The sequence below is a fragment of the Nostoc sp. FACHB-133 genome, assembly GCF_014698055.1.
GTDB lineage: Bacteria > Cyanobacteriota > Cyanobacteriia > Cyanobacteriales > Nostocaceae > Nostoc.
In genome coordinates this window covers 114,820-230,162 of record NZ_JACJSH010000006.1, presented here as the reverse complement: position 1 = coordinate 230,162, position 115,343 = coordinate 114,820, and the positions used below count along the sequence as shown (strand labels likewise).

At 41.4% G+C, this 115,343-nt stretch carries 92 protein-coding genes and 2 pseudogenes (1 of these 94 running past the window's edge); 47 read left to right on the top strand and 47 right to left on the bottom strand.

Annotated features, from left to right (window positions below):
* Nucleotides 1-2,190, top strand: partial view of a caspase, EACC1-associated type gene (locus H6G86_RS07720; RefSeq protein WP_190933815.1) — the 3' portion only. The gene continues 333 nt to the left of window position 1, outside the view; only the last 2,190 of its 2,523 coding nucleotides appear in the window; the start codon falls outside the window, past its left edge; it ends in the stop codon at nt 2,188-2,190.
* Between the two features lie 67 nt (nt 2,191-2,257).
* Here the strand turns inward: H6G86_RS07720 and H6G86_RS07715 are convergent.
* Nucleotides 2,258-2,896: pseudogene (locus tag H6G86_RS07715) on the bottom strand (Uma2 family endonuclease).
* 347 nt (nt 2,897-3,243) lie between these two features.
* The gene (locus H6G86_RS07710; RefSeq protein WP_190933814.1) at nt 3,244-9,135 is read right to left on the bottom strand and encodes a trifunctional serine/threonine-protein kinase/ATP-binding protein/sensor histidine kinase; all 5,892 of its coding nucleotides are present in this window, start codon (nt 9,133-9,135) and stop codon (nt 3,244-3,246) included.
* A gap of 247 nt (nt 9,136-9,382) precedes the next feature.
* Here H6G86_RS07710 and H6G86_RS07705 point away from each other — a divergent pair, with 247 nt between their 5' ends.
* The 4 genes from H6G86_RS07705 to H6G86_RS07690 all read left to right on the top strand — a co-directional run bounded on the left by H6G86_RS07705 (nt 9,383) and on the right by H6G86_RS07690 (nt 12,259).
* Nucleotides 9,383-10,108, top strand: a complete 726-nt coding sequence (locus tag H6G86_RS07705) for a pyridoxine 5'-phosphate synthase (protein WP_190933813.1) — start codon at nt 9,383-9,385, stop codon at nt 10,106-10,108.
* 163 nt (nt 10,109-10,271) lie between these two features.
* A complete protein-coding gene (locus H6G86_RS07700; protein WP_190933812.1) occupies nt 10,272-10,991 on the top strand; it encodes a nuclear transport factor 2 family protein in 720 nt (239 codons plus the stop codon).
* A gap of 65 nt (nt 10,992-11,056) precedes the next feature.
* Complete coding sequence (locus tag H6G86_RS07695; protein WP_012410129.1) at nt 11,057-11,386, top strand: MgPME-cyclase complex family protein; 330 nt, start codon at nt 11,057-11,059, stop codon at nt 11,384-11,386.
* 207 nt (nt 11,387-11,593) lie between these two features.
* On the top strand, nt 11,594-12,259 hold the full coding sequence (locus tag H6G86_RS07690) for a hypothetical protein (RefSeq protein WP_190933811.1): 666 nt from the start codon (nt 11,594-11,596) through the stop codon (nt 12,257-12,259).
* 111 nt (nt 12,260-12,370) lie between these two features.
* Here the strand turns inward: H6G86_RS07690 and H6G86_RS07685 are convergent, their stop codons facing one another.
* The 3 genes from H6G86_RS07685 to folD form a co-directional block, all read right to left on the bottom strand.
* Nucleotides 12,371-12,832, bottom strand: a complete 462-nt coding sequence (locus H6G86_RS07685; RefSeq protein WP_190933810.1) for a divergent PAP2 family protein — start codon at nt 12,830-12,832, stop codon at nt 12,371-12,373.
* 269 nt (nt 12,833-13,101) lie between these two features.
* Nucleotides 13,102-14,034 carry a geranylgeranyl diphosphate synthase CrtE gene (crtE, locus tag H6G86_RS07680; RefSeq protein WP_114084695.1) on the bottom strand — a complete coding sequence of 311 codons (933 nt, stop codon included), beginning with the start codon at nt 14,032-14,034 and terminating at the stop codon, nt 13,102-13,104.
* Nucleotides 14,035-14,221: 187 nt separating this feature from the next.
* Nucleotides 14,222-15,100 carry a bifunctional methylenetetrahydrofolate dehydrogenase/methenyltetrahydrofolate cyclohydrolase FolD gene (gene folD, locus H6G86_RS07675; RefSeq protein ID WP_190933809.1) on the bottom strand — a complete coding sequence of 293 codons (879 nt, stop codon included), beginning with the start codon at nt 15,098-15,100 and terminating at the stop codon, nt 14,222-14,224.
* Nucleotides 15,101-15,364: 264 nt separating this feature from the next.
* Here folD and H6G86_RS07670 point away from each other — a divergent pair, with 264 nt between their 5' ends.
* The 3 genes from H6G86_RS07670 (at nt 15,365) to H6G86_RS07660 (ending at nt 17,587) form a co-directional block, all read left to right on the top strand.
* Complete coding sequence (locus H6G86_RS07670) at nt 15,365-15,838, top strand: hypothetical protein (RefSeq protein WP_242064721.1); 474 nt, start codon at nt 15,365-15,367, stop codon at nt 15,836-15,838.
* A gap of 24 nt (nt 15,839-15,862) precedes the next feature.
* A complete protein-coding gene (locus H6G86_RS07665) occupies nt 15,863-16,297 on the top strand; it encodes an NUDIX hydrolase (RefSeq protein WP_190933807.1) in 435 nt (144 codons plus the stop codon).
* A gap of 186 nt (nt 16,298-16,483) precedes the next feature.
* Nucleotides 16,484-17,587 (top strand): AI-2E family transporter, encoded by a 1,104-nt coding sequence (locus H6G86_RS07660; RefSeq protein ID WP_163938901.1) that lies wholly within the window; start codon nt 16,484-16,486, stop codon nt 17,585-17,587.
* 64 nt (nt 17,588-17,651) lie between these two features.
* Here H6G86_RS07660 and H6G86_RS07655 read toward each other — a convergent pair whose 3' ends face one another.
* Nucleotides 17,652-19,121 (bottom strand): sensor histidine kinase, encoded by a 1,470-nt coding sequence (locus tag H6G86_RS07655; protein WP_190933806.1) that lies wholly within the window; start codon nt 19,119-19,121, stop codon nt 17,652-17,654.
* Nucleotides 19,122-19,644: 523 nt separating this feature from the next.
* Here H6G86_RS07655 and H6G86_RS07650 point away from each other — a divergent pair.
* On the top strand, nt 19,645-21,246 hold the full coding sequence (locus H6G86_RS07650) for an alkaline phosphatase D family protein (protein ID WP_190933805.1): 1,602 nt from the start codon (nt 19,645-19,647) through the stop codon (nt 21,244-21,246).
* Nucleotides 21,247-21,371: 125 nt separating this feature from the next.
* On the opposite strand, the gene H6G86_RS07645 is transcribed toward H6G86_RS07650, so the two are convergent.
* Entirely contained in the window at nt 21,372-21,623 is a 252-nt protein-coding gene (locus H6G86_RS07645) for a hypothetical protein (protein ID WP_190933804.1), read from the bottom strand.
* A 95-nt stretch (nt 21,624-21,718) separates the two neighbouring features.
* On the opposite strand from H6G86_RS07645, the gene H6G86_RS07640 reads away from it, so the two are divergent.
* Nucleotides 21,719-21,946 (top strand): DUF4926 domain-containing protein, encoded by a 228-nt coding sequence (locus tag H6G86_RS07640; RefSeq protein ID WP_190933803.1) that lies wholly within the window; start codon nt 21,719-21,721, stop codon nt 21,944-21,946.
* Nucleotides 21,947-21,951: 5 nt separating this feature from the next.
* Here H6G86_RS07640 and H6G86_RS07635 read toward each other — a convergent pair whose 3' ends face one another.
* The 4 genes from H6G86_RS07635 to H6G86_RS07620 all read right to left on the bottom strand — a co-directional run bounded on the left by H6G86_RS07635 (nt 21,952) and on the right by H6G86_RS07620 (nt 26,238).
* The gene (locus tag H6G86_RS07635; protein ID WP_313930696.1) at nt 21,952-22,329 is read right to left on the bottom strand and encodes a type II toxin-antitoxin system VapC family toxin; all 378 of its coding nucleotides are present in this window, start codon (nt 22,327-22,329) and stop codon (nt 21,952-21,954) included.
* Nucleotides 22,330-22,687: 358 nt separating this feature from the next.
* Nucleotides 22,688-23,350 carry a hypothetical protein gene (locus H6G86_RS07630; protein WP_190933802.1) on the bottom strand — a complete coding sequence of 221 codons (663 nt, stop codon included), beginning with the start codon at nt 23,348-23,350 and terminating at the stop codon, nt 22,688-22,690.
* 191 nt (nt 23,351-23,541) lie between these two features.
* Nucleotides 23,542-23,805 carry a hypothetical protein gene (locus tag H6G86_RS07625; RefSeq protein ID WP_190933801.1) on the bottom strand — a complete coding sequence of 88 codons (264 nt, stop codon included), beginning with the start codon at nt 23,803-23,805 and terminating at the stop codon, nt 23,542-23,544.
* Between the two features lie 219 nt (nt 23,806-24,024).
* Complete coding sequence (locus H6G86_RS07620; RefSeq protein WP_190933800.1) at nt 24,025-26,238, bottom strand: phosphoketolase family protein; 2,214 nt, start codon at nt 26,236-26,238, stop codon at nt 24,025-24,027.
* Between the two features lie 189 nt (nt 26,239-26,427).
* On the opposite strand from H6G86_RS07620, the gene H6G86_RS07615 reads away from it, so the two are divergent.
* From H6G86_RS07615 to H6G86_RS07590, 6 genes are all read left to right on the top strand, one after another.
* Nucleotides 26,428-27,810 (top strand): cytochrome P450, encoded by a 1,383-nt coding sequence (locus H6G86_RS07615; protein WP_190933799.1) that lies wholly within the window; start codon nt 26,428-26,430, stop codon nt 27,808-27,810.
* Nucleotides 27,811-28,416: 606 nt separating this feature from the next.
* Entirely contained in the window at nt 28,417-29,793 is a 1,377-nt protein-coding gene (locus H6G86_RS07610; protein WP_190933798.1) for a cytochrome P450, read from the top strand.
* 102 nt (nt 29,794-29,895) lie between these two features.
* Nucleotides 29,896-30,654: an LmeA family phospholipid-binding protein gene (locus tag H6G86_RS07605; protein WP_190933797.1), complete on the top strand. Its 759-nt coding sequence runs from the start codon at nt 29,896-29,898 to the stop codon at nt 30,652-30,654.
* 104 nt (nt 30,655-30,758) lie between these two features.
* On the top strand, nt 30,759-32,453 hold the full coding sequence (gene crtO / locus H6G86_RS07600) for a beta-carotene ketolase CrtO (RefSeq protein WP_190933796.1): 1,695 nt from the start codon (nt 30,759-30,761) through the stop codon (nt 32,451-32,453).
* Between the two features lie 547 nt (nt 32,454-33,000).
* Complete coding sequence (locus H6G86_RS07595) at nt 33,001-33,744, top strand: tetratricopeptide repeat protein (protein ID WP_190933795.1); 744 nt, start codon at nt 33,001-33,003, stop codon at nt 33,742-33,744.
* A gap of 189 nt (nt 33,745-33,933) precedes the next feature.
* Entirely contained in the window at nt 33,934-34,818 is an 885-nt protein-coding gene (locus H6G86_RS07590; protein WP_190933794.1) for an SDR family oxidoreductase, read from the top strand.
* Between the two features lie 14 nt (nt 34,819-34,832).
* Here the strand turns inward: H6G86_RS07590 and gcvP are convergent, their stop codons facing one another.
* From gcvP to gcvT, 3 genes are all read right to left on the bottom strand, one after another.
* The gene (gene gcvP / locus H6G86_RS07585) at nt 34,833-37,760 is read right to left on the bottom strand and encodes an aminomethyl-transferring glycine dehydrogenase (protein ID WP_190933793.1); all 2,928 of its coding nucleotides are present in this window, start codon (nt 37,758-37,760) and stop codon (nt 34,833-34,835) included.
* Nucleotides 37,761-38,092: 332 nt separating this feature from the next.
* Entirely contained in the window at nt 38,093-38,482 is a 390-nt protein-coding gene (gene gcvH / locus H6G86_RS07580; RefSeq protein WP_190933792.1) for a glycine cleavage system protein GcvH, read from the bottom strand.
* Nucleotides 38,483-38,607: 125 nt separating this feature from the next.
* Nucleotides 38,608-39,744 carry a glycine cleavage system aminomethyltransferase GcvT gene (gene gcvT / locus H6G86_RS07575; RefSeq protein ID WP_190933791.1) on the bottom strand — a complete coding sequence of 379 codons (1,137 nt, stop codon included), beginning with the start codon at nt 39,742-39,744 and terminating at the stop codon, nt 38,608-38,610.
* 206 nt (nt 39,745-39,950) lie between these two features.
* Here gcvT and H6G86_RS07570 point away from each other — a divergent pair, with 206 nt between their 5' ends.
* Complete coding sequence (locus H6G86_RS07570) at nt 39,951-40,448, top strand: pentapeptide repeat-containing protein (protein WP_190933790.1); 498 nt, start codon at nt 39,951-39,953, stop codon at nt 40,446-40,448.
* A gap of 101 nt (nt 40,449-40,549) precedes the next feature.
* On the opposite strand, the gene H6G86_RS07565 is transcribed toward H6G86_RS07570, so the two are convergent.
* Complete coding sequence (locus H6G86_RS07565; protein ID WP_190933789.1) at nt 40,550-42,316, bottom strand: tetratricopeptide repeat protein; 1,767 nt, start codon at nt 42,314-42,316, stop codon at nt 40,550-40,552.
* 355 nt (nt 42,317-42,671) lie between these two features.
* Here H6G86_RS07565 and H6G86_RS07560 point away from each other — a divergent pair, with 355 nt between their 5' ends.
* Nucleotides 42,672-43,979, top strand: a complete 1,308-nt coding sequence (locus H6G86_RS07560) for a glycosyltransferase family protein (RefSeq protein ID WP_190933788.1) — start codon at nt 42,672-42,674, stop codon at nt 43,977-43,979.
* 41 nt (nt 43,980-44,020) lie between these two features.
* On the opposite strand, the gene H6G86_RS07555 is transcribed toward H6G86_RS07560, so the two are convergent.
* The 4 genes from H6G86_RS07555 to H6G86_RS07540 form a co-directional block, all read right to left on the bottom strand.
* Complete coding sequence (locus tag H6G86_RS07555) at nt 44,021-44,407, bottom strand: hypothetical protein (RefSeq protein ID WP_190933787.1); 387 nt, start codon at nt 44,405-44,407, stop codon at nt 44,021-44,023.
* 309 nt (nt 44,408-44,716) lie between these two features.
* Nucleotides 44,717-47,395, bottom strand: a complete 2,679-nt coding sequence (mutS, locus tag H6G86_RS07550) for a DNA mismatch repair protein MutS (protein WP_190933836.1) — start codon at nt 47,393-47,395, stop codon at nt 44,717-44,719.
* A 324-nt stretch (nt 47,396-47,719) separates the two neighbouring features.
* Nucleotides 47,720-49,270 (bottom strand): metallophosphoesterase family protein, encoded by a 1,551-nt coding sequence (locus H6G86_RS07545; protein WP_190933786.1) that lies wholly within the window; start codon nt 49,268-49,270, stop codon nt 47,720-47,722.
* 154 nt (nt 49,271-49,424) lie between these two features.
* The gene (locus H6G86_RS07540) at nt 49,425-50,396 is read right to left on the bottom strand and encodes a YegS/Rv2252/BmrU family lipid kinase (RefSeq protein WP_190933785.1); all 972 of its coding nucleotides are present in this window, start codon (nt 50,394-50,396) and stop codon (nt 49,425-49,427) included.
* 192 nt (nt 50,397-50,588) lie between these two features.
* Here H6G86_RS07540 and H6G86_RS07535 point away from each other — a divergent pair, with 192 nt between their 5' ends.
* The 4 genes from H6G86_RS07535 to glgA all read left to right on the top strand — a co-directional run bounded on the left by H6G86_RS07535 (nt 50,589) and on the right by glgA (nt 53,909).
* Nucleotides 50,589-51,011, top strand: coding sequence for a lysozyme inhibitor LprI family protein (locus H6G86_RS07535; protein WP_190933784.1), 423 nt, complete (start codon nt 50,589-50,591; stop codon nt 51,009-51,011).
* Between the two features lie 119 nt (nt 51,012-51,130).
* The gene (locus H6G86_RS38375) at nt 51,131-51,268 is read left to right on the top strand and encodes a hypothetical protein (protein WP_206758429.1); all 138 of its coding nucleotides are present in this window, start codon (nt 51,131-51,133) and stop codon (nt 51,266-51,268) included.
* A gap of 98 nt (nt 51,269-51,366) precedes the next feature.
* The gene (gene hemC / locus H6G86_RS07530) at nt 51,367-52,338 is read left to right on the top strand and encodes a hydroxymethylbilane synthase (protein ID WP_190933783.1); all 972 of its coding nucleotides are present in this window, start codon (nt 51,367-51,369) and stop codon (nt 52,336-52,338) included.
* Between the two features lie 131 nt (nt 52,339-52,469).
* Nucleotides 52,470-53,909, top strand: coding sequence for a glycogen synthase GlgA (glgA, locus tag H6G86_RS07525; protein WP_163935250.1), 1,440 nt, complete (start codon nt 52,470-52,472; stop codon nt 53,907-53,909).
* Nucleotides 53,910-54,208: 299 nt separating this feature from the next.
* On the opposite strand, the gene cpeY is transcribed toward glgA, so the two are convergent.
* Complete coding sequence (gene cpeY / locus H6G86_RS07520) at nt 54,209-55,483, bottom strand: C-phycoerythrin alpha-cysteine-82 phycoerythrobilin lyase CpeY (RefSeq protein WP_190933782.1); 1,275 nt, start codon at nt 55,481-55,483, stop codon at nt 54,209-54,211.
* Between the two features lie 400 nt (nt 55,484-55,883).
* Between cpeY and H6G86_RS07515 the strand changes: the two genes are divergently transcribed.
* From H6G86_RS07515 to H6G86_RS07505, 3 genes are all read left to right on the top strand, one after another.
* Nucleotides 55,884-56,684: a DUF1838 family protein gene (locus tag H6G86_RS07515; protein ID WP_190933781.1), complete on the top strand. Its 801-nt coding sequence runs from the start codon at nt 55,884-55,886 to the stop codon at nt 56,682-56,684.
* 423 nt (nt 56,685-57,107) lie between these two features.
* On the top strand, nt 57,108-57,347 hold the full coding sequence (locus H6G86_RS07510; RefSeq protein ID WP_190933780.1) for a DUF8630 family protein: 240 nt from the start codon (nt 57,108-57,110) through the stop codon (nt 57,345-57,347).
* A 32-nt stretch (nt 57,348-57,379) separates the two neighbouring features.
* Nucleotides 57,380-58,285: a HEAT repeat domain-containing protein gene (locus H6G86_RS07505; protein WP_190933779.1), complete on the top strand. Its 906-nt coding sequence runs from the start codon at nt 57,380-57,382 to the stop codon at nt 58,283-58,285.
* Nucleotides 58,286-58,373: 88 nt separating this feature from the next.
* Here the strand turns inward: H6G86_RS07505 and H6G86_RS07500 are convergent, their stop codons facing one another.
* From H6G86_RS07500 to H6G86_RS07485, 4 genes are all read right to left on the bottom strand, one after another.
* Nucleotides 58,374-58,982 (bottom strand): HEAT repeat domain-containing protein, encoded by a 609-nt coding sequence (locus H6G86_RS07500; protein WP_190933778.1) that lies wholly within the window; start codon nt 58,980-58,982, stop codon nt 58,374-58,376.
* A gap of 224 nt (nt 58,983-59,206) precedes the next feature.
* Entirely contained in the window at nt 59,207-59,701 is a 495-nt protein-coding gene (gene cpeA, locus H6G86_RS07495; RefSeq protein WP_012410161.1) for a C-phycoerythrin subunit alpha, read from the bottom strand.
* 86 nt (nt 59,702-59,787) lie between these two features.
* Nucleotides 59,788-60,345 carry a phycoerythrin subunit beta gene (gene cpeB / locus H6G86_RS07490; RefSeq protein WP_012410162.1) on the bottom strand — a complete coding sequence of 186 codons (558 nt, stop codon included), beginning with the start codon at nt 60,343-60,345 and terminating at the stop codon, nt 59,788-59,790.
* Between the two features lie 373 nt (nt 60,346-60,718).
* Nucleotides 60,719-60,889, bottom strand: coding sequence for an NblA/ycf18 family protein (locus tag H6G86_RS07485; protein WP_012410163.1), 171 nt, complete (start codon nt 60,887-60,889; stop codon nt 60,719-60,721).
* Between the two features lie 313 nt (nt 60,890-61,202).
* Between H6G86_RS07485 and H6G86_RS07480 the strand changes: the two genes are divergently transcribed.
* From H6G86_RS07480 to H6G86_RS07470, 3 genes are all read left to right on the top strand, one after another.
* Nucleotides 61,203-61,808, top strand: coding sequence for a phycobiliprotein lyase (locus H6G86_RS07480; RefSeq protein WP_199338190.1), 606 nt, complete (start codon nt 61,203-61,205; stop codon nt 61,806-61,808).
* Nucleotides 61,805-62,350: a hypothetical protein gene (locus H6G86_RS07475; RefSeq protein WP_114081197.1), complete on the top strand. Its 546-nt coding sequence runs from the start codon at nt 61,805-61,807 to the stop codon at nt 62,348-62,350. Before H6G86_RS07480 ends, H6G86_RS07475 begins: the two co-directional genes overlap by 4 nt.
* Before the next feature lie 458 nt (nt 62,351-62,808).
* The gene (locus H6G86_RS07470; protein WP_012410166.1) at nt 62,809-63,576 is read left to right on the top strand and encodes a phycobilisome rod-core linker polypeptide; all 768 of its coding nucleotides are present in this window, start codon (nt 62,809-62,811) and stop codon (nt 63,574-63,576) included.
* Between the two features lie 240 nt (nt 63,577-63,816).
* Here H6G86_RS07470 and H6G86_RS07465 read toward each other — a convergent pair whose 3' ends face one another.
* The 5 genes from H6G86_RS07465 to H6G86_RS07445 all read right to left on the bottom strand — a co-directional run bounded on the left by H6G86_RS07465 (nt 63,817) and on the right by H6G86_RS07445 (nt 68,248).
* Entirely contained in the window at nt 63,817-64,734 is a 918-nt protein-coding gene (locus H6G86_RS07465) for an RluA family pseudouridine synthase (protein WP_190933835.1), read from the bottom strand.
* 263 nt (nt 64,735-64,997) lie between these two features.
* A complete protein-coding gene (locus H6G86_RS07460) occupies nt 64,998-65,648 on the bottom strand; it encodes a Uma2 family endonuclease (RefSeq protein WP_190933777.1) in 651 nt (216 codons plus the stop codon).
* A gap of 98 nt (nt 65,649-65,746) precedes the next feature.
* On the bottom strand, nt 65,747-66,100 hold the full coding sequence (locus tag H6G86_RS07455) for a DUF952 domain-containing protein (protein WP_190933776.1): 354 nt from the start codon (nt 66,098-66,100) through the stop codon (nt 65,747-65,749).
* 64 nt (nt 66,101-66,164) lie between these two features.
* Nucleotides 66,165-66,419: an LAGLIDADG family homing endonuclease gene (locus H6G86_RS07450; protein ID WP_190933775.1), complete on the bottom strand. Its 255-nt coding sequence runs from the start codon at nt 66,417-66,419 to the stop codon at nt 66,165-66,167.
* Nucleotides 66,420-66,718: 299 nt separating this feature from the next.
* Complete coding sequence (locus tag H6G86_RS07445; RefSeq protein WP_190933774.1) at nt 66,719-68,248, bottom strand: thioredoxin-like domain-containing protein; 1,530 nt, start codon at nt 68,246-68,248, stop codon at nt 66,719-66,721.
* Nucleotides 68,249-68,528: 280 nt separating this feature from the next.
* Here H6G86_RS07445 and H6G86_RS07440 point away from each other — a divergent pair, with 280 nt between their 5' ends.
* Together H6G86_RS07440 and glsA are read left to right on the top strand one after the other, a co-directional pair.
* Nucleotides 68,529-69,227 carry an HAD family hydrolase gene (locus tag H6G86_RS07440; RefSeq protein ID WP_190933773.1) on the top strand — a complete coding sequence of 233 codons (699 nt, stop codon included), beginning with the start codon at nt 68,529-68,531 and terminating at the stop codon, nt 69,225-69,227.
* A gap of 29 nt (nt 69,228-69,256) precedes the next feature.
* Nucleotides 69,257-70,168 carry a glutaminase A gene (gene glsA, locus H6G86_RS07435; RefSeq protein WP_190933772.1) on the top strand — a complete coding sequence of 304 codons (912 nt, stop codon included), beginning with the start codon at nt 69,257-69,259 and terminating at the stop codon, nt 70,166-70,168.
* On the opposite strand, the gene H6G86_RS07430 is transcribed toward glsA, so the two are convergent.
* A complete protein-coding gene (locus tag H6G86_RS07430; RefSeq protein WP_190933834.1) occupies nt 70,145-71,794 on the bottom strand; it encodes a hypothetical protein in 1,650 nt (549 codons plus the stop codon). The two genes, glsA and H6G86_RS07430, sit on opposite strands and share 24 nt — an antisense overlap.
* A 538-nt stretch (nt 71,795-72,332) precedes the next feature.
* Between H6G86_RS07430 and psaA the strand changes: the two genes are divergently transcribed.
* The 6 genes and pseudogenes from psaA to H6G86_RS07400 form a co-directional block, all read left to right on the top strand.
* Nucleotides 72,333-74,591: a photosystem I core protein PsaA gene (gene psaA, locus H6G86_RS07425; protein ID WP_114081191.1), complete on the top strand. Its 2,259-nt coding sequence runs from the start codon at nt 72,333-72,335 to the stop codon at nt 74,589-74,591.
* 119 nt (nt 74,592-74,710) lie between these two features.
* Complete coding sequence (gene psaB, locus H6G86_RS07420) at nt 74,711-76,936, top strand: photosystem I core protein PsaB (protein WP_190933771.1); 2,226 nt, start codon at nt 74,711-74,713, stop codon at nt 76,934-76,936.
* 137 nt (nt 76,937-77,073) lie between these two features.
* Complete coding sequence (locus H6G86_RS07415) at nt 77,074-77,844, top strand: hypothetical protein (protein WP_190933770.1); 771 nt, start codon at nt 77,074-77,076, stop codon at nt 77,842-77,844.
* Nucleotides 77,845-77,884: 40 nt separating this feature from the next.
* A complete protein-coding gene (locus tag H6G86_RS07410) occupies nt 77,885-78,196 on the top strand; it encodes a hypothetical protein (RefSeq protein WP_190933769.1) in 312 nt (103 codons plus the stop codon).
* Nucleotides 78,190-78,603 carry a DUF7689 domain-containing protein gene (locus tag H6G86_RS07405; protein WP_242064719.1) on the top strand — a complete coding sequence of 138 codons (414 nt, stop codon included), beginning with the start codon at nt 78,190-78,192 and terminating at the stop codon, nt 78,601-78,603. Before H6G86_RS07410 ends, H6G86_RS07405 begins: the two co-directional genes overlap by 7 nt.
* Nucleotides 78,604-78,813: 210 nt before the next feature.
* Nucleotides 78,814-79,171, top strand: a pseudogene (locus H6G86_RS07400) (DNA methyltransferase); the annotation flags it as partial.
* Nucleotides 79,172-79,237: 66 nt separating this feature from the next.
* On the opposite strand, the gene H6G86_RS07395 reads toward H6G86_RS07400, so the two are convergent.
* Nucleotides 79,238-79,432 (bottom strand): hypothetical protein, encoded by a 195-nt coding sequence (locus H6G86_RS07395; protein ID WP_073640193.1) that lies wholly within the window; start codon nt 79,430-79,432, stop codon nt 79,238-79,240.
* Between the two features lie 705 nt (nt 79,433-80,137).
* On the opposite strand from H6G86_RS07395, the gene H6G86_RS07390 reads away from it, so the two are divergent.
* Together H6G86_RS07390 and H6G86_RS07385 are read left to right on the top strand one after the other, a co-directional pair.
* Nucleotides 80,138-81,193, top strand: coding sequence for an SGNH/GDSL hydrolase family protein (locus tag H6G86_RS07390; RefSeq protein ID WP_190933768.1), 1,056 nt, complete (start codon nt 80,138-80,140; stop codon nt 81,191-81,193).
* Between the two features lie 85 nt (nt 81,194-81,278).
* Nucleotides 81,279-81,641, top strand: coding sequence for a DUF4864 domain-containing protein (locus tag H6G86_RS07385; RefSeq protein WP_190933767.1), 363 nt, complete (start codon nt 81,279-81,281; stop codon nt 81,639-81,641).
* A 25-nt stretch (nt 81,642-81,666) separates the two neighbouring features.
* On the opposite strand, the gene larE is transcribed toward H6G86_RS07385, so the two are convergent.
* The gene (gene larE, locus H6G86_RS07380; protein ID WP_190933766.1) at nt 81,667-82,497 is read right to left on the bottom strand and encodes an ATP-dependent sacrificial sulfur transferase LarE; all 831 of its coding nucleotides are present in this window, start codon (nt 82,495-82,497) and stop codon (nt 81,667-81,669) included.
* A 200-nt stretch (nt 82,498-82,697) separates the two neighbouring features.
* On the bottom strand, nt 82,698-84,536 hold the full coding sequence (gene hrmK, locus H6G86_RS07375; protein WP_190933765.1) for a hybrid histidine kinase/response regulator HrmK: 1,839 nt from the start codon (nt 84,534-84,536) through the stop codon (nt 82,698-82,700).
* 205 nt (nt 84,537-84,741) lie between these two features.
* On the opposite strand from hrmK, the gene H6G86_RS07370 reads away from it, so the two are divergent.
* Complete coding sequence (locus H6G86_RS07370) at nt 84,742-85,608, top strand: branched-chain amino acid ABC transporter permease (RefSeq protein ID WP_114081184.1); 867 nt, start codon at nt 84,742-84,744, stop codon at nt 85,606-85,608.
* A 21-nt stretch (nt 85,609-85,629) separates the two neighbouring features.
* On the opposite strand, the gene H6G86_RS07365 is transcribed toward H6G86_RS07370, so the two are convergent.
* Both H6G86_RS07365 and lipA read right to left on the bottom strand, forming a co-directional pair.
* The gene (locus H6G86_RS07365; RefSeq protein ID WP_190933764.1) at nt 85,630-85,779 is read right to left on the bottom strand and encodes a photosystem I protein PsaX; all 150 of its coding nucleotides are present in this window, start codon (nt 85,777-85,779) and stop codon (nt 85,630-85,632) included.
* A 192-nt stretch (nt 85,780-85,971) separates the two neighbouring features.
* Nucleotides 85,972-86,892 (bottom strand): lipoyl synthase, encoded by a 921-nt coding sequence (gene lipA / locus H6G86_RS07360; RefSeq protein ID WP_190933763.1) that lies wholly within the window; start codon nt 86,890-86,892, stop codon nt 85,972-85,974.
* Nucleotides 86,893-87,224: 332 nt separating this feature from the next.
* Between lipA and H6G86_RS07355 the strand changes: the two genes are divergently transcribed.
* Nucleotides 87,225-87,911, top strand: coding sequence for a response regulator (locus tag H6G86_RS07355; protein ID WP_190933762.1), 687 nt, complete (start codon nt 87,225-87,227; stop codon nt 87,909-87,911).
* 814 nt (nt 87,912-88,725) lie between these two features.
* The gene (locus tag H6G86_RS07350; protein ID WP_190933761.1) at nt 88,726-94,401 is read left to right on the top strand and encodes an ATP-binding sensor histidine kinase; all 5,676 of its coding nucleotides are present in this window, start codon (nt 88,726-88,728) and stop codon (nt 94,399-94,401) included.
* Nucleotides 94,402-94,500: 99 nt separating this feature from the next.
* Here the strand turns inward: H6G86_RS07350 and H6G86_RS07345 are convergent, their stop codons facing one another.
* Both H6G86_RS07345 and H6G86_RS07340 read right to left on the bottom strand, forming a co-directional pair.
* On the bottom strand, nt 94,501-95,892 hold the full coding sequence (locus H6G86_RS07345; RefSeq protein ID WP_190933833.1) for a cytochrome P450: 1,392 nt from the start codon (nt 95,890-95,892) through the stop codon (nt 94,501-94,503).
* Nucleotides 95,893-95,917: 25 nt separating this feature from the next.
* Nucleotides 95,918-96,934, bottom strand: coding sequence for a terpene synthase family protein (locus H6G86_RS07340; RefSeq protein ID WP_190933760.1), 1,017 nt, complete (start codon nt 96,932-96,934; stop codon nt 95,918-95,920).
* Between the two features lie 639 nt (nt 96,935-97,573).
* Between H6G86_RS07340 and H6G86_RS07335 the strand changes: the two genes are divergently transcribed.
* The 3 genes from H6G86_RS07335 (at nt 97,574) to H6G86_RS07325 (ending at nt 101,216) form a co-directional block, all read left to right on the top strand.
* Nucleotides 97,574-98,896: a hybrid sensor histidine kinase/response regulator gene (locus H6G86_RS07335; RefSeq protein ID WP_242064718.1), complete on the top strand. Its 1,323-nt coding sequence runs from the start codon at nt 97,574-97,576 to the stop codon at nt 98,894-98,896.
* Between the two features lie 331 nt (nt 98,897-99,227).
* Nucleotides 99,228-99,770 carry a methanogen output domain 1-containing protein gene (locus H6G86_RS07330; protein ID WP_190933759.1) on the top strand — a complete coding sequence of 181 codons (543 nt, stop codon included), beginning with the start codon at nt 99,228-99,230 and terminating at the stop codon, nt 99,768-99,770.
* Between the two features lie 84 nt (nt 99,771-99,854).
* The gene (locus H6G86_RS07325) at nt 99,855-101,216 is read left to right on the top strand and encodes an ATP-binding protein (protein ID WP_190933758.1); all 1,362 of its coding nucleotides are present in this window, start codon (nt 99,855-99,857) and stop codon (nt 101,214-101,216) included.
* Nucleotides 101,217-101,384: 168 nt separating this feature from the next.
* Here H6G86_RS07325 and H6G86_RS07320 read toward each other — a convergent pair whose 3' ends face one another.
* Nucleotides 101,385-102,989, bottom strand: a complete 1,605-nt coding sequence (locus tag H6G86_RS07320) for an NAD(P)H-quinone oxidoreductase subunit N (protein WP_190933757.1) — start codon at nt 102,987-102,989, stop codon at nt 101,385-101,387.
* Between the two features lie 3 nt (nt 102,990-102,992).
* Here H6G86_RS07320 and H6G86_RS07315 point away from each other — a divergent pair, with 3 nt between their 5' ends.
* Nucleotides 102,993-103,217 carry a hypothetical protein gene (locus H6G86_RS07315; RefSeq protein ID WP_206758428.1) on the top strand — a complete coding sequence of 75 codons (225 nt, stop codon included), beginning with the start codon at nt 102,993-102,995 and terminating at the stop codon, nt 103,215-103,217.
* Between the two features lie 114 nt (nt 103,218-103,331).
* Here the strand turns inward: H6G86_RS07315 and H6G86_RS07310 are convergent, their stop codons facing one another.
* From H6G86_RS07310 to prfC, 8 genes are all read right to left on the bottom strand, one after another.
* Nucleotides 103,332-103,604, bottom strand: coding sequence for a hypothetical protein (locus tag H6G86_RS07310; protein WP_190933755.1), 273 nt, complete (start codon nt 103,602-103,604; stop codon nt 103,332-103,334).
* A 78-nt stretch (nt 103,605-103,682) separates the two neighbouring features.
* Nucleotides 103,683-104,741 carry a WD40 repeat domain-containing protein gene (locus H6G86_RS07305; protein ID WP_190933754.1) on the bottom strand — a complete coding sequence of 353 codons (1,059 nt, stop codon included), beginning with the start codon at nt 104,739-104,741 and terminating at the stop codon, nt 103,683-103,685.
* 99 nt (nt 104,742-104,840) lie between these two features.
* Nucleotides 104,841-105,812, bottom strand: coding sequence for a CobW family GTP-binding protein (locus H6G86_RS07300; protein ID WP_114081175.1), 972 nt, complete (start codon nt 105,810-105,812; stop codon nt 104,841-104,843).
* A gap of 488 nt (nt 105,813-106,300) precedes the next feature.
* Complete coding sequence (locus H6G86_RS07295; RefSeq protein ID WP_190933831.1) at nt 106,301-107,212, bottom strand: alpha/beta fold hydrolase; 912 nt, start codon at nt 107,210-107,212, stop codon at nt 106,301-106,303.
* Between the two features lie 87 nt (nt 107,213-107,299).
* Nucleotides 107,300-107,740, bottom strand: coding sequence for a SufE family protein (locus H6G86_RS07290; protein ID WP_190933753.1), 441 nt, complete (start codon nt 107,738-107,740; stop codon nt 107,300-107,302).
* Nucleotides 107,741-108,211: 471 nt separating this feature from the next.
* The gene (locus H6G86_RS07285) at nt 108,212-108,730 is read right to left on the bottom strand and encodes an RNA recognition motif domain-containing protein (protein WP_114081172.1); all 519 of its coding nucleotides are present in this window, start codon (nt 108,728-108,730) and stop codon (nt 108,212-108,214) included.
* 673 nt (nt 108,731-109,403) lie between these two features.
* Nucleotides 109,404-111,680, bottom strand: a complete 2,277-nt coding sequence (locus H6G86_RS07280; protein WP_190933752.1) for a M48 family metalloprotease — start codon at nt 111,678-111,680, stop codon at nt 109,404-109,406.
* A 193-nt stretch (nt 111,681-111,873) separates the two neighbouring features.
* Complete coding sequence (gene prfC, locus H6G86_RS07275; protein WP_190933751.1) at nt 111,874-113,502, bottom strand: peptide chain release factor 3; 1,629 nt, start codon at nt 113,500-113,502, stop codon at nt 111,874-111,876.
* Between the two features lie 124 nt (nt 113,503-113,626).
* On the opposite strand from prfC, the gene H6G86_RS07270 reads away from it, so the two are divergent.
* Nucleotides 113,627-113,986, top strand: a complete 360-nt coding sequence (locus tag H6G86_RS07270; protein WP_012410202.1) for a DUF4870 domain-containing protein — start codon at nt 113,627-113,629, stop codon at nt 113,984-113,986.
* Between the two features lie 42 nt (nt 113,987-114,028).
* Here H6G86_RS07270 and H6G86_RS07265 read toward each other — a convergent pair whose 3' ends face one another.
* On the bottom strand, nt 114,029-114,304 hold the full coding sequence (locus H6G86_RS07265; protein ID WP_190933750.1) for a hypothetical protein: 276 nt from the start codon (nt 114,302-114,304) through the stop codon (nt 114,029-114,031).
* A gap of 8 nt (nt 114,305-114,312) precedes the next feature.
* Here H6G86_RS07265 and hemB point away from each other — a divergent pair, with 8 nt between their 5' ends.
* Nucleotides 114,313-115,293 (top strand): porphobilinogen synthase, encoded by a 981-nt coding sequence (gene hemB / locus H6G86_RS07260; RefSeq protein ID WP_179074055.1) that lies wholly within the window; start codon nt 114,313-114,315, stop codon nt 115,291-115,293.
* Nucleotides 115,294-115,343: the final 50 nt, after the last annotated feature.

The window sequence follows — 115,343 nt, the reverse complement described above, 5'->3', positions numbered from 1 at the left end:
GCTAGCTTTGTGCATGATGTAATGAACAAGAGCCGTTCCAAACGCGAGGTAGTGATTCTTGATTGTTGCTTTAGTGGCGCATTTGCTGAGGGGATGTTAGCAAAAGATGATGGTTTTGTGGATGTCAAGAACCAATTGGGTGGAGAAGGGCGGGCTGTTCTCACATCTTCGACTTCAACCCAATTTGCTTTTGAACAGCAAGGAGTTGATACCTCAACTTACACCAGTTACATAGTTGAGGGGTTAGAAACTGGTGTCGCAGACTGGGATGAAGATGGTTGGATTTCTGTCGATGAATTGCATGAATACGCTGCCAAGAAGGTGCAAGAAAGTACGCCAGCCATGAAACCAGAGATATATCCTGTCAAAGGTGGCTTTAAAATCAAGCTTGCCAAAGCACCGAGTAACGATCCCAGACTCACATATATTCGAGAAGTTGAGTATTGGGTAGAGGGTGGGAATGGTGAAATTTCTGTTGCTGGTCGTGCTGCATTAGATGCATTACAAGAGACTCTGCAACTATCATCTGAGGACGCTGCTACAATTGAAACTCAGGTTTTAGCACCTATCGAAAACAAAAAGATAAAATTGCAGCGATATGAGATAGCGTTCCGCGACGAGATTAGACAAGGGTTTCCTCTAAGCGATAAAACTGGCGCTAATTTGAAACGTCTTCAGCAAGCGTTAGGACTTAGAGATGAAGATATAGCTCTAATTGAAGCTCCAATAATTGCTGAACAGCCACTTACCCCACCTCCAATTGTCAATCCCCCACCTCCCGAACCTAGCAAATTTAACTATATAGCAGCTAGTATTATCGGAGTAATCGGATTAATTATTGGCGGTACTGTAGTCTACTTTTTTAGACCAGGAAGTAAATCTCAACCTGTAGTTCAGCCAATAGAAAACTCCTGTGCCAAAGAGGAGTTTACTTTAGGTGATAGAATTAGTTTGGGTGAAGAAATTTTATTAAAACCAGATACAAACCCAGATAAAAAAGCTGGAGTTCAAGCATTTGCTAACAGTGACTGTAAGACTGCTATTGAAAAGTTTGATGCTTATCGAAAAACTAATTCCACTGACCCAGAAGCATTAATTTACTTAAACAATGCTAAAGCTCGCCAGAAAGTAGATCGGCTCAAAATTGCCGTGAGCGTACCTATCGGTACAACTCAATCTGTCGCAGAAGAGATACTACGCGGTGCAGCTCAAGCCCAAGATGAAGTAAATAACAGTAGCAGTATTAATGGCAAACTATTGGAGTTGGCGATCGCTAATGATAATAATGACCCAACCGATGCCGTACAGATTGCCAATCAGTTTGTTAAGGATACCAAAATTTTGGCTGTGGTTGGGCACAATGCCAGTAATGCTTCTATACCCGCAGCTTATGTCTATCAAAAAAACGGGTTAGTGATGATATCTCCTACCAGTTTTGCCCAAAATCTCTCTAATACTGGTAACTATATTTTCCGCACTGTTCCCAATGTTAGTTTAATGGCAGATAGCCTGTCTCGTTATGCTATCAAAACACTGAAAAAAAGCAATATTCTTATTTGTGTTGATTTTAAAGCAGTTGACAATCAGTCGTTTAAAGAGGAATTACTCACAAAAATAACGGCTGCTGGTGGCAAGATTAATACTACAAATTGTGATGTTTCTTCCTCTAATTTCAACCCTAGTGTAGTCATTTCTCAGGCTATCAATAGTAAGGCGGATGGTTTGGTATTAGGTCTCTACATCGACCAAATTAAGAAAGGTTTAGCAGTGGCAGAAGCTAATAAAGGGCAGTTAGCACTATTCAGTAGTCCCACACTTTATACAATTGAAACATTAGAAGTTGGGAAAGCCAATATCAACGGTATGGTACTCGCTGCGCCTTGGCATCCCGCAGCATTTCCTGATAATCCTTTTTTAAAAAATTCTCAAAAACTTTGGCGTGGGCGTGTGAATTGGCGAACGGCTACGGCTTATGATGCAACTAAAGCAATTATCGCAAGCTTGCAGCAAAATAGTACACGTGAGGGATTACAACAAGTACTGCACAGCCCAAGTTTTTCAATCGATGGTGCTACAGGAAAGATTCAGTTTGCACAATCAGGCGATCGCAAAGATAATGCCATTTTCTTAGTCAAAGTTCAACAAATACCTGGCACTGATAAATACGAATTTGTGCTTATTAAACCTTAGTTTTGCAACTTTACTTAATAGCGATCGCACTTGTTTATTCTGGCATTCAAAAATAGCGATCGCATTGTTATAAATTATCCTTAACCCAACTTCGAAAATTACGCATAGCTTGGCTTCTACCAATTGTTAAACACTGCTATACATATTTATTCACTAATTCAATAATTGGAATATTAGGAAAATTAGGACTAGAGCTATATTTTATATACTTTCCTTCTTTTAGCAAGTAAATTTCTAAACCTTGTTGTGTATGTCGCCAAAGTTCAGGAACTCCTAAAATTTCATAATTTTCAAATCGAGTGCGAGAAGTAATATCAATTTCGATTGCTAAATCTGGTGGTGGGTCTATAGTTAAATCAATACGATTTTTCCCAATGACAGCAGCTTGATTTTGAATATAAAAACTGGTATCTGGTTCTACTGCTTGTTGTATCTGCTCATTTTTAAGCGTAGTCGAGCCAAAAGGTTCAAAATCTATTTGCAAAATTTCTAACAAAATTTTGACTAAATCACCAATAAGTTCTTTATCTTTTTCGTGTTCTGGTAGGGGAACCATAATTTCTAACCAGCCATGACTATAAGAGATACGTGAGGCACGCTTTTCTCCCATTTCTTCTAAAATGTTTTCTAACTGCTGCCAACTAATATCTTTGAGCAACATTTGTTGACCAGGTTTAACAATAATTTGTTGCAGTTTTAAAAGCATATAACCTCAGAGAGTTGATGTAGTAGCTGTTAGAGTAGATTAAATTCAAAAATCAACTTTCTTAAAGTATATCGTCTTTGAGAATGAGGGTAGAAATTAGCCAAAAAATCACTTGTATGATTTTTGTCTAGGTTTGTTGATAAAGCTTGAGCAATAGCGATCGCACCAAAACAGAATTTGCCAAAGTTTTAATTTCTGTCTTCTCAATGGTTAACCAATTATCAATATCATCCTCACCTTGCTGTATTTTTAACAGTGCTTGCTCCTTGAGATATCAGATTTTTCCGTCCCTTTTCCCTTTTCCCCAAAAACCGAGAAGTATTGAAGTGGAAATTACTCAGCATTCATTATTGTTGTTGAGTAGAAATTTGAATGACAAACTCTGTGCCCTGTCCAAGTTCTGAAGTGCAGGAGAGTGAACCGCCATGTCCTTCTACCACAATTTGACGAGCGATCGCTAATCCTAATCCAGTGCCTTTTCCTACAGGCTTGGTAGTGAATAAATGGTCAAATACTCGTTCCTTGACTTCCGATGACATCCCCACCCCGTTATCGGCAATCTTAATCAAGATATTCTGACCTGAGTTTGCTACACGGGTTTGAATGGTGATGCAATTGGGGTTAGCTAGAATTGCTTCCAAACTCCGCTCTGTATTGTATTGTTCAAGTGCATCAATGGCATTTGCTAACAAGTTCATAAACACTTGATTAAGTTGTCCAGCAAAGCATTCGACTAGGGGGAGTTTGCCATAATTCTTCACTACCTCAATTGCTGGACGGTTTTCGTTAGCTTTTAAACGATGTCTCAGAATTAGAATTGTGCTGTCAATGCCTTCATGAATATCAAAAGGAACTTTATAATCTTTATCTGCTCTGGAAAATGTTCGCAAACTGGTACTGATGCTGCGGATACGCTGAACACCCAATTTCATTGATTCCAGTAATTTAGGTAAATCTTCACGTAAATAATTCAGGTCGATGGCATCAATTTCGTCTTTAATATCTAAGCCAGGATTAGGAAACTTCTCTTGATAAAGATTAATCAGTGCAAACAAGTCTTTAATATAATCTTTGGCTGGTTCAATGTTGCCGGCAATGAAACCAATAGGATTGTTGATTTCATGGGCAACACCTGCCACCAGATTACCAAGAGCAGACATTTTTTCACCTTGCACCAATTGCAATTGCATCGTTTGGAGTTCTCGCAAAGCTTGTTCTAATTGTTGCTTTTGCTGTTGCAGCAATTGTTGTGCTTGGTAGTATTTGGTAATGTCTTCAGAAGTACCAAGAATGCCAAAAACGTTTCCTTCTTTATCTCGTAGCGGAATTTTATTGGTATTCGACCAGATTTGTTTTCCGTCAGCTTTCAGCACGGTTTCTATAATGTTGAGTTCAGCTTGTCCAGACTCCATAATGCGGCGATCGCACTCTACAAAAGAATCTGATTGTTCACGAGTCCAGGAAAAGTCGTAGTCTGTTTTACCAATAACATTTTCAGACACTCCATTCTCAAAAGTTTGAGCATACTTATGGTTACAGCCTAAATAAACACTATTGCGATCTTTCCAAAAAACAGACTGGGGGATATTATCGATAATTAACCGCAAAAATTGTTCCGTCTGTCTAAGGTTTTCTAAAATATCTTGTGCTTGCTGATAAAGTCGAGCGTTTTCCAGGGAGATTGCAGCTTGAGTACATAACAAATTGAGAATTTCGACGCGATCGCTGCTAAACGCCCCAGCAACCAGATTGTTTTCTAAATACAAAATCCCTAATAGTTTGCCTTGATAGATAATCGGTGTACACAGCAAGCTTTTGGGTTGCTGACGCATGATGTAGGGATCAGCCATCAACAATGGATGCACTGTAGCATCAATAATAACGGTAGCTTGCAGGCTGCGTTTAACCGCATAAATTAGGCTATGGGGAATGTCTGCGCTATCTTCTACAAAAATGGACTGTAACAACCTTGATTGCTGCCCAACTTCAGTAGTTGCCTCAACTAGCAATCTACCTTCTTTGAACAGTAGTAACGCACATTTATCGGCTCCAGCATTTTCAATTACCACTTGTAGCAGCTTCGTAAGTAATTTATCCAGTTCAATTTCACTGGAAAGGGTCTGAGAGGCTTTGAGAACCGTTGCCAAATCTAGCATTACTGATGCACTGCTGCTAGATGTTGGTGATTTATTAGTGCTTGAGTGCAAGGTCGTAATGCTGTCAATATTTGCGATCGCAGAGTCACTTCGTGAACGCGTCTGTTGTAAAATAGGCGCTAGAAGCGTTGGATAACGTTGTTCTAAATCATCAACTTTGGCTTTAGCACCCCAGCGAGTGTAACAATAGTAAGCATTAATCAAATATTCTTGGGCAATGCGTTCTTTGCCCCATTCTAAATAAAACTTAGCTGTGAGTTCATTTGCAAGAGCTTCCTCGTTAAGGTATTCGTTTTCTTTGGCTTTAGCAATGGCGCGATCGTAATACTCAATTGCCTCGGCTTTTGCTCCCAAGACTCGACATTTTTCCGCGATAACTAAAGCATGGCGGTGAGCCTGATTACTTGGTGCATAAGCCGCCCAAGTGCTGAGTTTTTCTTCATGACCCCTCACCCGTTCCATAATGCTGATTTGGTCTGTCTCACTAGCAGTTGGGTAAACCGCTAATCGAACTAGTGCATCGTAGAAGTAAAACAGAGGAAGCATCACTAGTCCTGTGATTGCACCCAAATACGGTTCTGCAAGTTGGGCGTTTTGTAGAGCTTGTTCATAGTCTTGGAAAAGGTAGGAAAGGAAAAGTTTATTGAAATAAACTTGATATAGTGCTGCTCCCTGATTCGTTTTGACGTAAAGCTGAATTATTTCATCTTCGTGGCAGTATTCGCCAAGCAATCGCTCAGGTTCAAGCACAACCTCTAACAAATTGACTACAACCTGATGATAAATACTTTGTGTGTGCAGACAGTTATCCTGGCGCAATTGCTGAATGACCTTGCGATGCACTTCTATCGTTTGTCTTAAGGCAGATAGTTCCTGACCACTCCAGTAAGCTGTGTAGCAATAACACATCAGGCTGAGAGCGACATACTCGATATCACCGCTTTCTAGCCCACTGGCATAGGCTTGCAAATATCCTTCTAAAGTATATTTTGCAGGTTCTTGCCAATGTCTAAGGAAGCAGTTAAACGCAAAAATGGTTTTAGCAGTTAGCTTGGGGGCATGAATGCGTTGCATAAGATTCATCCCCAGTTGCCCAAACCGATAGCCTGCGTCAATATCTTCCAATGTGGCAACCAAGGTCAACCCATACATTACATAGCCATGAGTCGATTCTGGAGCATTGCCGTATTCTACTGATAAATCGAATTCGGCAAAGATCACCAGGGGCAAAAGTTCAGGAGCAGCTTGATAAGCCGCAGAAATAATACTGGATAAAATAACCATTGCCGCTTTTTTCTCCGGTACGGCTATTTGCGGTAATTCCAACAAAGATTCGATTGACCTGCCATTGAGCAAGGTTTGGGTGTGCCTCAGTGCCTGTTCGATGTCTGCTGAGGTGGGTTGTTCCGGCAAATGCACTCCCAGATGCTTGAGGATTTCTCGTGCTAATTGCAAGGCTTCTAGCTGCTGATGTTGTGCCATGCAAGCCTGGATTTTAATACTGTAGATATTTACCCGATCTAGCCAGGATTGGGCATAATTCACTACTATCTCAGCTAACTGTTCCATCTGTTCAAAATCGGTGCAGAGGTAAGCTGATTCTGTTGCACCTTCATACAACATGAGGGCGAGATTGTATTGGCTGTACCAGCAATTACTCGTTAGTATGGCAACACCTGTGTTGAAATAGTCTAAAGCTGCTGCATAAGCTGTTGCACCCTTGGCTTTATTTCCAGCCGCCAAGTTTAACTGCGCGAGTTCCTGTTGCTCCTGTTGATCACTAATCAAAGTGACCCCTTGATTGAGGTGATTGACGATCGCAAAAATTTTCTCATCTCGTTCATTTACAGTCGTCGCTTGTTGCAGCAAACGTCCAATGTGCAGGTGAGTAACTTGCTTTTGATTGTCAGGAATTAGTGAATAGGCAGCTTGCTGAATGCGATCGTGAAGAAATTTGTAAATTGTCATTTGTCCTTTGTCATTCGTCCTTTGCAAATCACTAATGACTAATGACGAATCCTGATAAAACTTATAGACTTCATTAGTAGGAATAATCAAGCCATCTTGGACAGCTTTCCAAAAGTCTGCGGCTGTTTCCATCTGGGATTTTTCATGGACGATCGCTAACGTAGCTAAATCAAATTGATTTCCGATACAAGCCGCTAATTTCAAAACTTTTTGAGTTTCTGGTGACAACTTTTCAAGCTGAATTGCCATAAACTCTACTACATCGTCAGTAAGGGCGAGCGATCGCACTTGAGCGACATTACATTCCCAACCCCCCCTCAGTCCCCCCTTGGTAAGGGGGGACTGAGGGGGGTTAAATGTAATTAGTTTTTCTTGATGTAGAGCTTTGAGAAACTGGGTGCTGAAGAAAGGATTACCTTTGGTTTTGCTCAATATCAACTCTGTTAACGGTGTGGCTAATGCTAGGGAGCAGCTCAATGTATCTGCAACCAAGTGATTAACAGACGTTTGATCGAGAGGAGTTAAGGTAATTGTATTGACTGTAGCACCCAACTTCTGAATCTCTTGTAAAGTCAGCATCAGAGGATGTACTGGATTAACTTCGTTATCTCGATAAGCACCAATTAATAGTAGATAGCCGATGTCAACTTCACTCATTAACAAGTGCATTAACTTTAAAGAAGCAGAATCTGCCCATTGCAGATCGTCAATAAAGATCGCCAATGGATGTTCTACGGCAGTGAAGACTTGAGTGAATTTCAAAAACAGCGATTTGAAGCGATTTTGTGCTGCACTACCAGAGAGTTCCGGCGCAGGAGGCTGTTTACCAATCATCCTTTCCAGTTCTGGAATCACCTCAATCATCACTTGTCCGTTCTCACCCAAAGCAGAGAGAATTTTGCACTTCCACTGCTCGAATTGAGTGTCAGTTTCACTCAGTAGTTGTTTGATTAAGTCTCGAAAGGCTTGCACAAAGGCAGAGAAAGGAATGTTGCGTTGGAATTGGTCAAATTTACCTTTAATAAAGTAACCCCGTTGTCGCACGATTGGCTTGTGGACTTGGTTAACCACAGCAGTTTTGCCAATACCAGAGAAGCCTGCTACTAACATAATTTCAGTGCTTCCCTGACTGACTCTCTCAAAGGCATTCAGTAAGCTTTCAACTTCGTCTTGGCGACCATAGAGTTTTTCTGGGATGATGAAGCGATCGCAAATATCCCGCTCACCTAATTGAAAGGATTTGATTTCTCCAGTTTCTTGCAATTGAGACAAACATTTTTCTAAATCAAATTTCAGCCCTAATGCACTCTGATAGCGATCTTCAGCATTTTTCGCCATCAATTTCATCACAATGTCACAAAGAACTTCAGGAATCTCTTCTTCCCCCCTGCCCCCTAATTTTTCTGGTTCCTTGGCAATATGACAGTGAACCAACTCCATCGGATCGTTAGACTCGAAGGGTAAGTGTCCAGCTAGCAATTCATAGAAAGTAACGCCGAGAGAATAGTAATCACTGCGATAGTCAATTCCGCGATTCATCCGTCCGGTTTGTTCTGGGGAAAGGTAGGCAAGAGTACCTTCTAAGACATTAGGACTGTGAACTTCTTGGGTTTCTCTGGGTAAAAGAGAGGCAATACTAAAGTCAATGAACTTGACTTGCTGAGTTTTTGGGTTGATGAGGATGTTAGCAGGCTTGATATCTTTGTGGATAATCCGATGGTGATAGAGTCCGTCGAGAATATTGCTCAGAGCGATCGCAATTTCCAAAAACTCTGTCAAAGTATATTGCTTACCCCTTATTGTTTCGTTCATCCAATCTCTGAGGGAAATACCACCAAAATCCTCCATCACCAAGGCATAGCTGTTACGGTAAGGTTCTAGGCTGTAGGGATGGACAATACCAGGTAGGTCAATATTTTTAGCGATCGTGTATTGATTGCGGAATAGCAGCAGATCGTTGAAGGTAGGATACTCCTGCTGTAGCAGTTTGATTACAACCGGAAGTTGATCAGCCTCTCGAATTGCACGATAAACTAAGGTTCTAGAGCCTGCATAAAGTTGTTCGCTAATTCGATAGTTAAAAAGCTTGTCCATCGGCTTAACTGCTATATTCATACTTCATCAACTCTTCATAAATTAGCTATTTATTTAAAGTATTGTGCCCAAAAAGCAGCTTTTGCTAACTCAGTTTTGTTAATGGAGGCAGGGGCAGGGGAAGCAGAGGAAGCAGAGGGGAGGAGATAGGAGATAGAAAGAAACTCTTTATATGTGATGCGTAATCCCTATTTAGCTCTTAAGCAAAACTCCCCCAATTTCCGGTAAAATCAAGTTCTGAGGATTGTGGAATTGGGAGAAATTTGGGGTGCCTACACTTGGCGTTAACATTGACCACATTGCCACCATCCGGCAAGCGCGGCGGACGGTAGAACCAGACCCGGTGGCGGCGGCGGTGCTGGCAGAATTAGCGGGTGCTGATGGAATTACGGTGCATCTGCGCGAAGATCGGCGGCATATCCAAGACCGGGATGTGCGTATATTGCGGCAAACAGTGCGATCGCATCTTAATTTAGAAATGGCCGCAACAGAAGAAATGCTCGCGATCGCTCTCGATATCAAACCAGATTACGTGACTTTAGTCCCCGAAAAGCGCGAAGAAGTCACAACAGAAGGCGGACTAGATATTATTGGTCAAATTGCTAGAATAGGTGAGATAGTCGATAAATTGCAAAGCGCTAGCATTCCAGTTAGTTTATTTATCGATGCCGAACCAGCACAAATTGAAGCATCTGTCAAGATACAGGCGCAGTTTATCGAATTGCATACCGGACAATATGCAGAGGCTAAGGATGAAACAAATCGCCACCAAGAATTAGCCATATTAGCTAAAGGTTGTCAACAAGCGATTCAAGCTGGATTGCGAGTCAATGCTGGTCATGGACTCACCTATTGGAACGTCTATCCGGTAGCTGCGCTTCCAGGCATGGAAGAACTGAACATTGGTCATACCATCATCAGTCGGGCAGCATTAGTAGGTATAGAAAGGGCAGTCCGCGAGATGAAACAAGCTATAAGAGGGAATGGGGAATAGGGAATGGGGAATAGGGAATGGGGAATGGGAATAAGTTATTTTTTTTCTCCCCCTGCTCCCCCGCTCCCTGCCCCCTGCTCCCCTGCCCCACTCCCGTATCTTAAAAGAGGGGTTGTCACTGCGAAATCTGGAAATTGGGATCAAATCTTCAGCAAAAACTTCTATGAGCGCAACACAGTCTAACAACCTGCCACTTTGGGTACAGGATAGAGATAAAGTGATAGCAGAAAGCACTGATGTCGAGTGGCGCTATCAGACACCGCCTGATTATTCTCGTTCCAAAGAAAATCTTGCCCAAGAAAGTATCCACAATCACCTTGAAGGTACACTGGAAGCGATCGTACAAAACTTAGTGCGAACCTTCGAGATGGAGGTATCTTTCAAAGCTAACCCACAACAGTGGTTATCTATTGTCAATGAACAGTTTCGAGTGAGTACCAATGGCGGAGTAGAGTATACCGCAGCAGATTTATCAGCCCAAGGTACTTACAATCTATTTATGGCTGATTCAGAGTATTATAAGGCTTCAGAAGAAAGCTTTGAATCATCCGCAAAAGTCTTCCACACAACATTTCCCCAAGGATTTCCTTGGGAAGTTTTGGAAGTTTTCTCAGGGCCACCAAATGTCACATTCAAATGGCGGCATTGGGGACATTTTAACGGAGAATATAAAGGCCATGCACCTACTGGAGAGACAATAGAAATTATCGGCATGAGCATTGCAAAAGTTACCGATGACTTGAAGGTTATTTCCTTAGAACACTACTTCGACAATAATCTGTTCTTGGAAAAGCTAACATCTGGTGGCAAGCAGACAAATGCCCAAAAGTCGGGAAGTGCTTGTCCGTTCAGTTCTTGGTTCAAGAAATCCCGTAAGAGTTAGTTGATAAGGGTACAGAATGTCGTACTGTGCCCTTACATTATTCACACAGCAACCAAAGGATGAAAATGCAAACATACTATTACGTTTTGGCTAGTCAACGCTTTCTTCTCCAAGAAGAACCGATACATGAAGTTATCAAAGAACGCACTCGTCACTACCACGAACAAGAAAAACAAATAGATTTTTGGTTGGTTGAGCAACCAGCTTTTTTGGAAGCACCTCAATTTGCACAAATCAAGGCAAAGTGTCCCCAGCCATCAGTAGCAATTATTTCAACTAATCCCCAATTTATTACTTGGTTAAAACTGCGTTTAGAGTACGTTATTACTGGAGAATTCCAGGCTCCTTCTGAGACAATACCAGATGCTTTGGCATCGTTGGCTACTGTATCTTAGAAATGGGGAATGGGAAATGGGGAATGGGCATTAGTTATTACTTCTTCTCCAACTTTTCCAGTTCTCAGTTCCCAGTCCCCAATTTTATTTGGTAATAACAAAATATGTTTTGTAACATTCCTTCCATTCCCACACTGAAGTAAGTAGATTTTCAGTTTTTTCTTATAAAATCTTCTAAGACACCTTGATTTACATAATCTAACTTTTGTGCATAGATTTCAGACTTTACCAAGTGTTTTAGGATTAGCGATTGCAGGGTTGATTGGTGGCATGAGTTCTGTTTTTGCCCAACAAGCCATTCCTCTTTGTCAACCACCGACTTCGGGTGAGTATCTTTTATTGGTAGTCAGTCCCACAGCTGATAATCAAAAGCAGTTGCGTAGCGCCTTACCGCCTGAACTCAAAACCATTACCTGCAAATATCTCAACGAAACTGTGACGCGGATAGGGGGGTTTAAAAAGATTGATGATGCCAATCGATGGGCAAGGTATGTAAGTAATATTGTTGGCTTGTCTGCTATCATCACCACTCGACCAACAACGGCAGATGTACAGCCGCCACAAACACAGCCACAACTACAGCAACAGCCACTTCAGCAAACAGTTAACTATAATCCTCAAGCATTAGGAGAGGGTTATGCAGTTTTGGTAGATTATTACAATCGTCCTGAACTAGTAAATAGCGTGCAGCAAGCAGTAGGAGGTAAAGTAGGGTTTGTTTCTTATGGACAACGCCCTTACTTGTTGGCAGTTTATACCACTAATCAAAGTGAAGCATACAATACATTGCAGAAGCTGAACAATGGCGGTTTTGTTGCCAGCATAGTAGATAGCCGTAAGGTGATTCTGCTGCGTTCAACTGTGCGATTGTAGTGATATTAAGTTTTCTAGAATACTGATGCGATCTACCAAGTTGGTAATTTGTCAGCTGACAAATTACCAGTTCCCAATTAAAAATAGTCGCTCAAACAAGGATTTATTACCCTAGTTTAAATAAGCAAAACTAGCTAACCAACAGATGGTTATACCCAAAGCCGACCCAGCTATTACCTGAACTGGTGTGTGTCCAAGTAATTCCTTCAGACGGTCTTGGCTAAAGTCTGGTTTTTCATGAAATAATTCATCAATCATTTGATTGAGGATACGAGCTTGCTTACCAGCCGCTTGTCGAACTCCGGCTGCATCGTACATGACAATGATGGCAAAAACCATCGCAAGGGCAAAATCAGGAGATGCCCAACCAAGTGTTTGCCCTACACCAACCGCTAGAGCTGTAACTAAAGCTGAATGGGCACTGGGCATACCTCCGGTTGTTACCAAAACACGGATATTCAGTTTGCGATTTTTGACGATCTCGACTACGAGCTTTAATGCTTGAGCAATTAAACAAGCGACCAGAGCAACCAGCAGTACCCGGTTGTCTAAAATGTTGCCTATGTCCTGCATGGTATTTTGGTTAGGTTAGTAAATATTAGCAGCAGTTTTTGGTTGAGGAAACATTTAGATTCAACCCAAAATCCAAAATTAACCTAGTACATCACGGCGGAAACAGATCAATTATTCAAAATGGACTAAAAGCTGATTAAATCAGCTTTTTGAATTTTGAATTTTCAATTCTGCTGGGCGGTAGTAGTACAGTATCGTGTAAAGAAACCACCCATTCCCAATCAATGAAACCCTTACGGTATAAGAATTTAGAATCCCGCAAAGCGTTGCTAGTTATTGCGGCTAGTAATAAAATGAGCGATCGCTTGGAGTGGTTTGGCTCTGTCTCCAAATGGTTCTAATTCGGCACAAGCTACTTTAACTAGCTCTTGGGCTTTTAAGCGCGATTCTTCAAGTCCCCAAAGGCTAGGATAGGTCACTTTCTTCGCTTGTTGGTCTTTACCAGCCGTTTTACCTAATTGCTCTTTTGTAGAAGTGATATCCAGAATATCATCTATGATTTGGAATGCTAGCCCAATATTTTCAGCATAACGGGTCAGTCGCTGCACATCTTCAGTTGATGCCCCAGCGATGATTCCGCCAGAAACTACGCAAGCTTCCAAAAGGGCGGATGTTTTGTGTCTATGAATGAAATTTAGCGTTTCTAGAGAAATATCTGATTTCCCCTCACACTCTAAATCGACAACTTGACCACCGACCAAACCAGCTGCCCCCAGCGCCCGACCAAGACGAACAATTACCTGCAAGGTTAGCTCTCTGTTAACGCTTTGGGGAGTTTTAAGGGCAACCAACTCAAAAGCGAGTGCCAACAAGCCGTCCCCAGCCAAAATTGCCACATCTTCGCCATAGACTTTATGATTTGTCAGCTTTCCCCGACGGTAATCGTCATTATCCATCGCTGGGAGATCGTCATGAATCAAAGACATTGTGTGGATCATCTCCACAGCACAAGCGGTTGGCATAGCCATTTCGATAGTGCCGCCCATCATTTCACAGGTAGCAAGGCAAAGAATGGGACGTACACGCTTGCCGCCAGCTAATAACGAGTAGCGCATCGCCTCATAAATCTTTTCTGGATAAATGATGGGGATAGCCTGATCTAAAGCATTATCACAAAGCTTTTGTCGCTCTTTGAGATAGGCTACTAAGTTAAATGTGGCTTCCTCTGGTGGTGTCTTTTGAACGTTATCAGTTGCTACCATTCTTCAATTCCTGACACTTTGGGATTTTTGTCTTATACGTCACAATTTTAAGGTGCTGTGGGGCTGAAAAAATGAAGAGTTCACAATTATGAGTTAGGAATTAGGAGTTAGGAGTTGAGACGCGATTAATCGCGTCTGTACAGGAGTTAGGATTAATAATTCTTAACTTTTAACTCATCACTCTCTTTCATTTTCTTGCTGCTCTGGAATAGCTGGTGAAGGTATTTTGTAACAATATGGCAACAGTCATAGGGCCAACACCACCAGGAACGGGGGTGATAAATCCTGCTACACCAGCAGTTGATTCAAAGTCAACATCGCCAATTAAGCGACTTTTGCCACTAGCATCGGTGACACGATTCATTCCCACATCTACCACAACAGCACCTGGTTTTACCATATCAGCAGTGATGAGTCCGGGACGACCTGCTGCTGCAATTAGAATATCAGCATTTTGGGTGATGCTTTTGAGGTCATGCGATCGCGAATGAGCGATCGTCACTGTAGCATCAGCTTCTAGTAGCATCAGCGCCATAGGTTTACCCACCAAAATACTCCGTCCCACCACTACTGCCTGTTTTCCTTGCAATGGAATCTCATATTCCTGCAAAAGCCGCATCACACCATCCGGGGTACAGCTGCGTAAACCGATTTCTCCCCGTACTAGTCGCCCTAAGTTAACTGGGTGTAGTCCATCAGCATCTTTATCGGGATCAATTTGATGTAGCAGAGCCACAGCATCTAAGTGATCAGGTAAGGGGAGCTGCACAAGAATTCCATCCACCCGTTCATCGTGGTTTAGTGCAGCAATGACCTCTTGTAATTCCCCAAAGGTAGTTTCGGCAGGAAAATGCTTACCAAAAGAGGCGATGCCAACTTTTGCACAGGCTTTTTCTTTATTGCGGACATAAGCGGCTGACGCTGGGTTATCACCAACCATTAACACTGCTAAACCAGGGGGTCGTCCAATTTCTGGTTGTAATTGTGTAATGGCTACAGAAAGTTCTTGCTGAATTTTTGCTGCTAAAGCTTTCCCATCAAGGAGTTTGGCAGTTTTTGTTTCCATGAAAATTCCCAACTATAAATTAATTCGCTTTTTATCCAAAAGTCTAGAGTAAAAATATTGCTTATTGACTTTTAACTATTATTGTGTATTTGCTTGATGTCGTAGCGTTTCTCTCACAGTCAATCCATAATGCTTATTTTCTCAGATCAACGGCTTTATCCGAAGAATAAAGAATTGCAGGATGAAATTCAGAACATTTTTGCTCAGTTGAGAGCGTGTTTCTGAAACCACAGAGAAAGAATATTATAGATGGGAACTGACCTAATGAAACTGGCGACAAAGCAAGCAGTGAAGCAAAAATTTGCTCAATCAGTGGCTTTCATGCAACAAACAAGAAATTTGTCCCTTTCGTTCTTATCCACGCGTAGTATTGTTTCTTACCGCCTGGGGTTAATTTTTTTATTGGTGGTAGGACTTTGTAGTTGTGGTAATTTAACCTCATCAGGCTTGAATGGGACTAATTTCCAAATTGGTAGCAATGTCACGCCAATTCGAGAAATTAAACCAGAACAAGACAATCGGGCTACAGTTTACATCCAAGGTCAGGTGGAAAAACAAGCTCCTCTGATGAAGCAATGGGCCTATCAAATTAATGACTCGACTGGCAAAATTTGGGTTATCACCAATCAAAAAAATCTAGCAAAGGGAGCGCAAGTGGTGATTAAGGGTAAAATTCGCTACCAAAGCATCCCTTTAGGTGGTAAAGAATTGGGGGAAGTTTATCTAGAAGAAGAGTAATCAGCAATTAAAAATTAATAATATATGAACAATCAACCGGTGCATGTCGCGATCGCAATTCTCTATCAAGAAAACAAGTTTCTCATGCAACTACGCGACAACATCCCCGGTATTCTCTACCCTGGTTACTGGGCGCTATTTGGCGGTCATATTGAAGCTGGTGAAACGCCAGATGTCGCAGTGAAACGAGAAATTTTAGAAGAAATCGGCTATGAGCTACCACCCTTTGTGGAATTTGGCTGTTATACCGACGAAAGAGTTGTCCGTCATGTCTTTCATGCACCACTATTGGTGGAATTAAATCAACTGGTTTTAAACGAAGGCTGGGATATGGGATTATTGACCCCAGAAGATATTCACCAAGGTAACTGTTATTCGCAAAACGCCCGCGAAGTACGCCCTTTGGGGAATACGCATCGGCAAATTATGTTGGATTTTATGGAGAGAAATCAATCTTAATGGGAATTGGGAATTGGGAATTAGGCATCGGGAATTGGGAATTGGGCATAGTTATTTTCCTTGTCCCCCTTATCTTCCCCTGCTTCCCCTGCTCCCCTGCCCTGCTCCCTGCCCCCCTACCTCCTCTCCCCACTCCCGCTCCCTAGCAGCCAAAATAAAGTTATAACTCTTGTGGAGTCATCACTAATGCAATCAGCAAACAAACTACCGCGATGGTTAACTATAGGATTGGCATTTCCGATTATTATTCTCAACGGTTGGCTATTGCTCCAGGTGGTGCAGTATTTTCAGCCATTGATCAGTATTATTGCCGCCGCCATTCTACTGGCTTTTGTCTTGAACTATCCAATCCAGTTTTTGCAAGAACAAGGGGTAAAACGTAACCTAGCGATCGCAGGAGTGTTACTTTTAACTCTAGTGATTTTAGTGGCTTTAGGCATCACCTTGGTTCCCCTAATTATCCAACAACTCGTTGAGCTAGCCAATATTTTGCCAAGTTGGATTGATTCTGGTACTCAACAACTCCAAACTTTCCAGGATTGGGCATTAAGTCAGCAACAGCTTCCCATTAATTTAAGCGGGTTATTTACCCAAGTTTTGGAACGATTATCTAACCAACTTCAGTCTTTCACTGGTAGAATTCTTGGTTTCGCTGTTGATACCATTGGTATTGTTCTCAATGTGTTGCTGGCAGTAGTGCTAACTGTTTATCTAATATTAAACGGCGAGCGTCTTTGGGACGGAATATTTCAGTGGTTTCCCCATAACATTGGGTTAAGATTGCGAGAATTACTCCGAGAAGACTTCCACAATTACTTTATCGGTCAAGCAACATTGGGAGCCGTATTAGGGGTGACAATTACACTGGCATTTTTGACGCTGCGAGTTCCCTTAGCTTTACTTTTTGGTATCGGGATTGGTTTATTTTCTCTCTTCCCCTTTGGTACAGGATTCGGCATTGCCATAGTCAGCCTTTTGGTGGCATTGCAAAACTTTTGGTTAGGAGTTGAAGTATTAGGTATAGCCGTTGCAATCGACCAAGTTAATTCTAATTTTGTTGCACCTCGAATTCTTGGTAATTTAACTGGTTTAAATCCCGTATGGGTAGTGATTTCTTTGTTGTTGGGGGCAAAGTTAGGAGGGGTGCTGGGTTTGTTAATTGCAATTCCTATTGCTAGTTTTATCAAGGATACAACAGATAGCTGGCGGGCTGGAGAGTTTAATAAAATAGATGATATCGTGTCAGAGCCTGTTACAGTAACAAGTGAAACAGCAGGGACTTATAGTTAGAATTCAATATCTAAATAAAGAAAAACTGACTAAGAATGTCCCTTCTTTGGTTATTGTTTTTTTTCTAAACAAGCTCAGAATTTAGGTGAATCGGAATTTCAATAATAAACTCAGTCCCTTTGCCAAAAGTTGATATACATTGCAGATGACCACCGTGTTTTTCCACAACAATTTGATAACTAATAGATAAACCTAATCCAGTTCCTTTACCAACAGGTTTAGTAGTAAAAAAGGGATCAAATAATTGCTTTTGTAGACTCTCTGGAATTCCCGGGCCATTATCGGAAATGCGAATAATTACTTGATTATCATCAGTGAGTTGAGTCTGAATACAAATTTTTCCTTTATCCCTTACCAATGACGTAGGCGCTTCTCCTTCCCGCAGGGTATGACTAATACTTCGACTACGCTCAGTACAAGTGACAAATGACTCTTCTATAGCATCAATAGCATTCACCAAAATATTCATAAATACCTGATTGAGTAACCCAGCGTAGCACTCTACTTGGGGAAGATCGCCGTATTCTTTAATTATGTTGATGTTTACACTTTGGTTATTTTGAAGACGACTTTGTAAGATTATTAGCGTACTATCAATACCTTCATGGATATCAACTAGTTTTTTCTCAGATTCATCAAGACGAGAAAAATTTCGTAAAGAAAGAATAATTTGCTCGATTCGCTTAGTACCAACCTGCATAGAAGTGAGAAGACGGGGGAGATCGGTAGTTAAAAAATCCAGTTCAATTTGTGCGATCGCAGTTTTAATTTCCGTTTCTGGTTCAGGATAAGATTGTTGGTACAATCTAATAATATTTAGCAGATTTTGACTATATTCGATGGCGTGAACAAGGTTCCCAGCAATAAAGTTGACAGGATTGTTGATTTCGTGTGCAATACCAGCAACAAGTTGTCCTAATGCAGCCATTTTTTCATTCTGAATTAATCGCGTATAGTTTTCTTGAAGATCGCGAAAGCCTGCTTTAGCAACTCTAGATTGTTCCTCTACCTGTTGTAGCTGAACGAGTGTTAATACATGAATTTGAGAGTAGGCTAAGAGTAATTGATGAAAATCGACCAGCTTATATTTTCCACACGTAGTTTTAATCAAAATTGGCTCATAGGCAATTTGAGGTGGTCGTTGCAAAGTTATCTCAGTGGCTTTAACAATAGACGTATCCTCAGAAATGGCTAATATCTCTGTCTGGAAAAACTTGTAAAGAATTTTAATCGGTTTTGTAGAAAATAAAGCCAAACTGTAGGGGTAACTCATATACTCAAAAAATTTCCGCCGTGAAATCATCCCTACATACTCTTGATTATTATTGAGGATAATTCCTAGTAATAAAGGCTCTTGCTTAAAGAGCGTAACTAAATCATTCCCTGGACACTCTATTTCAATGTGAACTTGCCAAGAAGGTAATTCTTGCAACGTTGACTCTAATCGTAAATTTGACTCATTAGTATTGGTTGTACTACTAATAGTCGATATACTCTCATGTATTGACTGCTGAGGTAATATTTCTGGCGACATTATGAATACCCGTCTCTATAATTTCAAAGTTTATCAATTGTTATAAACTTATCTTTCCCAGATTGCTAACCAAAATTCACAATATAGATGTGGGAATATAGAGTACTTCAACAAATTTAGTACTTTTATGAAAGCGCAGACATTTATCGGCTTATCATTAGGGGCTATTTCTCAGATAAATTTTAATTAGGGTGCGTTATTCTAAAGCAATAACACACCATTTTCTATAGCGATGTGTTAAGTGCTACGAGCATATTTTTTGCTGAAAAATATATTAAAATTTTCACTTAATACAAAGGTTATAATTTAACCTTTTTTATTGATTTTTTCGTTATTTTTATTATTCAACCAAGACCACAAGCAACAAGAGTACCACGTAATATTGTAGGTTCAGCTACTTTATCTGTAAGATACACATTAAAAAATGTTATTAACCCTTAGATAACTAAATCTTTACTTTTTATTATAAAAAAAGTGGTAAAAGCTTATTTTGTAATAGTTTTTAAACTTGCCATTATTTAGTATGGAATCTCATAACCTATTGAGGCTAAACCGTCGCCAGTTTTTGCTACGTTCAGCGATTACGGCAGGTGGAATTATATCCACCAATTTTGTATCAAAATCACAAGTTTTTGCTGAAGCGCCTGCAATTATAACTTCAGATAAAATGCGTCCTGCTATACCTTATGGCGTAGCTAGCGGAGATATTTCTAACGATAGTATTGTCATTTGGAGTCGTAGCGATCGCCCCGCCAAAATGATCGTAGAATACTCTACCAGCGAATCTTTTAAAAATGTGCAGCGAGTTGTCGGGCCCAATGCTTTACAAAATAGCGACTTTACAGCACGACTTTATCTGAAAAACCTGCCACCAGACCAACAATTATTTTATCGGGTAATCTTCCAAGACTTAGATTATAAAGGCACTTACAGCGCTCCTGTCAAAGGCTCTTTCCGAACTCCCCCCAAATTTGGGCGAGATATATTCTTTGTTTGGGGTGGCGACACCGCCGGTCAGGGATGGGGAATTAATCCTGATTTTGGTGGGATGAAAATTTACGAAACCATGCGTCAACTTAATCCCGACTTTTTCATCCACTCTGGCGATAATATTTATGCCGATGGCCCCATTCAATCAGAAGTGAAGCTAGACGACGGCACAATCTGGAAAAACATCACTACACCAGAAAAATCCAAAGTAGCAGAAACTCTTACAGAATTTCGTGGCAACTATATTTACAATTTGTTGGATGAAAACATCAAGCGTTTCAACGCTGATGTTCCAATATTGGCACAGTGGGACGACCACGAAACAAGAAACAATTGGTATCCTGGACAAACTATCCTCAACGATGACCGTTATACAGTTAAGGATGTTAACTTGCTAGCTCAAAGAGCAAGGCAAGCATTTTTGGAATATCTGCCTATTGGGTATACAACTAATGAGCCAGATAAAGCGAAAATTTATCGCTCCTTTAAGCATGGCCCATTATTAGACATTTTCATGCTGGATGAGCGTACCTATCGGGGGCCGAATAGCCCTAATAATCAGCCAGTACCAAGTAAAGATACAGAATTTGCGGGTAGAACACAAATACAATGGTTAAAAAGGCAATTACTGTCATCAAAAGCAACATGGAAAGTGATTGCTAGTGATATGCCTCTGGGATTGATCGTTAGAGATGGTAGCACAAACTTTGAAGCTTGGGCTAACGGAGATGGCCCGGCTTTAGGAAGAGAACTGGAACTTGCAGATTTACTCCGATTTATCAAAAATAAGAATATCCAGAATGTTGTTTGGTTAACTGCTGATGTACATTATGCAGCAGCCCACTATTATGACCCCAGCAAAGCACAGTTTACAGACTTTAAGCCTTTTTGGGAGTTTGTCGCCGGGCCTCTGAACTCTGGCACATTTGGACCAAACCAACTAGAAAATACCTTTGGCCCCCAATTGATATTTCAAAGCCTTCCTCCAGGTACAAAAGCAAATCGTCCCCCAAGTGAAGGTTTGCAATTCTTTGGAGGAGTCAAAATTGATGCTTATACAAAGGTGATGACTGTAACATTGCGTAACTTGGCTGGGGAGACTGTTTACAGTGTAGATTTGCCGCCAGAAAAATAAATCATCAAAAGTGTGGTGAAATATTAAAACAAGGGGTAAAATCCCCTTGTTTAAGGTAAAAAAATTCTCTTTTCTCTGTGTACTCTGCACCTCTGTGGTTGATTAAAAATTGTAGTCAGAGTAAGTTACTCATGAATGTGAAGAAATAGAGAATAACCACTGGCAGCAAAAATAAAAAGGATAGCCGCAGGAAAAATTACTACATCCCTGACAATAAATAAAATCCAATCTTTTCTTAGTTCTTGTTTAAATTTAAGTTCTCTCAGCTTTCGCTCAAGTTCTACGTCTTCTTGTGACTGCAAACTTTCAGGTGATAAAATCACTGGATTGTTGCCTGTACTGGCAATTATTTTTGATAAATCTGTTCTATCTGTCATGCTATTTGGACACCAATAATTAAAATATTACTGTCGAAGTTATTTGATAAACTCTGATTACATTATAGTTGGCTGAGACTGCAAGATTGATAGCAATGATTCAAGAACTTGATCGGGTTATTTTGACTAGTGATATACCAGAATCTAGTTTAGAAGAGGGTGATATAGGTACAGTTGTTTTAGTGCATCAGAGTGGCAAAGGATATGAAGTTGAATTTGTCACATTAGATGGGGAAATTGTGGCAATTGTTTCACTCTACAGCATACAAGTACGTCCAATCGGTAGAAGAGAAATTGCGCGATCGCGGCTGATAAATTTATAATTACTTCAAAATAGGAGATTTTCAAAAGGATAACTTTGCTTCCAACGATAGGTATTAAAGTCACGTTGATCTACTAAAAAAATGCATCCATACCCTAAATACTCTGCTAAAATTACTAGGGAAGCATCAGCCAAATCCATTGGAAGATCAGCATATTTTTTCATTAATTCAATAATTCGAGCAGTATGGTGAAGTTCTAAATTAAAAATCGTAAATAATTCTTGTTGCAGACTATTTAAAAAAATAATTTTAGCGTCAACTCCCTTGCGAGTTAGCAAAAGATAACAAGTTTCTGTGACAACAGACCATGTTGTAATTAAAGGTTCATTATACTGTTTTAAAGCTTGCTTTGCTCTTTCGTGGTGAGTGTCTTTTTTATCAATAAGAGCTAACCAAAATCCTGTATCAACGACGATCGTATTTATTATCTAATGTATTAGATAAAACTTCTTTATAGGTTGTTGATAAATTTTCGTCAACAGAACAACAACCAATTAATCCAATTTCATCAAACTTATCGTAGAGACTTTTTTCTTTACTATGATTTTTTGATTATGGTTGTGGATAACGCTTTTTGAGTAACTGAATAAAATCAAGTAGTAATATTTGAGCTTCTTTTGGTAAAGTATCAATATCTCTATATATTTCTTCAAATTTTATAAGCATAATTAACTTTTAAGATTGAGGGTAATTTTTGGTATAACCTTATTATAGACTGGATTAAATTAATTAAAAAAATAGCTAAATTTTTCGTTGATTTTGTAGCCTTCTCATTTCTTCTTGTACACTGACTGCTACTTGTAACGCTTCATTTAATAACTGGCCATACTCGCTTGCCTGTTCACAAATTTGCAAGGTTTTTATCGTACTCAGATTAATTGCAAACTCCTCTGGACTAAAATCAGGATTTTCTCGCAAAATTCTTTCTGTTTTTAAAGCACGTATTAAATCATCTCTTGTGAATTGGAATCCTTTAATTACTTTGTGTCTATCATCTAAACTTACATCATGTCCAATCTCTTGCAACTGTTCTATTACAGCTATATTTTTTACTAACTGATTATATTTTTTTACTTCATCAGCTATATTACTCGATTTATAATTCATTTCATAGTTTTTATTAATATTAAATTTAGCATAATCTTCAGTATTTTTATTGATTGTAACACCTATACTAATCATAAGAACAGAGAGTATCCAAAAAAAATGTCCAGGGCTGATGTGCATAAAAACCTTAGCGGAAATACACCCTAAAAGAGCAAGTGTTCCAAAGAAAATCGTCATATCCTCTATAGATTTTAAAACTTTTTTAATATAAGAATTTTCAATAGGTATATTTTTTATACCTATCAAATTTTCCAATTCTTCATGAGTAATCTGAAGTTCTTGTAAATCAGCTTTCATAATTGTAAGATTATTGACTAATATATTTTTTACAACATTCACATAATTAACAAAATAAAAATTATAAAAACAAGCGCAAATACACGTATCACAAGCAAATAATATTGCTTGTAATACGTGTATTCACGATTGTATTTTAGGTTGTATATCTATAAAAGCCAGCTTAATACACTAACCGATTGCACTTTTCCTCAAGTCTCCACATTCCCCACGCTTCCAGATAAAAATATCACCCTTCGTCCTAGCTCAAAAATCAAGTTTTGCGACTTATAAACTAAGTTTCTGACTCGTAAACTAACTTTTGTGACACCAAAACCAGCTTTTGCAACACTAAAACCAGCTTTTGCGACACCAAAACCAGCTTTTGTGACTTCAAAACCAGCTTTTGCGACACCAAAACTAGCTTTTGTGACTTCAAAACCAGCTTTTGCGACTCTAAAACCAGCTTTTGTCAAAAAATTTCAGCAAATCTACTCTCATTTTTCCTGTCTGCTAAGTTCTCTTCAATAAAAAAACGCAAATATACGCATTCCGACGCAATTTCAGCGTTTTTATACGTATAAATGCGATAAAAATAGAAGCAATTTCAGCTTGATTTAATGGGCGTTGCTAAATCTAGGGATGAAACGCAAAGGAATATTCAATAAAATCATCCCGTATTTATGCAATATCATTTAATGGACTAACGCGATCGCACGTTTCGTTAAAGCTTCAGCAGTCAATCCATTAAATGCCATCAACTCACCAGCACTCGCGGTAGTTTCGCCACGCTTCCAAGCAAAGGTGTCGCACTTGGCTGTACTCCGTAACAAAATTGGTTCTAGCATTCCCGCAGCACCACCTGTCACCGCAATTAACGCATCGCCATCAAATAATTCGGCAAATGCTGCATCATCCAAGAAACCGCCTTCGGGTTCAGAACAGGTATCCCAAGCAGTATCATGGCTACGGTACAATTGCCGAGGATTGATCACAGAAACAATCTTGACACCAATACCTTCAGTTTCTAAGAAAGCCGCAGCTTCAAATACTGGTATTAATGTTAAATCGCCAATTACAGCAAATACAACTTGTTTATCACCAGCGACTTCATGTAATAGCACCGCACCATCGCGCAACCCTTGACGAGTTTGTTCTAAAGTTGTGCGAATTGGCAGTGGCGATTTACTTGCAGTAATCACAACTCCCTTATTCTTAGTTTTCAATGCCCAGTCATAACAAGCTTGAATACTATTAGCATCAGGCGGAAATAATGGGAAAACATTTCCATTTCGCATCAACGAAGCAAAGTAAGCTTCTATTTCAGGACGTTGGTGAGTCCAACCGTTGCGCCCTTGCTCTAATGCGCCTGCTGTGAATAAAGTAATAGTTGAAGGAGTTTGACGGCGCAATTCTGCCATTGCTTGAGTCACAGTTTGCCAAATTGGTAATCCGTTGATGGCAAAAGATTCGTAAGAACACCACAAAGTTCTCGCACCCATTAACGCTAAACCCGCAGCTAAACCAGCACAAGCATCTTCACTCAATGGTTCATAAACTTGTCCGTTTGGCGCTTGGTTATATAAGTCGTCGGTTGTGGGATGGATAATCTTTAATGCTTGGTTGATGTTGGCAATTCCTGATGCTTCATTACCGTCGGCGTTGGTGACAAGAAAATTCCGATCTTTATTTCCTACTATTCCTACTAATCGTCCCATCGCGGTTGTGGAAACTTTTGGTTCACCACCAACTGCATATTCTTCTAAAGGTAATTCGCCTAATTCGGGCAATGGAAATTCAAATTCTGTAACTACAGTTTTTGCTGCTGGGCCACCACCGGCGCGTTCGGCATTTGTTCTGACTAATTGCCAAGCTTCCGCAGACAAAGCACGGGTTTGCAATGCACTAACAATATGCGGCGCATCCAGCGTATCTTTAGGATACAAGTTGTGAGATTTTGCACCCCGCGCGTGGACTCCTGCACCTTTGAGTTGTTTAATAATGAAGACGGTAAGTTTACCACCTAACGCCGATCGCGCTGCTTTATCTACACCCGAAAGTACTGCTTGCGTAAATTCTAGGCGCTTCTCAAAGGAAAAGGCGGTGCTATCAACGTAATCCCCTGGCTGGTTCTGATCGTCAAAGTCTTTGGCATCCACTAACACCACTTCATCAAAACCGTTTCCTTGCCAATATGCTTGCATCTGTTCATTGGTTTTTAAAGAAACCATGCTGTGATGTTCTTGGCTGTAACCGTTCCACACCAACACCGGTAAGAAGTTGGTGGCAGCAGGATAAGCAGTATGGAAATGTGCGATCGCACTTACAATATAAGGCTCACCCAATCCACCATCCCCAACTGTAAAGGGGAACAACTTATCTTTGTGCAACAGTGCAGCCGCCATTGCAAAGTGTTGCCCTTGTCCCAAAGGCCCCGCAGGTGCGAGAATACCGGGAATGTAACCAGAAAGGTGTCCTAAAAGTCCGTGCTTTTCTCGGAAGCGATCGCGCAATTGTTGGACTGTAAAAATTCCCATGTCCTCTAGCGAACGATCCAAGAACATAGCACTATAAAATCCGGGGGCGTGGTGTCCGACTTCAGTAATAATGTTCTTGTATCCCAGCATGACAAGAGATGCGTAAGCTTCTGCTTGGCTGGCGAACCCGCCGGGATGCCCAGAAGCCTTACTAGCGGTAACTTGCAAAGTCAGGTAGCGTAAGGCATCAGCAGCTAGTAAAGTTTGATATACAGCTGCTTTGTCTGTGGTCGATGCGATCGCTATTTTGCCCGACTCGATAGCAGGTGTTGCACCATGAGTTTCAAAATCTGGTAACGCTTCACCAAAATATTGAATTCCTTCAGAAAAATTGGGAAGCGCTGAAGAAGCTTTTGGAGAGATTGCAGTCATGCTGAGTACCTTGTGACGATGAGATGAAACTGTAGATGCTCGTTGAATTTAACAAAAATTTTACATCTTTCAGGCTGTAACAGTTTATTGCTTTTTTGTACCCTCAGTATAAGTAACTCCAATCAACAGAAATTTATAAGTTGCAGTTAGTTAAAGTAAGAACAAGACATAAAGTAACAAAAGAATTTTATGAAATTACCAAACGGCCCGCAAAGCCCAGCAGTTTTACAGATGCTACGCTGGATTACTAGCCCCATGTCATTTATGGAAACTTGTGCCAAAAGATATGGGGATATGTTCACCATCAGGTTAGATAGCAAATCTCCGCCACTGATATTTGTCAGTAAACCTGAAGTGCTAGAGCAGATTTTGACAAACGATACCAAGGGGTTAGAAGCACCTGGTGATACAAATGCGGTGTTTGAATCTTTGCTTGGTAAGCATTCTGTGATTACCATTAGTGGTGGGGAACACCAACGCCAACGGCAGTTATTATTGCCACCTTTTCACGGTGAAAGAATGCGAAGCTATAGTCAAATAATTAGTGATATTACCGAGAAAGTCATTAGCCAACACCAGATAGGGCAACCCTTCAATATCCGGTCTGTTACCCAAGCTATTACCCTGCGAGTGATTATGCAAGCTGTGTTTGGGCTAGATGAAGGCCCACGCGCCGAAAAATTACAGCATTGTTTGGCTGAAATGCTGGAAAAAGGAAGTTCTGTGTTGAGTGCCGCTTTGCTTTATTTTCCAGCTTTGCAAAGGGATTTTGGCCCGATTAATTTCTGGGGAAAGCAGATGCGCCGACAGCAGGCAGCTGACGAACTTATATACGAAGAAATTCGAGAACGTCAAAAACAACCAGACCCATCACGCACAGATATCCTCAGCTTACTCATGGCAGCTAGGGATGAAGCAGGTCAACCAATGACTGATGAAGAATTACGCGATGAATTAATGACTCTGTTGGTCGCAGGCCATGAAACCACAGCAACAGCCTTAGCATGGGCATTTTACTGGATTCAAAAAATACCATCAGTACGCCAAAAGTTACTTCAAGAACTAGATAGCTTAGGTGATAACCCAGATCCTGGCACTATTTTTAAATTACCCTACCTCAACGCTGTTTGTTCCGAAACTTTGCGAATTTACCCAGTAGCGATGCTGACCTTTGCCAGAGTAGTCAGAACACCTCTATCTTTGGGTGGCTACGAACTGGAACCAGGTATTGGTGTTATTGGTTCGATTTACTTGACCCACCACCGAGAAGATTTATACCCCGAACCTAAGCAGTTTAAACCAGAACGCTTTTTAGAACGGCAATTTTCTCCCTATGAATATTTACCTTTTGGGGGTGGTGCAAGACGCTGTATTGGTCTAGCATTTGCCCAGTTGGAAATGAAGCTAGCACTCGCCAAAATCCTTTCCACCCGTGAATTAGAACTAGTTGACAATGGTGAAGTACGACCTAAACGCCGTGGTTTAGTGACAGGACAAGATCGTCCCATCCAGATGGTTGTCACCAGCCAACGTCCGGTGAAGTCTCCGACGCTACAGACAACCACTGTTTGATGCTGAAGAGTTTGATGGTTGCGTTCAGGAAACCTTCAACTTTCATCTATATATTTAGATAGATTTTCAATGCTTTTAAATAATCCCCCATAGTCCTCTTTTAAGGAGGTTTATGGAGGATTATATATTACAACTGTAAAAAGAATGAGTTTTAAGACTGAGCTATTACATCAATATCAAATATTTTAACATCACCAAAAGACGTAGTTTTTATGGATATATATCAAAATAATTGAGTAAGCTTTTTCTATAAATACCTCTAAGAATTTGGTAAAAAATATTATTATTATCTTTGTAAAAATTCATGTTAATGATTTGTCAGCATGATTAACTTAGCTGTAATTAAATCCTGAACATCTCCCCAAAGTATTAAAAAGGTTTGCTCTAACTCCCTAATTAAAAATTAAGCTTAGGGAGTATCTAGTGGTCTGTCTAATTAAATTTGAGGGGTGAATACGCTTGTAGTAAGGACTTTAGTCCTCAAATATTCAAGCACTAAAGTGCTTACTACAAACTTAGCACAATTAATGGGACAGACTACTAGGCTTACCTCAAGCGTATTGAATGATTTGCAGCTTACTAAACCCTAAAAGTATCGAATAAATAATGAAACCTCTTGATATTCTAACCACACCATGGTTGCTGCAAACCCTGCAATTAATTGCTCAACCCACAAAAACTTTAGACAAGTATGCTGCGAAGTACGGTGATATTTTCACAATGCGAGTAATGGGTTTAAAGTCGCCACCAATAGTATTTTTTAGCCATCCCCAAGCAATCAGTGATTGTTTTGCCATCCCTGCACACAAGTTAGATTTTAAGAAAGCAACCCATGTGTTTAAACCCTTATTTGGAGAGAATTCTATTGTATTTCAAGAAGCGCGATCGCACCAACAACAACGGCAGCTATTGTTACCAGTATTTCATGGCGATAATTTAAAATCTTATGGACAAACAATTTGCCAAATTACTGAAGAACTTACACAAAGTTGGACATCAGGTACAGATATTTGTATACACAAATTAATGTCAGATATCACTTTAGAAATTATCTTACAAGTGGTATTTGGTATTACTCATGGTGGGCGCTACCAACAATTAAAAGAACAATTGAGTTCTTTATTAGAAGACGTAACCAAACCTTGGTATTCCAGCTTATTTTTCTTTCCTTTGCTTCAACAAGATTTAGGCGCATGGAGTCCTTGGGGAATTTTCTTAAAAAGACGAGAGCAAATTGACAAACTTATCTATGCAGAAATTTCTGAAAGACGTTGGCAAAATGATGCTATGCGTACAGATATTCTCAGTATGCTGATGTCAGCACGTGATGTAAATGGTCAACAAATGACAGATGAGGAATTACGCGATCAACTAGTTTCATTATTGCTGTTAGGTTATGAAACTACATCTGGTGTACTAGCCTGGATATTTTATTTAATTCACTCTCATCCAGAGGTTAAACATCGGCTAATGCAAGAACTAAACACTTTGAATGATCTTACAAATCCTGAAGCGATTACACAATTACCTTACCTCACCGCCGTCTGTCAAGAAACACTGCGAATTCATCCTATTGCTTTAATTTGCACACCGCGAATGGTAAAAGAACCAGTGGAAATTATGGGGCATAAATTTACATCAGAAACAGTTTTAGTTCCATGTATTTATTTAGCACATCGCCGAACAGACACTTACCCAGAACCAGAACAGTTTCGTCCAGAAAGATTCCTCAACCAACAATTTTCACCTTACGAATATTTACCCTTTGGTGGAGGTTATCGCGGTTGTATTGGTGCAGCATTTTCTATGTATGAACTGAAATTAGTAACAGCCATAATATTATCCCGTTTTGAATTAAGCCTTACTGATAAACGTCCAGTGCATCCAGTCCGTCGTGGTATTACAATTGTCCCTAGCGGCGGTGTAAAAATGGTTGTTACCAAAAAGGCAAAATTTAAAAGACAAGCAATACTTTCTACTTGATTAATCAATCCTCCAATTTGCATATACCGCAATGTAGATCCGTTCCTTAGCATATAGCCTTTACAGTAACTAGTAAGAGGATATTTAGGAGATTACTAATTCATGCCTGATGAGCATCGGTTGGAGGAAAAATTTTTATCCCAGGAAGCTGAAAGAAGAATATCTGAAAAACTAGATGACGCAGAAAAAATAGAAATAGATGTACAAACCGATCTGTTGAAAATAGTTCAGGGACAAGCGGATGGAGTTTCGGTTGTAGGACAAGGATTAGTAATCCAAGAAGATATTCGCGTACAAGAAATACAACTGCAAACAGATACTATTTCCATCAATCCTTTCAGCGCTCTTTTAGGTCAAATAGAACTGAATGAACCAGTCAATACCATAGCTCGTATTATACTTACAGAAACTGATATTAACCGCACCTTGGCATCAGATTTTGTTAGCAGCCAGATGCAAGATTTTGATTTGGATGTAGATGGCAAAATTGTGAGTTTTGAGGCCAAAAAAATTGAAATATTTTTACCTGGTGATGGGAAAATAGAATGTCAGGGAAGAGTGCTGTTAAAAGAGATGGGAAATACTCGCCCTTTGGCTTACACTGCGATCGCACGTCCACGTACTCGTTCACAACCCGCGATGCTGGAGAGTTTTAACTGCACTGAGGGAGGAGGAATTTCCATAGAAGTAGTTACAGCTTTAATGCAGAAAGCAAAAGAGTTGATGAATATACCATATTTTAAATGGGAAGATATGGTGTTTCATATTAAAGATATAAAAGTGGAAACTGGTAGTTTAATACTGATGCTAGAAACTCAAGTGAGGCAAATACCATCATCGTCAAATTTCTCATCTACTTAGTAGAATTAACCTTAGTTAAAGATAATTTTTGTTACTGAAGGATGATGCAAAAGTAATAAAATGTTTCTACTATTTAGAAAGCTACTTATTTCTAAATTCCAACTATGCAAGAGTATGATGTTGTGCTGATCGGTGCTGGACACAATGGGTTAGTTTGTGCGGCTTACTTGTTGAAAGCTGGTTATAGCGTCCTGTTATTGGAAAAGCGTTCTGTTCCAGGTGGTGCAGCAACAACTGAAGAATGTCTACCACAAGAGGCTCCTGGATTTAAATTTAACTTGTGCGCTATTGACCATGAATTTATTCACTTGGGGCCGGTTGTTGAAGAGTTAGAACTAGAAAAATACGGCTTGCATTATTTGGAGTGCGATCCAGTTGTTTTCTGTCCTCATCCTGATGGCAAGTATTTCTTAGGGCATAAGTCGGTGGAAAAGACTTGTGCAGAAATTGCTCGTTATAATGAACGTGATGCCAAAAAATACGCAGAATTTGTAGACTTTTGGCAACGAGCAATCGGTGCAATGATTCCGATGTTTAATGCACCGCCAAAGTCAATTATAGATATCGTTGGCAACTACGATATCAAAAAATTCAAAGATTTATTTTCGGTTATTGGTTCGCCAAATAAAACGCTGGACTTTATTCGCACGATGTTAACCAGCGCCGAGGATTTACTTAACGAGTGGTTTGATGAAGAATTTCTAAAAGCGCCACTAGCCAGATTAGCATCAGAACTTGGTGCGCCACCATCGCAAAAAACCCTTGCCATTGGTGCAATTATGATGGCGATGCGTCATAACCCTGGCATGGCCAGACCTCGCGGCGGAACTGGCGCATTAGTGCAAGCTTTGGTGAATTTAGTCACAAGTAAAGGTGGCGTTATTCTCACAGATCAACATGTTGAAAAAGTTTTAATTGATGATGGCAAAGCTGTTGGTGTGCGGGTTGCTGGTGGTAAAGAATATCGCGCCAAATACGGGGTTATTTCTAATATCGATGCCAAACGATTGTTCTTACAAATGACTGATAAAAGCGATGTTGATGGAGCCGACCCTGATTTATGGGAAAGATTAGAACGCCGCATCGTTAACAACAACGAAACCATCCTCAAGATAGATTTGGCTTTAGATGAACCACTGCATTTTCCACACCACGCTCACAAAGATGAATATCTCGTTGGTTCTATTTTGATTGCCGATTCCGTGGCTCATGTAGAGCAGGCTCATAGTAAATGTACTTTGGGAGAGATTCCTGATGCTGACCCATCAATGTATGTGGTGATGCCTAGTTATTTAGATCCAACATTAGCACCACCAGGCAAGCACACTGTATGGATTGAGTATTTTGCCCCTTATCAAATTGCCGGTGCAGAAGGCACTGGTTTAAAAGGTACTGGCTGGACAGATGAATTGAAAAATAAAGTTGCAGATAGAGTGGTTGATAAGTTGGCAGATTATGCACCAAATGTCAAAAATGCAACTATCGCCCGTCGTGTAGAAAGTCCAGCAGAACTAGGAGAAAGATTAGGTGCGTACAAAGGGAATTATTATCATGTTGACATGACTTTAGATCAGATGATATTCTTCCGTCCCCTACCAGAAATAGCCAACTATAAAACGCCAATTGATAATCTATTTTTGACTGGTGCTGGGACTCATCCAGGTGGTTCGATTTCAGGAATGCCGGGACGTAATTGTGCCCGCGCCTTTTTACAGGCAAAACATCCTATTAGTCAAACCTTAAAGGATGCAAGAGATTCGATTAAGTCAACTGTCGAGTCAGTGTTTGGAATTAATTAGCGATTTTAAGTTGCATAGTTTCAATCGCTAAAAAGGCGCAAAGACGTAATTTGAATGATGATTATAGTAGTCCTAAATCATTCGTGAACAATAAGATCCCCGACTTCTTTGAGAAGTCGGGGATCTTAGTCTCTCGATTTTCACAACTCATTTAAGATTGCTATAGCTTAGATAAGTGCTTGAAAAATGAAGCAACTAACATGATTGTCTAGCGAAAAACTATTACGATCGCTTATGGCGGGTGGTACACCATTGCACTCTTAGAAAATTACCAAACACTTGCGATGTCTACAATAGGCGACATTTACACAATATATACAGCAACATAAATAATTGTTTTCTGAATGAAATAGGTACTAAGTAATTGCTTTATGTATATTTAATATGATAATCTAGCCTACGCTTGATTTTAATAAACATCTATGCGTCGTCAACAAAGCTCTTTCTGAAAAGATAAGTGAATTAATGGGTAAAAAGTAGTGTATTTTGATAATACTCAAAAAAAGAACAAATTTTAATATCATCTCATAAGTTTTGTAGGTACAGCATGATTGTTCAGCGCTGCTTCGTTGCATCTGGTTTGATAGCTTTCTTCGCATTTGGTTGTAGTGGTGGGGCAAACTCATCAATAGAAAATACTACACAAGTTGTTCAAGAAAGTAATGTAACCCAGCTTTTCATAGAAGCGAAGATTACCCAAAAAGCAGAAGACTTTTTTCATCAAGGTAATAATTTATTAGATGGACAACGTTATGAAGATGCAATAAAAGTATACGACAAAGCGATCGCCATCAAAGTTGAGAGTCCTGAAGCTTGGATTAACCGTGGCATAGCTTTAACATCGTTGCAACGCTACCAAGATGCTCTCGCATCTTACGACAAAGCGATCGCCATCAAACCCGATAAATATGAAGCCTGGTATAATCGTGGCATAGCTTTGACATCGTTGCAGCGCTACAAAGACGCGATCGCATCTTACGACAAAGCGATCGCTATCCAACCCAACAAATATCAAGCCTTAATTAACCGAGGCATAGCTTTGACAAAGCTACACCGCTACCAAGATGCGATCGCATCTTATGATAGAGCGATCGTTATTAAGCAAGATTTGCACCAAGCATATTACAACAAAGCTTGCTCTTATGCTTTACAAAGCAATCTGGAATTAGCAATTGAGAACCTAGACAAAGCAATCAAGCTTGTTCCTGATAAATACAAAAAATTAGCAAAAACTGATCCAGACTTTAGCAAAGTGCGTAGTGAAAAGCAGTTTCAGGAATTAGTGCAATAGTATTTTATGACTACCACTCAGTGTAGAATATAAGCCAATACAGTTCAGATAAGACCAAAACACTTGTAGAGACGGCGATTTATCGCGTCTATAAAACCCAAAATTTTTGCCAGTAGGCCTTAACCCAAGCGTATTAGAATACAAGCCTGCTGTAGAAAGGATTTTTTCTTGAGCGGTTTACGGTTAGACATGAAAAAATTGTTAATCACCGGGGCAAGTGGTTTTTTAGGATGGCATCTTTGCCAGCTTGCAAAACCAGAATGGGAGATTTATGGCACTTATTTATCCCATCCTTTAGAGATTCCTGGCATTAAAACGTTAAAAGCGAACTTAACAAATTTTCAGGAATTGAAACGCATATTTAATGATGTCAAACCAGAAGCAGTTATTCATACTGCTGCACATTCACAACCAAATTTTTGTCAAACGAACCCCAAAGAATCGCACGCAATTAACGTTATAGCATCATGCAATATTGCTGGACTGTGTGCGGATAACTCTATTCCTTGTGCTTTTACCTCAACCGACTTAGTTTTTGATGGCTTAAATGCCCCCTATCAAGAAACAGATGCCGTGTGTCCCGTCAATCTTTACGGTGAGCAGAAAGCTATAGCTGAAGCAGATATGCTAGAAAGGTATCCCATGACCGCAGTGTGTCGAATGCCGTTAATGTTTGGTGCAGAAACACCTACAGCAAAAAGCTTTATTCAGCCATTTATTCAAACTTTACAAGCAGAAAAAGAACTCAATTTATTTATAGATGAATTTCGCACCCCAGTAAGTGGAACAACCGCCGCTAAAGGACTTTTATTAGCATTAGAAAAAGTTAATGGCATCATTCACTTAGGTGGCAAAGAGCGGATTTCGCGTTATGATTTTGGACAGATATTAGTAGAAGTATTCCAACTTCCCACTACCGGACTTAAATCCTGCCGACAACAAGATGTGAAAATGGCAGCACCTAGACCAACAGATGTTTCTTTGGACAGTTCTAAAGCTTTTGCATTGGGTTATCAGCCTTTAGGGGTAAGGGAAGAATTGCAAGAGTTAGGAGTTTTAATTCCTAACTCTTAACTCCTTACTTCAGGTTAATAAGCATCCATTGGCAGACAAGAACAAACAAAATTGCGATCGCCAAAGGCTGCATCAATGCGACCGACAGCAGGCCAGAATTTATATTCACGAGTCCAAGGTGCAGGGTAGGCAGCTTGTTCACGAGAATACGAATGCTGCCATTCTCCAGTGATAAGACTTTCGGCGGTGTGGGGTGCGTTCTTCAAAACATTATCTTGAATATCCACCTTACCTGATTCTATTTCGGCGATTTCTTGGCGAATAGAAATCAACGCATCACAAAAACGATCCAACTCTTGCTTAGATTCACTTTCTGTAGGTTCCACCATAATTGTACCCCCTACAGGCCAGGAGACAGTCGGCGCATGGAAACCGTAATCCATGAGACGCTTTGCCACATCATCGATTTCGATCGCAGCTGATTTTTTTAGCGATCGCAAATCTAAAATACATTCATGGGCAACTAGACCATTTTTCCCCTGATACAAAACCGGATAATACGATTCCAGTCTCTTAGCAATGTAGTTAGCGTTGAGAATCGCCACCTTAGTTGCTTGGGTCAAACCATCTGCACCCATCATGGCGATGTACATCCAAGAAATCACCAAGATACTTGCACTACCCCAAGGCGCAGCCGCCACAGCACCAATATGTGAGTGCTGAGTTGAGTCGTTGATAGTAACAACAGGATGTCCGGGTAGAAAAGGCACGAGATGAGAGGCTACCCCAATGGGCCCCATACCAGGGCCACCACCACCATGAGGAATACAGAAGGTTTTGTGCAAGTTTAAATGGCAGACATCCGCGCCAATATCTCCAGGACGGCAAATTCCCACTTGGGCATTCATATTTGCCCCATCCATGTAAACTTGTCCACCGTGACTATGGACAACAGCGCAGATTTCCTGAATTGGCTCCTCAAATACACCATGAGTTGAGGGATATGTCACCATTAAGGCGGCGAGTTCATTGCTGTGTTTTTCTGCCTTCGCCTTCAAGTCATCAACGTCAATATTACCTTGTGAGTCACAGGCAACAGCCACCACCTTCATTCCGCACATCACTGCACTTGCAGGGTTCGTCCCGTGTGCCGAAGTGGGAATTAAACAGACATTGCGGTGTGTTTCACCTCGATTTTCGTGATACTGACGAATTACCAAAAGTCCGGCATACTCACCCTGAGAACCAGCATTTGGTTGTAGAGAAATACCAGCAAACCCGGTAATTTCAGCTAACCATGCCTCAAGTTGCTCAAACAAGATTTGATAACCTTGCGTTTGCGATGCAGGTGCAAATGGATGAATCTTGCCAAATTCTTCCCAACTTACCGGAATCATCTCAGCAGTTGCATTCAACTTCATTGTGCAAGAACCCAAAGGAATCATCGATGTCGTTAGCGACAAGTCCTTGCTTTCAAGTTTGTGCAGATAGCGCAACAACTCTGTTTCTGAGTGATAGCGGTTAAAAACTGGGTGAGTGAGATATGTACTGGTACGGGAGAGAGAGAGATGGGGGGAGGGGGAGATAGAGAGAAGCGGAGAAAACCATTCTTCTAAGCTGAAGGGTAGTTCATTTTCGCCTGCGAAGATTGCTAAGATGTGAAGCACATCATCAACTGTAGTTGTTTCATCCAGGGATATACCAACAGCAGTTGCATCAAAAATCCGCAAGTTAATTTGAAGCTGTTTGCTATTTACCAGAATATCTTCTAAATTGTGTGTTCCCAGTTCTACTCGCAGCGTATCAAAGAAATCTTTGGAACTGATGCTGTAACCCAAACGCTTCAGTCCTTCTGCCAATAACACCGTCAAAGAATGGATATTTTCAGCAATTTGCTTTAGTCCAGCAGGCCCATGATAGACGGCGTACATACTCGCCATTACCGCCAGCAGAACCTGTGCAGTGCAAATATTACTAGTAGCTTTCTCGCGGCGGATGTGCTGTTCGCGGGTTTGCAAGGCAAGACGTAATGCAGGCTTACCTTGAGCATCTTTTGAGACTCCCACAATTCGCCCTGGAACCAGCCGCTTATACTCTTCCTTAGTCGCAAAGTATGCCGCATGAGGCCCCCCAAACCCCAACGGAATACCAAAGCGTTGGGTGCTACCAACAGCAATATCAGCGCCAAATTCCCCAGGAGGGGTGAGCAAAGTTAAACTTAAAGGATCTGCTGCTACCGTCACCAATGCACCCTTAGCATGGGCTTTTTCTATAAAAGCGCGGTAGTCGTAAATGGTGCCATCACTTGCAGGGTATTGCAAAACAGCCCCAAAAATTGGTTGATCAAAATCAAATGTTTGATGATCGCCGATAATGATCTTAATCCCTAATGGTTTAGCCCGTGTTTGTAACACGTCGATAGTTTGGGGATGGCAGTCATGAGAGACGAAATAAGCATTTGCCTGATTTTTACAAACACCATAGCTTAGACTCATTGCTTCAGCTGCGGCTGTGGCTTCATCCAGTAACGAAGCATTGGCGATTTCCAAACCTGTGAGGTCGATAATTAAGGTTTGAAAATTTAGCAGTGCTTCTAGTCGCCCTTGGGCAATTTCTGGCTGATAAGGAGTGTAGGCAGTATACCAACCAGGATTTTCTAGGATGTTACGCCCAATTACAGGTGGGGTAATAGTGTCGTAATATCCCATACCGATGTATGAACGGAAAACCTGATTTTTGGCAGCAATTTTTTTTAAAGATGCCAGTGCTGCATACTCACTTTCGGCTTCTGGTAACTTTAGGGTTTGCTTCAGCCTGATTGTCTGGGGAACTGTTTGGTCAATTAGGGCATCCAGGCTGGGAAATCCCAAAACCTTAAGCATAAGCTGGATGTCGTCGGAGTTAGGGCCAATATGTCTTGGCGCAAAACTACTCAACTTTTGACTTTTTTCGTCCAGCACTTGCTGCTCATTAGACTTGAGAATAGGGGCGTTCAATACCACAAATTACTCTCCAGATGGTACTATTTCATATTTTGCAATAAATACTGATGAGAAGTAGGTGTAACTTTTCAATTTATCTAAATTTCATAACTTATTTTCGAGTGGAGTGGAAAGAGGCAGGGGGCAGGGAGCAGGGAGCAAGGGGGATAGAAAAGAATGAGGATTCAACCCCACCTGCACAAAAACTACGCTTGCGAAGTGGAGACTCAAACCTATGTTCCCTCCTTCATTCCACGGCAGAGAAAAGAGGCAAGGGAGCAGGAAGCGGGGAGAATTGGGGAGAAGAATTTGCAGTTTTTCCCCCTGCCCCCTGCCCCCTGCCCACTTACTCACTACTCCCCTTCCACCTGGGCGCGATACTCATCTGCTGTCAAAGCATCTTCAACTTCACCAGGGTCATTGACGCGCACTTTCAAAAACCACCCTTCTCCGTAGGGGTCTTCTGACACATCTTCAGGAGAATTAATTAAGGCTTCATTGCGTTCTATAACAGTACCAGTGACTGGTGAATTAAGCTCTTCAACGGCTTTCACTGATTCAATTGTGCCAAAGTTTTCTCCCCTAGTCAGAGCGTCGCCAATTTCTGGCAGTTCCAAAAAGACTATATCACCCAATTCATGTACGGCAAACTCAGTAATGCCAATGGTGGCAATTTCGCCATCTATTCGCACGTATTCATGAGAATCCAAGTATCTAAAATCTTGAGGATATTCAAAAGACATATCACTTCCTCTCCCTTATCAAAAAAATTATTGCCCCAACAGTCATCCAAGCCATATATGGTAATGAACCTTACTGTAGATTGAGTAACTCACAACACATTATTCCTCAAAAACCTTGGCGCTTGTTAGTTAGCAGCACGATTTTTTGACCGATAAAAAGGACGTTTAACTACAACTGCTGGGTAAGCTTTGCCGCGAATTTCGACTTCTAGCTGTTGACCAACGGTTGCTAATTGGGTAGGAACGTAAGCTAAACCAATGGGATAACCCAGTGTAGGTGACAAAGTGCCACTAGAAACTTCTCCCACAACTTTACCTGTGGATAACACTTGGTAGCCATGACGGGCAATGTTGCGTCCTTGGGTTTGTAAACCCACCAATCGACGCTTCACTCCCTTGGATTTTTGCTCTGCTAAAACTTCTCTTCCAATAAAATCACCTTTGGTATCTAAGTGGACTAGCCACCCCAAACCCGCTTCTAAGGGTGTGGTGGTGTCATCAATATCTTGTCCGTAAAGTGCCATCGCTGCTTCTAGGCGCAGAGTGTCTCTCGCACCAAGTCCACAGGGGATAACACCACTTTTATGGAGACTTCGCCACAATTCTACTCCCACATCTGGGCCTACCATCACCTCAAAGCCATCTTCTCCGGTGTAACCTGTGCGGGCCAGGAAGGCAGGTTTACCTAGTAGAGTTGCTTCTAAATGTCCGAAGGCTTTGATTGGTTGTAAGTCTTCTTGCAGTAAAGGCTGGAGATACTTAATCGCTTTTGGCCCTTGCACGGCAATTAAGGCTTTTTCTGGTGAAAGGTCTTGGAATTGCACTTTATCTAGGTCAAGATGTTGCAAAATCCATGCTTTATCTTTACCAGAGGTTGCTGCATTGACGATGATAAATGCCTTTTGTATACCAGTGGTGTCTTCACCTTGGTAATAAACAATGATGTCGTCAATAATTCCCGCTTGGGGATTTAACAATACGGTGTATTGTGCTTGACCGGGTTGCAATCGACTCAAGTCTGAAGGCACTAGAAGCTGGAGTTGGGAAATGAGATTTTTACCTTGGAGGGTAAATTTACCCATGTGGGAAATATCGAACATTCCGGCTGTATTTCTTACAGCCTCATGTTCGCGGCTAATGCCACTAAATTGCACGGGCATTTCCCAGCCACCAAAGCTGGTAAAGCGGGCTTTGAGTTCTACACCCACTTGATATAAAGGGGTTCGCGCCAGAGATTGGGCGTTGTCTTCTTGATTAGCCACAGGTAATTTTGCGATCGCACCTCAACATCTATCATCCTACGAGAGATTAGGGAAGAGGTGACAGGGGACATGGAAGAGGTGACAGGTGACAGAGGACAGGGGACAGGTGATAGGGAATAATCTGTACCCTGTAACCTGCACCCTATTCCCTTCTGTAGGGTTTAATAGTTAATAGTAAAAGTGTTGAGATTTATTAAGAAGAGATTATGAAATATTGGCGGCTGTTAGCTAGCTTTGTCTTAGCTATGGTTCTTTTTTTGTTTCCCCTATCGGCACAAGCTGCAAGTTCTTCTAGTATTACCCGTTCTGTAGGTAATGATGAACTCAAGGGTAAGGATTACTCTGGTCAAAGTTTAGTTGGTACTGAGTTTACCAATCTCAAATTAGAGAATGCTAATTTTAGCAATGCTGACTTACGTGGTGGCGTGTTCAACGGTACCCTATTGGAGGGAGCAAATCTGCATGGTGCTGATTTTAGTGAAGGCATAGCTTATCTCACAAAGTTTAAGAATGCTGATTTAAGTGATGCGGTGTTGACCGATGCAATGATGCTGCGTTCTATTTTTGATGATGTAAATGTCACAGGCGCTGATTTTACGAATGCAATTTTAGATGGGACGCAAGTGAAAAAGCTTTGTGTTAAAGCAAGTGGGGTAAATTCTAAAACTGGTGTAGATACTCGCCAGTCTTTAGGATGTAAGTAAAATCTAACCCCTCTTCTTTGCTGATGGAGAGGGGAATATTTTATTTACGAATTACGAATTAGGCGCAGCGATGTCTAACGACAAGCCGCTTTGCGTGTACGCTAGCGATATGCTTCTCTTAAAAAGCTGGCATAATTTGCCCGAATCGTCATAGTAGTAGGATGACCTACACCTAAAGTCCGTTCGCAAATTTTCAAAGCTTGCTCAAATAAGGGTTTGGCTTTCTTGTAGCGTCTTGTCTGACGGTAGAGTGATGCGATATTATTCAGGCTAATGGCAACATCGGGATGTTCCTCTCCCAGTAGGCGTTTACTCAGTTCTAAAGCTTGCCGATACAAAGGTTCAGCTTTACTGTAGCGTCTTGTAGATTCGTAGAGTTGCGCTAAATTATTCAGGCTAGTGGCGACATCAAGATGGTTGTCTCCTAGCAGGCGTTTTCTCATTTCTAAAGCTTTCTTTAGCAAAGGTTCGGCTTTGCTATAGCGTCCTGTATAACAGTACAATGCTGCTAAATTGTTCAGGGTAGTGGCAACATGGGGATGTTCTTCTCCTACTAGGCGTTTCCACAGTTTTAAAGCTTGCTGATACAAAGGTTCAGCTTCTTTGTAGCGTCCTGTAGATTCATAGAGTAATGCTAAATAGCTTAAGGTAGTGGCAACATCGGTATGTTCCTCTCCCAACAGGCGTTTTCTCAGCTCTAAAGCTTGCTGATAAAGTAGTTCAGCTTCGCTGTAACGTCCTGTAAAATCGTAAAGTTGCGCTAAATTGTTCAGGCTAGTGGCGACATCGAGATGTTCTAAACCAAGACGATTTTTAGTTAGTTCTACACATTGCTGCAACCAAGGTTCTGCTTGCTGATAAAGTCCTTGACCTTGATAAAACCAGGCTAATTTGGTAAATAGAGTAATAAGATTTTCATCGCTCACATACTCGGATAAGTGGGTTGCAACTTCTGTAATATGCGGGATATGTGGAGTGAAATTGACAATATCTTCAGGGGTAAGCTGTTGCGGAATTAGCTTTGCTACCTCTAACATCATCGCTGCAAATTTAGTTTTTGCTTCATCCGCCTCACCTGACTCCTCCAACTTCATTTGGAAAAGTTGCCGAATCGTTGGATTTAGATGATAAATTCCTTGACTTTTTTGTTGTAGTAAATGTAATTCCAGTAAGTCGGCTATAGCTTTCTCCCAAAGTTCTTGTTTTTTGTCATCTTCTACCGTCCCAATAGATAATGGAATGTCAGCTAAGGCACACAAACTTAGCAAACAGCCAAAGCTTTTTGCATTTTCATCCAACTGTTCCCAACTCAACTCAAAAGCTTCAGCTACACCGTCTTTATCAGGCATCAATGAGTTCTCATTGACCACGTTTTCATGTTCCACTCGCTTTTTCTCTAGCCGCTTCAGTAGTGTTTCCAGAGACAAACCTGGCATCTTATCTAGATATTGCCCTACTAACTCTAACGCTAAAGGTAAATATCCTAAAAATTTACAAATTCTTCTCGCAATCCAAGGTTCTTTTTGCAGTCTTTCCTGATCCACTAGCGTTTTTAATAATTTCATCGCCGCTAATGGTTTAAGGATATTCAATTCGCTATTATATTTTGCTGCCAGGTAAAATTGTAACTTTTGTAGTTTATCCCAACTATTGGAAATTGTTAACTCAGGATAGTTTTGGAAAAACTTGTTATATATTTCATCTAGCAACTTTTTGAAAACAGCAATATCAACGTTTAATTCGCTAGCAAGTTTCGCTTCACTTTTACCTAAGTGTTCAGTCTGAAAACACTCTACAAAAGCTGCTGTTTGCTGTAGGGATAAGCTATGATTAGCAGCTTCTTTGGCTAGAAAATTAGCCCATTGCATAAACAGTTTGTCAACTTTATTTTAGATTCTACTTCGTCTACATTGGGAAATCTCCTCCCTTGGGGGTGGAAATCCTATTTACATAGAAAGATTTCAAAGCAGCGGCTTATGGTTAGTAATCTTCATTTGAACCTCTGAGGGTGAAGGTTGAGCCTTTTAACCTCAAATTTTGAGTTTGGATCTCACAAGGGCCAGGTAATATTTACAACGAGCTACGCCTACGCTCTATTTTTACTGTACTTTGGATACAGGTATTAAATCTTACTTACAAATGATACTATCGCTGATAACTTAGGAACGAATTAATTAATATTTGCCTCTTGAGTAATGACCCCTAACTTTTGACCATTAACTAATGACTCAAGTAGATATTCTCATCCTATCAAATGGCCCTGGTGAGGTAACAACCTGGGTGCGCCCAGTAGTAAGCGCATTGCGGCAAAAATTCGGCGATGACCGAAATCAAGTGAGGATCAGTGTAATCTTATCACCTTGCTCAAATGCCAGTGGTAAAGAAGCTGCGATCGCACTTTCTTACCCAGAAGTAGATAGAGTACAGGCCGCAGAGCATTTTTGGCAATTTTTGCTCTGGGGTAAAACTATTGACAATTGGGACTGGAGAAGTCGCGGTGTAGTTGTTTTTCTCGGTGGCGATCAAATTTTCCCTGTAGTTATAGGTAAAAAGCTCAGATATCGCACAGTAGTTTACGCCGAATGGTCAGCCAGGTGGCATAACTGGATTGATCGTTTTGGCGTGATGAAACCTGAAGTTGTGGCCCGCGTCCCCCAAAAATATGCTCACAAATTTACCGTTGTGGGTGATTTGATGGTAGAAGCTAGTAGTCATTTGTCCAACGACAAAGGACAAATGACTAATGACATAGACGCTTTATCGACTTCCCACAGCGTAGGACAAAAGACTGAATTGATTGGTCTACTCCCTGGATCAAAAGCAGCAAAATTAGCCCAAGGAGTACCATTAATTTTAAGTATTGCCGAATATGTTCACGCGAAAAGACCGCAAACTAAATTTGTAGTTCCTGTAGCCCCAACTTTGGATTTACAAACTTTAGCTAGTTTTGCCGATCCTCAAAGGAACTCTATTGCTGAAATCTTTGGCTTTGGTGGTGCTTCCTTAATTGTCCCAGAGAACAATAGAGGCAAACCATTGCTCAAAACAGCAACGGGCTTAACTGTGGAACTGTGGCAAGAAAACCCCCCATATCATTTATTATCCCAGTGCTGCATCTGCTTGACTACAGTGGGAGCAAACACTGCCGAACTCGGTGCTTTAGCAGTGCCAATGATTGTTTTACTGCCAACCCAGCAACTTGATGCTATGCGTGCTTGGGATGGTTTACCTGGGTTGTTAGCAAATCTGCCAGGAGTAGGTACACCCTTTGCTAACGTAATCAATTGGTTATTCCTAAGATTCGTAAGACGCAAAGGTTTATTAGCATGGCCAAATATCTGGGCACAGGAAGAGATAGTACCAGAACTCATGGGTAGAATTCAACCGGCAGAAATTGGGGAAATGGTTGTAGACTTATTAGCCCATCCAGAAAAATTGGATGATATCCGCGCTAAACTCCGTAATATTCGTGGCGAAAGCGGTGCAGCCCTGAAGATAGCACAGATTATTTGCGAGGAAATTGAGAAGTAGGAGGAGAAGTTGCAGTCAGTTTTTTCTGTTCATCTCTCTACTTAATCGGAAGATTCTCCATCCCTGCGCCCAAGTTCATAAATGCCGGCACCCATACAAGCTAATATTCCTGTACTAATTCCCCAACTCTCACCTAAACTAATTTCCAGACCCCAGTTACATAAAGCACCAACTACCAAAAAAGGCGTGATGCTAAATAATGAGGCGTAGAAAGCATTTTGGGCTTCTCTGCTTTTGCGAGTCTTTTCAAACTCTGTTTGGCTAGTATAAAGCGATCGCTCGGCAAAGTTAAACCAACGGTTGAGTTGTTCGATTACCCATTGATTGACAGGGGAAAAACCTAGATATAGCGCCAATGACCACAAACTCGCTCCGGCGATCGCGATCGTGTTGAACTCAAAGGAAAAAGGAAAAATTTCAGTCAGCATTGCTTATGGGAGTCCTGCAAAGGGTCAACTTTAGCTTTTAGTAGATGCTAAAAAAACCTCTTGTGCAATTTTAAGCATAAAGGTTGACAAGATTTCAACTACTTGACAACTCTCCTGCTCTTTTAAGCTAGTAGTCTGCCAAGACGACATTGACAAACTTAGCCATCTTCTAATGACTCATCGTCTAATTCCACACCTGCAATTAGTTCATGGGCAGCCTCAGACATTTCAGTTGTATAAGGTTGCAGTGTGTTATTTTTGAGTGCTTCTGTCATAACAAAATCGAGAAACAGCCGCATCTTTAATATATCAATCCAGATTTTGCAGCCCCATCGCAATTTTACTATGTTTCTCAATTTGCCCCATTACTTGTTTGGCTCGTTGAATCACCACTGCTGGTAAACCCGCCAATCTTCCCGCCTCAATACCGTAAGACTTATCTGCGCCTCCTGGTTGGACTTGGTGCAAAAAGATAATTTGGTCGGGTAATTCTTTTACCATCACTTGATAATTAGCCACATTCGGTACAATGCTAGCGAGTTCATTCAATTCATGGTAATGAGTTGCAAAAATCGTTCGCGCCCGAATATCCACTGCGATATATTCCGCCACGGCCCAAGCGATGGAAAGACCATCAAATGTTGCTGTTCCCCGGCCAATTTCATCTAACAATACCAGCGACCTAGATGTGGCATGGTTGAGAATATTCGCCGTTTCATTCATTTCCACCATAAACGTAGATTGACCAGTTGCAAGATCATCCACTGCACCTACACGGGTAAAAATGCGATCGCATATTCCCAATTTGGCAAACCTAGCTGGTACAAAACTACCAATCTGCGCCATTAACTGAATCAATCCCACCTGACGCAAATAACAACTTTTGCCGCTAGCGTTTGGCCCGGTGAGGATAATTAAATCGGGATTGTCATTTGTCATTTGTCCTTGGTCACTTGTACTGAGCGTAGTCGTTGGCGCAGCCTCTCGTAGAGAAGTATTTGTTATTTGTTCTTGATTATCTGCTAATGACAGATGACTAATGACTAATGAATCTTGACCCAATTGCGTCGAATTCGGCACAAAGAAACCCGCAGGTAAAGATTGTTCCACCACCGGATGACGACCATCAATAATGTTTATCTCCCTTCCCGGCAACATTTCTGGACGACAGTAACCTTGATGCACTGCTAACTCAGCCAAACCACACAATACATCTGCCGCCGCCACTGCACGAGATAGATTGCGAATTACTTCCGCCTCTTGTGCTACCTCTTCCCGTAATGCCGTAAAAATCTCATATTCCAACTGATTTAAATCATCCCGTGCCGAGAGAATCCGGGCTTCTCGTTCCTTCAAATCTGGGGTGATGTAACGTTCTTCATTGGTCAGGGTTTGCTTGCGGATGTAATTAGCAGGTACTTGGTCAGCTTTAGTGCGGGAAATACTGATGTAATAACCAAAAGTTTTGTTGAATCCTACCTTCAATGTCGAAATTCCTGTCTTAGCCCTCTCCTCAACTTCTAAGTTGGCAATCCATTGCTGGTCTGCTTCTACAGTCGCTTTTCTTTCATCCAAAAGAGGATTGACGCTAGGGCGAATCAATCCGCCTTCTTTGATTAGTATGGGTGGCGACTCCACAAGGTGCGCGTGTAACTTTTGTGCTAATTCTTCTAACACACTTGGGACTTTCTGCAAAGCTTTGAGGAATGGAGAATGCGCTTCAGTAACTAAATGAGATAATTCTGGTAAACGTGAGAGAGAATCTGCCAAAGCTACTAAATCTCTAGCATTGGCTGTACCAGAACCAGCCCTTCCTGTAAGGCGTTCCAAATCATAAATTTGGCGTAATAACTGCCGCAAATCTTGACGCAGTGGTGTATTTTCCATCAATTCTTGGATGGTATCAAGACGTGCCCGAATGCCTTTAATATCGAGTAGTGGTTGCAATAACCACCGCCGTAAAGCCCGCCCACCCATCGCTGTACTAGTTCTATCCAATGACCAGAGTAGAGAACCGTGAAAAGTGCCATCCCGGACTGTTTGGGTAATTTCCAGGTTACGGCGGGTTTGACTATCAACAATTAAGTAGTCGGTGACAGTGTAGGTGCGGAGTCTTTGCAGGGGAACTGGGTTTTCTTTTTGGGTATCTTCCAAGTATTCTAAAAGACCACCAGCCGCACGAACAGCGAGGGGAAGATGATCGCAACCGAGTCCTTCGAGCGATCGCACCTTAAATTTCTGCAATAATCTAGGTCTAGCTTCGCCTTGAGAAAATGGAACTTGCGATCGCAAACTATAGCAAAATGATGGTGGCAAACACTCCGGTAGATGAGGCGAAGTTTCTCCCGGACGCAGCAAGCTACCCAAATCAGGCGCATTTGTTGGAACTAGCACCTCTGAAGGTTGCAAGCGCATTAATTCCTGTGTCAAATGTTCTAAATCACTACCTTGAGTTGTCAGAAATTCCCCTGTGGAGATGTCTGCATAAGCTAAACCCCAATGATTTGCGGCAATTACAACTGCTGCAAGGTAATTATTGCGACTGGATTTCAGCATTCCTTCTTCCAGCAAAGTGCCTGGGGTAAGAATGCGCGTTACTTCTCGCCGCACCAATCTACCAGCAGCTTCCGAAGCATCTTCCACTTGGTCGCAAATTACGACTGCATAACCTTTTTCTACTAGCATCGTCGCGTAGCGTTCCCAAGCGTGATGTGGAACACCAGACATCGCCACTCTTCCCTGTTCCCCAGCTTGCTTACTAGTGAGGACTAATTCTAATTCTTGTGCTAGTTTTACAGCATCTTGGAAATAGCATTCAAAGAAATCTCCTACCCGATACAACAATACCGCGTGAGGATATTTATCCTTCGTCTCGACGTAGTGCAGGTACATTTGACTTAGCTTACTGCGATCCACCTGTTGATGGTCAGAAATAAAAGTACTTGCGTCGGGTTTGGTAGATGGAGTTTCAGAGTGAGAGGCGGTCATAGATGCTATCGAGTTACGCACGGAAATTCCACAATATCCGATGATAACGTGATGTGAAAGTTGAATGGTGATCGCTCAAGGATATTTTACCAAGAAGGGGAAAAGGGGAAAGGGTAAGGGGCAAGGGAAAAAGAAAAAACTTTTCCCCAGAAGGTATAAAGCCCCTATTTTTAAATCCTATTTTTAAATATGGAGAACAAAAAAGAAGATTTTTGAGACACGTAGTGCGATAACTTAGCAGCGTCCATGTCTTGAAACACCTGTTTTTAAATATGGGGTTCCCTTTCCCCTTTCCCCCTTGACCTTTCCCCCTCTTTTTCATCTTTAGATGATCAGTGGCTCAAGTTCACGATTATGCCATTGTCGCTGATGCCATTCGGCAACTAAAGGACGGACAATAAACTTAGGCTGCCCATCGCCTTTAACGTCAATGCGTAAACCTGAATAAGGTCGTCGCTTCTGAGAACCTTGACCGTTGCGACCAATAAAGAGATGCGATCGCGCCACTAATTTATTTTCCTCCATTAAATCTGCTCCCTCAATCCTTTGGCGGCGCAAACTAAACCCGCTACCACCACAAACAAGCCAGTGGATATGAGAATCAGCATGTCCTGTATCCATTGTCTCAAGATGTTCTAAGCAATGGGCGTGACCGTTTAATACCAAATCAACCAAAGGACGACCCTGATTTAGAGAACCTATTTCTTTCGCTACTGCATCCAGCACCCCACGGAAGCGATCGCGAATTATCAAAGTTTGTGCTTGTTGCCACTTTGTCGCCTCAGTTACATAAGGAGGATGATGGAAATAAATCACTCTTCCCCGAACCTCTGAATTATTCCAAGATTCAATTAATCTGTTTTTGAGCCACTCCAGTTGTTCGATATCAGTTAGCGTTGTTTTATTAGTCGCTAGTTGTTTCTCGATATCAACAATAATTTCTTCAATTTGTGACAGCTTGGCGTGGTAATCGTCTAATTGGTCGGCTTCGCTGGGGTTTTCGGGTCGAAGTTTAGCCGAGGTTTCAATGATTTGCTGCTTTTCTTGTTCTAAATCTTCACGGCGCTTTTCTAAGACTTTGCGATCGGCATCACCTTTTTTTGTTTTAGGCAACGGTGGTGGATCGTTAAATGTATTAGAATCCAAGGCGAAGAAATCAATTCCGCCATAACGAAAAGTGTAGTAACGATTGGGAAGCCGCGTAAAATTCCCAGGTTCATACTTAAGACAAAGACCTGTATCTGTCTTACCTGTGTAGTGCCGATCTAAATGGCTGCTTAACTCACCTGGAAGCTGCAACGCTTTCAGATAGTCTACAAATGCGTGTGCGTAAGCTTCACCAGTTCCTGAGCCATGCAAACCCACATCTAGGTCTAAGCGCGATCGCAACAGACGACGAATGGGTAATGTTGTGAGAGAGGCCAAGCTCAATAAAATGGGCAAGTTATAATAATCGTGATTTCCTGGTACTGGTAAAATTGGGAGCTTAAAAATCATCTGGTCATAAGCAATCCGCTTCGGATGCTCTCCGCCCAAGATAAACTCTCGGTAAGGCTCGATGAAGTTTTGCTGGTAGTATTCACTCGAACCCACTAAGTAAATCACATCCCCGGTATGCAGCATAAAACGGGATTCATCGTGATGGGGCAACATCAGTTCAGCTATCTGTCGTTGGGGATTGTGTCCCCGATGCTTACCAGAACCACTATCACCCACAACTAAAAATGAAAACTCAGGATTATCTCCTTGACCATCCTCCAACACCAGGCGAGTTTGGTCGATGTTCCGTTCCACAATTAACGGATCTTGCCATCTGACTCGCTGATTCATTTTACGAATTTTGTTAGCGATCGCTGGATCTGATACAAGTTTCAATGCAACATACTCCTGAATCTTGAATTGCAGGGAGAAGGAGGCAGGGAGCAGGGGGACAAGAGGTGAGAACTTGAAACAAGTCTTTCCCCTTGTCCCCAATTCTCCTTGTCCCCAAGTCCTCTTCTCAATTCCCAATTCCCAATTCCCAATTCCCTTACTCTTCTACCGTATCTTTCATCTCAATAGTCAAATTAGGGAGTCCTTCTAGTTTTTCGGTAGGCTCAACTTCTTCTACTAATGGCACAAAAATCTTCAAACCACCTGGTATGCACTTAATTTCTACTGGTGTTGTGCCGACTATTTCACCATCTAGAACAACCTTTTGCGGTGGCTCAGTTGTAATTTTAAATTGTTTGGCTCGCAGAAAGCCAATATCATCCCGTTCTACGGCGTTACCTGTAGAAGCTGTTTGGAATAGATGGAATGTAGCAGCGATCGCTCCTGCTTTGTTGGCTGGAGCTACAATCGTTAAATCTAGTAAGCCATCATCATAAACCAAACCTGCTGGCCCCTGAGCTAAAACGGAAGTGGGAGGCGCGGCATTTGCGACTGTGACTGCACAGGCACTAGTTTTAATTATTCTGTCTTCTGTTTCAATTTCAACATCAAATTTATGTAAGTTTCTCAGCTGCTGAATTCCAGCGAAAACGTAGGCCATCATTCCAAAGCGATTTTTGGCATCTCGGTCTGCCAATTCTACAGTTTCAGCTTCAAAGCCAATACCTGCCAAGAGTACCATTGGGCGATCATTGCAATAGGCTACGTCTACATGACGGGTTCCTCCCTGCAAAATTGTTTCACACGCACCTGCGATCGTGTCAGGAATTCCTAAAGCTGTAGCAAAAGCGTTTGCTGTTCCTCTGGAAATGATGCCAAATGCAATATCAGTACCCACTAAAGCCGCTGCCGCTGCTGAGAGAGTCCCATCTCCCCCCGAAGCAATGATTGCATCTACCCCTCGCTCTACGGCTGCATAAGCTAGTTGATCTGCATCAATTTCTTGAGTTGTGAGATGAATATCTAGATCAATATCTGGCTCTAATATTGCTCGAATTTCTGCCAGTTCTATATCTGGGTCTCCCTGACCCGCAACTGGATTAAAAATAAGACAGGCGGAACGATTCATAAAATATAAAAGCTAAACTTTAGATCACTAAAATACCAAATTCTTTCTAGCATTCTTGTGAAATTTTGCCTTCCTTCTGATGGCTGGTTTATCTTTTGTAACAAGTTTATAAGCGTTCGGCGTTGAAACATATCAATGCTGCACATTTTGGTATCTTTTGTCTATACTTGCCTAAACAATAAAATTTTTGTCATGCGTCAATTATTACTAGTTTTGGCAAGTATGCTAACTCTTAGCAGTTTAGATACCCCTTCAATGACAATGGCAGGCACAACGCCTGATTTAAACCAGATTCGTCTAGTTCAAAAATTTAACTGCAATAATCCTCAAACTCAAGCAGCAATTAATGAATGCGCGAAGTTATCTTATCAGAATGCAGATAAAAAATTGAACCGAGCTTATCAACAATTGCTACCTACCTTAGAAAAATCTAGGAAACAGAAATTGATTGCTGCACAACTTGCATGGGTAAAGTTTCGAGATACCAATTGTGAGTTTGAAAGAAGTAAATATGAGGGAGGGACTATTGCCCCTAGCATTTATGCTGGGTGTCTAGAAAATCTCACAAAACTGCGTACCCAAGAATTACAGGAATATCTTAAATCTGACCCTTAAGTACTCTAAATAGAGTATTTCAGAAATTCGTAGCGAAAAAAACTGAAACCTCTGCGAGCCTCTGTGCTACTCTGCGTTGAAAAATAGCATTCCTGGTACTGCATTACGGATTGGTAGCGGTGAAAAAGTGTGCGGACTTAAACCAGGGTCATATTAACATTACCAGTGAAGTAGGAATAGGTACAACTTGTGCTAGCTTACATCCCCCAGTTAGAAACACGGGGACTTTAGGCATCACTACTCGTAAAGAATTGTAATCCAAAATCCAAAATCCAAACCCCAAAATTCTTATGAGTCCCTGACTACGGTAGTCTAGATGAGAGTGAATTTATCGCCTCCTTTGATATATAGTTTTATGACTTCAGTTGTTTCTAGTCCCCCACGCACTATTCGCATCGGTTCACGCAAAAGCCAACTTGCTCTAGTTCAAACCTATTGGGTACAAGCGCAACTCCAGAAAAGCTTTCCTGATATCACTTTTGAAGTCCACACCATGTCTACCCAAGGCGACAAAATCCTTGATGTAGCATTAGCTAAGATTGGCGATAAAGGACTTTTTACTAAAGAACTTGAAGTGGGAATGCTCAATCATGAGATTGACTTTGCGGTTCATTCCCTTAAGGATCTGCCAACTAACTTACCAGAAGGGTTAACGCTGGCAGCAATTACTGAACGGGAAAATCCAGCCGATGCCTTAGTTGTGCATGAAAAGCACAAAGATAAACAAATCGATACTTTACCCGAAGGTGCAGTAATTGGGACATCTTCGCTGCGGCGGTTAGCACAGTTACGCCACCACTTCCCCCACTTTACTTTTAAAGATGTGCGGGGAAATTTGATTACACGATTGGCAAAACTGGATGCAGGCGAATATGATGCCTTAATTTTGGCAGCCGCAGGATTAGAAAGATTGGAAATGAGCGATCGCATTCATCAAATTATCCCCAAAGAAATCTCCCTCCATGCCGTTGGACAAGGTGCTTTAGGGATAGAATGCCGTGCTGATGATAGTGAATTGCTAACTCTACTCAAAGCAATCGAACATCCTGCAACACGTGATCGCTGTCTCGCCGAACGTTCTTTTCTACGCTCTTTAGAGGGCGGATGTCAAGTACCTATTGGTGTAAATACAGAAATTTCTGGTGAGAATTTGACCTTGACAGGCATAGTTGCCAGTATAGATGGTCAAAAGTTGGTAAAAGATAGCGTCACTGGAATTGCCAACAATGCCGAAGCGTTAGGCACAGAACTAGCAGAATTATTACGGCAACAGGGAGCGCAAGAAATTTTATCAGAAATTTTTGCGGTCATTCAACGCGGTTCCTAAGCAATTGGGCAAGCCGATGTGATTAGATAAGAATTGATCGTCGTTGTACCAAAGACGCGACAAATTGCGTTGGTTGCGATCATCAAGTTAATTTGACAACTATAGACAGAATCGGGGAAGCAAAAATTACCATGCGGATTCTATTTGTTGCAGCAGAAGCAGCACCCATTGCCAAAGTAGGAGGAATGGGTGATGTTGTTGGGGCATTACCCAAATTTCTGAGAGAAATGGGGCATGATGTGCGGATATTCTTGCCTTACTATGGCTTCCTGCCAGACAAAATGGAAATTCCCAAAGAACCCATCTGGCGGGGGTCTGCCATGTTCCAGGAATTTGCTGTTTATGAAAGCGTTCTGCCTGGTACTGATGTTCCCTTGTACTTATTTGGACATCCCGTCTTCTTACCTCGCCGCATTTATTCTGGAGATGATGAAGACTGGCGGTTCACTTTCTTTTCCAATGGTGCAGCCGAGTTTGCCTGGAATTACTGGAAACCAGAAATTATCCATTGTCATGACTGGCATACAGGGATGATTCCGGTGTGGATGCACCAAGATCCTGATATCACCACAGTGTTTACCATTCATAACCTGGCTTATCAAGGGCCGTGGCGTTGGTATTTAGAGAAAATTACTTGGTGCCCTTGGTATATGCAAGGACACAACACAATGGCAGCAGCAGTGCAATTTGCCAATAAGGTAAATACAGTTTCGCCCACTTATGCCGAGCAAATCAAGACAGCTGCTTATGGTGAAACCTTAGAAGGTTTGCTATCTTTTATTAGCGGTAAGTTATCTGGGATTATCAACGGTATTGATACCGAAGTTTATAATCCCGAAAATGACAAATATATTGCCCAAACCTTCACTGCTGATACTTTAGATAAACGCAAGGCTAACAAAATTGCTTTGCAAGAAGAAGTAGGATTAGAAGTCAATTCTAAAGCCTTTTTAATTGGGATTGTTACCCGATTAGTGGAACAAAAAGGCATTGATTTGATATTGCAAATCCTCGATCGCTTCCTATCTTATACAGATGCACAGTTCGTTTTGTTGGGAACAGGCGATCGCTACTATGAAACTCAGATGTGGCAATTAGCATCCCGTTTTCCCGGACGTATGGCAACTTATTTACTGTATAATGATGCCTTGTCTCGCCGCATTTATGCTGGTACTGACGCTTTCTTAATGCCTAGTCGTTTTGAACCATGCGGTATTAGCCAAATGATGTCTTTGCGCTACGGTTCTGTACCTATTGTTCGCCGCACAGGTGGATTAGTTGACACCGTAAGCCATCACGACCCCGAAAATGCCGCAGGCACTGGTTATTGCTTTGACCGCTATGAACCGCTAGACCTTTTCACTTGTATGATCCGAGCTTGGGAAGGCTTCCGTTTCAAACCGCAATGGCAAGAACTACAAAAACGAGGCATGAATGAAGATTTTAGTTGGTATAAATCTGCTAAAGAGTACGTCAAGTTGTACAGGTCAATTTATGGTTTGCCAGAAGAAGAGGAGACAGCAAAACCAGAGTTAGTGTTAAACGAAGCAGTTACCACTAGTAAATCCTAAACTGGCAGGGGCGTACATTTCTGCGTCCCTAGCGTTTGTAACTAGTGAGTTCCACGAACCTATCCCTGTCTTGAACTAAAGTTCAAGTTTCTCTCCCAATACGGTTTCAGTTCAGGTTTTTTGATGAAAAATCTAGATCACAAAAATGTGATAAATCGCCGTCAAGACTATTGTAGAGACGGCGATTTATCGCGTCTCTTGCCTTAACCTGTAACCGACTAGGAGAGGATTTTCCGTAATAAAGCCAGGGAAAGGTTTTTTTGCAGTTAGTTAGGCAGACACTATATAAGCCTTTCCATTTATGTATTATCAATCGTCGCTTTCGCCCTAATTAACCAGTCAGCATCATGAGCGCAAATTTGCCGACCAGAGGAATCTCCTAATTGGTCTAGCGCCAATAGACAAGCATATTTAAAATCCCAAATTGGCGTATTGAGGCAAATTTTGATTTCAGGAATTGCTCGTGAATCACCCAATTCACCAAGAGCGATCGCACACGCCGCACGAGATTTCTGAAACTGAGGTTCGCGGTTGTGTAGGTTTTCTATTAACAAATCGTAGGCGGGAGCATATTTCAGCCAGCCGAAAAGTTTCATTACATGATAATGAGCGCCATAATCGTTATATGCTTTATCCCCATAAGTTGTTAAAAGTGCTTGGGATGCTTCTTGGGGATAGATATCTAGTAAAGTTTTTGTCGCCAAATAGCAGCGTCCAAAATCAGTTTCGTAGAGTTCATTAATGACAAAATCTAATACAGGGGTAGCGTCATACTCATGTACTAAATCAAGGTCGTTAGGATGATCGTAAAGTACTTGTTCTAAGTAAGGTTGAATTTCTGTAAAGGTAATTTCACCACTGGGAACGCCTGCATCCAAAAGCATTCGTAATCCTCGCAAGCGAAATACCAGAGATACAGGACAACGAGCAATTTCTGGGATGGCTTTGTAATAACGTGCATCAATCAAGTCTTGAATGCAACCGCGCCGTGCATTGACGCTAGAACTTTGCAGCAGCGCCATCACCTCAGTGATTTGGGAGTAGTCACCGCTAAAACGACAAACTGTAGCGATCGCAGCACTACGCGTAGGTTCATCTTCATCTTCAGTAAATTTATTTACACGCTCCAAAGACGGCTGATAATCAGCATTAGCTAAGGTATGAATGATAACTCGATAAATTTGACCCGGTTTATCAAGCAGCTGCGCCACTTCTTCAAGAATTTCTGGATCTTTAGTCCCGATTTCCCCGATCGCCCACACGGTATTTTCAACAGTATAAATATCATCATCTTTAAGACACTGCCGAATTACAGGTAAAGCTGATTCCGCCTGCAATCGTCCCAAGCTTTCCACAGCCTTGCGTCGGACAATGCGATGGTCTAACTCATCAGGATTACTAGTTTCAATCGCTCGTACCAAAGCCGCGATCGACTGTTCAGTGGGATAATTAATCAGATGGGAAACAGCAATATACTTATCAGAAGCGTCTTCGAGTTGTTCTAATGGTGTATCGATAATTGCGATCGCTTGTTCTTCTGTTAGCCCAAACATTTTAAAAAAACGTTTATCCATTGATCTATAAATGGCTCGTGGATAATTGCTCAGAGTTCATGTTTACTATCGTACTAGGGACTGGGGACTGCAAAATTTTTTTGTGTAAGCTCTGTTAGATGAATGTTGCTATGTCTAGCGACAAACCGCTTTGCATCTTCGTAGCCATTTTAAAATGATAGGAGTCCTATAAGAGTCATATTTGGTTTTTGCAAAGCTAGTGTGCTATCGCATTAATAAGAGAACGAACCGCAAAGGACGCAAAGAGCGCAAAGGAAGAAAAAAAGAAGAGAAATTGAAATTTGATTCACCTATCAGAATTAATGGGACAGACCACTAAGGACAACAAAAAAGCTTTCTTTCCCGTTGCCTATTACCTTTTAAGCCAAATTAGTTCACAAATAAAAGCGGATGCTTATATATGAATGATTATTCAGATGACTACGAATTTAATAACCTCGATTTTTACAGAAAAAATCATGGGTTACAGCTTTATTACAACTGGTCTGGGGAAATTTGGTGGCAAGAAACACCAGACAAGCCAAAAGAAAAATTGTTTTCTATTATTGGGATGAATGCTACCAAAGTATTTCTCAAACCCGATCCTGAACATGGCGAAGTCGGGTATCGCATCAATAGAGAGTTGGGTTTATTTTGCGATCCAGATACTCAAGAAATTCTGCACTTTTGGCAGTCACCAACAGCAAGTCAACCAGTACCAGTAGTTCACATTGCTAACCGCATTGTCCAAGGCTCAGTCAAACCAAAGAAATCTGTTATACCCAAAGGCAAGGGATACATTACCTCGGTTATGGAAATTCCTTTAGAATACCCACATCCTTTAGCAGGAGATAATAAATATTTAGATTATTGCCCTGGAGAAAAGTTTAAGGGAGTTGAGTACTTCATATCAAATACTTGCCGACCTGATGCTACTGAAGTCCCGCCGGCAAAATGGGCGAGAGACTGTCCTTGGTTGCCCTGGATGAAGTTAGGTTATGCTCATCCAGCCAAATTAAGATTTGAAACAACAATATTTAGAGTAGATTCTTTTGAGCAGCTTCATCCTAGCTTGGTCAAGCTGGTGAGGGAAAAGGTACCAATTTATGAATTCACACCAACAGAAAGTGACGAACCCAATGTGACGAGCATTCAATACTTCAAGAAAAATTTTGAATCCTACTTGCGAGGAGATATTTTCCCGCTAGAGGAAACATCTTAAAATAATTGGGAATTGGGAATTGGGAATTGGGAATGGGAAATTGTGCGATCATAAATAGACCATGCTGTGTCCTTACGAAAGATATGGTTTTTAACCTTAATTCATATTTGGTATTTCTTGTCAATGCGTAAGTCCTAAAGAGTTAAGCCTTAACTGAACCGTATAAACTTGCAGAACTTAGATCAAAAGCTGTAGTTGAGTTCGACTTTTGAAGATTTCTATCAAAAAGCTTTACCAGTGGTAACGCGATCTGAGAAGATCGGAATATATGCATTTGTCAGCTATTAGTTAGTTACCTCTTGCCAATCGTGCAATTTTATGTATCTGCTAAGTACTGATCTTTAGCGAGTAACCAAATACAAAAGATAGTCGAATACTGACTACACATCATTCATATAAACACGCATTTAGGAAACAAAAGTTATGGATGAAAACTCAAAATTCACAACAACCGATAACATAACCCCTCAAGATGTCGCCGAAGTGATTGCAGAACTTGAGCTATATCGGGAACGTCTAGTTCAAGAAACTACAGAAACAGCAAAACGGGCGAAGTTGATGAGGGTAAATGTTATGGCACAACTGGAGCCTGAGCTTGCCAAAATTGATTCTGCACTCCAAGAACTCCGTAATCAGCAAGCTGCTCTGAGCGTCAATAACTAGTAATCATCTTGATAATTTAGCTATAAGTCATAATGCTCGACTCCAAAACTCAATCCGGGGGAGATTCGTTACATCTTTCCCAGGCAGAAACTGATGCAATACTAGCAGCAGTTAATGAGCAATTAGCCTTAAACTCCTTCAACCCTGATGATCAAGAGCTACTCAAGCAGATGATTGAGAGTATGGGAGACTCACGGGGGATGGTTAGGTTGAGTTTTGCAGAGGCGCTGGGTAAAGTCGGTAAACCAGCGACCCCTTTGTTAATGGAAGCTGTGGCAAATCACCCCAACCCAGTTGTACGCAGAGCCAGCGCCAAAACCCTGACACTGATTGCCGATCCGATCGCAGTTCCCACGTTGGTTAATGCGCTTCTAAATGATGAAGATACGGTAGTCAAAACTTCGGCGGTGGGAGGGCTTGCCAAAATCGGCGAGGCAGCTGTGCCAGCATTGCTGAAAATCTTAGCATCAACTGAGTATCCAGAAAGTGCTAAAGGACATGCTGTGTGGGCGCTGGGATTTATCGGGGCAGAAGCGAAGGAGTATTTGTATCGAGAAATTAACTCAGACTCGGCTGATGTTCGCGCTGCGGTGGTGGGTGCGATCGCTAAAATTGCTGAAGAAGGTACTGAAGAAGGAGCATTTCACATTCTAGTGAACGCTCTCGCCGATTTATCTCTAATGGTGCGGTGTGAAGCGGCATCTGCTTTGGGTAGTCTGGCTTATCAACCCGCGATTCCTAATCTAGTTGAGTTACTGCATCATCCAGATTGGGAAACCCGAAAAGCGGCGGCTCTGGCATTAATGAAAATTGGCGATCGCACTTCCTTAGAACCACTGCAAGCCGCATTAACCCAAGAACAGGAAGCAGGAGTTCAGGCGGTGATCAAGTTGGCGATTTCTCAAATTGAGAGACAGTTAGAGGAAGATGATTGGTAATGACCAGTACTTTTGACCAAGTTGCTTATAGTCCTCTACTGGCTAAAATTGCTCCCAAGGTAATTTAGATAGAAGAAGAGTGCGATCGCTATTTTCCTTTATAATTCATTACCTGATCTAATCGGGGCAAAGCACTCACTGCTGATTCACGAACATACGGATCGGCAGATTCATCATTAGTTAACGCTGTCAACACTTCCACTCCCCGCATATCACCCATCGAACCCAGTGCATTAACAATTGCCACAGCCAGCGCAACATTATCTATTGTTTTCAGAGCCTCAGCCAAAATCTCAAAGGCAGGAGAACCAATTTCACCCAGTGCCATTACTGATGCAATATAGACAACGGCATTTGGATCGTTGAGCGCTGTCTTCAATCCCTCTAACCCCTCAACCGGGAAAGGAACATCTGGATGGTTAGCAGCAACCTGTGCCAGAGCCTTAGCACAACTACCCCTAATGGTTGCATTCTCGCTATTTACTAATGAATCTACCAATGATGGGACAGCATCTGTACCAATAGCACCCAGTGCCTTAACAGCAGCACGACGGTAAGTCACATCTTCTTCATCCAAAATACCCATCAGGCGAGAAATCGTATTTTCATCACGAACATCAGCTAGTTCCCACATAGCTCGTTCCCGCAGATTAGGGTTGGGGTGTTTTAACTGTTCAAATAATGAATCTATTGTCATAAAAGAAAATTTCCCTGTTTAAATCCCCCAGGTTCAATCATTAATTATGAATAACGAATTACGTTAGCGCAGCGTTAGCGACGTAGGAGCGTCATTACGAATTAGTAACAACTGAGGGACTCTTGGCCAGTCACTCAACCAGATACAGGCAAAGCAACAGACTGAGAGTCCCTGAGTTTTAGAGTATGACGATCGCTCGTCTACGTCTAGTCAAATCCTATTACTTATGAAAGGGAGTTGATTACGTAGTCGAGAAGAGCGCGGAACTCACCTAATGCTTGAGGAGACAAGTCACGAGGAGAACAAGCGCGATCGCGAGTGTAGGTCAATGCGGTAACGTAGGGAGCAGTAGGCAGACCCAAAGAGCGGTAAACTTCACGAGCGCCTGCAATACCCCACTCATCCAGAGGGCCAGTACCGCCCACAACTAAGCTGTAGTTGATCAAGCGTAGGTAGTGCTTGATGTCGCGGAAGCACTTGTCTTTCTTAACTTGAGTGTCGCCAGCTTCACCTTCTTGGGTCAGGTAAGGATATTTCTTAAAAGCAGCATCATAAGCTTCTTTAGCGACTGCATCAATACCAGCAGCCAACTTTTCAGCAGCTTCTAAACGAGCGCTAGCACGTTGAATGCTACCTTGAACGGATTCTAGATCAGAGGTGGTTGGAAAACGACCTGCTGCATCAGCAGATCCAATAACCGTAGTGATAACTGATTTCATTGCTTTTTATACTCCAGATTAGATGTGATCGGGTTTTGTATTTCAGTTGGCTTGACTAATAGGCTTAAGACATTAGCGATTAGCAATTAGCTCAGAGCAGAAATAACGCGATCGAAGTAGCTAGCAGCTTCAGCAGCTAGAGCAGAGCAGTCGCCTTGAGGAGTGTCAATCTTGCGGAATTTTTTGCCAGCGTTAGCTTCAGTGTTGGTGTTGGTGATGTGAGCGACGCTGATAGCCTTCAGGATTTGGAAAGCACGTACAGAAGATCCGGTAGGTACGCCCAAAGCTGTGTAGGTTTCTTTCAGACCGTTCAAAGCGCGATCGTCTAATACAGAAGAATCGCCAGCCAATAACGCATAAGTTACATAGCGCAGAACGATTTCAGCATCACGTAGGCAAGCAGCCATCCGGCGAGTGGGGTACAAGTTACCACCAGCTTGAAGCAAACCTGTGTTTTCACAAGCAATACCAGCAATGGCGTCAGAAACTGCACAGCTAGCGTTGCTGGCGATCGCATTCACAGCATCAAGGCGCTTGTTGCCTTCAGCAATGAAAGACTTAAGGGCTGCTAAGTCAGCACCACCGATAGGAGCGGTTTTGGCATCAGCCGCAATTACAGCTCTGGAAAAAGCATCAAGAACCATGAGTTCTCCTTAATATTCACAAATGGCGGATATTATTTCTGGCGTGTTCTCGATCAGAATTAACTGTGAGTAGCCAAACAAAAACATAGGGGATCAATAGTGCCCTAGTCTTTACTATGAGAGACAAAGTAATAATCTGTAATATTTAATTTGGGTATAGGGGATTGGGCATTGGGCGTTAGGAGTGCTGAGTGCTGAGTTAAGAGTTAGGAGTTTTGTTTATCTCCTTGTCCTTTTGTCTCCCTTGTCTCCCCTGCTCCCTGCTCCCTGCTCTCTGTCTCTTCCAATGCCTAAAAAATTAAGACTTACGCATTTAAACGGAACTCTGCCACTGCGTAAGTCTTAAGGAAAGGATATTCTTTTTTTTACTTTATCAAGCTTGTTTTAGTAGATGTTTGACTAAATTATCTTTTACCATCATCTGCCGTAAAACTTCTAACAAAAATTCCTGAGCTTCTTGTTGGCTCAAACTCTTTACCTGGTCTTTTAAATTTTGTAAGCGAAACTGTTGCTCTAATGTTAATTCGACTGGAAAATCCATCATTACACTCCTCTGATTGACTGAATCGAAGGTATCGGTTGTTACTAGTAATGTGAAGACGATCGCTTTCAACTATTTTAGCACCGAGATATCAAATTGTCCACATTGTCAAGCTATAAATAACCGTCCTTATAAAAATTTACAATTGGGTAACAACATCTCTATTTCACCCTGCGTTTGTAGGGAGTTTGTTGAAGCTGATCGCTAATCGCTGTAATGTTTAGAATGTTTATATACCAATAACTGTAAAAAGAAAAAACACGTATAACATCATCCGCAGGAGTCATAAGTAGGAGTCAGAAGATTGATAGACGCAATGGAATTTTTTCAGCTAAGTGCTGGTAAGTGGCGATCGCAACGAGCAACTCATCACCTGGCGTTCAAACGCTCAGAGACGGGAGAATCGGATATACAAGTAGAAACCCTGGAAGCCAATCATCCAGAAATTATTGAACTGTGCCAGTATCACGAAATTGACCCCAGCCTTTCAGTAGGAGGGTCACGTGTGCGTTGGCTAGGCACAATGGCTTGGGATAGAGAGAACGAAGAGAACCATCAGGGGAAAACTATATTTGCGATCGTGCCTGATGAGGATAACCCAAGGGCTGGCAAATTACTGCGCGAAAGAGGCTATGCCGAAATTGTGCCTGTAGTCGGTCTTTTTCACATGGACGATGAAGATGGACTAGTGTTGACAACCGAATACGAAACAATGAGTTCCATTGAGAGGTTCTGGTTTGCCAGCCCAAATATGCGACTGCGAACCAGTACAGTAAAACGTTTTGGTGGTTTTAGTACGGCATCGTTTTGTACTGAAAGCCGCATCGAAAGTTCTGTTGAGGTTTCCGGCACAGAACAGGTAACATCCGCGCAAGTGCAAGATGTAGAAAAAAGACAATTTTATTCAGTTCTGGGTTGGTGAATTATCTCAAGCAAAGTGATGCTTTTACTCGTGGGCAAGATTATCTGCATCGGGTGCAGAGACTTGCCCTAGAGCCGGGGATGGTGGATGTGTTCGATAACCTGCGCGATCGCATCCCCATTTGTACTTGGATTGGCGAAAATATTAACACCGTAAACGCTCAGATCAACGCCTACTTAGAAGTTTGTCATGAGTGCTTTCATCCACAAGAGCGTCGCCACATCCAAATTTTTGCAGTCCCCATAGCTCAATCTTTTGGCATAGACGGACTGTGCAATATTCTCACAAATCCAATCACTATTCTGGTAGATGTCGGTCGAGTTGCACCTAAAGACTGGTTTGGTGTAGTCGTCCATGAATACGCCCATGCCCATCTAGGAGACTTTGGTCACAATCAGCAGTTTGCTAGCATCCTCTCGCATCTATGTTTAGGGCTGGGATTAGAACCACCCTACTGGGAGGAAGGAATGGAAGCAACTTTGCGTAGCTGGCCTTACTGTAAGTCAACCATAGATCCTCTGGAATTTTGGATAGGTCGTTGAGGGGGCAGAGGGCAGGGGAGGCAGGGGAGGCAGGGGGCAGGGGGCAGGGGACAAGGGGACAAGAGGTGAGAACTTGAAACAAGTCTTTCCCCTTGTCCCCAATTCTCCTTGTCCCCAAGTCCTCTTCCCAATTCCCAATCTTCCATTAATTTCTTTTGCTAAATGTTAAATTTTATTGCTTCGGTTAAAAAAAGTGAAACTCAATCTTCTAATCTGAAATATGTGAATAAAATTTTTTAGTCATTTACAGTAACTATTAAGCTGGAAGTTGCACTACTTTTTTTATTGATTAGCTATGGGTTAAATCCAGTGTGCTAATCGTTTTTCATACCAATACTTAAAATCACCCTTAGTTAAGTTTCGTGAAATTTTATCAGAATCTGAGGTTCTGATACAACTACTCCCTTAATATGTGATTTAAAGTTGTTAACTTTAATTAAGAACATGGAGGCTTTAGAATGGCAATTCCTCTGTTAGAATATGAACCTTCAAGTCAAAACCAGCGTGTCGCTGGATATGAAGTACCGGGTGATGAACAGCCCAGGATTTTTACTACAGACAATATCCTGTCTCCATCAGATTTAGGCGATCTGATCGAAGCAGCATATCGTCAACTTTTCTTTTATGCTTTTGCTGCCGATCGCGAAACATATTTAGAGTCCCAACTCCGTAATGGACAAATTACAGTACGAGACTTTGTTCGTGGATTGGTGCTTTCCAATACCTTTAAGAAAAGCTTTTACGACCTCAACAATAATTATCGCTTTGTTGAGCAAGTAATTCAGCGCGTTCTAGGACGTGACCCATACAACGAGCGCGAAAAAATCGCTTGGTCAATTGTGGTCGCTACCAAGGGTATTGTAGGCTTTGTTGATGAAGTTCTCAACACTGAAGAGTACCTGAGCAATTTTGGATATTCCACAGTGCCCTATCAGCGCCGTCGGATACTGCCATCTCAATCTACAGGTGAGTTACCATTTAACATCAAATCTCCGCGATACGAAGATTACCACCGTGCCAAACTGGGTTTCCCCCAAATCATTTGGCAGGTCGAAGTACGCAGATTCCTTCCACAAGAACAAAAGCCAAAAGCTGGCGATCCAGCTCTGTTCTTGACTATGGCACAAAGTGTCAATGCAACTGGCAATACGCCACAAAGAATCTCGTCATTCAACATCGATATCGAAAAGTCTGTACCTTATCGCCAGTTAGCTGGAATTAAGTAACAATTTTTGGTCGGCGGCTGTCTAGTACATCGCTTTGATCATTTTATAGCGTGCATGAGTCTTGGGTTATGTAGGAGTTTCATTTAGGTATAACTAGTGAAACAGACTCTATCCCATGTCTGATGCACGCTAGTTGTTAATGGGAATGGGGCATTGAGCATGGTGGATTGGGCATGATTTTTTGTCAATGCCAAATGTGTGTGAAATGGCATTGCTTTGAGGCGTGGGATGAGCTTAAAGTTACAATGTAGTTCGTCTTTTTAGCATCTCCAAAAGTTTTGTAAATTGGGTGGGAGGGGTAGCTGTCACCTCAATCATCTCGCCGGATAGGGGATGCTGTAATCTTAGCCGCCAAGCGTGTAGTGCTTGACCGGACAAATTTACGCCCACTGAGTGACCAGAACTATAAACTGGGTCGCCGACAATGGGATTACCCATTTTGGCGCTATGGACGCGAATTTGATGCGTGCGTCCAGTTTCTAGTTGGAAGCGGATTAAAGTGAAATTACCGAGGCGTTCTAATACTTGCCAATGAGTGACGGCAGATCGTCCGCCTTGTTCAATAGGCATAATAGCCATTTTTTTGCGGTCTTGTGGATGGCGACCAATGGGTAAGTCAATTGTGCCACTCTCAACTTTTGGCGCACCGTAAACCACGCCCAAGTATTCTCTGCGTGCGGTTTTAGCTTTGAGTTGAGCTTGTAGGTGATGATGGGCAACTTCTGTTTTTGCGATCGCGATCGCTCCTGTTGTATCCTTATCCAATCGATGGACGATTCCCGGACGTTGGACTCCGCCAATCCCTGGTAAATTGGGACAGTGAGCCAATAAAGCATTTACCAGTGTGCCATCTGGATGACCGGGTGCGGGATGGACAACTAAGCCTGCGGGTTTGTTGAGAATAAGTAATTGGTCATCTTCGTAGAGGATATCTAAAGGGATATCTTCTGCTAGCAATTCTAGGGGTTGTGCTTCTGGTATTTCCAGAGTGATGCGATCGCCTAGCTTGACATTGATTTTCTTAGAAGTGCAAACTTTATCATTAAGTTGGACATTACCCTGTTCGATTAACTGCTGGATGCGCGAACGGGATAAATCTGCTAATTCTTGCGAAAGGAAACGGTCAATGCGATCGCCTTTAGTGTCGGTGCAGTGTATCGTATTACTGGAGGGAAGTATGCTAGGTGCTGCATCCTCTATGTGAGAAGACAAGCGTTCGCTATTTTCTTGGATTTGTAAATTAAATTCGGTCACAATTGCTCTGGATTATTAATTCCCCGTTCTTTAAGTAAAGCGCGGAATCTCTTGATTTGGGTGGTTAGAAACCTAGTCTACACAAGCAAAACCGACAGAGGTGGGTTTTAAAACCTTAATTTGGACTTAAATTTTGTTTGTATAGGGGGGGGTGAATTCTATTCACCCTAGCTGTCTTGTATTTGTTCTCTTAACCATTGTCGAAATGATCTAAGTGCTGAACTGGTTCCTGTCGTTCGTGCCATCTCCACAAACAGAGGAATTATTTCATTTACAGGAAAACTAGGAAATATGGCGCTTGTGAGAGACTTTATATATTGTTCACCTTGCAATAAGTTAATTTCTAACTTTTTGCTTTCATATCGCCAAATTTCAGGTACTTTTAACGCCTGATATGCACTAATTTGGGTTTTAGAGGTGACATCAATTTCAATCGCCAAATTAGGAGGAGGATCAACTGTTAAGTCGATCTTATCTTTGCCAATCATTAGCTGATAGTTTTGAATATAAAAACAATCATCAGGTTCAATACCTACACTTATATCTTTTCGCTTAAAAGTGGTTGAACCTAAAGATTCCCAATTCAGATTGAGTTCATCTAGCAAGGCTTTTACTAAGTCTCCAATAATTACCTTCGCTCGTTCATGTTCTGGTAATGGAGCCATAATTTCTAGCGTTCCTTGGCTGTATGCTACTCGACTTCCACGATGCTCTCCTAACTCGTTGAGAATTGCTTCAAATACTTGCCAACTCACATCTTCCAGGATTATTCTTTGCCCTGCTGGAACTCGAATTTGTTTTAGTTGAACAGTAACCATAGGATGTTAGCTGTTAAATTATTTCATTTTTACTCCCCGCCTCAAACCTTTGACTTTTCATCTTCCTTCTTTGCGCCCTTTGCGTCCTTAGCGGTTCGTTATTCTTCTAATTCTATAACTTCTTGCGGCAACTCAAATAAACCATCTTCCCCAGCTTCAAAATCAACCACCTGATACACAGCATCAACATTTAACTCACCATAAATATGAGGAAATAATTCGCCAATTTCAGCCTCTTCATAACGGATTTCAGCTTGTACTTTCTCAGAATCAATAAAAAGTAGTACTAATTCTTTTTGATTATTAAAAAATCTCTTTGCAACTTTGAGTATTTGCGTTGATTTGGAACAATGTATAAAACCTTCACTCTCTAGCGAATCAGCGCGATAGCTACCCAAATCTTTTGCTTGTTCCCATTGTTGGCATTTGGTAATATGGAGGATGGTATTCATAATGATTAGTTAACTAGAATATTTAATTACGTCTAAATATTATCCTTATATTCACGCAATTTATCTAACATAAAATTGATTTTTTAGTCATTTCTATTTCTTCTGTTGTAACTTTTCTACGGATTCCATTAAGGAAATAACTATACTGCCGCAGAACTTCTTCTTTCCAAATCAAATACTCTTTAGCTTTCTTTGAACACAAACAATACGTTTCAAATAAAGGAATAATAACCTCGGCTAGTTTTTTATTATCTGTAAGTTGATAGAAATTTACTGGTTTACCTTTCTGTGTTGGATAACTACTAGTAACATGACCCACACCTAAATTTTTTTTATAAAATGAAGAACTTTCGGTTTTTGTTGGCCAATTATTAAAGATCCCTCACCATCAAAAAAGCCAGTAAACCAGAATCCAAAATTATCATCAATTTGTAACCGATTATGTATGTGTAAATTCATGATTGGCATTTTTTCCGTCGAATCAATAGAAGAAATTCTATCATGAATTAATACATTAGTACTAAAATTATAATAAATCTTTTCTAACCACGAAAATCTGAAGATTAATCAAACAGGTGAACAAGTTTTTCTTTACGCCTTTGCCTGAGCCTATCATCCCTAAGAACCAATGCTTGGCAGATTAACTGGAATACATATATCTGGCGCACATAACCCAAAAAACTCTAGTGTTGTCACCTCAAAGGTATTCAAATCTAGACGGCGGATAGCATGATTATTAGTATCAGCAATATATAGATATGAACCGCTAGCACTCAATCCCGAAGGTTCAAAAAATCGGCTATTTTTACCTTGCCCATTTTGTAAACCAGCAGTACCATCTCCCAAAACTGTTTGACAATTTCCACTAGGACTAACTAATTTAATTTTGTGATTATAGGTATCTGCAACCCATATAAAATTCTGAGCAAATTCCACTCCTAAACAGTGTTGTAAACGGACATCTTCACCTTGTCCATCAACGTCACCAAAGCCAAATAAACCCCCACTACCGCAAACAGTTCGCACTTGATACGGTTCTACAATTCCAACACCACGAATTGAACTAACTTCACTGTCAGCGATATATAATTCTTTTCCATCGGTGCTAATACCACTGGGTTGAGCAAAGGCAGATTCGGTAAGTGAACCATCAATGCAAGCTTCTGCACCAGTACCAGCATAAGTTTTAATCATGCTAGTTTCTAAATCCATTTCCCAGATTTGATGCGGCCCAGCCATTGCAATAAATAAGGTTTTTGCCACTTTCACTAAATCCCAAGGGGAATTTAGCGCAGTTTCTAAACCAGCACCGCCATGAGGATGAATATTCCGGCTTTGTTCACCAGTTCCTGCGATCGCACTTACAACTTGACGCTTCAAATCAACTCGGCGCAGGGTATGATTTTCTGTATCAGCAACATAAAGAATTTGATTTTCTGCATCATAAGCCATTCCCTGTGGTGCAAAAAACTGCGCTTCGTTAAAAGCACCATCGGTTAAGCCAGATTTTCCAGTACCAATCAAATGCAGAATCTCGCCGTCGAAGCTACTCATAATCAGGCGATGATGTCCAGAATCAGCGATGAACAAACCCGTTTGGGTAGCTAAAACCTTACCAGGAAAAGCTAGAGGAGTAATTAATGGTTGGCGCTGTTTTTCTAATATCAAACTAAGTTCTTGAAAATTAATCGTTCCTTTACCTTGGTGTTGCTGAATTAACTTTTGAATCAACTCGTCTAAAGTGTCACGGTTTGCTTCACCAGAAATCTGGCCAATCACATAACTTTCTGGATCAATAATTATTAAGGTAGGCCAAGCACGTACAGCATATTCTTCCCAAAGTCGAAAATTTCTGTCAACTATAACTGGGTGTTCAACGTCGTAGCGCAGGATAGCTTGGCGAATATTTTCTATTTCTTTTTCGTTGTCAAATTTGGCAGAATGAACACCGATAACGGTAAGACTATCTTTATATTTCTGCTCTAAATATTTCAGATTTGGCAGAATATGCAGACAATTGATACAGCAGTATGTCCAAAAGTCTAAAATTACAACTCTACCCTTGAGATGTTTAAGAGAAAAGGGTTTGTCGGTATTGAACCAAGAGTAATTTTGTGGTAATTCTGGCGCTCTAACACGGGGAATCATAAAGTATCCTTTGATAAAGTTAGCTTATCACTTTAACTTTAAATTCAGAGTGGTTTTTATACTTGATAATTTTATATAACAATCCTAAATGAATTACGAACAAAAAGATCCCCGACTTCTTGAAGAATTCGGGGATCTAGCAGCCATACAAAATGAATTTGACGGGTAGAGAGACGCGATAAATCGCCGTCTCTACAGAAAATTTATCCATCAATTATTTATTGACAGACTACTAGTAGCATAGGGATTGAAATTGCTTAGTTTCTTTTAGGAGTTATATATGCTTGGGGTAATATTTGATCTTGATGGAACTCTTTGGAATATATCTAGTATATGTGTAGATGCTTGGAATCAAGCAATTAAGATTGCTAATATTCAGAGAGTTCCTATCACTGAGGATGATATTAATGGGGTAAGTGGTCTTCCTTTGATAGAGTGTATAAAAAATATTTTTCCAGATATAGAAAAGGAAAATATTGATAAGTTTTCTCTTTTAATAGAAGACTGTGAAAAGCAAGAGATAAAAACTAGAGGTGGAACTTTATATAAAGGAGTTTCAGAATATTTAGATATTTTATCCAGTCAGTTTCCCTTGTTCTTAGTTAGCAATTGTGAGTATTGGTACTTACAAGTATTTCTTTCTATGCCTTTAAGCAGTAGTAATACAAACAAAACTTTTAGGGATATATTTGTAGACTCAGAGTGTTTTGGCAGAACTCAAAAACCCAAAGCTGAAAATATCATTGCAATTTGTCAACGTCATAGCTTGAAAAAGGCAATTTATATTGGAGATACAGAAAGTGATAGATTAGCAGCTATGAAAGCAGGGGTTGATTTTATTCACGCCTCCTATGGATTTGGTTATGTAGAATCAGCAAATTTAAAGAGTGCAGCTTCTTTTAGTGAAGTTGTCGATATACTTTTAACTCTTATCAATTCCCCATCAGTAGCGATAGAAAATATTACAGCGAGTTTATAAACTAGAAATGGTTTTAGCGGATATCACTTTTGAAAAAACTTGACAGACTAACGACTACAGAGGTGTCAGCTTGGGTACAACAAGCAAAAACTAAAGCTGAATACGGAAAAGTTATCGATCGCATTCCACAATTAGCTTTAGCCGATCCTAATTGGTTTGCAGTTCACATCTGCTGTGAATCGGGGAAAAATATTAGCTTTGGGGATACAGGTTGTATTTTCCCGCTAATGAGCGTGATTAAGACATTTTCTTTACTTTATCTGCTGGAACATTTTGGCGCAGAAACAGTTTTTGGCTGGGTTGGGGTGGAACCATCGGATGCACCCTTCAATTCTTTAGAACAATTAGTTAGCGATCGCGGCCGCCCCCGTAACCCGATGATTAATAGTGGGGCAATCACCCTCGCTGATAAGTTACCAGGAAAGGATGCTACCCAACGCACTCTTTTATTTTGTCAATGGCTCAACCAATTAGCAGGTTGCCAACTCAGTTTAGATGAAGTAATGCTGGCTTCAGTGCGATTAACACGTTCAAAAGCCAATGAAGCGATCGCAAACTATCTTACCGAAACAGGTTATTTAGAAAATCTTGAAATAGCACTTGATACTTACGAGCAAATATGCTGTATCTCTGGGCGAGTTGAAGATTTAGCTCTGTTAGGAAAACTTCTAGCTTGTGATGGGTTAGTTAATCCACGAAATCGCCGGATTGTCAATGCTGTGATGTCAAGTTGTGGACTTTATGAAGCTTCTGCCGAGTTTGCAGTCAGAATTGGTTTACCGATGAAATCAGGGATTGGTGGTGGACTTGTCGCAATAGTCCCAGGTGAGGGAGCGATCGCTTGCTACAGTCCTGGGTTGGATAATATGGGAAATCCTGTAGGTGCGATCGCATTTGTTGAGGCTTTAGCGCAAGAGTTACAGTTGAGTGTCTTTGCTTAATTCTGGTTTTTCTGCTTCGGGAGCCCTTATCTTAGGTAACGGCGTTGATTCAGGAGTTGGTGTTACCTCTGGCTGTGGTTCTGGTACAGGAGACTCAATAATCTCTGGCAGTGCAGGTGGCAAACTAAGAGATGGCGCAACTGTTACTTGTGGAGTAGGTGTCTTGCTCGTTCGACGCTTAAAAAATGCGCCAAATTTAGATTTTGTTGGCTGAGGCGTAACTTTTTCAGTTGACGGTGTTGATTCAGGAGTTGGTGTTACCTCTGGCTGTGGTTCTGGTGTTGGCGTAATTATTTCTGGTGCTGGAGACTCAATAATCTCTGGCAGTGCAGGTGGCAAACTAGGAGATGGCTCAACTGTTACTTCTGGAGTAGGTATCTTACCCGCCCGACGGTTAAAAAATCCGTCAACTTTAGGTTTAGTTGGCTGAGGCGCAACTTTTTCAGGTAGCGGCGTTGATTCTGGAGTCGGCGTTACCGTTGGCTGTGGTTCTGATGGTGTCGGGGATAAAGTAGGAGATGGTACAGCCGTTGGAACTTCCAATTTTGGTTCTTCTGGCTGTGTTTTAGATTCTTTCGGAGCTTCAATTTCAGGAATGGGCTGCTTTTCTAGCTTCGGTTGGATTTGGGGTGTTTTTTCAACAGAAGGCGTAGGTGTAAGTTTATAATTCGGGTCTACAATGCCACGTACCTCATCTGCTGTGAGTTCTCCTCTGACAATTTTCGACAAAGTATCTTTACCCTTTGGCTGGAAGTCAATGACTCGGACTGTGGTATTGAAGACATTTTTGAGAGGATTTCCCTGATTATCGAGAAATTCTAGCTTTATCCAGTTTTTACCAGTTTGGAAGCCTTTAAGATAAACTGCCTGCCAGCGATCGAAAACAAAGCTTTCACCATTAATTGTGACGCGGATGCGCCAATCACTAAATCCTTCGTTAGTGTTTTCCTTGTCAACGAGGTGTAGGGGAGCGTTAGTGAGATAAAAGTCTAGTAAGATTGGCTCTGCTCCGTAGCTACTTTGAGGACGGCTGTAAGTTAGCAGAGGTAACTTGGGATCTGCGTTATTGTCGTCTGTTTTGGTAAAAACGTGAAATGTTGTCTGGGCATAAGCCCCTTCATTCTTAAAGCTTTCATGCCAAGGACGAGAGGCAAAAACACGCAGGGTATGAGTACCTGGGGACAACTCTGGCAAAACCAAGGGTTGATTCAGGTCGTAAACAGGAATATAAGGTTGGTTATCCAGAATTACATGGAGATGTGGCCCCAGTTGTAATTGTGGGTCTTTAAATATTGGTAGATCCTTAACCTGAAAACTCGCTGTAACTTTATTATTTTGGAAAACTTCATCAGGTCTTGGAGTCAGAATTGCCACTTGTGGCTGATAAACTTCCAAACTTGGACGCAGTGCTTGGATAACAGATGGTGGAGAAACTTCCGAAAATTGCTTTGAGATTTGAGAAATCTGTGGAGGGTTTTCTCTATAACCAGTAGATACTTCCTGGCTATCGGCTTTCTCACCGCAACTCGTCAAGCTTAATACCAGCACCAATGTCATTATACACCTGAGAATCGGGAACCTCTCAGGGAGGAGCTTCTCTAACACCCTTTTCTGCCACGAGTTCATGCGTTGCACCCAGTGATAGTCTTCGACAATTGACAGATTATTTTCGCTCAAACTGTCCATCTGGCACTATAGCCCAAAAGGTGAAATCTACCTCACATTCCCTAAGTTTTCATATATCTATTTCAGTAAATTTTAAAACAAGTCATACTTTTTACAGCTTTTTACTTACAACAATGGAAAGATGACACAAATGTTCATGAGTAATAGCAGTAAAAGCTGGAATTCGAGTGTATACAGCAAAATCATAAAACTTACGAATTGTTATTCTTTGTAAATTAAAATGGTTAATCTATTGACTTTTAGACAAATAGTTTGGAGTTAAAAGGCAGATAAGACGGTAATTTCAGCAATATTCCACCAAGTTTGAATTATTGTTAAAATATCTCCAACAAAGTGCAGGTGAAGACTCTATAATTCAACGAGAAACAACTCTCCACATAGGGTCTTCATCGCGGCTTCAGTAAAATTCTGAGTATGCGGTAATGGTTCACTTTGTGGTATTCATGATTCCTCATTCCTTATCAAGAGAGGAGGTCAAATGACAATAAGTCCTCCGGAGCGAGAGGAAAAGAAGGCAAGAGTAATCGTCGATAACGATCCAGTTCCAACCTCATTCGAGAGATGGGCGCAACCTGGACACTTTGACAGATCCTTAGCCAGAGGTCCCAAAACCACCACATGGATTTGGAACCTGCACGCACTCGCCCATGATTTTGATACACATACAAGCGATTTAGAAGACATATCCCGCAAGATATTCTCAGCCCACTTCGGCCACCTAGCCGTAGTGATGGTTTGGTTGAGCGGGATGATTTTCCACGGCGCGAAGTTTTCTAACTACGAAGCTTGGCTAAGTGACCCGTTGAACGTTAAGCCTAGCGCTCAAGTCGTTTGGCCCATTGTTGGACAAGACATTTTAAACGGTGATGTTGGCGGTGGTTTCCACGGTATTCAAATCACCTCCGGTTTGTTCCAAGTATGGCGTGGTTGGGGGATTACAAACTCCTTCCAGCTTTATGTAACTGCGATCGGTGGCTTGGTATTAGCAGGCTTATTCCTATTTGCCGGCTGGTTCCACTACCACAAACGCGCTCCCAAACTGGAATGGTTCCAGAATGTGGAGTCAATGCTGAATCACCACTTGCAAGTATTGCTAGGTTGTGGTTCCTTGGGATGGGCAGGCCACTTAATCCACGTGTCCGCACCGACCAACAAGCTTTTGGATGCAGGTGTTGCTCTCAAAGACATCCCCTTGCCCCACGAGTTCATCTTGAACAAAGACTTGTTGACCGAGTTGTATCCCAGCTTTGCTGCTGGTTTAGCACCTTTCTTCACCTTGAACTGGGGTCAGTATGCTGACTTCCTTACCTTCAAGGGCGGTCTGAACCCAGTAACAGGCGGCTTGTGGATGACTGACATCGCTCATCACCACTTAGCGATCGCAGTTCTCTTTATCGTTGCTGGTCATCAATACCGTACCAACTGGGGTATTGGTCACAGCATTAAAGAGATCCTAGAAAACCACAAAGGCCCTTTCACTGGTGAAGGTCACAAAGGTCTCTACGAAAACCTGACCACATCCTGGCACGCTCAGTTGGCTACTAACCTGGCCTTCTTGGGTTCACTGACCATCATCATCGCGCATCACATGTACGCGATGCCCCCCTATCCATATTTGGCAACTGATTACGCTACACAGTTGTGCATATTCACTCACCATATTTGGATCGGTGGCTTCTTGATTGTTGGTGGAGCAGCTCACGCTGCGATCTTCATGGTGCGGGATTACGATCCAGTTGTGAATCAAAACAACGTATTGGATCGGGTAATTCGTCACCGTGATGCGATTATTTCTCACCTCAACTGGGTATGTATTTTCTTAGGCTTCCATAGCTTTGGACTTTACATCCACAACGACACAATGCGTGCATTGGGTCGTCCTCAAGACTTGTTCTCTGATACAGGGATTCAATTGCAGCCAGTATTTGCCCAGTGGATACAAAATATCCACGCCTTGGCTCCTGGTACAACTGCACCTAATGCCCTAGAACCAGTTAGCTATGTCTTTGGCGGCGGTATTTTGGCTGTTGGCGGTAAAGTGGCAGCTGCACCCATTGCTTTGGGCACAGCCGACTTCCTAATTCACCACATTCACGCTTTCACCATTCACGTCACCGTCCTAATTCTGCTCAAAGGTGTGCTGTATGCCCGTAGCTCTCGTCTGATTCCAGACAAAGCAAACCTGGGCTTCCGCTTCCCCTGCGACGGTCCTGGTCGTGGCGGTACTTGCCAAGTGTCTGGTTGGGATCACGTATTCCTCGGACTATTCTGGATGTACAACTCCCTATCTATTGTAATTTTCCACTTCAGTTGGAAGATGCAATCAGATGTTTGGGGAACCGTAGATGCAGATGGTACTGTGACTCACATCACTGGTGGCAACTTTGCCCAAAGTGCTATTACCATCAACGGTTGGTTACGGGACTTCTTGTGGGCACAAGCTACACAAGTCATCAATTCCTATGGCAGCGCGCTATCTGCCTATGGTCTACTCTTCTTAGGCGCTCACTTTGTCTGGGCATTCAGCTTGATGTTCCTGTTCAGTGGTCGCGGCTACTGGCAAGAACTGATTGAGTCCATTGTTTGGGCGCATAACAAACTGAAGGTAGCACCAGCAATTCAGCCTCGCGCTCTGAGTATTATTCAGGGTCGGGCTGTAGGGGTAGCTCACTACCTCTTGGGAGGAATTGCCACAACTTGGGCATTCTTCCATGCACACATCCTTTCAGTAGGGTAGCAATCAGCAAAATTTTGGATTTTGGATTTTAGATTTTAGATTCAATCCAAAATCCAAAATCTAGAATCCAAAATTGAACTGGTATTTGATGGCTAAAGGTCAGAGGATTTATTAAACCTATGGCGACAAAATTTCCGAAATTTAGCCAGGATCTCGCACAGGACCCGACGACTCGTCGGATATGGTATGCGATCGCTACAGGCAACGATTTTGAAACCCATGATGGCATGACGGAAGAAAATCTTTACCAAAAGATTTTCGCAACTCACTTCGGTCACTTGGCAATCATCTTCCTGTGGGCATCCAGCCTCCTGTTCCACGTAGCCTGGCAAGGTAACTTTGAACAGTGGATTAAAGATCCCCTTCACATCCGTCCCATCGCCCATGCGATTTGGGACCCCCACTTTGGTAAACCAGCGATCGAAGCTTTTACCCAAGCGGGCGCTAGCAATCCGGTAAACATTACCTACTCTGGTCTCTACCATTGGTGGTACACCATCGGTATGCGGAATAACGGCGAACTGTACAACGGTTCAGTTTTCTTGCTGTTGTTCGCAGCTGTAATGTTGTTTGCTGGTTGGCTGCACTTGCAACCCAAGTACCGTCCTAGCTTGGCATGGTTTAAGAGCGCTGAACATCGTCTAAACCACCACTTAGCAGGTTTGTTTGGTGTTAGTTCATTGGCTTGGGCTGGTCACTTAATTCACGTTGCTGTCCCCGAAGCTCGCGGTCAGCACGTAGGTTGGGATAACTTCCTGAATACCCCACCACACCCAGCCGGTTTGACACCATTCTTTACAGGCAACTGGTCTGTTTACGCTCAAAACCCTGACACTCCTGGACATATCTTCGGGACATCGCAAGGTGCAGGAACTGCAATTCTGACTTTCTTGGGTGGTTTCCATCCCCAGACAGAAGCTTTGTGGCTGACTGACATAGCTCATCACCACCTAGCGATCGCAGTTTTATTCATTGTTGCTGGTCACATGTACCGGACAAACTTTGGGATTGGTCACAGTCTCAAAGAAGCATTGAATGCCAAGAGTTTCTTTGGTATTCCAGTTGAAGGGCCGTTTAACCTACCTCACCAAGGTATTTACGACACCTACAACAACTCCTTGCACTTCCAATTGGGTTGGCACTTAGCAGCGCTAGGTGTTGTTACTTCCCTGGTAGCGCAGCACATGTACTCCATGCCTTCCTACGCATTTATTGCGAAGGACTACACAACCCAGGCAGCGTTGTACACGCATCACCAGTATATTGCTGGATTCCTGATGCTTGGTGCTTTTGCTCACGGTGCGATTTTCTGGGTACGTGATTACGACCCAGAGCAAAACAAAGGTAACGTGCTTGACCGCGTGTTGAAGCACAAAGAAGCGATCATTTCCCACCTCAGTTGGGTATCTCTTTTCTTAGGCTTCCACACCCTTGGTCTGTACGTACACAACGACGTAGTAGTTGCTTTCGGCACTCCTGAAAAGCAAATCTTGATTGAGCCAGTATTTGCTCAATTCGTCCAAGCTGCTAACGGTAAGGTACTGTACGGTTTAGATACTTTGCTATCTAACCCCGATAGTATTGCTTACACAGCATGGCCTAACTACGCTAACGTTTGGTTGCCAGGTTGGTTAGATGCCATTAATGCTGGTACTAACTCCCTGTTCTTGACAATTGGCCCTGGCGATTTCTTGGTACACCATGCGATCGCTCTAGGTCTGCACACCACCACCTTGATCTTGGTCAAAGGTGCTTTGGATGCCCGTGGTTCTAAGCTGATGCCCGATAAAAAGGACTTCGGCTATGCCTTCCCTTGCGACGGCCCCGGTCGTGGCGGTACTTGCGACATCTCAGCATGGGATTCCTTCTACCTCGCTACATTCTGGATGCTCAACACCATTGGTTGGTTGACCTTCTACTGGCATTGGAAACATCTCGGTGTTTGGCAAGGCAACGTAGCTCAGTTCAATGAGAACTCTACATACCTCATGGGCTGGTTCCGCGATTACCTCTGGGCTAACTCTGCTCAGTTGATTAACGGTTACAACCCTTACGGCGTGAATAACCTGTCTGTCTGGGCTTGGATGTTCCTATTTGGACACCTAGTTTGGGCTACTGGCTTCATGTTCTTAATCTCCTGGAGAGGTTACTGGCAAGAGTTGATTGAAACCCTTGTCTGGGCACACGAACGCACTCCTCTGGCTAACCTAGTTCGCTGGAAAGACAAGCCCGTTGCTCTGTCTATTGTTCAAGCTCGTGTAGTTGGTCTAGCTCACTTCACTGTTGGCTACATCGTAACTTACGCCGCTTTCTTGATTGCTTCTACTGCTGGTAAGTTCGGTTAATTCTTCTGCTAGTTTTGTAGATAAGTAATAGAAATCCCCTGCCGCAAGGTAGGGGATTTTTTGTGAAATCAATTTTGTAGCTGGATGAGGTTAGGGATATAGTATGTATTAATTTGTATGTTTTGAAGTATTTTTAGATGCAAGATTCAGAATTGTTAGAAAAATTACATCGAACTTGGGTTCAAGCTTTAATTAATGATTACTGGAACGACTATGCAGCGATTATTGTTGATGCTGAATTAGAATTTGACACTGGATGGGATGAATATCAAAATGATTTTTCTACTTCAGGACTTTTAGTTTATCTACCACTTCATCTCTACTCACTAGTCACAAAAGAAGAAAAAACACAGGAAATTCTTAGACATCATTTTGTGACCATTGCTCATGGTCATATTTGGGTTAATATGGCTAGTTTTCCCATCCACTATAGAGTTAAGTTACTAGAGGTAGAAGAGAATTGGCAGAAGACTATTAAATTTCTAATAGCTAAATCAAAAGAGTTGAATCAAGGACTTGTTACAGAGAAAGCTTTTGCTCGAAAAGGTAGAGAGCCGATCATTTACAATGAGATGAAATTTGCGTCGCAGTCTGAAATTAGAATTGCACAAGAGTTAGAAATGAAAGGTGTTTTATTCTTTCCACTACCTCTAGCTGTCAGGCATGAAACAGGTAATATTTATGAAGATCACCGGGAAGTAGATTTTTTAGTGTGTTTAGACGGAACATTCGGAATATTAGAGATTTCTTTTCACCCAGACAGGTATGAAAAGGATAAAGAAAAGGATGCTTGGTTTAAAAAGTCAGGAATTCTTTGCGTTGAACACTACCCTGCGGAGAAGTGCTACAACCAACCAAGGGCAGTAGTAGAAGAATTTTTGAGCTTTTTATCAAAACACAAAAGGTAGACTGCGATCGCTTAAAATTAATTTAGTTATAAGCAGCAATATGGAAGAATTGCGAATCTCAGAAATAGAAGCTACGTTTACAGCGCTTGTTAAGCAATGGCGTGAAGAAACTTTTGGGATATCATCTACCAACCAAATGTCGATGCACTATGCATACCAACAAATTATCGGGATGGGAAAACCTATAATCCCACTTTTACTTAGGGAACTGGAAAAGAAATCTGGACACTGGTTTTGGGCATTAAAATCCATCAGTAGAGAAGATCCTGTTCCTCTAGAATCTAGGGGAAAGGTAAAGGAGATGACTAAAGCTTGGCTAGAGTGGGGTAAGCAAAGAGGCTATAGGTGGTAGGTAATAACGCTTGGGTTAAGTTTGTCACAGAAAAAATCGAGCGTGATTATCCTAACCTCACTGTCTATGGATACAAACTTACCAGTCCAGATACAATTGATCACAACTGTATTGCTTGGGCAGCAGAAGATGATGAAACATGGTGGTGGCAAGATATTCAACATCAATACTACTGGTCACCAGATGTTCCTAGAGAAGAAACCCTTGAAGCTTTTCAAGAAGTATATAAAATGCTTGGCTATGAAGTCTGCCAAGGTGATGTTTTAGAAGAGGGATTTCAAAAAATAGCTATATATACTAATTCCAATAAAGTACCAACTCACGTTGCTAGACAATTACCGACTGGTAAATGGACAAGTAAGCTTGGATCACTAGAAGATATAGAGCATAATAATTTCAAGGGCTAACTGGGAATCCTGGTTATGGTGAGGTTGCCTGTATTATGAAAAAGTCAATTTCAGTCTAGAAAATATTCAGCACTAATCTAATTATCAGGCTAATCAAAAGTGCGATGTCTACGACGGCTACGCCTAAGCCCAACCATGACAAACTGGCAAGAGCGCATTACGGAAATCCCAAATATATGTCATGGTAAACGGTGCATCAAGGTATGCAAAGTAAAAAATGCCTATCAAGCAAAAATACGTCCTAGCGGACATGATATTTCTGATAAATTTCAAAAAGATAATCAAGGTGCAATTCCGCCAAATTTACTAGAAATTGCGAATACTGAATCTAATAGTGCTTATTCACGACGCTGCGAGACAGCAGAAATTAGACCCCATCCAGCACGTTTTCCTCAAGAGTTTGCTAAGTTTTCATCAAATTCTTAACTGATGAAGCTGATATGGTGTTAGATGCATTTGCAGGTTCTAACACAACTGGGTTTGTTGCTGAAACTCTGCAACGCCAATGAATATCTTTTTAAATTAACGAAACTATGTAATGGGAAGTTGTTATCGTTTTAGCCAATAATCAAATTAAGTAAAGAGTCACGAATGAGGAGTTAAAATTTATAACCCCTAACTCATAACTACTCACTTAAATTTCTCCATTCACCTGCATTTGGTGAACTTGATCGGCTAGCTCCTGACGACCTTGGTCGTCTAGTTTATCAATAGCTAACATTCCCATCAGAATCACTTCTTTCAGTGTTAAACGTGTCGAATGTGCCTGTTTTTGCACAATCTCCTTAATAATTGGACTGACACCAATCGCTGTACTAGCTCTAGCCACGGAAGAACAAACACTAATGATTAAGCCTAAATCTTAGCACTTCCAATGAAGTTATTTTCTATAGTTAAAACTTAATTTAAAGGTGTTTCAACTCATACTTTTACAGGCAAACATAAACTTGAAATTATATATACAGAACTACAAGATAAGTACAGAGAATTTCTCTAATACTGGACAATGTGTATCAAACCCTAAATCATCCCATCAAACCTAAGAGGCAACTTTTGGATGAAAATAAATTTAACTTTTGTTATACCAACGCAATCTGTATAATTTTTGACTGCACTATAGATGACTTTATAATTATCCCAAACCAGTTTGAGCGCCTAACTTTTTGAGAGCAAGTTCTTAAACATCAACAATAATAACCTTTTTCTTGCTCACAAAGAGCATATCGTCGTATGATATCAACGAATCGTAAACTTATACACACTTACAATATTTGTGGACATTGAGTTATAAAAAATGGTTTTTTTGTGAAAATAGTGCTTTAAGTACCAGTATTTTCGCAAATCAGACTTGTATACCACCGACAAAACCGTACTTTAAAGAGATCGTAAATTGTCTAAGATAATCTACTCAACACGCTTTACAGAACTATACAGTGTAAATAAGAATAATAACTTAACCGAAGTAAAATTTTCCTGAATACAGGCAACTAATGCTGTGATAGGGAAAAGCAGTGAGTAGAGGAGAGAGAAAGCGATGAGGGATCCTTATCTGTTGGCAGCAGGCTTGTTAACAGGATTAGCAATACCAGCATCGGCTCTTCCACATTTGTCAATTGTCCTGCCAGAAAGTTCTAGATTCCTGTGGGATTTAAAACAAGGCTCGCAGACAATAGTAAGTAGACAAATCATCCCCAGCGTTGATCTCTCCTTACCAGAACTCAGTGGGCAAGCGTTCCAACCCCTAAAAAATTCGCAGCCGACGGTAGACGAGAAAAACGTCTCTAGCGTACCCGAACTCAGTAGTGAAGGATTACCAGCCTCAACAGAATCATTAGTCAAACCCAGTGCCCAAGCAGCTGGTATTTCTTTGACATCTGGTAATCAACTTTACTACCAAAGATTGGCGGCTCTGAAAACAGGTCAGATTTATACGCGCGTAGATAGTGATAATTTGCAATCTTTGTGGGAGTCGATCAGGAAGCGTCAACTAACTTATGATGACTGGAAAAGTTTATTAGCTTTAGAAGCTAGAGCGATCGCTCAAGGTCAAGGTGCAAATCATCTAAGCATCTTAGTTGGTGATTCTTTGAGTATGTGGTTTCCTAGAGAAAAACTGCCTACTGGGAAATTGTGGCTCAATCAAGGCATCTCTGGAGATACTTCTAGTGGGGTTTTAAAAAGGTTGGGGGCATTTTCGGCAACTCGACCGGATGTGATTTATGTCATGGCTGGGATTAACGACTTACGAAAAGGCGCTAGTGATGACACAATTTTGCGTAATTATCGCCGGATTATCCGTCGTTTACGGGATTCTCACCCAAAAGCTCAAATCATTGTCCAATCAATTTTGCCTACTCGCCTAGCAAAACTTTCTAATAGCCGCATTCGTCACATCAACACCCAACTAACCCAAATTGCTAAACAAGAAGGCGCTAATTATCTAAATATTTATAGCTGGTTTACCGATATGGAAGGCAATATGCGTCCAGAGTTGACCACAGATGGTTTGCACCTGTCACAAGAGGGTTATGATGTATGGCGCTCGGCATTACAGCAGATAGAATACAAGGTAACTCAGCGTGAAGATTGAGCGATCGCTCGACCCTTAAAGCGATGTCTACGATGGTCACTGAGCCAATTCGAAGTGCGGGCTGCGCCTATGCAATTTTAGATTTATGGAAATTACCAACAACGATGCCATCACCATACGTTCTCTAATTGAAAACCAATTGGCAGCCTTTAAAAAGGATGATGCCCAAGGCGCTTTTGCCTTCGCCAGTCCAGGAATTCAGGCGCAATTTGGTACCCCAGAAAATTTTATGCAGATGGTGAAGATAAGTTACCCAGCAGTATACCGTCCTCGCTCTGTCTTTTTTGAGAAGATAACAACCATCCAAAAAAACATAACTCAGCCAGTGCTGCTACTTGCTCCTGATGGAGTTCCCTTGAGAGCTTTATATCTTATGGAAAAACAGCCGGATAATGCCTGGAGGATTAACGGCTGCTTTCTAGTTTCTGTAGAAGGTAAAGAAATATAAACTGGATCTCTATAAAACCAAAATTTTATAATTTAACGCCCAAGACTTCTCGATTCAAAATTTGATTCAACTTACCACTGCGATAACCTTCCAAATCCAGAGTTACGTAAAGAAATCCAAAATCCTGAAATACAGAAACTACTTTTTGCAAATCTGTCGTTAACACAAACTCTTTAATTTGTTCTGGTGATAATTCAATGCGTGCTGTATCCCCTTCCGATCGCACGCGCAAATTCTGCCAACCCAGCTTTCTTAAGAAAATTTCTGCTCTACCAACTCGTTGTAACTTAGCGACAGTAATCTCTTCACCATAAGGAAACCGGGAACTTAGGCAAGGTTGAGCCGGCTTATCCCACCAAGATAAACCGAGTTGTTGTGAAAGTTGCCGAACTTCAACTTTGGTGACACCCACTTCAGCTAAAGGCGATCGCGCCCCTCTTTCTTTCGCTGCCTGAATTCCTGGGCGATAATCATGCAAATCATCAGCATTTACCCCATCCACTACGTAGGGATAACCCAACTGCAAAGCTAAAGGTTTGAGAGTGTCGTGTAACTCACTTTTGCAAAAATAACAGCGATTAACCGGGTTAGAAGTGTAATTGGGATTTTCCATCTCATGAGTCTGGACTATTTTATGAGCAATCCCAATAGTTGCGGCTTGAATTTTGGCATCTTCCAACTCTTCTGGCAACAGCGAAGGAGAAACAGCCGTGACAGCCAAAGCGCGATCGCCCAAGGCATCATAAGCAATTTTGGCAACCAAAGTGCTATCAACGCCCCCAGAGTAGGCAATCAATGCCTGCTCCATCTCTTCAAATAAGGCTTTTAATTGCTCAAATTTTTCTGTCAGCATCATTTCCCAATCCTACTCAAACCCAATAGCACCCAACAATTTTTATTGTAGTCATTTGTTATGTTATGGGGTATTGGGCATTGGGAATTGGGCATTGGGCATTGAACATGAAGAAGAAACAAGGAAGAGGGGGAAGATAAGAGAGAGACTTGTTCAATAATTCCCCCCTGCCTCCCCTGCCCCCCTGCTCCCTACCTTTCTCCCTATATTGGCGGTTTGCTGTACTTGGCTACCAGACTGGCTAAAAGTGGTAAATCAATCGGTTTAGAAATATAGTCATTTACTCCAGCTGTTAAACAGGTTTCGCGATCGCCTTTCATTGCCATTGCTGTTTGAACAATTACTGGAATCGTCTGATATTGCTCGTGTTCTCGCAGTTGTCGTACCAAGTTAAGACCATTTCCATCTGCCAGAAAAATATCCATTAAAATCACTGCCGGGTCTAGCTGTGTTAGAGCATCCCACATCTCGGCAGCATTCTTAACCCAAGTCACCTGATATCCTAATTTCCGTAGATAAATTTGCATCAAATCAGCATTGGGTAAGTCATTTTCTACCAACAAAATATCTACAGAAGAACTAGGGGTGAAAGGCAAAGGAGATAAAGAGTACTTTGCCTCCTCTGCTCCCCCAGCCTCCCCTGCTTCCTCATCTCCCCCCACTCCCACCTCTTGCTTAAGGGGAAGTAAAAGGGTAAAACGAGAGCCACCATCTACTTCAGATTCCACTTTCACAGAACCACCGTGAATTTGGGCGAGTTTGCGAGTCACTGCTAAACCCAAACCAGTCCCTTCAGCACCACCAGCGACAGCCTTGGCAATTTGGAAATAGGGTTCAAATAATTGAGTCTGATCTTCTTGAGAGATGCCACTGCCAGTATCCCAAACTGTAAAATGTACAGATCCACCTTTGGGAACAACCTGTAGGCCAACACTTCCTTTGCTGGTGAACTTTAAGGCATTGAAGAGTAAATTCAACAGCATTTGCTTGAGTCGCAAAGAGTCGGCTACTAGGCTTGTGATATCGGGGTCAATTTCTAGGCACAGTCTTAAACCCTTATTAGCGGCTTTCTCTTTCACCAGTGCCAAAACATTGCTACATAGCAGTGGTACATCTATACTTTCCCACTGCACCTCTAGCTGGTTTGCTTCAATTTTTGAAAGATCCAAAATATCATTAATCAGAGCTAGCAAATGCTTGCCGCTAGACTGAATGATATTTAAATACTCCCGTTGACGTTCTATAGTTGGTTCGTACCCTGGAGCTAAAAGCAGATGGGTAAACCCAATAATAGAACTAAGCGGTGTGCGAATTTCGTGGCTGGTGTTTGCCAGAAATTGGTTTTTCAGCTGATTGGTGCGCTCTAATTCTTGATTGGAGTTACTTAACTGTTGATATTGTTGCTGCCAAGATAGGATCTGTCTGAGTTGTACCAAAGCCGTTGTACAGTAGTTGGCAGACCTGGACATCAATTGCGATGTGAGTTGGGCTTTTGATTCTATGAGCGACTCACGATCGCAACTTAGGGGCGCTGCGGCGATAATTAGCCAGCCCATAATGCTGCCAGAATCATCGGCTAACCGCCAAGCGCTTGGTGGCTGTTGATTCTCAAGTTGCTGTAAATCTTTGAGTTCTATAACCTCTTGCAATCGCAACAGCAGCTTTTTTTCTGCTGTCAGCACATCTACAAATAAAGGTTGTGAGTTTTGAGATGGAGAACGAGAAACATAGCAAACTGTGGCTACATTTTCTTGTGGTTGAAACATAGCAATGCCGACAGCATAATCTGTAAGTGCCAGATTAGTGCTGTTCATTACACTGTTAATCTCGTTAACCACAGCTTGGAGAACTTCTGATTCTGCGACTTCTGCCTGTAGGACATTGTTACAAGCAGAAAGCAGATAATGATTTAGGCGACTTTGCAACTGGTTCAAGCTGCTCTCCAGCCACAACTTGGCGCGAAGTTGCTGAATTGTTGTCAAAACTTTTGGCGTTGCATCTATCTGTGAGTTTTGGTCTGGTAAGCTTGAGTACTGCTGCATGGTCAACTAGACCGCTTAACAAATTTAGCTTCACATAAAAATCCAAAAAGGATTTTATGTATATTAGCGGACAATTCTTTTTTATTTATAAACCATAACTTATGTTGTTATAAACCATAACTTATGATGTCGAATTTAGCAGCTAGTCCAAAAAAATTATTATCTGAACCACTGACCTAAAATTTGTTAAAGCAACTTAAGACTTATGGATACACAATTCGCCCAACTAATCGTCAATGGAATTGCGGTAGGGAGCATTATTGCTCTAGCCGCAGTCGGACTGACTCTTACTTATGGAATTTTACGGTTATCTAACTTTGCTCATGGTGACTTTTTAACTTTAGGAGCCTATCTCACCTGGCTGATCAATAGTATTGGAGTTAATATTTGGCTGTCAATGATCCTGGCAGCAGCGGGAACAGTAGCTGCAATGCTGTTATCGGAAAAGTTATTGTGGTCAAAGATGCGCTCTATCCGTGCTACTTCCACTACGCTGATTATTATTTCTATCGGGCTTGCCTTATTTCTTCGCAATGGGATTATTTTTATCTGGGGTGGCAAGAACCAAAACTATAATTTACCTGTCACCACAGCTTTAGATATTTTTGGTTTAAAAGTACCGCAAAATCAATTATTGGTATTGGGGTTAGCGATACTAGCAATTTTTGCGCTGCATTACCTGCTGCAAAATACCAAAATTGGTAAGGCGATGCGAGCAGTTGCTGACGATCTGGACTTAGCCAGGGTTTCAGGTATTAATGTTGACCGAGTAATTTTCTGGACTTGGCTAATTGCTGGCACTCTTACGTCATTGGGAGGCAGCATGTATGGGTTGATTACAGCCGTGCGTCCAAATATGGGATGGTTCTTAATTTTACCGTTATTTGCCTCAGTAATTCTTGGGGGGATTGGCAACCCTTATGGTGCGATCGCAGCAGCTTTTATCATTGGCATTGTCCAAGAAATTAGCACCCCTTGGCTGGGTTCACAGTATAAACAGGGTGTAGCACTGTTGATCATGATTTTGGTGCTGCTCATTCGTCCCAAAGGTTTATTCAAAGGAACGATTTGAGCAGCACCATTCCACTTCTAACTATTCAATAATGTGGAAATAGTACGCCGCTACCAAGAAATTGATAGCTAGCAAGAATATTGCCCAGCCTGTGCGATAGGCGTAGGGAGGTTTTGCTCCACTGTCGGCAACTGCGGAATTTGCAGTATTCTTCGTTGTTTTAGCAGTCATAATGCGATTCTCCTAATGTCATGACTTTTTAAGAAATACCAAACTGGCGTACCAAATACCCAAATTCTTTAAGAATATTTGTGTGAATTTGGAAATTGGTCATTGGGCATTGGGCATTGGGCATTGGGAATTAGTTATTTACCTCTGCCCCCTGCCCCCTGCTCACTGCCCCCTGCCTGCTCCCCTTGCTCCCTACTCCTCATTCCCCACTCCCTCTTCTCCAGCATGATAGGAACTGCGAACCAGAGGCCCAGAACGGACATGGTTGAATCCCATTTCCCATGCTAATCTGCCGAGTTGAGCGAATTCCTCTGGAGTCCAATATTGTTGGACTGGGAGATGTTCAAGAGTTGGACGCATATACTGCCCAATAGTCAAGCGATCGCACCCTACAGCCCTTAAATCAGCCATTGCTTCGACAACTTCATCAAGTGTTTCTCCATGTCCCAGCATCAAACCTGATTTGGTAGGAATTGTCGAATCGATTTCTTTAACCATAGCAAGTACCAAAAGCGAGCGATCGTATTTGGCTCCCCGGCGCACTGGCCCAGTTAACCGCCGCACTGTCTCGATATTGTGATTGAAACAAGCTGGTTTGGCTTCTACAATCATCGCTATGCGTTGGCGTTGACCTGATTCTCCTACACCTGCACCACCCCAAAAATCTGGAGTCAGCACTTCAATTTGAGTCTCTGGGTTTAACTGACGGATAGTAGCGATCGTCTCCACAAAGTGACCTGCGCCCTGATCGGGCAAGTCATCACGGGCGACAGAAGTCAGCACTACATAACGCAATCCTAAAAGCTGTACTGCCTGTGCAACCTTTTGGGGTTCCTCTAAATCAAGAGGCATCGGTGCATGACCTTTATCTACTTGGCAAAAAGCACAAGAGCGTGTGCAAGTAGGCCCCATTAGCAAGAAAGTTGCAGTTTTTTGGGCATAGCACTCTCCACGGTTGGGACAGCGACCTTCTTCGCAAATTGTGTGGATTTGGCGCTGCTTAATAATACGTTGTACGGTAGAGATTTCACTGGCTTTACCGATAGGGCGACGTAACCAGCTGGGCATTGCCGCAATTTCAGACTTTAGTTCGGCTTGTTGTGACAAAATCATAGACATCCAAGCAAGATACGGATATAAAGTAGTGGTCTTTCAATGGACAAATGATAGACAAGAATAGACGCAGAAGACGGTCTTAATATCTCCGTGTCTCCGTGTCCTTATATGCTTTATGCCTTAGAACAAAGCTAAAGCCTTAAATATCACCATGACATAAATGGAAAAGAGCGCCAGCAAAAGTTTTACAAAACACCTCTAGCAATGTCATTTATACCGAAATATACTATCCCCCAATTGCTAGAAATTTTGTATATAGTGGGAGGATTCTCAAGGACAATCGGCAAAGCCGCTATTTACACTTAAAGTTTCTGTTAGAGCAAACAGTCGTGGCAAGCAACAAGATTTTAGTTATCGATGACACTACAGTTGTCAGGGTAAAAGTACGAGAAATGTTGCCTCCGGGCAATTTTGAGGTACTGGAAGCAAAAGACGGTTTGGAAGGACTAAATTTCATTCTTCAGGAAAAACTCAGCCTGATTATGCTGGATTTTCTGTTGCCTAAAATGAGTGGCTGGGAGGTTTTCCAGAAAGTTCAAGCCGATCCGGAATTAAGGAAAATTCCTTTGGTGATCATGTCTGGTCGCAAGGAAGAAGTAACTGAGAAAATCACAGAACCCTTTGAATACTTTGAATTTCTGGGCAAGCCTTTTGATCAGAAGCAACTAATTAACGCAATTAAGTTAGCTATGAGTAAGGCGAAACAGCCGCGTCCAGAATTAGTCGCAGTAGGAGCAGGGGTTGCTGTTAAAAATAGCACAGTTGCTACTTCCAGTGTTGCTACTACTACGGTAGCAGCCCCTAGCGTTGCAAATACTGCTACCGTAGCAACTCCTACTGCTGCCAATATTGCGATGCCTACGGTGGCAAGCAACGCAACCCCTACTGTCGGAGGAGTCTCTGAAGCAGAAATTAATGCGTTGAACGAGAAAATTGTCAAAATGCAAGCTGAAATCGATGGCTTGAAGAAACAGCTAACTCAAGTTGTTACCTTTATCAAACAAAAAATAAAGTAGCGTTTGTGTTCATTATTATTATCGCAGCCGAAATACCCCGTTCATCATACTGGGTGTGCTATTAAAAGCGGGTAAAAATAGTTAATTCAAAAATACTTATCTTGACAAACCATCGTTGACAACAAAATTCAAAAACAGGAAAAAAACTACATAAACTACATATAGGGGTAATTAATAAATTGCCTCTATATTTAATTTTGTGTAAGTTTTATAGGTGCATCTTCAAAAATAAATATAGTAATCTAATTTGATTTCTGTTCGCGCAGCGTGGCGTAGCCATAATTATTTGTGTAGTGCGCGTTCGCGTTCGCGGAGCGTGTCGCAGACAAGCGTCTCGCAGAGAAGCGCAGCGCAAGCGCGATAGGCAGGCAATAGTCAAGAAGGCTCTTTGAGCTATACTGATTTTTTCAAAAATAAAATATGAGTCCTATAGTATCAGTTGTTAGTCTACTGAAACAGTCCTAGACCAACTAAACCTGCCGCAGTTTGTTCTTAACCTAAGAAAAACGGCAGGCTTTTTATTGGTTAGTCTTCCAGACATACAATCTGCATCATAACTTGACAAATAACCTACAGATAGAAAGCAGTAATAAGGAACATTTGCCAGATAAAGTTAGTAAAAATGTTTTTAATAACTTATGTTTTTATACCCAAATTAGTCTATTCAAAATTACATAGTTCCAGAGAAGATATATATTAAAAAATTATTTTTATTAATACAAATTAAACAAATTAAATTATTATTTCATGATAATGATAGCCTTCGCACGGGAATACTAAAACATAGAAACAAGAATTATGAGCATAAGCTGCAATGTTAGTAGTATTAGATACATTATATGCGTTCCCTGGCTATCACATCACCGAGCAAATATACTCAGGTAGTAAAACTCTAGTTTATCGGGGCATTAGAGAACAAGACCAAAAACCAGTTGTTCTCAAATTAATGCGGAATGAATATCCTACGTTCGCGGAAATCGCCCAGTTTCGCAATCAGTATATCATCACCAAAAACCTCGATATTCCTGGCTTACTCAAAACCTATAGTCTAGAAAGCTACCGTAACAGCTACGTCTTAGTGATGGAAGATTTTGGTGGCATTTCCCTGCAAGACTGGCGAATAGAGAACAAGGAAAAGAAGGAAAACTATCTTTCTCTCAATGAGTTTTTCAATATTGCTATTAAAATTGCTTCTACCCTTGAGGGACTACATCGCGATCGCATTATTCACAAAGACATCAAGCCTGCCAACATCCTAATAAACCCTACCACAGATGAAGTAAAAATCATCGACTTTAGCATTGCCACCCTCCTACCAAGAGAAATTCAATTTCTCACGAATCCTAACATCTTAGAAGGTACTCTGGCTTACATTTCTCCAGAACAAACTGGAAGGATGAACCGGGGTATTGACTACCGGACTGATTTTTATTCCCTTGGTATTACCTTCTTTCAACTCCTCACTGGACAGTTACCCTTCACTACTAAAGATCCGATGGAGTTAGTTTACTCTCATATCGCTAAACAACCGCTAAAAGCCAGCCGGATTAATTCTAAGATTCCGGCAATTTTGTCTGAAATGATCGGTAAACTAATGGCGAAAAATGCCGAAGACCGCTATCAGAGTGCTTTGGGGTTAAAGCATGACTTGGAGGTGTGCCAAAAGCAGTGGCAAGAAACAGGAAATATTGCACCCTTTGAAGTAGGCATGAGGGACATCTCAGACCGTTTCGTAATCCCTGAAAAACTCTATGGTCGCCAAGGTGAAGTTGAAACCCTACTCGCTGCTTTTAAGCGTGTAACAGAAGGGGCAACAGAAATGATATTAGTCGCGGGTTTCTCTGGCATTGGCAAAACTGGTGTCGTCAATGAAGTCCACAAACCTATTGTGCGACAGCGTAGTTACTTCATCAAAGGAAAATTTGACCAGTTTCAACGTGACATTCCTTTATCAGGATTGGTGCAAGCTTTTAGAGATTTAATCGGGCAACTACTCTCAGAAACTGATGCCCAAATACAACAATGGAAAGCCAAAATTCTGCGGGAATTGGGTACACAAACTCAGGTAATTATCGATGTAATCCCTGAACTCGAACAAATTGTTGGTAAGCAAGCTCCGGTTACAGAACTCTCTGGCAGTGCTGCCCAAAATCGTTTCAATTTATTGTTTCAAAAATTCATTCAAATCTTCACAACTAAAGAACATCCCCTAGTTATCTTTCTTGATGACTTGCAATGGGCAGATACAGCATCTTTAAAAATAATTCAGTTACTAATGTGTGAAAGTATTTTATCTTCTTTGGCAAGAAATGCAGAAGACACACATGAGAATCAGGGAGGTTTATTGTTAATTGGTTCTTATCGAGACAATGAAGTTTTCAAAGTAGATCCGCTTTATTTGACACTACAGGAGATTGAAAAAGCCGGAGCAGCTATTAATACAATCACCTTAGCACCTTTAAATCAAGGTGATTTAAATCATCTCATTGCTGATACTCTGCATTGTGCTGAAGTAATCGCAGTTCCTCTTACCCAGATGGTGTTTGCCAAAACCAAAGGCAACCCATTCTTTTCCGTGCAATTCCTCAAGTCTTTACACGATGATGGGTTAATTGTATTAAACTTTGATGTTGGTTATTGGCAGTATGATATTTCCAAAGTTAAAGAGTTAGCTCTCACAGATGATGTAGTAGAATTTATTGCCCTAAAAATAGAGAAATTGCCAATATATACCCAAAAGGTTCTGAAATTAGCGGCCTGTATTGGTAATCAATTTGACTTAAACAGTCTAGCGATCGTCAACGAAAAATCTGTAGTAGATACAGCATCAGATTTGTGGCAAGCCTTACTTGAGGGACTAATTTTACCACAGACTGAAAATTATAACATCTTTGCGAAAGAAAATACTAATCAAGAATTCATTGTTCATGGAATAGAATCTATAGAATTTTCCAGTTCTAATTTACAGCTACCTAAATATAAATTCGTACACGATCGAGTACAGCAAGCAGCTTATTCTTTGATTCCTGAAGAACAAAAAAAGCCAATTCACTTAAAAATTGGGCTACTGTTATTGAACAATATTCCTGTTGCAGAACAGGAAGAAAAGATTTTTGAACTTGTCAATCAGTTTAATATCGCAGTAGAATTCATCTCTCCTCAAACTAAACGAGATGAACTAGCCCAGATGAATCTAACTGCTGGACGAAAAGCTTTAGCATCAACAGCTTATCCTACAGCCCTTAAGTATTTAACTACTGGTATCAAATTGCTTGCAGGTGATAGTTGGGAGATAAAACATCATCTTACCCTGGCTTTATATGAGACTGCGACAGAGGCAGCATATCTAGCTGGCAACTTTGAACAGATGGAGAAATTGGCAGAGGTGGTGTTGGTACGTAAACCACTGCTAGAAAAAGTAAAAGTTTATGAAGTCAAAATTCAGGCTTATGGGGCGCAGAACCAAGCACTGGAGGCCGTAAATACTGCCCTAACCTTTTTGAAACTTTTGGGAGTGGAGTTTCCTGAGAATCCAAGCCAGTCTGATCTTCAGTTAGCAATGGCAGAATTAACATCAAATCTCAACGGGAGGCCCATTGAAGACTTAATTAATCTGCCAGAGATGAGAGAAGGATCGCATTTGGCAACTATGCGTATCCTATCAACTGGAGCCTCTGCTGCTTATGCAGTAGCTCCTGAACTGTTTTTACTGATTACTCTCAAACAAATCAACTTATCACTTAAATATGGCAATACTCCATTATCTGCCTATGCTTACGTTAATTACGGGTTAATACTCAGTGGGGTAGTGGGAGATATTGAATCTGGTTATCAATTTGGCAAACTGGCTGCAAGTTTGGTCGATAAGCTTAATGCTAAAGAAGTTAAAGCTAAGATTATGCTGATATTTAACACAGCTATTTGGCATTGGAAGGAACATACTAGGGAAACATTAAAACCTTTACTGGAAGGTTACTATGTTGGACTGGAAACAGGAGATTTAGAATTTGCTGCCTATTGTCTTAACGCTTATTGCTACTCTGGATATTTCATTGGTAGAGAACTGACAGGACTAGAACAGGAGATGGCAACTTACAGTAATGCTATCAGACAAATCCAGCAAGAAACAGTATTTAGCTGGAGTACTATCTATCGACAGAGTATATTGAATTTACTGGGATATGTAGCTAATTCCTGTAGTTTAATTGGTGAAGTTTATGATGAAAAGAAAATGCTGCCGCTTCATGTTGAAGCCAATGATGGAACAGGAATTTTCTATTTATATGTCAGAAAACTACATCTTTGTTTCCTATTTCAGGAGTTTTCTCAAGCAATTGAAAATGCCAACTTAGCAGAAAAGTATTTACATGGTGGAACAGGACAGCTAGTGACTCCTATTTTCTATTTGTATGATTCATTAGCACGACTGGCTGCATACCATGATGCATCGGATTCTGAGCAAAATTTTATTCTAAATAAGGTTCAAGAAAATCAGAAAAAAATGGAGTATTGGGCACATCATGCTCCAATGAATTATTTACACAAATATTATATTGTAGAGGCTGAAAAGTATCGAATCAGTGGTCAATATCTTGAAGCAATAGAATTTTATGAACGCGCGATCTTCCTTACCAAAGAACATGAGTATATTCATGAAGAAGCACTCGCTCAAGAGCTTGCCGCAAAATTTTATTTAGAATGGGGTAAACATAAAATTGCCCAAACCTATCTAACAGATGCTTATTATAGCTACGTTCGCTGGGGAGCGTTAGCCAAAGTTGATGATTTGGCAAAACGCTATCCTCAATTGCTTGCTCCTATATTCCAGCAAGAAAAAGTAAGTATCAAGTCCAGTCAGGAAAGCGTTTCTTTAAATAACACATCTATATCATCTCTATCGACTCTGAGTAATCAGCAAACTGTTATTGGTTCGAAGACAAGTATTTCTGATTCTCTGGATTTAGCCGCATTTATTAAAGCGTCCCAAGCGCTCTCTGGAGAAATCGAGCTTGAACGACTACTTTCTACTTTGATGGAAGTTGTTATGGAGAATGCAGGAGCTTCTAAATGCGCTTTAATTTTGAGCGAAGGTGATAACTTAGCATTAACTGTAACAGCTGTTTGTTCAAGTTTAAATTTTGAGCATACCTACACTGAGTTTCCATCAATTTCTCTTGAGTCAAGCTATGATGTTCCCATTACTTTGATTAACTACGTTAAACGCTCTAGAGAAATCTTGGTTATTGATGATGCAAGGGCTGTTTCTTTTCTAGCAAGTGATAACTACATTATTAGTGAAGAACCTAAGAGTTTGTTGTCTATACCTCTTCTAAATCAAGGTAAATTGATTGGGATTATTTACCTAGAAAATCATCTGACAACAGGAGCATTTACACGCGATCGCGTAGAAGTACTCAAACTACTCACCACTCAAGCAGCAATATCCTTAGAGAATGCTATCCTCTACAAAAATTTGGCCCAAGCAAAAGAAAGCTTGGAGGAATACAACCATACCTTAGAAGAAAAAGTCCAGGAAAGAACGCAGGAACTCAACGACAAAAATAACTGTTTGCAAGAGACTCTACAGGAATTACAGCATACCCAAATTCAATTGATTCAAAGTGAAAAAATGTCTTCTTTAGGACAAATGGTTGCTGGCATTGCTCATGAAATAAATAACCCTATTAACTTTATTCATGGCAATATTAATCACGCTGGTGAGTATATCCAAGATTTGCTTGATTTGCTAGTTGTTTATCAGCAGGAATATCCCCGCCCTTCGCCTTTAGTTCAGGAGAAACATGAGGAGATTGATATAGATTTTCTAGCAGAAGACTTGCCAAAAATTCTAGATTCAATGAAAGTGGGGAGTTCACGTATCCGAAATATTGTTTTGGGCTTACGTAACTTTTCTCGCCTAGATGAATCTGAGATGAAGCCTGTAGATATTCATGAAGGGATAGACAGCACCTTAATGATTTTACAACACCGACTTAAAGAAAACAGCAATTTTCCTGAAATTGAAGTCATCAAAGAATATAGTAAATTACCAGAAGTTATTTGTTACCCTGGTCAACTAAATCAGGTGTTTATGAATATCCTGAGCAATGCGATTGATGCTTTAGAAGATGCATTTGTCGTTGGTCATCCATCATTGGTAAATGACAAAGAACAAATAATAAAGCACATAGACGCATCAGAGGCTTCTGATATAGTAGGAAGAATTCATATCTTTACTGAAATAACAGATTCTAATACGGCGATCATTCGGATTGCTGATAACGGTTCTGGTATGACAAAAGCGGTGCAGCAGAGAATATTTGACCCATTTTTTACCACCAAGCCGATAGGAAGTGGCACGGGGTTGGGGTTGTCCATTAGCTATCAGATTATTGTGGACAAACACAAGGGTAGTTTAACCTGTGATTCCACATTAGGAGAGGGGACTGAGTTCGTGATTCAGATACCAATGCGACAGTTAGATGGCTAGATTAGTAATCTGTCAAGTCCAAATCTAAGAGTGCTAAAAACCTAGTTTTTGTGAAAAACTAGGTTTATTAATATTCATTAAAATAGCCCTGACAGATCCCTAACAGACGGGTGTAGTTGTCATATTAACTAAAGACTCTTGACGCGCACGTCGTCCTGTAATTACCATCTTAACTCCACTGGAAGGTGCAAGGGTGAAACCTCGACGCTGAGGCCGCTCTGTCTGCCGATCAACTAGCGCTAACTGATAGCGTGACAAGACGGTTGCTAATACTAGCTTCATTTGAAATAGAGCCAAAGCCTCGCCGATACAACGACGGACACCACCACCAAAGGGTAGAAATTCATATGGAGAAAATTGGTTCTCAATAAAGCGCTCTGGTTTAAATTGCTTAGATTGAGGATATAAATCCTCTCGCTGATGAGTAAGATAAACACTGGCAAGCAGTACTGTCCCAGGCTGTAAAGGATGTCCCAGTAGTTTTACGGGCTCTTGCACTACTCTAGGAAAACAGAACATTATAACAGGGTGAATTCGCAAGGTTTCGTTACAAACAGCTGTAAGATATGGCAGTCGATAAATACTCATTGGGTCTAGGAAATCACCAAGGGTAGCCAGTTCCTTAAGTAGTTTTTCATGGACTAGTGGCTTTTTTTGAATCCAGTACAATCCCCAAGCCGTTGCTGTTGCCGTAGTTTCATATCCTGCAAGTATCAGGGAGATCAACTGATCGCGCAACTCTTGATCCGTCATCGCTTGACCAGCGTCATCTCTTGCCGACATCAGCATGGATAAGATATCGATGCGTTCTGGATCAGGTTGCTGTCTGCGTTCGGTAATTTCAGCGTAGATCAATTCATCAACTTGCTCGCGATCGCGCAGAAATTTTCCCCAAGGACTCCAAGTTCCTAAATCCTTTTGCAAGAATGAGAAAAACAAGAAACTAGAAGTGAACGATGACTTAAAAAGATTCAACAGCTGTAGCAATAGATGCTTAAGTTTTTGAAGTTTTTCTCCCTCATGCAAGCCTAAGACAACTTGTAAAATGACTTGCAACGAGATTTCCTGTGTTAAATTATGTGCCAAGAAAGGCTGATCTAGTGGTAACTGAATAAAAGCTTTTTCGGCGATACTACAGATCCTCTGACCGTAACCTTGCATTTGCTCTCCATGAAAGGCGGGCATCACTAATTGTCGTCGCTGTTTGTGACGAGTACCCTCCAGCAAAAAGACTGAATATTCTCCTACTAAGGGTTTCGCAATTCTATTAGCCTCAGCAACAGCAACAAACTTCTTTCTATCGTTGGTTAAAATTTCCTGAATTGCTTGGGGATGGTTTACAAAAACTACGGTATCCCCAAAACCAACTATGCTAGCAGTGAAAATGTCAGGATATTGCTGAGCCGCTTTTTCCATATATCCAACAGGGTCAGCGACCCAGTGAAGCTTTTGGAGAAAAGGGTGGGTTTTGAGAATATTTGGTAGTTGAATCTGTTTTTTCATCTTGAAATTATGCTCATAAGTAGAGCGGTGAAATTTGCTTATTTGAAAGTTGAAAATGAACTTCACAGTTAACGATATCAAGTTTCTCTATAGTCTCATAACGACCAGTAAGAGAATACCAATTTAGATTGCCACTAATCCAGGAGTGCATTATTGATATATATTTTGCCAGTTCCACATCTAGATATTCTCCAAAAGAGGGAATAGATGCTTCTAAATCTATCAAAGCTTTGACCTTTTCATTATGCATGTCAGCAGCACGATTAATTGCTTTATTCAAAGGTAGTTGCTGTAGATAATGTAGTACCAGTACTAGATTATGAACATCACCACTTTCCATTTCCCTAGATGCTGAAAAAACATCATTACACCACGCAAGAATATCAATTGTGATCAGTTCTATTTTTTTCACAATTTCATTATTTCGTAAAACATCAGAGAGCATGTAATTATTGCAAAATTCACTTACCGTCAGGAAAAGATATCCTCCTACACTGAATCTTCTGCACCTCATATAAGTGTCAATATCAGGTACAATTCCTTGGGCACGAATAGCTGCTTCCTCTACACATCCGTGGCAGTATTGCTCAAAGCAGTAGAGGAAGTAATTGAACCATTTTTCGCTAGTTCTTTCGCGTGTTCTTTGTCGCAAATCAGCCAAGGCATGATTGATGGGTATGTCTTGCCTCGTTGGTTCTGATCCTTTCAATATTTCTATAAATCTTTGCTGAAAAAGTTTGAGCGCTTCTGGTTGTTTTTTGAACTCGGACATATCGCATTGATCGTCCCAAATAAACACCCAACTAAGCCAGTCATTTCCAATCTTAAGTTCTTCCAAATCACAGTTTGGATAAGCAGATGCAGCTAACAAAAAGAATTTGGACTTGCAAAAACGCTTATAACTTGGTTTATTATTCAGGAGATTGAAACGCATTACCCATTCAAGAGCGTACTCTTCTAAAACATCAACATGCTCATTGATATGGGATGAAAATGGACAGTATAAATCAGAGGAAAGTAGTTCCTTCATAGAAATATATTAGTTATAAGTAGTGAACAGAAATTACAGAAGAAGAAAATTAATAGACTCATAGAGAGCCTATATAAATCTTTTTGAAAATAATTCAGTTTAAGCCTATACGCTCTACAGTATGGAAATGATATTTACGTTGCTTTGAGTGGTGCGTAAATTTATCTGAATATTTCAAAACTTAAGCAGTATTGTTAAACTTTCTTTGAAAGAACATAACCGTTGTTATACGTAATTATGTTTTTTCTATAAAAATAGTAATATCAGAGTCTATTCATAATAAATACTGTTGACTAACTGAAAAAATTAACTTATGTCATTAACTAAATTGTTCTGAGATATCACAATTTTATAAAAAGACAAAGGTAATAATGACTAATTTTAGAGCGATCCCTTCATGAAAGAGGAGCTTCGACTCTAGTGAAAATGCAGATTTGTAGTTGATGTCCATTCTGTAGCGATCGCTCCTGTAGTTGCATAGAGCAATTTGGCGTGAGAATGTTGCTGTTATCAGAGTTTTTGGGAACTATATGGTTGTCAGAGGATAAATTTGCCAGTCAGTCTGCAAAATAAGGGTGACTTAGCTGCGATCGCAGGCAATAGTAAACAATAAACAAGGAGTTAACTTAATTTAAATACATGAATTACAAGCCATATCTACAAATGCTTAATCTCCCAGAAGATAGTTTAATTTTAGTGGTGGATGATACTACTACCAACTTAGAAATTGTCTTTGATATATTAACAAATGTCGGCTTTAAAGTTGTTACAGAAAATGATGGGAAGAGGGCAGTTCAACAGGCTGAAGATAAACTGCCTGACCTAATTCTATTAGATGTAATGATGCCAGGAATAGATGGATTTGAAACCTGTCAAAAGCTAAAAGAAAATTCAGTTACTTGTGATATTCCAGTAATTTTCATGACAGCTAACTCGGATACTAATAGTAAAGTAAAGGGTCTAAGTATAGGTGCAGTTGATTATATTACTAAACCTTTTCATGAAGAAGAGTTACTCGCTAGAATTAAAACCCATCTACAATTACGAAATCTCACAAAAACTTTAGAGAAACGAGTTGCAGAAAGGACAGCAGCTTTGTCTAGGGCATTAAAAGAACTACAAGAGTCTCAACTTCAGCTTGTACAGACAGAAAAAATGTCTGCTCTTGGCCAATTAGTAGCAGGAGTTGCCCATGAAATTAATAATCCAGTTGGTTTCATTCATGGCAATCTCGGACACGCTTCAGTATATTTCCAAGACATGGCTAATATTATTAACCTCTATCAGCAACACTATCCTAATCCGGTACCAAAAATTCAAGAGGAAATTGCAGGGATAGATTTGAAGTATATGCTTTCTGATCTACCTAACTTAATTTCTTCAATGAAAGAGGGTGTACAGCGCATTCGTAATATTAGTACTAGTCTGAGAATTTTCTCTCGTGCAGATAGCGATTGCAAAGTTTTTTGCAACATTCATGATGGCATCGACAGTACAATTATGATTCTCAAACACCGCTTAAAAGCATCCGAGGCTCGACCTGATATTAAAATAGTTAAAAGTTACGATATTTTGCCAGATTTAGAATGCTTTATCGGACAGTTAAATCAGGTATTTATGAATTTATTAGCTAATGCTATTGATGCTTTAGAGGAGTCTAATATAGGACGAACTTATATTGAAATTGAAGCAAATCCTAATGAAATTCTGATTCAGACCACTCTTACCGAAGATAATAATCATATTTTAATTCGGATTAAAGATAATGGAGTAGGGATGTCGGCTGATGTCCAGGAAAAAATCTTTGACCATTTATTCACCACTAAGTCTGTGGGTCAAGGCACAGGATTAGGATTATCAATTGCTCACCATATTGTTGTCGAAAAACATGGAGGAACCCTGGAGGTAAATTCAGCACTAGGAAACGGTTCAGAATTTATTATTAAACTTCCCATTTTCTAATCATACTAAGTGCTGTTATCGGAACCTTTATGTTTAAAACAGTAGTAGGTCACGGTAACAATCCAGATTCTCAGTCAGCAGTTGAAGAAGTTATTTAGCAATGTGTTAGTTCCCTTGGAGGAGTCTATCAATTATTCAAATTAATATTAGTTAAAATAAATGTTCAATGTAGAATCAGGTGATCGTGACCGAATAAATTGTGATCGCGATCACAATTTATTATAAACACAAGCAAGCACCAAATCTTCTAAAGAAATTTATCAAGCAGTTACTTTATGGTCATTTTGGGGAACTCTATAACTGTAGTTCCCAAATTGTGTGCTTAAAATTTATGACCAATGCACTTAATCATTCCATAGCTACGCTTAATCTTTCTTTAGAACGCGATATATTTTTACGTACACTCATTAGAGAATTATCTGGCACTTTGCAGGATGTAGTTGGCTTAGAAGAAGCTTCTGGATTTATTAGTGTAGTTGGTGAAAGGATGGCTACGCAGCTTGACCAAAATTACAAATCTGCTTTGGAAGTCTCCAAACTCTCTCGTAAGCAGGTCGCTGATGTCTTGATTGATTTAAAAAAACGCATTCAGGGCGATTTTTATGTTATTGAGCAGGATGATGAAAAAATTGTCTTTGGCAACCGCGTCTGCCCATTTGGGGAAAAAGTGCTTAATCGCCCTGCTATGTGTATGATGACTTCAAATGTCTTTGGGACGATCGCAGCTAATAATCTGGGATATGCGAAAGTAGAATTGCAAGAGACAATAGCACAGGGTGCTTCTGGATGCAAAGTTATTGTTTACTTAAAATTTACAGAAGAGGCAGAAGATGCAGAAGGTCGAGAATACTTTAAGGGACTAGAATCTGTATAAACTCTTCATCACTGAACTAACCGTAGGGTACAAGCTTGAGTGCAGATATGTAAATTAGAATCGAACCCTGAAATTGGAAGCCCCATGACTCCCGAACAATTTCTTGAATTTGCCAGAGTTTTACCAGAACCTTTGCTCCTGGTGAGTGGAGAGGGTCAGTTGCTCGCGACCAATCAACCAGTAGCAGATATGCTGGGGTTACGTCGTCAGGAACTGCGGGGGAAAATGCTCATTGAACTTGTAACTCAGTCTGCTGACGATGTTGTCAAGTACCTGCAAGCTTGTTCAAGTAGTAGAGCAATGGTTATTGGCTCCTTGACTTTGCGAAAGAATGATGGACAAACCTTAATATGTCGTAGTCAAGGAGCCGTTATTCAACCTTGGTCTCCTGAATCTTCAAGTTTAATTCTCTTACGCTTAGAAAATAGAACTTTAGCTAGCAGTAATTTCGTTCTTCTAAACCAGAAAATCGATGAGTTAGCAAAAGAAGTTCAGAGACGTAAACAAGCGGAGGAAGCGCTCTGGAAAGCTAATCAAGAGTTAGAAATTCGGGTTGAGGAACGTACAACTGCTTTACAAGAAACACTAAACGAACTACAACTTACCCAAACTCAACTTATCCAAGCTGAGAAAATGTCTAGTTTAGGTCAGATGGTTGCTGGTATTGCTCATGAAATAAATAACCCCGTCAGTTTTATTTATGGAAATCTCCACCACGCCTATAAATACACTCATGATTTACTGAAATTGGTGCAAATCTATCAACAACTTTGTCCCAATACTCCTCTAGAAATCCAACAGGAGCTAGAAGAAATAGACTTAGATTTTCTAATTCAAGATTTAACTAAACTCTTCCAGTCAATGACAGTAGGAACAGAACGAATTCAGGAAATTGTTAAATCACTACGTAATTTTTCGAGACTAGATGAAGCAGAACTTAAAACAGTTGATATTCACGAAGGAATTGATAGTGCTTTAATGATTTTGGAGCATCGACTGCAAGCTAGGCATGAGTACCCAGAAATCAAAGTCATCAAAAAATATAGTCAGCTACCTAATGTAACTTGCTATCCTGGTCAACTTAATCAAGTGTTTATGAATATTCTTGCTAATGCGATCGATGCACTTGAGGCGCTAGCGGTCAATTCACAAACAACGGACAATCAAAAGCTGACAAATAATAATCCCCAAATTCAAATTAAAACTGAGGTAATCAATGAAAAATGGATTGCGGTTAGTATTGCTGATAATGGTTTAGGAATAGATGAACAAGTTCACTCAAAGGTATTCGATCCATTTTTCACTACTAAAACCGTGGGTAAAGGCACAGGACTAGGGCTATCTGTAAGCTATCAAATTATAGTTGAAAAACATGGCGGACAACTGAGCTGTTTTTCTTTTCCAGGAAAAGGTGCAGAATTTGTTATCAAGATACCTGTTAACTAAGTCTCATAAAATTTTATGACTTACATAAAACACTTCTAGGGGCATTGTTTTGCATAAGTCCTATAGGTGCATCTTAATGCGGAATTGGTATTAAGAGATATGAAAAATGCCTGTCTGCTAATTAGCAAACAGGCGTGTCTTTGAGTACAAAGTTATATTGAGAATCGGTTAAATCTTAGCGGTAGAATCAACTGAGGGTTGAGACTGACTAACCGAATCTAACTTTGGCAAAAGCAGCAGATTTTGTGCTTCTACATGACTGTTGATTGTTGCTTGCAAAAATGGGGTATTGGAGATGGAATTGTTAGCCAATGTAAACAGTGGATTTGACAAAATCCCTGCTAGGGAAGTGGCAATTAATGTTACCACCAACCCGACTTGCAAAGGTCTTAGTCCAGGCAAATCCCAACGCACTTGTGGATAATTCTTTACAGCGTCAGACATTTCATGGGGTTCTTTGACTACCATCATCTTAACTACGCGAATGTAGTAGTAGATAGAGACGACAGTGGTAACTAAGCCCAGCAAGACTAGCCAATAAAGTCCTGCTTGCCAACCAGCCCAGAATAAGTAAATCTTGCCGAAAAACCCAGCTAATGGTGGAATACCACCCAAGGAAAGCAGGGCAATACTCAACCCCAATGTTAGGAGTGGGTCTTTTTGATATAAGCCGGAGTATTCGGCAATCTGGTCAGTTCCTGTCCGCAGTGAGAACAGGATGATGCAGGTAAAGCCGCACAGGTTCATGAACAAGTAAACCAGTAGGTAAAATATCATACTGGCATACCCGGCTTGTGTGCCAGCAATCAAGCCAATCATCACAAACCCTGCTTGGGCAATGGATGAATAAGCTAGCATTCGTTTCATGCTGGTTTGGGCTAAGGCGACTACGTTACCCAAAATCATGCTGAGAACTGCTAAAGCAGTGAAGACAAATCTCCACTCGTCTGCAACAAGAGGGAAGGCTGTTGTCAACAAGCGGATGGCTAGGGCAAACCCAGCTGCTTTGGAACCAACAGATAAAAAGGCGATGACTGGGGTGGGAGCGCCTTCGTAAACGTCTGGTGTCCACTGGTGGAAGGGTGCAGCGGAGATTTTAAAGCCAATACCTGCGATCGCAAAAACCAGGGCAATCACTAAACCTAAAGATTGTCCCAGTTTCGCTGTGGCAATGCCATTAGCGATCGCACTTAATTCAGTTTGTCCTCCAGATAATCCATACAGCAGTGATACACCGTACAAAAATACTGCTGTACTGGAAGCTCCAATTAACAAGTATTTCAGCGCCGCTTCATTGGATCGGGGGTCACGCTTGGTATAACCTGTCAGCAAGTAAGAGGAAATACTCAGGGTTTCTAGGGAGATGAAAATCATCACCAACTCACTAGCCCCGGATAAAAACATCCCTCCTAAAGTAGCACTCAGCAAAATAGCGATGAATTCGGCTAAAGGAGTGCCGCTTTGATCGACGTAGCGAATTGACATCAGTATAGTCACAGCCGCAGACAAGGCAATGATGCCGCGAAAGACGATACTCAGGTCATCACCATTAAAGCCACCGGTAAAAGAGATGGGATTAGGATTGTCCCATTGAAAATATAGGGCGACAATGGAAGCAAATAAACCTGCGATCGCTAGATATCCAATCCAGCGTGCGGATGTACGCCCCAAAATCAAATCAACAATCAAAACCCCCAAGAGGGTGAGAATAACAATCCCCTCTGGCAAAATCGTTCCAGCGTTCAACTGGGATGCAATATTAGCAAAATCCATGAGATGTATAGGTTTTGGCGATTAGACATTAAGGCTAACTCTGTTCACTCTAGCAAGTTTTCTAATCCCCGGACTAGCTCTTTGAACAAGAGCTTAACAGCTTGGGTGCAGATTGCGATCGCCTACGGCATACTGTTCGCGTTCGCACCAACTTCACTAGCTTACCAGCAGGTTTCTCAGTATTTAGGCGAATCCCTAAATACTTTCCTACTTGGTTTTAAGGTATGACCTTAATTAAATAATGATGCCGCAGCTGCGATCGCTATGTACAAAAAGCTAATTAATAATTAATAAGGGCACAGCAATTCTGTGCCCCTACAAGATTCATAACTTCTAACTTTATTAAAAACCGACTGATGGCAGCTTGCCTTGTAGCGATTGAAATTTAGACTGAACACAGTTTGCACAATTGCAACCAACTTGATCAATAATCGGATTGGATGTTTGAATCAAGTTCGGGGTTGCCAGATCAGAAATTTGTTGTGTAGACGCTACAGTAACAATTTGTGTAGCATCTAGAGATTTGAGGCTGGATGCGTGTACTGGATTAACTATCAGCACCATAGATATCAGAAATGCGGGACAAGCAAGTAAAATCAGTTTCAATATGTTCATAATTTACACAAAAATACCTTTGGTCATACAGCATAACCAATAAATTGCTGAGGTTCAACTTTAATTACTGAGTATTATTTAACTGCGCCCAAATCCTTGACCTCGTAAAACCTTTGACCAAATAACCAATTCGCCTTGCTCACCGCCTGCGGCCAGTAATTTGCCTTGGGGATGCCAAGCTAAGGTCGAAAAACCTCCTGAGACACCTGTGATAATTTGAGATACTTCCTTGGCTTGGTTCCACAAACACAACCAGCCGTCAGCAGCAGCAGAAGCGAGAAGGAAGCTTTTAGGTGCAAAGGCGATCGCATTGATCACACCCACATGATTAGTTAATACTCGTGCTTCCCAGCCTAACGAATCATCCTCTAGCTTTTCCCAAACCACAATACCTTCAACGCTGGAAGATGCCAGGATTGGCGCACCCACTTTGGTCATAGCTTCTGACCATGCCAATTGGCGAATTTTTCCAGGGAAACCACGCATCACCCAAGGGTCGGGATTGTTCCATTCTAAAACGGTGACGCTACGATCCATATTGCCAGAAGCCAGGAATTTACCATCGGGCGACCAAGCCATCGCTAAACTGACAGTAGTCATATCTAAGCTGTATGGTTCTTCATCCCAGTTTTGACTATGCCAAATCTTCACTCCCTTGTAACCACTAATGGCTAAGTATTGTCCGTCAATGCGCCAATCTATCCCCAGTACTGAAGAGTTGTCGAAATTCAGCGTCACGACAATTTCATGAGTATCTGCATCCCAGACTTGGACGTAACGCCCCAAACTAAAAGCCAGTTGGTTACTGGTGTAGTTCCAAGCTAGCTTGTCAACCCATGCGGGGGCATTTTCCAAGGTGGCGATTAATTGAGTATTCTGCCAAATTTTTACTTGTCCATCCTGTCCGCCAACAGCTAAAAATTGTCCATCTGGGGAAAAGGCGAGACAGTCTACTGATTTACCGTTACCAGCTTGTAAAGTTGTGAGTTCGCCATCATTCCACAGAACTACTTCACCGGCGGCGGAAGTTGCTGCTAAAGTTTTACCTTGTGGCGACCAAGCGATCGCAGTTACATAATCTGAAAGTGTTCCTGAATAGTGTTGTTCAAATTCCTTTGATTTGGTTGTAGAGTTCATATTTGTAAAGGAGAATGGGGAATTGGGAATTGGGAATGGGGAATAATCTGTACCCTGTAAGCTGTAACCTATTCCCTTATTCACTCCTTATTCCCTAACTTAAGCTAAACAAGCGAGAAAATCTTGCTTGAGTTTTGCTGCATCAAGGTTGCGACCGATGAAGACTAGTTCATTTTTGGGAGTTTCGCTGGGTTTCCAGGGGCGATCGGGTTTGCCATCAAATATCATGTGTACTCCTTGGAATACAAATCGATTATCTTCTCCAGCAATATTTAAAATGCCTTTCATCCGAAAGATATCTGGCCCTTGGGTACGCAGTAACTCCGAAAGCCAAGTGTTTAATTTTTCTCCATCAACTGCACCTGCTTCTACTAAAGCCACAGAATAGACAGTTTCATCGTGTACGTGGGCATCTTCGCCTAAGAAATCTGGATCAATTTCTAATGCGCGTTCTAAATCAAAGGCTTTTACACCCAACAAAGCATCCATTCCCAGTTCAGAATTTTGGGTGCGGTAGATTTTTGCGATCGCATTCATTGCCCGAATCCGTTTTTCCAATTCATCTAACTCTTCTGGCGCTACTAAATCTGTTTTATTAAGTAAAATTACATCAGCAAAAGCAATCTGTTCTTGTGCTTCGTCTGCATCCCAGTGCTGCCAAATATGCTTCGCATCTACAACTGTCACTACTGCATCTAGAGACAGTTGACTTTGTAAATCTTCATCTACAAAAAATGTCTGAATCACTGGCGCAGGATCGGCTAATCCAGTTGTTTCAATTACTAAATGGTCAAATTTATCGCGCCGCTTCATCAAATTACCAATGATGCGAATTAAATCGCCGCGCACTGTACAACAGATACAGCCATTATTCATTTCAAATATTTCTTCATCTGCATCGATAATCAATTGATTATCAATACCCACTTCCCCAAATTCATTGACAATCACAGCAACTTTTTTGCCGTGTTCGTAGGTGAGGATGTGATTGAGTAGAGTCGTTTTACCTGCTCCCAAATAGCCAGTCAGAACAGTAACGGGAACTGAATTGTCGATTACGTCAGCCACCATACTCTAAATTCCTCTTGTCTCACCTTATGAATAATCATTATCGCCCATGATAAATCTTTTTATATTTTTGTGCGAACTTGCTGTTATTTTGGGTTTCAGCAAAATAATCACATAATTTAATCACAGAACATTTTATTTTTATGCGTTTGTAATAAGTAATAAATATTCATAATTTGGGGTAGCTGGTAGGAATATGGCATACAAGCCGACCCACACTGCGGCCAATACGGTTGGGTTAAAGTTAACAATTTTTTGTCAAAGTCATTTTTTTAACGTAGACGCATTAGCGAAGCGGTAGCGACGTTCGCGTAGCGTCTCGCAGAGAAGGAACGCCAGCGGCTTGCCGCAGGCTACCGCAGAGGCGCAGAGAGAAAAAGTGCGAGAACTGCATTTGCTTCTCTCTCTGTGTCCTCTGCGCCTCTGCGGTTTAAAAGAATTTATTGACCGTTCTATAATCCTAGTCTCACACCAAGGTGCAATGTGAAGATTTAATTTTCTGAAGAGAACAAAAAATCTTGAACTGCTTCTAAAACAACTGCTGGATATTCTTCATGCAGTCCCAGAGAACCAGGAATGACAACGCTTCTCACTCCTGGTAAGGCTACTAAAGCGTTCATTTCTTCTCGTGATTTGGGAGGGCTAGATTCCCCAATTACTACCATGAGCGGTACAGTTAAAGACTTTACAAGTTCTAAAAAATCAGATTGTTCGTGTACAGCATCAAGATTACCAGTTACAAAGGCCGCAGATGCAAATCGCGCTCCTGGTTGTTGAGTAGTGTGCCATTTTTTTTCAATGAAACTGGGTGTAATTTTAGCCGCGTCAGTAAAGACATGGCGACGGTACATAAAACTTAAGAAAGATTGAGTAGTGTTGAGTTTGTAGAGAGCTTGACCAAGTATAGGCGATCGCACCAATCCTCTCACAATGCCAGCTATTTGCTGACTTGCCCCCATTGTCGGCAAAGGCCCACGCCAAGTAGGAGCCAACAATACAATCTTTGAGAAAGCAGCCGATTTCACAGCTAATTGTAAAACGTAACTAGCAGCATGGCCAGCCGCCACCACAGTAATGGGAGTATTAAAAACAGCTTTGACAAAATCTTCCAGAAATTGCTGATATATTTCCGGTCGGTAATTCAAGCTAGGGCGAGAAGATTCACCAAATCCAGGCCAATCTATGGCTACAACTTGAAAATTTGGAGCGAGTAACTTGGCAAGTTCGCCGACTTCCAAACGCGTCGAAACACTGCTGAAAGATGGTAGTAGCAATAGCGGTGAACCTTTGCCGAGGGTTTCATAAACGACGCGCAATTGCTGATTTTCAAAATTCCAGAGATATTCTTGAACTACTCCACCAAAGCCAATAGCAGTAGAGGTAGATAATACATTGGTTGACATGACACTAAATTTTGGTAGTTGTACCTTATTTGTCATTTGTCCTTTGTCCTTTGTCCTTTGCAAATGACCAATGACCAATAACCAACTTTAGCTAGGCAAATCTAACTTACATTCCAATGCTTTTTTTTGCATGGTTTTAAAAATATTGTAAAACCCATTAGCACGGGAGGGTGTCAGACTAACGTTTAAGCCTGTTTCTTGAATAAAATCTGGTGTAAGTTGGACAATTTCAGTTGGTGTTAGTCCCTGCAATCCTTCAACTAGCAGCCCTACTAAACCTTTGGTTAACTGGGAATCGGAATCGCCCTGAAATACAACCTTACCGTCATCCAAAGCTGCGGTGATATAAACTTGAGACACGCAACCAGGAACTTTATTTTCGGGTAATTTATCAGCTTCTGGGAACTCATTGAGCTTCTGAGCATACCAGATTAGCTGTTCGTAGCGCCGCTTCGGTTCAGAAGCGCGTTGAAAGCGTTGGACAATTTTAGCAAGCGCAGGTGGCAAAGAATCTAGAGTTGAGGACATAACAGAAGCTGCAAATGATCGGTCTTACCTTGAGTGTAAATTATCTGGAGAGCGATGCCTACGGCGGTCACTGACTTGTACTGAGCGCAGCCGAAGTAGCTTTGTCATACCACTTTGTGGAAGCAAGCTACGCGCAGCGTCTCGTAGAGAAGTGCGGGCTGCGCCTACCCGCCTCTAGTTCTCTTGACATTATGAAGCTAGCCATTATTGACTATAAGTTGTCAAATCCAGATAATTCCTGCAATCGCACTTATCTTCAGTTACCTTTTTAATGCGTCTAATCGCAAAAACTTAATTTTTTTATAAGCAGGCTTTAACAGCAACTCTGTACAAGTTACGTTGTATCGATATGCACTTACAAAAATAGCTGCAAGTAGCTTTTAACTAAGCAGCCAGATGATAATCAACAATTAAAAATTAAAAATCAAAAAAAATTCTGACTTTTAATTTTTAATTTCTCTCCTTTAAGGATTAGTTCGTAGTTTGTGCAGCTAGCATCTGCTTCAGCTTTTCTAATTCCGAAGCCCAACGAGGATCTGGACGAATAGCGTCTGAATCGGTAGTTGTTGTGGTGCTGTTGTCGCGAGAACCGCCGCCACCGCCGCCACGACGGGGCTTTTTAGAGCTTTTCTCCCGACGGCTACCTTCTCTACCTTCTCTATTAACGCTAGGAGTGGGCGTACTACTACCAGCCAGAGTAACTGGTTTAGGAGCTTGTTCGTCGCCCTCTTCACCCTTTGTCCGAGGTAATGCCTTTTCTAGCTTAATGGCAGTGTCTTTAAACATCTGACCATTATACTTTTCAATGATTTCGTCAGCTTGTTCGTCATTGTTGACGGTAAGAAAACCGAAACCACGGCATTTGCCAGTTTTGCGGTCTTTAATTAATTTAGTAGTTACAGCTTCACCTTCTGCTGCAAAAACTGCTTGCAAATCTTGACGATCGATTTCTTCTTTAGGCAAATTACCTATATATAGGCGAACGGACATGAACTATACCTCCAGAGTTAAATGAACATGGCAAGGCGAGAAAACAATCACTTGGCTTTGGCTTTTAATTTAAATAGATGCTATTGACCAAGACTGCCATCAACCAATTTTTTGCTCGAAACTGTCAACCTATACAATACAGTTTTTCGTCGGGATCAAGCTTGTTTAATCCAAAGGCCCACACAATGGTGAGCTAATAACACCTTAATTCTAAGAATTGTAAATTTAATAGCCTATTGCCTGCTAAAGTACACGCTTTCTTCCATGCCTTTTTCGCAGAATCAAATACCATTCCTTACATTACCACGGTATTTTCTACGTAGCTAGTTTAGCGCATACATTTCTAACGTTAGTATTACTGGATCGTAACATAAAACACATTTTTTTATTCAAGGGAGCATAATTTGAAACAAAAACCAGCCGGTGGCTGGTTGATTTCCTGCTGTGTTGGGAGGATAAAAAGTTATGGAGGGGGGAAAAGCATCCGAATTCATGACTAAGCTGTAGTGCTGAGTTATGTCGGCTGCTATTGTTTGTGTAAATAAATGTAACACTTTTAAAGAAAATCTGCAACTTTTGTTTACATTCTGATTCTGTCATTTGTCAGTTGTCCTTTGTCCTTTGCAAATAACCAATGACTAATGACCAATGACCAATGACCAATAACCAATGACTAACCAGTCAGAAAAATGTATGCGCCCAAAGCCTGTGCTGCAACTGCCAAAAAAGTAGACCAGATGGGATGAGGGCTATGAATAGTTTTACCACTTTGAGTTTCTAAGGTGTGGACATCGATCCAAGGTGTTGCTCCTCGCCGGAACCAACCTGTGACGATAATTTGCCGACCGATGAGATCCTGGTGATTCACTGACTGTCCTAGCCAAGAAATGTGGTGTAATTTCACCAAGCCCGTGCTGGATTGGAGGATTAAATCTTGTGCTAGGGAGTTGCTAGTACCTTGACGACCTAATAGTTTACCGACCAGGCGCACGCTGACGCTATCAATAGGTAAGGCACAAGGGTCAGCTAATAGGTTGGGTAGGTAGTCATCAGTTTGCACAGTGGCGGATTTGATGTCAGGGAAAAAAGAATTAATCCGCATTACTGTACCGATGCTAAAGCCAATTAGAAGGCAGCCTGTAATGAAAGACCAATCTTCATATATCCACTTTAGATTTAAAAACTTGAGTACGAATGCTAGTTGCCAGGTTAGCCAGACCAAAGCTGCAAACAGAAACCCTAAAGGAATTCCCAGCCAGGGAGCGATTTGTAACAAGAAAGACTGACGCTTAACCCTTGATGGTTCGCTAGCAAAATGTAGTTCGGTGTCCAGATGCCAGTGACGGGCTATTTTGCAGAGGCGTTCGATGCGATCGCCCATCAAGGAATGACTATTATTAATCGTAAACCATTGGCGGTATGGATTGGCAGTATCCCACTTCAAAAATGATTCAAAAGATAAATTGCTGGCAATAGTGCCCAAAGAAAGACTCTGTTGGTGACCGACTGGTATCAAGAGATTTAGGCTTTCTAGTTGCCAACTGGTATGTTCTTCTTTTTGAATATCAGCTGCAATGCCAATGGAAATTTTGAGTAAAGCGCGAATCAGGGCGTTGGGATTACCGGTGATTTCAGATGCGACGCGATCGCTATAATAAAGCCGCAACCGCGACAACCACAATCCAGTCCCAGTCAGTAAACCCCAAAGTCCATAAACGAGACTAGCCACAATTGTCACCGGCCAGCGCCAAATCCCTGATATTTTGTCTCCCAACTCTGATATTTGCTGATAAAGCTTATAGATGGGTAGTGTCACCAGCAGCAACAAAGACATCACAGCAAAATCCCAGTGAGCAATGTGCCCTAGCTGCGTGGCGTAAATAATTGCGATTTCATCATCTGCTAGTTGCTCTAATAGCCCTTGACTCACAACAATCCTGGCATTACGTGGTAAACTACCGTAAGTCAGGATAATTGGTGCAGCCATTGGTAAAATCCTTAGTTTGGGTAAGGGCCAGTGGCGCTGTTGACAACAACGTTGTAGCACCCGCACAGCTTCGCGGCTATGGGCATTCAATATATCTTTGGAAAATTCTCGCTGACCATATAAGTTCGCCAGTAGCAGATCCAGTAACCAAGGTGATACACCGATCAAAATCACCAATACTATTAGCAACAATTTAGTAGGGTTGCTGTATAAAAGCTGCAACGGCTCTAGATAAGGTAGTTTGACTAAAGTCAGGTTGATGAATCCCATTGCAAACTTGAGGATTTCTCGCATCACCCAAAATAGGGCAATGAATGTTCCTGCTGTTAGCAATCGTAAGGGAATTAATTTTGGTTTACGTAGAGGTTGCCATGCTTTGGCGCGTTGTGCTTGTCGCCAATAAATAACACCAAATAATTTAGCTTGGGTGCGCGTAACAGAACCCATGAAACCGTTTAAAGGTGCAGCCGGTGGTGGTAATGGTGTAGCTACCGTAGCTTTGAGTCTAGGTAGTGGCACCATCGGCGGGGTGTCGTCGCTCTTTGTTTCTATTACTTGCTCTTCTGGCTTTTCCTCTAATGTAAGGTTTACCGGAGGGGTAACTGGGGGAGAATCTGGAGGAGGATCTGGAGTTGAGTTATCAAACGCTACAAATCCAGTTTCGACATTTTTTGATTCTTGATCGCGTTTCTTACGTTTTGTCAGGTGTTCGAGAGCGCGTGTTGCCCACTCTTGAACTTGCGGATTGTTACTCTCAATGAGATTCTGGGAAATAGCGATCGCTTTGGGAACTTCGCCAGTGCGAGCATAAGCCATCACTAAACCAACCTGGGCTTGTAAGCTAGCAGTACCATTATTTTGGCTGCTAGCAATAGGTTCTAGTTGAGCGATCGCTGTTTGGTAATTTCCCTGCTTGAGGGCAATTAAACCAGCCTCCAAAGACGGTTTGGCATGTGAAGGCATACAAATTCTGGCACTCCAATCTCTTCTAGGTGATCCACGTTTGTGCAAAAGCGCGAACCTCGGATGCCGTGGAACTCAACCGCGCCCGAGTTTTGCTTGTCAAGTGAATGATAAAGATTGAATTCAGGAGTCAGTCGTCAGAATTCAATTGAGTCTTCATCTGAATTCTGGATTCTGAATTCTGTATTCTTCTTTATTCATCCACTGGTTGTTGACTAGAAAATACTGGAGCGATCGCGCTTAATTTTAACTCTGGATGGTCGCCCAGTAACTGTTGACAATTCCATTCATTGCGGAATAGCAACACTGGCCGTCCCATGCTGTCTTTAACTGTAGTGGTATTGAATATTCTTCCCACCTTTTCTAATGCTTCCCAACCACCCTCAACCCAACGGGCGACACTGTAGGGCAATAAATCTAATATGGTTTCTACACCATACTCGTTTTGTAAGCGAAACTGCACTACTTCAAATTGCAACTGACCCACCGCCGCCAAAATTGGATCGCGCTTGGCTTCATCAGTTGAATACATAATTTGCACAGCACCTTCTTCTCGCAATTCCGCAACGCCTTTTTGGAATTGTTTAGACTTCGAGGGGTTGGGATTCCTCAGAGATGCGAACAGTTCCGGCGAGAAATACGGAATTCCCTCATATTCGAGCTTTTGTCCCGTGTAAATTGTATCCCCGATCGCAAAAACACCGGGATTGTTCAAACCGATCACATCGCCAGGATAAGCCACATCAATCGATTCTCGCTCTTGGGCAAAGAGTTTTTGCGGGCGAGACAGACGGATGAGTTTACCAATGCGGGCGTGATTCACCATCATATCTTTTTCAAACTTACCAGTACAGACCCGGATAAATGCGACGCGATCGCGGTGTTTCGGATCCATATTTGCTTGTAGTTTAAAGACAAACCCCGAAAATTCTGGGTATGTAGGGGCAACTTCACCAACACTGCTGTAGTGAGAACCGGGTTTGAGGGCATATTCGAGGAAATACTTGAGGAATAACTCTACCCCAAAGTTGGTCATGGCACTACCAAAGAACACAGGTGTCATTTTGCCTTCGTGTACCAACTGCAAATCTAGTTCTGGCCCAACTCCTTCTAGCAGTTCTAAATCATTTTTCAGTTGGTAGTAGAGGCTTTGTTCTAGCTTCTCTTCTATTCTCGGATCACCTAATTCGACTATCGTATCACGGGCTTCTCGGCTACCGTGGGCACTGCGTTCAAACAAATGAATTTGTTGCTTGTGTCGGTCAAAAACACCTTTAAAGCGATCGCCCATACCAATCGGCCAGTTGACCGCATAGGTTTGCAATCCCAATTCTTGCTCAATTTCATCCAACAGTTCTAGAGGTTCTCTTCCGGGGCGATCGAGCTTGTTGATAAAAGTAAAAATTGGAATACCGCGCAACTTACACACTTCAAACAATTTGCGGGTTTGGGGTTCCAAACCTTTTGCCGCATCAATTAACATTACTGCATTATCGGCGGCGGCAAGGGTGCGATAAGTATCTTCACTGAAATCTTGGTGTCCGGGAGTGTCTAATAAATTTATTTGACACTTCTGGTATTCAAATTGCAACACCGTAGAGGTAATAGAAATACCCCGTTGTTGCTCCATCGCCATCCAGTCAGAGGTAGCCTTACGCTGTGCCCGTCGCGCCTTAACCGCCCCAGCTTCGTGAATTGCACCCCCGTACAGGAGTAGCTTTTCTGTTAGTGTCGTTTTACCCGCATCGGGGTGAGATATAATCGCAAAGTTGCGGCGTAGTTCAACCGCTTGAATAAGTTCAGACTGAAGTTCAGTAGACATAATTGTATTTGTTTGTTAGCTAGCTTAATTTTTTTTAACTCTGGCAAGTCTTTTAATCTTAAGACAACGATGCTCGTGATAGGGTCGTAGTATAAACAACAATCTAACTAAAGAGGAGAAAGCAATGTACGACACAGACAAGCGAAAGCTTCTATCAGCCTTGTCGCATGGAGCCATTTTTTTCAGCACAACATTGGTATCTGTCGGTGTACCTATCGCCATACTGCTTGTATCTGACGATCCTGTTGTTAAAGAAAACGCCAAAGAATCCATCAATTTCCACTTTAATGTCTGGTTTTATGGTGCAATTCTGGGAGCGCTGTTTTTTCTATTCGGTTGGTTAGTGTTACCTCTATTATTACTGGGGCCACTAGCTGGTCTGGGATATCTACTACACTGGGGATTAACAATTTGGGCGCTCATCGGAGTTTTCAGCAATCCTGATATACCCTTCCGTTATCCCTACATTTTCCGATTTCTTTAGAAGAAATTATCATTTAGCATTGGGAATTGTTGGTTATTTTTATTAAGCTGTTGTGCCTTGATGCACACAACCAATCGCCAGGATTTTGCCAATAGAAGGTCTGACGATTTTGAATTTTGAATTGCTTATTATGTCGTTTTTTTCCCAGTCCGTTGGATAGGTGCAACCAAGCTGTAGAATACAAAATTGCCCCACAACTTGATTAAGAGTAGGGCAAAGGACAGTTAAGCACTGTTTGTAGTCTGTCTGACGGCAGGAAAATTTTAGCCTGCTTTTGTGACGCTTTATTTTGTGTCCATCTGCGTTGTTTTTCTTCATAAAATTTTATGTTTCCTACACACCGCCCCCGTCGTCTGCGTACCCATCCTCAACTGCGCCGGATGGTTCGTGAAACTGTTTTAACAACAAGCGATTTAATTTACCCATTATTTGCTGTACCAGGTGAGGGAATCGCTAATGAGGTGAAATCTATGCCCGGAGTCTACCAACTTTCGGTAGATAAAATCGTTGAAGAAGCAAAAGAAGTTTACGATTTAGGAATTCCTTCTATTATTTTATTTGGTATTCCGGCTGATAAAGATGTAGATGCAACTGGTGCTTGGCATGATTGCGGTATCGTCCAAAAAGCAGCGACGGCGGTAAAAGCGGCAGTTCCAGATTTGATTGTAATTGCTGATACTTGTTTGTGTGAGTACACTAGCCACGGCCATTGTGGTTATCTACAAGTTGGTGATTTAACAGGACGAGTTTTAAATGACCCAACTCTGGAATTGTTGAAGAAAACAGCAGTTTCTCAAGCCAAAGCCGGTGCCGATATCATCGCGCCTTCTGGGATGATGGATGGGTTTGTGCAAGCAATTCGTCAGGGTTTGGATGAAGCAGGATTTCAAGACACGCCGATTTTGTCTTATGCTGCTAAGTATGCTTCGGGTTACTATGGCCCATTTCGGGATGCAGCAGACTCGACACCGCAATTTGGGGATAGAAGAACTTATCAAATGGACCCAGGTAACGCCCGCGAAGCGATTAAAGAGATTGAATTAGATATCGCTGAAGGTGCTGATATGCTCATGGTTAAGCCAGCCTTGGCATATATGGATATTATTTGGCGCGTCAAGGAAGCGAGTAACTTACCCGTTGCGGCTTACAATGTTTCTGGTGAGTATGCGATGGTAAAAGCTGCGGCTCTCAATGGTTGGATTGATGAAGAGCGCGTGGTTATGGAAACTTTAACTGGGTTTAAACGGGCTGGTGCAGACTTGATTTTGACCTACCATGCCAAAGATGCGGCGCGATGGTTAAAGTAGGCTAGGCATATTAAATACTAATTTAGAGGGAAATCTCACGCAGAGGCGCG

What these genes read in the sequence shown, in the direction of transcription:
- H6G86_RS07710 (WP_190933814.1), bottom strand. Translation starts at nt 9,135, where the DNA reads ATGAATATAGCAGTTAAGCCGATGGACAAGCTTTTTAACTATCGAATT.
- H6G86_RS07700 (WP_190933812.1), top strand. Translation starts at nt 10,272, where the DNA reads ATGAGCGCAACACAGTCTAACAACCTGCCACTTTGGGTACAGGATAGA.
- H6G86_RS07695 (WP_012410129.1), top strand. Translation starts at nt 11,057, where the DNA reads ATGCAAACATACTATTACGTTTTGGCTAGTCAACGCTTTCTTCTCCAA.
- H6G86_RS07685 (WP_190933810.1), bottom strand. Translation starts at nt 12,832, where the DNA reads ATGCAGGACATAGGCAACATTTTAGACAACCGGGTACTGCTGGTTGCT.
- crtE (WP_114084695.1), bottom strand. Translation starts at nt 14,034, where the DNA reads ATGGTAGCAACTGATAACGTTCAAAAGACACCACCAGAGGAAGCCACA.
- folD (WP_190933809.1), bottom strand. Translation starts at nt 15,100, where the DNA reads ATGGAAACAAAAACTGCCAAACTCCTTGATGGGAAAGCTTTAGCAGCA.
- H6G86_RS07670 (WP_242064721.1), top strand. Translation starts at nt 15,365, where the DNA reads ATGAAACTGGCGACAAAGCAAGCAGTGAAGCAAAAATTTGCTCAATCA.
- H6G86_RS07665 (WP_190933807.1), top strand. Translation starts at nt 15,863, where the DNA reads ATGAACAATCAACCGGTGCATGTCGCGATCGCAATTCTCTATCAAGAA.
- H6G86_RS07660 (WP_163938901.1), top strand. Translation starts at nt 16,484, where the DNA reads ATGCAATCAGCAAACAAACTACCGCGATGGTTAACTATAGGATTGGCA.
- H6G86_RS07655 (WP_190933806.1), bottom strand. Translation starts at nt 19,121, where the DNA reads ATGTCGCCAGAAATATTACCTCAGCAGTCAATACATGAGAGTATATCG.
- H6G86_RS07650 (WP_190933805.1), top strand. Translation starts at nt 19,645, where the DNA reads ATGGAATCTCATAACCTATTGAGGCTAAACCGTCGCCAGTTTTTGCTA.
- H6G86_RS07645 (WP_190933804.1), bottom strand. Translation starts at nt 21,623, where the DNA reads ATGACAGATAGAACAGATTTATCAAAAATAATTGCCAGTACAGGCAAC.
- H6G86_RS07640 (WP_190933803.1), top strand. Translation starts at nt 21,719, where the DNA reads ATGATTCAAGAACTTGATCGGGTTATTTTGACTAGTGATATACCAGAA.
- H6G86_RS07630 (WP_190933802.1), bottom strand. Translation starts at nt 23,350, where the DNA reads ATGAAAGCTGATTTACAAGAACTTCAGATTACTCATGAAGAATTGGAA.
- H6G86_RS07620 (WP_190933800.1), bottom strand. Translation starts at nt 26,238, where the DNA reads ATGACTGCAATCTCTCCAAAAGCTTCTTCAGCGCTTCCCAATTTTTCT.
- H6G86_RS07615 (WP_190933799.1), top strand. Translation starts at nt 26,428, where the DNA reads ATGAAATTACCAAACGGCCCGCAAAGCCCAGCAGTTTTACAGATGCTA.
- H6G86_RS07610 (WP_190933798.1), top strand. Translation starts at nt 28,417, where the DNA reads ATGAAACCTCTTGATATTCTAACCACACCATGGTTGCTGCAAACCCTG.
- H6G86_RS07605 (WP_190933797.1), top strand. Translation starts at nt 29,896, where the DNA reads ATGCCTGATGAGCATCGGTTGGAGGAAAAATTTTTATCCCAGGAAGCT.
- crtO (WP_190933796.1), top strand. Translation starts at nt 30,759, where the DNA reads ATGCAAGAGTATGATGTTGTGCTGATCGGTGCTGGACACAATGGGTTA.
- H6G86_RS07595 (WP_190933795.1), top strand. Translation starts at nt 33,001, where the DNA reads ATGATTGTTCAGCGCTGCTTCGTTGCATCTGGTTTGATAGCTTTCTTC.
- H6G86_RS07590 (WP_190933794.1), top strand. Translation starts at nt 33,934, where the DNA reads ATGAAAAAATTGTTAATCACCGGGGCAAGTGGTTTTTTAGGATGGCAT.
- gcvH (WP_190933792.1), bottom strand. Translation starts at nt 38,482, where the DNA reads ATGTCTTTTGAATATCCTCAAGATTTTAGATACTTGGATTCTCATGAA.
- H6G86_RS07570 (WP_190933790.1), top strand. Translation starts at nt 39,951, where the DNA reads ATGAAATATTGGCGGCTGTTAGCTAGCTTTGTCTTAGCTATGGTTCTT.
- H6G86_RS07565 (WP_190933789.1), bottom strand. Translation starts at nt 42,316, where the DNA reads ATGCAATGGGCTAATTTTCTAGCCAAAGAAGCTGCTAATCATAGCTTA.
- H6G86_RS07560 (WP_190933788.1), top strand. Translation starts at nt 42,672, where the DNA reads ATGACTCAAGTAGATATTCTCATCCTATCAAATGGCCCTGGTGAGGTA.
- H6G86_RS07555 (WP_190933787.1), bottom strand. Translation starts at nt 44,407, where the DNA reads ATGCTGACTGAAATTTTTCCTTTTTCCTTTGAGTTCAACACGATCGCG.
- mutS (WP_190933836.1), bottom strand. Translation starts at nt 47,395, where the DNA reads ATGACCGCCTCTCACTCTGAAACTCCATCTACCAAACCCGACGCAAGT.
- H6G86_RS07540 (WP_190933785.1), bottom strand. Translation starts at nt 50,396, where the DNA reads ATGAATCGTTCCGCCTGTCTTATTTTTAATCCAGTTGCGGGTCAGGGA.
- H6G86_RS07535 (WP_190933784.1), top strand. Translation starts at nt 50,589, where the DNA reads ATGCGTCAATTATTACTAGTTTTGGCAAGTATGCTAACTCTTAGCAGT.
- hemC (WP_190933783.1), top strand. Translation starts at nt 51,367, where the DNA reads ATGACTTCAGTTGTTTCTAGTCCCCCACGCACTATTCGCATCGGTTCA.
- glgA (WP_163935250.1), top strand. Translation starts at nt 52,470, where the DNA reads ATGCGGATTCTATTTGTTGCAGCAGAAGCAGCACCCATTGCCAAAGTA.
- cpeY (WP_190933782.1), bottom strand. Translation starts at nt 55,483, where the DNA reads ATGGATAAACGTTTTTTTAAAATGTTTGGGCTAACAGAAGAACAAGCG.
- H6G86_RS07515 (WP_190933781.1), top strand. Translation starts at nt 55,884, where the DNA reads ATGAATGATTATTCAGATGACTACGAATTTAATAACCTCGATTTTTAC.
- H6G86_RS07510 (WP_190933780.1), top strand. Translation starts at nt 57,108, where the DNA reads ATGGATGAAAACTCAAAATTCACAACAACCGATAACATAACCCCTCAA.
- H6G86_RS07505 (WP_190933779.1), top strand. Translation starts at nt 57,380, where the DNA reads ATGCTCGACTCCAAAACTCAATCCGGGGGAGATTCGTTACATCTTTCC.
- H6G86_RS07500 (WP_190933778.1), bottom strand. Translation starts at nt 58,982, where the DNA reads ATGACAATAGATTCATTATTTGAACAGTTAAAACACCCCAACCCTAAT.
- cpeA (WP_012410161.1), bottom strand. Translation starts at nt 59,701, where the DNA reads ATGAAATCAGTTATCACTACGGTTATTGGATCTGCTGATGCAGCAGGT.
- cpeB (WP_012410162.1), bottom strand. Translation starts at nt 60,345, where the DNA reads ATGGTTCTTGATGCTTTTTCCAGAGCTGTAATTGCGGCTGATGCCAAA.
- H6G86_RS07485 (WP_012410163.1), bottom strand. Translation starts at nt 60,889, where the DNA reads ATGATGGATTTTCCAGTCGAATTAACATTAGAGCAACAGTTTCGCTTA.
- H6G86_RS07480 (WP_199338190.1), top strand. Translation starts at nt 61,203, where the DNA reads ATGGAATTTTTTCAGCTAAGTGCTGGTAAGTGGCGATCGCAACGAGCA.
- H6G86_RS07470 (WP_012410166.1), top strand. Translation starts at nt 62,809, where the DNA reads ATGGCAATTCCTCTGTTAGAATATGAACCTTCAAGTCAAAACCAGCGT.
- H6G86_RS07460 (WP_190933777.1), bottom strand. Translation starts at nt 65,648, where the DNA reads ATGGTTACTGTTCAACTAAAACAAATTCGAGTTCCAGCAGGGCAAAGA.
- H6G86_RS07455 (WP_190933776.1), bottom strand. Translation starts at nt 66,100, where the DNA reads ATGAATACCATCCTCCATATTACCAAATGCCAACAATGGGAACAAGCA.
- H6G86_RS07445 (WP_190933774.1), bottom strand. Translation starts at nt 68,248, where the DNA reads ATGATTCCCCGTGTTAGAGCGCCAGAATTACCACAAAATTACTCTTGG.
- H6G86_RS07440 (WP_190933773.1), top strand. Translation starts at nt 68,529, where the DNA reads ATGCTTGGGGTAATATTTGATCTTGATGGAACTCTTTGGAATATATCT.
- H6G86_RS07430 (WP_190933834.1), bottom strand. Translation starts at nt 71,794, where the DNA reads ATGAACTCGTGGCAGAAAAGGGTGTTAGAGAAGCTCCTCCCTGAGAGG.
- psaA (WP_114081191.1), top strand. Translation starts at nt 72,333, where the DNA reads ATGACAATAAGTCCTCCGGAGCGAGAGGAAAAGAAGGCAAGAGTAATC.
- psaB (WP_190933771.1), top strand. Translation starts at nt 74,711, where the DNA reads ATGGCGACAAAATTTCCGAAATTTAGCCAGGATCTCGCACAGGACCCG.
- H6G86_RS07415 (WP_190933770.1), top strand. Translation starts at nt 77,074, where the DNA reads ATGCAAGATTCAGAATTGTTAGAAAAATTACATCGAACTTGGGTTCAA.
- H6G86_RS07410 (WP_190933769.1), top strand. Translation starts at nt 77,885, where the DNA reads ATGGAAGAATTGCGAATCTCAGAAATAGAAGCTACGTTTACAGCGCTT.
- H6G86_RS07390 (WP_190933768.1), top strand. Translation starts at nt 80,138, where the DNA reads ATGAGGGATCCTTATCTGTTGGCAGCAGGCTTGTTAACAGGATTAGCA.
- H6G86_RS07385 (WP_190933767.1), top strand. Translation starts at nt 81,279, where the DNA reads ATGGAAATTACCAACAACGATGCCATCACCATACGTTCTCTAATTGAA.
- larE (WP_190933766.1), bottom strand. Translation starts at nt 82,497, where the DNA reads ATGATGCTGACAGAAAAATTTGAGCAATTAAAAGCCTTATTTGAAGAG.
- hrmK (WP_190933765.1), bottom strand. Translation starts at nt 84,536, where the DNA reads ATGCAGCAGTACTCAAGCTTACCAGACCAAAACTCACAGATAGATGCA.
- H6G86_RS07370 (WP_114081184.1), top strand. Translation starts at nt 84,742, where the DNA reads ATGGATACACAATTCGCCCAACTAATCGTCAATGGAATTGCGGTAGGG.
- H6G86_RS07365 (WP_190933764.1), bottom strand. Translation starts at nt 85,779, where the DNA reads ATGACTGCTAAAACAACGAAGAATACTGCAAATTCCGCAGTTGCCGAC.
- lipA (WP_190933763.1), bottom strand. Translation starts at nt 86,892, where the DNA reads ATGATTTTGTCACAACAAGCCGAACTAAAGTCTGAAATTGCGGCAATG.
- H6G86_RS07350 (WP_190933761.1), top strand. Translation starts at nt 88,726, where the DNA reads ATGTTAGTAGTATTAGATACATTATATGCGTTCCCTGGCTATCACATC.
- H6G86_RS07340 (WP_190933760.1), bottom strand. Translation starts at nt 96,934, where the DNA reads ATGAAGGAACTACTTTCCTCTGATTTATACTGTCCATTTTCATCCCAT.
- H6G86_RS07335 (WP_242064718.1), top strand. Translation starts at nt 97,574, where the DNA reads ATGAATTACAAGCCATATCTACAAATGCTTAATCTCCCAGAAGATAGT.
- H6G86_RS07330 (WP_190933759.1), top strand. Translation starts at nt 99,228, where the DNA reads ATGACCAATGCACTTAATCATTCCATAGCTACGCTTAATCTTTCTTTA.
- H6G86_RS07325 (WP_190933758.1), top strand. Translation starts at nt 99,855, where the DNA reads ATGACTCCCGAACAATTTCTTGAATTTGCCAGAGTTTTACCAGAACCT.
- H6G86_RS07320 (WP_190933757.1), bottom strand. Translation starts at nt 102,989, where the DNA reads ATGGATTTTGCTAATATTGCATCCCAGTTGAACGCTGGAACGATTTTG.
- H6G86_RS07315 (WP_206758428.1), top strand. Translation starts at nt 102,993, where the DNA reads ATGTATAGGTTTTGGCGATTAGACATTAAGGCTAACTCTGTTCACTCT.
- H6G86_RS07310 (WP_190933755.1), bottom strand. Translation starts at nt 103,604, where the DNA reads ATGAACATATTGAAACTGATTTTACTTGCTTGTCCCGCATTTCTGATA.
- H6G86_RS07305 (WP_190933754.1), bottom strand. Translation starts at nt 104,741, where the DNA reads ATGAACTCTACAACCAAATCAAAGGAATTTGAACAACACTATTCAGGA.
- H6G86_RS07300 (WP_114081175.1), bottom strand. Translation starts at nt 105,812, where the DNA reads ATGGTGGCTGACGTAATCGACAATTCAGTTCCCGTTACTGTTCTGACT.
- H6G86_RS07295 (WP_190933831.1), bottom strand. Translation starts at nt 107,212, where the DNA reads ATGTCAACCAATGTATTATCTACCTCTACTGCTATTGGCTTTGGTGGA.
- H6G86_RS07290 (WP_190933753.1), bottom strand. Translation starts at nt 107,740, where the DNA reads ATGTCCTCAACTCTAGATTCTTTGCCACCTGCGCTTGCTAAAATTGTC.
- H6G86_RS07285 (WP_114081172.1), bottom strand. Translation starts at nt 108,730, where the DNA reads ATGTCCGTTCGCCTATATATAGGTAATTTGCCTAAAGAAGAAATCGAT.
- H6G86_RS07280 (WP_190933752.1), bottom strand. Translation starts at nt 111,680, where the DNA reads ATGCCTTCACATGCCAAACCGTCTTTGGAGGCTGGTTTAATTGCCCTC.
- prfC (WP_190933751.1), bottom strand. Translation starts at nt 113,502, where the DNA reads ATGTCTACTGAACTTCAGTCTGAACTTATTCAAGCGGTTGAACTACGC.
- H6G86_RS07270 (WP_012410202.1), top strand. Translation starts at nt 113,627, where the DNA reads ATGTACGACACAGACAAGCGAAAGCTTCTATCAGCCTTGTCGCATGGA.
- H6G86_RS07265 (WP_190933750.1), bottom strand. Translation starts at nt 114,304, where the DNA reads ATGAAGAAAAACAACGCAGATGGACACAAAATAAAGCGTCACAAAAGC.
- hemB (WP_179074055.1), top strand. Translation starts at nt 114,313, where the DNA reads ATGTTTCCTACACACCGCCCCCGTCGTCTGCGTACCCATCCTCAACTG.